The sequence below is a fragment of the Blautia glucerasea genome, assembly GCF_020537505.1.
Classification (GTDB): Bacteria; Bacillota; Clostridia; order Lachnospirales; family Lachnospiraceae; genus Blautia_A.
The window spans coordinates 115,343-204,942 of record NZ_JAJBMO010000007.1 but is presented as its reverse complement, the minus strand read 5'-3'; the positions used below and the strand labels follow the sequence as shown (position 1 = coordinate 204,942).

At 42.1% G+C, this 89,600-nt stretch carries 77 protein-coding genes and 2 pseudogenes (1 of these 79 cut by a window edge); 8 read left to right on the top strand and 71 right to left on the bottom strand.

Going from position 1 to position 89,600, the window contains the following annotated elements; all coding sequences use genetic code 11:
- From LIQ05_RS08580 to LIQ05_RS20290, 7 genes and pseudogenes are all read right to left on the bottom strand, one after another.
- Nucleotides 1-880, bottom strand: an 880-nt coding sequence (locus tag LIQ05_RS08580; protein WP_318289523.1) for a transposase, incomplete at its 3' end; no start/stop codon positions are given.
- Between the two features lie 246 nt (nucleotides 881-1,126).
- Nucleotides 1,127-2,062, bottom strand: a complete 936-nt coding sequence (locus LIQ05_RS08575) for an acyl-CoA thioester hydrolase/BAAT C-terminal domain-containing protein (protein WP_226819908.1) — start codon at nucleotides 2,060-2,062, stop codon at nucleotides 1,127-1,129.
- 13 nt (nucleotides 2,063-2,075) lie between these two features.
- Entirely contained in the window at nucleotides 2,076-2,882 is an 807-nt protein-coding gene (locus tag LIQ05_RS08570; protein ID WP_226819907.1) for a class I SAM-dependent methyltransferase, read from the bottom strand.
- On the bottom strand, nucleotides 2,882-3,661 hold the full coding sequence (locus LIQ05_RS08565) for a hypothetical protein (protein ID WP_226819905.1): 780 nt from the start codon (nucleotides 3,659-3,661) through the stop codon (nucleotides 2,882-2,884). The genes LIQ05_RS08570 and LIQ05_RS08565 overlap by 1 nt, the downstream gene beginning before the upstream one ends.
- Nucleotides 3,648-4,127 carry a hypothetical protein gene (locus tag LIQ05_RS08560; RefSeq protein ID WP_330633970.1) on the bottom strand — a complete coding sequence of 160 codons (480 nt, stop codon included), beginning with the start codon at nucleotides 4,125-4,127 and terminating at the stop codon, nucleotides 3,648-3,650. The genes LIQ05_RS08565 and LIQ05_RS08560 overlap by 14 nt, the downstream gene beginning before the upstream one ends.
- 74 nt (nucleotides 4,128-4,201) lie before the next feature.
- Nucleotides 4,202-4,336 (bottom strand): annotated as a pseudogene (locus LIQ05_RS20605) (ketopantoate reductase family protein); the annotation flags it as partial.
- A 328-nt stretch (nucleotides 4,337-4,664) separates the two neighbouring features.
- Nucleotides 4,665-4,817, bottom strand: a pseudogene (locus LIQ05_RS20290) (TnpV protein); the annotation flags it as partial.
- Nucleotides 4,818-5,080: 263 nt separating this feature from the next.
- Between LIQ05_RS20290 and LIQ05_RS08550 the strand changes: the two are divergent.
- The gene (locus LIQ05_RS08550; protein WP_226819901.1) at nucleotides 5,081-5,530 is read left to right on the top strand and encodes a MarR family winged helix-turn-helix transcriptional regulator; all 450 of its coding nucleotides are present in this window, start codon (nucleotides 5,081-5,083) and stop codon (nucleotides 5,528-5,530) included.
- The gene (locus tag LIQ05_RS08545; protein WP_226819899.1) at nucleotides 5,527-6,297 is read left to right on the top strand and encodes a sulfite exporter TauE/SafE family protein; all 771 of its coding nucleotides are present in this window, start codon (nucleotides 5,527-5,529) and stop codon (nucleotides 6,295-6,297) included. The genes LIQ05_RS08550 and LIQ05_RS08545 overlap by 4 nt, the downstream gene beginning before the upstream one ends.
- Nucleotides 6,298-6,487: 190 nt before the next feature.
- Here LIQ05_RS08545 and LIQ05_RS08540 read toward each other — a convergent pair whose 3' ends face one another.
- The 5 genes from LIQ05_RS08540 to LIQ05_RS08520 all read right to left on the bottom strand — a co-directional run bounded on the left by LIQ05_RS08540 (nucleotide 6,488) and on the right by LIQ05_RS08520 (nucleotide 11,039).
- A complete protein-coding gene (locus LIQ05_RS08540) occupies nucleotides 6,488-7,513 on the bottom strand; it encodes a hypothetical protein (protein WP_226819898.1) in 1,026 nt (341 codons plus the stop codon).
- 341 nt (nucleotides 7,514-7,854) lie between these two features.
- Entirely contained in the window at nucleotides 7,855-8,700 is an 846-nt protein-coding gene (locus tag LIQ05_RS08535; protein ID WP_226819897.1) for a metal ABC transporter permease, read from the bottom strand.
- Nucleotides 8,697-9,410: a metal ABC transporter ATP-binding protein gene (locus LIQ05_RS08530; protein WP_226819896.1), complete on the bottom strand. Its 714-nt coding sequence runs from the start codon at nucleotides 9,408-9,410 to the stop codon at nucleotides 8,697-8,699. The genes LIQ05_RS08535 and LIQ05_RS08530 overlap by 4 nt, the downstream gene beginning before the upstream one ends.
- A complete protein-coding gene (locus LIQ05_RS08525; protein WP_226819895.1) occupies nucleotides 9,407-10,585 on the bottom strand; it encodes a metal ABC transporter substrate-binding protein in 1,179 nt (392 codons plus the stop codon). The genes LIQ05_RS08530 and LIQ05_RS08525 overlap by 4 nt, the downstream gene beginning before the upstream one ends.
- A 28-nt stretch (nucleotides 10,586-10,613) precedes the next feature.
- Complete coding sequence (locus LIQ05_RS08520) at nucleotides 10,614-11,039, bottom strand: Fur family transcriptional regulator (RefSeq protein ID WP_226819894.1); 426 nt, start codon at nucleotides 11,037-11,039, stop codon at nucleotides 10,614-10,616.
- Between the two features lie 228 nt (nucleotides 11,040-11,267).
- Between LIQ05_RS08520 and LIQ05_RS08515 the strand changes: the two genes are divergently transcribed.
- Nucleotides 11,268-12,224, top strand: coding sequence for a lactate/malate family dehydrogenase (locus LIQ05_RS08515; RefSeq protein WP_226819893.1), 957 nt, complete (start codon nucleotides 11,268-11,270; stop codon nucleotides 12,222-12,224).
- Between the two features lie 128 nt (nucleotides 12,225-12,352).
- Here LIQ05_RS08515 and LIQ05_RS08510 read toward each other — a convergent pair whose 3' ends face one another.
- The 3 genes from LIQ05_RS08510 to LIQ05_RS08500 are packed head-to-tail and all read right to left on the bottom strand — an operon-like array spanning nucleotide 12,353 to nucleotide 14,652.
- Nucleotides 12,353-13,195 carry a 4Fe-4S binding protein gene (locus LIQ05_RS08510; RefSeq protein WP_226819918.1) on the bottom strand — a complete coding sequence of 281 codons (843 nt, stop codon included), beginning with the start codon at nucleotides 13,193-13,195 and terminating at the stop codon, nucleotides 12,353-12,355.
- A gap of 7 nt (nucleotides 13,196-13,202) precedes the next feature.
- The gene (locus tag LIQ05_RS08505; protein WP_226819892.1) at nucleotides 13,203-13,352 is read right to left on the bottom strand and encodes a CD1871A family CXXC motif-containing protein; all 150 of its coding nucleotides are present in this window, start codon (nucleotides 13,350-13,352) and stop codon (nucleotides 13,203-13,205) included.
- A gap of 4 nt (nucleotides 13,353-13,356) precedes the next feature.
- Nucleotides 13,357-14,652: a TlpA family protein disulfide reductase gene (locus LIQ05_RS08500; protein ID WP_226819891.1), complete on the bottom strand. Its 1,296-nt coding sequence runs from the start codon at nucleotides 14,650-14,652 to the stop codon at nucleotides 13,357-13,359.
- A gap of 141 nt (nucleotides 14,653-14,793) precedes the next feature.
- Here LIQ05_RS08500 and LIQ05_RS08495 point away from each other — a divergent pair, with 141 nt between their 5' ends.
- Nucleotides 14,794-15,468, top strand: coding sequence for a response regulator transcription factor (locus LIQ05_RS08495; RefSeq protein WP_226819890.1), 675 nt, complete (start codon nucleotides 14,794-14,796; stop codon nucleotides 15,466-15,468).
- Nucleotides 15,465-16,631, top strand: a complete 1,167-nt coding sequence (locus LIQ05_RS08490) for a HAMP domain-containing sensor histidine kinase (protein ID WP_226819889.1) — start codon at nucleotides 15,465-15,467, stop codon at nucleotides 16,629-16,631. The genes LIQ05_RS08495 and LIQ05_RS08490 overlap by 4 nt, the downstream gene beginning before the upstream one ends.
- Nucleotides 16,632-16,700: 69 nt before the next feature.
- Here the strand turns inward: LIQ05_RS08490 and LIQ05_RS08485 are convergent, their stop codons facing one another.
- The 16 genes from LIQ05_RS08485 to LIQ05_RS08410 all read right to left on the bottom strand — a co-directional run bounded on the left by LIQ05_RS08485 (nucleotide 16,701) and on the right by LIQ05_RS08410 (nucleotide 36,262).
- Nucleotides 16,701-17,945, bottom strand: a complete 1,245-nt coding sequence (locus LIQ05_RS08485) for a response regulator transcription factor (RefSeq protein ID WP_226819888.1) — start codon at nucleotides 17,943-17,945, stop codon at nucleotides 16,701-16,703.
- On the bottom strand, nucleotides 17,917-19,719 hold the full coding sequence (locus LIQ05_RS08480; protein ID WP_226819887.1) for a cache domain-containing sensor histidine kinase: 1,803 nt from the start codon (nucleotides 19,717-19,719) through the stop codon (nucleotides 17,917-17,919). Before LIQ05_RS08480 ends, LIQ05_RS08485 begins: the two co-directional genes overlap by 29 nt.
- A 33-nt stretch (nucleotides 19,720-19,752) precedes the next feature.
- A complete protein-coding gene (locus LIQ05_RS08475) occupies nucleotides 19,753-20,376 on the bottom strand; it encodes a hypothetical protein (RefSeq protein WP_226819886.1) in 624 nt (207 codons plus the stop codon).
- Between the two features lies 1 nt (nucleotide 20,377).
- A complete protein-coding gene (locus LIQ05_RS08470) occupies nucleotides 20,378-22,387 on the bottom strand; it encodes a beta-galactosidase (RefSeq protein ID WP_226819885.1) in 2,010 nt (669 codons plus the stop codon).
- Nucleotides 22,388-22,397: 10 nt separating this feature from the next.
- Nucleotides 22,398-23,237 carry a carbohydrate ABC transporter permease gene (locus LIQ05_RS08465; protein ID WP_226819884.1) on the bottom strand — a complete coding sequence of 280 codons (840 nt, stop codon included), beginning with the start codon at nucleotides 23,235-23,237 and terminating at the stop codon, nucleotides 22,398-22,400.
- Nucleotides 23,238-23,245: 8 nt separating this feature from the next.
- The gene (locus LIQ05_RS08460) at nucleotides 23,246-24,121 is read right to left on the bottom strand and encodes a carbohydrate ABC transporter permease (protein ID WP_226819883.1); all 876 of its coding nucleotides are present in this window, start codon (nucleotides 24,119-24,121) and stop codon (nucleotides 23,246-23,248) included.
- A gap of 131 nt (nucleotides 24,122-24,252) precedes the next feature.
- Entirely contained in the window at nucleotides 24,253-25,557 is a 1,305-nt protein-coding gene (locus LIQ05_RS08455) for an ABC transporter substrate-binding protein (RefSeq protein WP_226819882.1), read from the bottom strand.
- A 314-nt stretch (nucleotides 25,558-25,871) separates the two neighbouring features.
- Nucleotides 25,872-26,438 (bottom strand): M15 family metallopeptidase, encoded by a 567-nt coding sequence (locus tag LIQ05_RS08450; protein ID WP_226819881.1) that lies wholly within the window; start codon nucleotides 26,436-26,438, stop codon nucleotides 25,872-25,874.
- Nucleotides 26,439-26,552: 114 nt separating this feature from the next.
- On the bottom strand, nucleotides 26,553-27,959 hold the full coding sequence (locus tag LIQ05_RS08445; protein WP_226819880.1) for a YfcC family protein: 1,407 nt from the start codon (nucleotides 27,957-27,959) through the stop codon (nucleotides 26,553-26,555).
- Nucleotides 27,960-28,409: 450 nt separating this feature from the next.
- The gene (locus LIQ05_RS08440; RefSeq protein WP_226819879.1) at nucleotides 28,410-28,670 is read right to left on the bottom strand and encodes a carcinine hydrolase/isopenicillin-N N-acyltransferase family protein; all 261 of its coding nucleotides are present in this window, start codon (nucleotides 28,668-28,670) and stop codon (nucleotides 28,410-28,412) included.
- Nucleotides 28,612-29,007, bottom strand: coding sequence for a hypothetical protein (locus tag LIQ05_RS08435; RefSeq protein ID WP_226819878.1), 396 nt, complete (start codon nucleotides 29,005-29,007; stop codon nucleotides 28,612-28,614). The genes LIQ05_RS08440 and LIQ05_RS08435 overlap by 59 nt, the downstream gene beginning before the upstream one ends.
- Before the next feature lie 215 nt (nucleotides 29,008-29,222).
- A complete protein-coding gene (locus tag LIQ05_RS08430) occupies nucleotides 29,223-31,280 on the bottom strand; it encodes a beta-galactosidase (protein WP_226819877.1) in 2,058 nt (685 codons plus the stop codon).
- A 77-nt stretch (nucleotides 31,281-31,357) separates the two neighbouring features.
- Complete coding sequence (locus tag LIQ05_RS08425; RefSeq protein ID WP_226819876.1) at nucleotides 31,358-32,194, bottom strand: hypothetical protein; 837 nt, start codon at nucleotides 32,192-32,194, stop codon at nucleotides 31,358-31,360.
- 324 nt (nucleotides 32,195-32,518) lie between these two features.
- Nucleotides 32,519-33,016 carry a GNAT family N-acetyltransferase gene (locus tag LIQ05_RS08420; protein ID WP_226819875.1) on the bottom strand — a complete coding sequence of 166 codons (498 nt, stop codon included), beginning with the start codon at nucleotides 33,014-33,016 and terminating at the stop codon, nucleotides 32,519-32,521.
- Nucleotides 33,017-33,371: 355 nt separating this feature from the next.
- Nucleotides 33,372-35,339, bottom strand: coding sequence for an oleate hydratase (locus LIQ05_RS08415; RefSeq protein WP_226819874.1), 1,968 nt, complete (start codon nucleotides 35,337-35,339; stop codon nucleotides 33,372-33,374).
- A gap of 359 nt (nucleotides 35,340-35,698) precedes the next feature.
- Nucleotides 35,699-36,262 carry a TetR/AcrR family transcriptional regulator gene (locus LIQ05_RS08410; protein WP_173716464.1) on the bottom strand — a complete coding sequence of 188 codons (564 nt, stop codon included), beginning with the start codon at nucleotides 36,260-36,262 and terminating at the stop codon, nucleotides 35,699-35,701.
- 160 nt (nucleotides 36,263-36,422) lie between these two features.
- On the opposite strand from LIQ05_RS08410, the gene LIQ05_RS08405 reads away from it, so the two are divergent.
- Nucleotides 36,423-36,653 (top strand): hypothetical protein, encoded by a 231-nt coding sequence (locus LIQ05_RS08405; protein ID WP_226819873.1) that lies wholly within the window; start codon nucleotides 36,423-36,425, stop codon nucleotides 36,651-36,653.
- Nucleotides 36,644-37,195, top strand: coding sequence for a prolyl-tRNA synthetase associated domain-containing protein (locus LIQ05_RS08400; protein ID WP_226819872.1), 552 nt, complete (start codon nucleotides 36,644-36,646; stop codon nucleotides 37,193-37,195). The genes LIQ05_RS08405 and LIQ05_RS08400 overlap by 10 nt, the downstream gene beginning before the upstream one ends.
- Nucleotides 37,196-37,363: 168 nt before the next feature.
- Here the strand turns inward: LIQ05_RS08400 and LIQ05_RS08395 are convergent, their stop codons facing one another.
- The 4 genes from LIQ05_RS08395 to LIQ05_RS08380 all read right to left on the bottom strand — a co-directional run bounded on the left by LIQ05_RS08395 (nucleotide 37,364) and on the right by LIQ05_RS08380 (nucleotide 42,198).
- A complete protein-coding gene (locus tag LIQ05_RS08395) occupies nucleotides 37,364-38,383 on the bottom strand; it encodes an ABC transporter permease subunit (RefSeq protein ID WP_226819871.1) in 1,020 nt (339 codons plus the stop codon).
- On the bottom strand, nucleotides 38,380-39,441 hold the full coding sequence (locus LIQ05_RS08390; RefSeq protein WP_226819870.1) for an ABC transporter permease: 1,062 nt from the start codon (nucleotides 39,439-39,441) through the stop codon (nucleotides 38,380-38,382). The genes LIQ05_RS08395 and LIQ05_RS08390 overlap by 4 nt, the downstream gene beginning before the upstream one ends.
- Entirely contained in the window at nucleotides 39,441-40,958 is a 1,518-nt protein-coding gene (locus LIQ05_RS08385; RefSeq protein WP_226819916.1) for a sugar ABC transporter ATP-binding protein, read from the bottom strand. Before LIQ05_RS08385 ends, LIQ05_RS08390 begins: the two co-directional genes overlap by 1 nt.
- Before the next feature lie 256 nt (nucleotides 40,959-41,214).
- The gene (locus LIQ05_RS08380) at nucleotides 41,215-42,198 is read right to left on the bottom strand and encodes an ABC transporter substrate-binding protein (protein WP_226819869.1); all 984 of its coding nucleotides are present in this window, start codon (nucleotides 42,196-42,198) and stop codon (nucleotides 41,215-41,217) included.
- A 665-nt stretch (nucleotides 42,199-42,863) separates the two neighbouring features.
- Here LIQ05_RS08380 and LIQ05_RS08375 point away from each other — a divergent pair.
- A complete protein-coding gene (locus tag LIQ05_RS08375; RefSeq protein ID WP_226819868.1) occupies nucleotides 42,864-44,012 on the top strand; it encodes a GntR family transcriptional regulator in 1,149 nt (382 codons plus the stop codon).
- A 9-nt stretch (nucleotides 44,013-44,021) separates the two neighbouring features.
- On the opposite strand, the gene LIQ05_RS08370 is transcribed toward LIQ05_RS08375, so the two are convergent.
- The 36 genes from LIQ05_RS08370 to LIQ05_RS08190 all read right to left on the bottom strand — a co-directional run.
- Nucleotides 44,022-45,626 (bottom strand): response regulator transcription factor, encoded by a 1,605-nt coding sequence (locus tag LIQ05_RS08370; RefSeq protein ID WP_226819867.1) that lies wholly within the window; start codon nucleotides 45,624-45,626, stop codon nucleotides 44,022-44,024.
- Complete coding sequence (locus tag LIQ05_RS08365) at nucleotides 45,601-46,632, bottom strand: ABC transporter substrate-binding protein (RefSeq protein WP_226819866.1); 1,032 nt, start codon at nucleotides 46,630-46,632, stop codon at nucleotides 45,601-45,603. Before LIQ05_RS08365 ends, LIQ05_RS08370 begins: the two co-directional genes overlap by 26 nt.
- Nucleotides 46,629-48,215 carry a sensor histidine kinase gene (locus LIQ05_RS08360; RefSeq protein WP_226819865.1) on the bottom strand — a complete coding sequence of 529 codons (1,587 nt, stop codon included), beginning with the start codon at nucleotides 48,213-48,215 and terminating at the stop codon, nucleotides 46,629-46,631. The genes LIQ05_RS08365 and LIQ05_RS08360 overlap by 4 nt, the downstream gene beginning before the upstream one ends.
- 121 nt (nucleotides 48,216-48,336) lie before the next feature.
- Nucleotides 48,337-50,349: a diguanylate cyclase gene (locus LIQ05_RS08355; RefSeq protein WP_226819864.1), complete on the bottom strand. Its 2,013-nt coding sequence runs from the start codon at nucleotides 50,347-50,349 to the stop codon at nucleotides 48,337-48,339.
- A 3-nt stretch (nucleotides 50,350-50,352) separates the two neighbouring features.
- Nucleotides 50,353-51,081, bottom strand: coding sequence for an HAD family hydrolase (locus tag LIQ05_RS08350; protein ID WP_226819863.1), 729 nt, complete (start codon nucleotides 51,079-51,081; stop codon nucleotides 50,353-50,355).
- Nucleotides 51,082-51,357: 276 nt separating this feature from the next.
- Nucleotides 51,358-52,755 (bottom strand): S1C family serine protease, encoded by a 1,398-nt coding sequence (locus LIQ05_RS08345; RefSeq protein ID WP_226819862.1) that lies wholly within the window; start codon nucleotides 52,753-52,755, stop codon nucleotides 51,358-51,360.
- Nucleotides 52,756-53,003: 248 nt separating this feature from the next.
- Entirely contained in the window at nucleotides 53,004-53,507 is a 504-nt protein-coding gene (locus tag LIQ05_RS08340) for a GtrA family protein (protein ID WP_204454157.1), read from the bottom strand.
- A 13-nt stretch (nucleotides 53,508-53,520) separates the two neighbouring features.
- Nucleotides 53,521-55,956: a glycoside hydrolase family 3 C-terminal domain-containing protein gene (locus tag LIQ05_RS08335; protein ID WP_226819861.1), complete on the bottom strand. Its 2,436-nt coding sequence runs from the start codon at nucleotides 55,954-55,956 to the stop codon at nucleotides 53,521-53,523.
- A gap of 214 nt (nucleotides 55,957-56,170) precedes the next feature.
- On the bottom strand, nucleotides 56,171-56,350 hold the full coding sequence (locus LIQ05_RS08330) for a hypothetical protein (RefSeq protein WP_226819860.1): 180 nt from the start codon (nucleotides 56,348-56,350) through the stop codon (nucleotides 56,171-56,173).
- Between the two features lie 305 nt (nucleotides 56,351-56,655).
- Nucleotides 56,656-59,130, bottom strand: a complete 2,475-nt coding sequence (locus LIQ05_RS08325) for an alpha-L-rhamnosidase C-terminal domain-containing protein (protein ID WP_226819859.1) — start codon at nucleotides 59,128-59,130, stop codon at nucleotides 56,656-56,658.
- A gap of 65 nt (nucleotides 59,131-59,195) precedes the next feature.
- Nucleotides 59,196-60,794, bottom strand: coding sequence for an MFS transporter (locus LIQ05_RS08320; protein WP_226819858.1), 1,599 nt, complete (start codon nucleotides 60,792-60,794; stop codon nucleotides 59,196-59,198).
- The gene (locus tag LIQ05_RS08315; protein WP_226819857.1) at nucleotides 60,724-61,851 is read right to left on the bottom strand and encodes a glycoside hydrolase family 5 protein; all 1,128 of its coding nucleotides are present in this window, start codon (nucleotides 61,849-61,851) and stop codon (nucleotides 60,724-60,726) included. The genes LIQ05_RS08320 and LIQ05_RS08315 overlap by 71 nt, the downstream gene beginning before the upstream one ends.
- A gap of 12 nt (nucleotides 61,852-61,863) precedes the next feature.
- Nucleotides 61,864-63,246: an ATP-binding protein gene (locus LIQ05_RS08310; protein ID WP_226819856.1), complete on the bottom strand. Its 1,383-nt coding sequence runs from the start codon at nucleotides 63,244-63,246 to the stop codon at nucleotides 61,864-61,866.
- A 2-nt stretch (nucleotides 63,247-63,248) separates the two neighbouring features.
- The gene (locus LIQ05_RS08305) at nucleotides 63,249-63,953 is read right to left on the bottom strand and encodes a LytR/AlgR family response regulator transcription factor (RefSeq protein WP_226819855.1); all 705 of its coding nucleotides are present in this window, start codon (nucleotides 63,951-63,953) and stop codon (nucleotides 63,249-63,251) included.
- 223 nt (nucleotides 63,954-64,176) lie between these two features.
- Nucleotides 64,177-65,103 (bottom strand): hypothetical protein, encoded by a 927-nt coding sequence (locus tag LIQ05_RS08300; protein ID WP_226819854.1) that lies wholly within the window; start codon nucleotides 65,101-65,103, stop codon nucleotides 64,177-64,179.
- A gap of 69 nt (nucleotides 65,104-65,172) precedes the next feature.
- Nucleotides 65,173-65,625, bottom strand: coding sequence for a hypothetical protein (locus LIQ05_RS08295; RefSeq protein ID WP_226819853.1), 453 nt, complete (start codon nucleotides 65,623-65,625; stop codon nucleotides 65,173-65,175).
- Nucleotides 65,603-68,659 carry a glycoside hydrolase family 3 N-terminal domain-containing protein gene (locus LIQ05_RS08290; RefSeq protein WP_226819852.1) on the bottom strand — a complete coding sequence of 1,019 codons (3,057 nt, stop codon included), beginning with the start codon at nucleotides 68,657-68,659 and terminating at the stop codon, nucleotides 65,603-65,605. Before LIQ05_RS08290 ends, LIQ05_RS08295 begins: the two co-directional genes overlap by 23 nt.
- A gap of 228 nt (nucleotides 68,660-68,887) precedes the next feature.
- Nucleotides 68,888-69,973 carry a GntR family transcriptional regulator gene (locus LIQ05_RS08285; protein WP_318289526.1) on the bottom strand — a complete coding sequence of 362 codons (1,086 nt, stop codon included), beginning with the start codon at nucleotides 69,971-69,973 and terminating at the stop codon, nucleotides 68,888-68,890.
- A gap of 18 nt (nucleotides 69,974-69,991) precedes the next feature.
- Nucleotides 69,992-72,130, bottom strand: a complete 2,139-nt coding sequence (locus LIQ05_RS08275; RefSeq protein ID WP_226819851.1) for a glycoside hydrolase family 36 protein — start codon at nucleotides 72,128-72,130, stop codon at nucleotides 69,992-69,994.
- Between the two features lie 11 nt (nucleotides 72,131-72,141).
- Nucleotides 72,142-73,095, bottom strand: a complete 954-nt coding sequence (locus LIQ05_RS08270) for an ABC transporter permease (RefSeq protein WP_226819850.1) — start codon at nucleotides 73,093-73,095, stop codon at nucleotides 72,142-72,144.
- A gap of 13 nt (nucleotides 73,096-73,108) precedes the next feature.
- Complete coding sequence (locus tag LIQ05_RS08265; protein WP_226819849.1) at nucleotides 73,109-74,608, bottom strand: sugar ABC transporter ATP-binding protein; 1,500 nt, start codon at nucleotides 74,606-74,608, stop codon at nucleotides 73,109-73,111.
- A gap of 11 nt (nucleotides 74,609-74,619) precedes the next feature.
- Nucleotides 74,620-75,564, bottom strand: coding sequence for an ABC transporter permease (locus tag LIQ05_RS08260; protein ID WP_226819848.1), 945 nt, complete (start codon nucleotides 75,562-75,564; stop codon nucleotides 74,620-74,622).
- 67 nt (nucleotides 75,565-75,631) lie between these two features.
- Nucleotides 75,632-76,762, bottom strand: coding sequence for a sugar ABC transporter substrate-binding protein (locus tag LIQ05_RS08255; protein WP_226819847.1), 1,131 nt, complete (start codon nucleotides 76,760-76,762; stop codon nucleotides 75,632-75,634).
- Between the two features lie 866 nt (nucleotides 76,763-77,628).
- Entirely contained in the window at nucleotides 77,629-78,453 is an 825-nt protein-coding gene (gene larE, locus LIQ05_RS08250) for an ATP-dependent sacrificial sulfur transferase LarE (protein ID WP_226819846.1), read from the bottom strand.
- Nucleotides 78,454-78,734: 281 nt separating this feature from the next.
- Nucleotides 78,735-79,664 carry a cysteine synthase A gene (cysK, locus tag LIQ05_RS08245; RefSeq protein WP_226819845.1) on the bottom strand — a complete coding sequence of 310 codons (930 nt, stop codon included), beginning with the start codon at nucleotides 79,662-79,664 and terminating at the stop codon, nucleotides 78,735-78,737.
- A gap of 204 nt (nucleotides 79,665-79,868) precedes the next feature.
- The gene (locus LIQ05_RS08240) at nucleotides 79,869-80,090 is read right to left on the bottom strand and encodes a hypothetical protein (protein ID WP_226819844.1); all 222 of its coding nucleotides are present in this window, start codon (nucleotides 80,088-80,090) and stop codon (nucleotides 79,869-79,871) included.
- A gap of 63 nt (nucleotides 80,091-80,153) precedes the next feature.
- Nucleotides 80,154-80,699 carry a hypothetical protein gene (locus LIQ05_RS08235; RefSeq protein WP_226819843.1) on the bottom strand — a complete coding sequence of 182 codons (546 nt, stop codon included), beginning with the start codon at nucleotides 80,697-80,699 and terminating at the stop codon, nucleotides 80,154-80,156.
- Nucleotides 80,700-80,743: 44 nt separating this feature from the next.
- Nucleotides 80,744-81,343, bottom strand: a complete 600-nt coding sequence (locus tag LIQ05_RS08230) for a class I SAM-dependent methyltransferase (RefSeq protein ID WP_226819842.1) — start codon at nucleotides 81,341-81,343, stop codon at nucleotides 80,744-80,746.
- Between the two features lies 1 nt (nucleotide 81,344).
- A complete protein-coding gene (locus tag LIQ05_RS08225; RefSeq protein WP_226819841.1) occupies nucleotides 81,345-82,568 on the bottom strand; it encodes a M28 family metallopeptidase in 1,224 nt (407 codons plus the stop codon).
- A 44-nt stretch (nucleotides 82,569-82,612) separates the two neighbouring features.
- Entirely contained in the window at nucleotides 82,613-83,701 is a 1,089-nt protein-coding gene (locus LIQ05_RS08220; RefSeq protein ID WP_226819840.1) for a HigA family addiction module antitoxin, read from the bottom strand.
- Entirely contained in the window at nucleotides 83,670-84,008 is a 339-nt protein-coding gene (locus LIQ05_RS08215) for a type II toxin-antitoxin system RelE/ParE family toxin (protein WP_226819839.1), read from the bottom strand. Before LIQ05_RS08215 ends, LIQ05_RS08220 begins: the two co-directional genes overlap by 32 nt.
- Before the next feature lie 321 nt (nucleotides 84,009-84,329).
- Nucleotides 84,330-85,160 carry an energy-coupling factor transporter transmembrane component T family protein gene (locus tag LIQ05_RS08210; RefSeq protein WP_226819838.1) on the bottom strand — a complete coding sequence of 277 codons (831 nt, stop codon included), beginning with the start codon at nucleotides 85,158-85,160 and terminating at the stop codon, nucleotides 84,330-84,332.
- Complete coding sequence (locus LIQ05_RS08205) at nucleotides 85,150-86,874, bottom strand: ABC transporter ATP-binding protein (protein ID WP_226819837.1); 1,725 nt, start codon at nucleotides 86,872-86,874, stop codon at nucleotides 85,150-85,152. Before LIQ05_RS08205 ends, LIQ05_RS08210 begins: the two co-directional genes overlap by 11 nt.
- Before the next feature lie 190 nt (nucleotides 86,875-87,064).
- The gene (locus LIQ05_RS08200; RefSeq protein WP_226819836.1) at nucleotides 87,065-87,616 is read right to left on the bottom strand and encodes an ECF-type riboflavin transporter substrate-binding protein; all 552 of its coding nucleotides are present in this window, start codon (nucleotides 87,614-87,616) and stop codon (nucleotides 87,065-87,067) included.
- Nucleotides 87,617-87,676: 60 nt separating this feature from the next.
- Nucleotides 87,677-88,399, bottom strand: a complete 723-nt coding sequence (locus tag LIQ05_RS08195; RefSeq protein ID WP_226819835.1) for a hypothetical protein — start codon at nucleotides 88,397-88,399, stop codon at nucleotides 87,677-87,679.
- Nucleotides 88,389-89,600, bottom strand: the 3' portion of a protein-coding gene (locus LIQ05_RS08190) for an AAA family ATPase (protein ID WP_226819834.1). The gene runs 237 nt beyond the window's last position; 1,212 of the gene's 1,449 nt are visible here — the last part of the coding sequence; its start codon lies off the right edge, out of view — the gene reads right to left on this strand; its stop codon occupies nucleotides 88,389-88,391. Before LIQ05_RS08190 ends, LIQ05_RS08195 begins: the two co-directional genes overlap by 11 nt.

Genomic DNA, 89,600 nt, shown 5'->3' with positions numbered 1-89,600 from the left:
GATAGAATCCATAAGTTTGTTTGAAGTGCTCCATCAAAGGAACGAAACAATCCATATCCGAACGATAATGGTTCACGTCAACAACTGCAATATATTCATCTGCTACACCAATCTGTACATTATATGCTGGCAGAAGCTGATCATTGCCCATGTAATCCGTTTTGATACGCATAAAGGTAGCTGAGTTATCTGTTTTAGAGTAACTATTTCGATTAGGACCACAGATTTCAATTTTTTGTATGTATTCTTGAAGTTTCTGACAGAAAGTAGTCAAGTGTTCATAATGACGCTGTTCTTTGGATTTTCGCTTTCCACTTCCGTAAACAAATGTACTTGTATCCAGTTCCCATAAAAGTACTAGCTGCTCAACGATTTCATTCAGATAATCCGGTACATACTCCGGATTTGTTGTGATCTGCACCCCGCTCCATGCGATTTCTGCATTAATCTCCTCAATCTCCGCTGTGATTTTTTCGTAAAGCTTGTAACGGAACTTTTCGGTAGCCTTCTTCCATACCCAGGTATACTTGTTTGCGTTTGCTTCAAACTTGGAGCCGTCGATGTAGAGATGTTGCAGATCTACATGCTCATCGTTAAAGATAGCATGATTGATGTCGTTAAAAATGTTTTCAATCTTATCTTGAAGTATTTCATTGATGAAATATCCAAAGGTTCTGTATGACGGAGTCTGGTGATCCATGAGATACATGAACCTGATATTAACTTTGCAGTTGTCTTCCAGTTCTCTCAGAGAGCAGTAGCCGCTAGTCATAAATCCGAAAAGTACTGTTTTTAACATGTTGACTGGATTATATCTGAGTCGTCCGGTTGTGTACTCCGGAATATCCGTCAGATACTTGTTTAAATCGATTCCTCCCATCAATCTGTCAAATGTTAAAACAGGATCCAGCAGATCCAAACAATCTGAAAGAAACAGTGGTAAATATCCTTGTTTTGAATTACAATAATTATTGTGTAAAGTTTTCATCGCAAGTTAATTTTACCACAAAAATAGGACCTTTCGCATGAACGAATGGTCCTATTTCTTTTAGGGACTTATTTCACATCCCCATTTTAACTCATTACAGGAATTTGTCAAGTCTACTGTTTAGATTTTCTTTATCTTTTATCTATCTACTCTTTTCCATTTTGCAACAGCATTTCTTACCCGCTGGTCAATATCCAGTCGTGCTCTGCGACATTCTTCCGGATATTTTCTTGCTGCCTGAAATGCCAGTTTCACAAAGAGTCCGGAGCCAACCGGGAGCATTGTCTTTAGCATGCTATCTGGAAAAACGAAATGGGTTCCATGCTCATAAATTACAAACTCTAATCTGCATGTATGAGGGTGTTCTTTCATTCGCTGTTTCATTCGGCGGATATATTTTGCAGTATCCCACAACACATCATCTTCCGCACCAATCAGCAATAACGTTCCATGGATTTTTTCAATCTTGATCATCTCGTCTTCTGTGATTGGGTGAGCCTTTTCAGAATCATCAAATAGTTTTCTTGAATTGATCATATCACCGGTCCGTTTTGTTTCTTTCTCAATCACATGCCAGTAATCCGGATGTTTGTAACAAAACGGCATGTATGGAAGTGGTTCTCCTTTATACGAAAAAAGAGATTCTCCTTCAATCGGCCATTCCTTACAGCCATCTTTTTTGCCCTGCATAAACCCCTGCCAGATAAAATCACTCGGTGTCAGACCTATCGTTAATGTAATATCCTCAAAATAAGAAGCGGCAGTCAATGCAAGTGTTCCTGTAGTAGATGCCCCGACAATTCCTATCTTCTGATTACTATTCATTTTTAACCAATTGATTGCTTTCCCTATACGTTCCAATGGATAATTATGATGTCCATAATCCTTTTTTCCAGGTGACATCGTCATCACATTTACGCCGAGTTTATGTAGCCATTTCACGGATGTACGCGCCAGATAATCCTCTGGATCATCTCCGATCATTGCTATCATTGCACAGTCTGAGCCTGTTTTACATTTCCAATATGCTCCATAAAATCCATCTGTTTCCACATCAAAATGTCTTTTCTTCATTTGTATCATCTCCTTAATATCGGCCACGTTTCTCCAAAACTATTATTTTGTTTGAGATATTCCGAACGATTTGAATCTTTCCTATCACACGATAAATCGGCATAAGCTTTTTCATTCCTTCAACCAGACTGACTTCCTGTTGAACAGAAAATCTCGGCACAATTCTTTGCAGTTCTGTTCCGTTCTTAACTCCCCATGTGAATTTTGCATTGCTTCCCTCTATGGATTTTTCTTTCACATGGTTTACAACAAAAGGTGACATGGTTTCGACCATTACGGTTACTTCCTGAAATGATTTTTCAATAATAAAAAACATCTTTCTGATATCTTTTTCACACAAATACATTGTAAGCCCTTCGATTATTACCAGAACATTCTCACAGTGATAATCTATATCATCTACATAGGAATCATCCATTGCAGACTTTGCAATCTGATATATCGGACCTGTTTCTGGAAGAAATTGCCGCCTTATCTTCATAGTCTCCGGCAAATCTATATTGTACCAATGCAGATATTTCCCTTTCATTCGATAACATCTGGTATCCAGTCCACATGCAATATTTATAACAATTGTATTTGCATTTTTCTCCAAATATTGCTCAACCATCCGGTCTAATACAATTGTTCTTGCAATCACGCCATAGTTCATGGCTTTATCTTTATCCGCTTTAGAAAAGTCATAATCAAGATTTTTCACAAGTTCTTCTGCAATTTCGTCGTTTATTTTAGCATTTTTCTTTCTTGTTTCTTTTGCTCTTGCATACAGGGTCTGTACCATCGTTTCCGGCACACCTGTCACATTCACTTTTTCTTTCATTATCTGTCGCCTTCCACTGCCTTTCTTACTTCTTCCACCCACTCTGTACTATGACAGCAAAACAGTTCTTCATGCTGCATGTTATGTCTCCGAATATCCGGATTTTTAAAATAAGTACAATATCTCTTTTCATATTTTCTGCCCATCTTTGTTGCGTAAAACACGTGTATCGTAGTTCCCGGCACATCAATTCCATGCTGGACTTTCGTAACCAGATCAGAATAAAACTGATTATAAACACTCTGTTTCGTAATCCATGGATTTCCTCCCTGCTCAATGCCGAACATATTTAAAAATCCATCAATCATTTCTTTCTTTGATTTATCTGCTTCATTTATTTTCTTTTGCATAAATTTAGGCAATTTACCAGTATGTACCATTTTATACATAATCGGCACAACTACAGATGACTGAATTTTCGCCATAAACTGACCAGCTTCATCCATATCACTGCTCCCAATGATGCCATGATCTATATGAATTCTTTTTCGCTGAATCAAAAGGGATACAAAACTTCCTCCAAGGGAACACCCATACGCTGCTTTAATTCTTCCATCATACTTTTTCTTGATTTCCTGCTCAATCTTTTCGCATTCATCTTCCATTGAATAAAATTCTGTTTTCTCATTTGGATCAAATCCATCATAAGAAACTGTTACCGTGTAAAAATAAGAATGTAATCTATCCAGTATATGATCAAAGCTACTATACAGGCAACAGGTACCAGGAAATAAAAATATCACTGGTTTACTACTGTCTCCACTTTCATAAAATTTCATATCTGGCCTCCTTTAGTTTTTTCATATAAGCATAAAATTGCTTATGCAGTTCCCTCATTTCATCTGGTGCCTTCCTGGCATGTTGATACATAAATTTATCTCCAAAGCTACTTTCGAATGTAACAGCAAGCATAATCGTCATAATTGGCAGTGGTAAAAAACGAAAAATATTCATTTTACAAGGTGACAGCCTACCTGCCTGTTTTCGCAAAAAGCTAAAATTTCTTTTCAATTTTTTTGCTGTTTTCTTCATAAGCTTCCAGTCTTTTCCCGCTCTTTCCGGGCAATCTGCTTCGTAATATGCATCTGCAATCGGCACCACCATGGCAAGATGACATAATTGCCACATATGCATATCCACTACTTTCTGATATGGTATATGAGCATGCCTTAATATCTTTGAAAACTGCTTTGTCTTTTCGGATTTATTTCCTGATATTTCTGCAAATGTTGTCGGCTGAATCATTCTTGGAGTGAGTGCTGCATCAAGGATACCATCATTATTTATACTTCTGCCCGCCTTATGTTCTGGTTTTTCTTATAAAGCAGTCCATTTTTCTTTAAAAACTCAAGTCTTTTACCTCTGGCATAAATACTCGTATCATAACCAGTTTCTGCAAATAAGACCGCATACAAGGATCCAATCACACCTGCACCATAAATCAATATTCTCATAGAAATCCGTCCTCTTTTTCATTTTCAAAAAAACTGCCAGCGCTCATGTTAGTAATATCTAACTTTCATTTTCTAAAAAACCGTGTGAAAACAAAACTGTAATTCCACACGGTTTCTTTTCTTATGCATTCAGTATATCACTTTTACCTGGTTAATCAACCAAATTTTGTCTTCATAATATTTAAAATTTCATGTTCATGCGCATTATATTCACTGCACTTGGAATGCAATTTATACCCTCATCTGGTCATTAAAATAATAATTTACATACAATCAAACTTCTTCCGAAGATATATTCTAATCAGTATGATTTCCATATTGACAAACCCAAAAGCATCACCTGATAGATTGAATTTCGATGATTCTTCAGATAATCTCTGCGAAGAAAACCATACTTTCCAAGTTACTCCATCTGCTCACCGGATTTATAGGTGAGATTCGGAATCAAATATCCATTTACATTCGTATACGTTATATAAATAGGACATTCGCAATCCGCTTTCGCTACTTGCTCATGAACGCAGTTGCTTTCGCTGCCTGCGTTCATTTTATTAGCACTCTCCATTTCTCATCATTTTTTGACCACAAATTTACGACAAATCTGACACAGCTTTACAATACCAGACAAAATGACTAATGCCCCGGAAAGCCTGTAAAACAGGCACTTGACATCTCTTGTTATTTATTCTAATATTAGAATATTCAATTTTAAACCATTTAAAAAAGAAGGTGAACCAAAACATCATGAACCCAATCGACTTCATTTCCATCAGCACAAAAGCCATGAAAGCCTACGAGACCTTTTGCCAGCCTGTTTGTAAAAAGTATCAGCTCAGTCAGACAAGCTTTGATGTACTTATGTTTCTGGCCAATAATCCAGAGTATAACACTGCAAGAGATATTTGTGAAATCCGTGGAATCCGGACGGGAATTGCTTCGGTGGCGGTTGATCTGCTAGTAAAAAGCGGGTACATTCAGCGCCAGCCAGATGCCAGTGACCGCCGGATCACACGGCTGATTCTTACAGAAAAAAGCGAAGAAATCGTACAAAGCGGACGGCTAAGCCAGCGGGAATTCGGTATGCAGATGACCGCCGGGATTTCTGAAGAAGAAATGGATGCCTACATGAAAACGGCTCAGAAATTCAGAGCAAATATCTTAAATATGAAACAAACGAGAGGAGATTTCTTATGATCACAACAGTTATCGTCTGTATCCTGGCAGGACTGGGTGCCGGACTTGGCACAGGCTTTGCAGGAATGAGCGCAGCGGCGGTTATCAGCCCTATGCTTATTACATTTCTTGGGATGGATCCCTACCAGGCTATCGGAATTGCCCTCGCCAGCGATGTTCTGGCCAGCGCAGTTTCTTCCTATGAGTATGGAAAAAACAAAAACCTGGATATCAAAAACGGACTGGTGATGATGTTCACCGTTATGCTTTTTACATTTATTGCCAGCTTTCTGTCCAGGTTCGTTTCTGGAAATGCAATGGGAAGCTTTTCCACCTTTATGACCATGCTTCTTGGTATTAAATTTATTGTAAAACCAGTCATGACCACTAAGGAAAAAATGATGGCAGTAGATAAGAAAACCAGGATCATCCAGTCCATCCTCTGTGGGATTGTGATCGGTCTGATCTGCGGTTTCGTAGGGGCAGGCGGCGGTATGATGATGCTTCTCATTCTTACCTCTGTGCTTGGATATGAGCTGAAAACAGCGGTTGGAACCAGCGTATTTATCATGACTTTCACCGCATTTACAGGCGCTGCCAGCCACTTCTATCTTGGCGGCATGCCAGATCTTACCGTTTTGATTCTGTGCGTACTCAGCACCCTGTTCTTCGCCCGGGTAGCTGCAGTTTTCGCAAACAAGGCTTCTGCAAAGACACTGAACAGGGCACTGGGTATTGTGCTGACAGTGTTAGGAGCTGTGATACTGATTGTAAAATTTTTCCAATAATCCGTTATGAAACGAAACCTTAAATAACCTTCATCCCAATCCCTTTACTACAAAAGCAGCTGCATCAGGTTGTAATCTCAACCGATGCAGCTGCTTTATCCTTGCCCTGCCAGACGATATCATCATATCCGAAAATCAGTTTCGCCGCTGCTGCCACCCAGAGCTTTCAAAGTAAGCTGCCAAAAATCCCCTACAGCATCTCCCTCAACTGATAATTCGTACACACCTGCTCATAATCATATTCCTCATCATACCGTGTCAGTGTCACCATAGGATCTGCTCCTGGAAGTACCTGATAGCTATAGGAAATTTCATAATCCCCGTCTATAAATTTCACAGCACCCTGGTTTTCAGAACCTTCTGTGATTTCCGTCATATGGGCAGTAAAAACACGGCCGCTGTTTACATCATTTGCCATAGCGGACATTACTTCCGCCAGATTTCCAAGATCCTCCTTCACCGTAAGCTGGTTCCAGCGGTCTATCAGAACTGCGCCATAACAGTTGTCGCCGTACTCATTTGCAGCCTCTCTCCAGCGAATGTTAATATAGTTATCATCCGTTATTCTGTAGCTTCCAATATAGTCCTTGGGATCATAATATTCATCTCCCGCCCAATGAGCCGTGAAAGTTCCCGTTTCTTCATCCAGGGAAACCTCATAGCCTTTTTCCAGATTTACTGCGCCAAGATAGCAGGCAATAATATCCTCGGGATCATCTGTTTCCGGATGATAAATATAAGGATTCTCCTTTTGGATCTTCACCTTTTCGCTATCCGTCAGATCATCCAGGTTCTGGCTATTTCCCGTCTGCACCAGCTCCCGCTCAAAAATCACATGGGTGTCCTGATCGATACCTCCCACAAACTCGCCATCCACCGTATCAAAATAAATATCTCCTTCTTCCATGGAAACAAGGATCTGCCCATCTGCCAGCTCCCAGGACGCCTTCAATACTTCCGCTGCACCAGGATCCTGGCTATTATAGGACATTTCAACATAAGCCCTTCCGTCCTCCATCAGTCTCAATTCCATGTACTGATTCAGATATTCCGCTACGTTGTGGCGTTCGCTGCTCTCGTCAGAGTATATTACATAGTTAGCATACCACACGCCCATGTAGTCTTCCGGGTTTTCAATTTCTGCGCCGGCAATGGATGGACACAATGCGGTGGTTAGCATCCCGGTAAATATTGCAGCAATTATTTTTCTTTTCATAAGCGCCTCCCTGAAAAATATAATTTCTAATTCGTAGTCTGATGCCAAAAACATACCGTAACTGCACCAGTTTAACTGCTGTAACTATATTATAAGAAATCCTCCCCCAAAAAGGCACTATACTCTGGTTAGTATTTTCGTCAAGCACCCCTTTTCAAAGTCAAAACCAAGCATCTTCTGCAGGTTTTGCTCGTTATCGTAGCAGCTGCTAATGTCTCGTGCAAGCCCCACCCTTGGCTCGTTGTACGTAAAAAAACGAGGCGCCCTTGGCAAGTTGAACTACTCGCAGGAACGCCTCACTAAACGGGCATGCCGCCTTCCGGCGACATCATCCTTATATTCTATCTTTCCAAAACCTTCCCAACCAGACTTGTCACCAAAAACACCACAATATCTACTGCCACAATAGTGGAACCAACCGGAGTCCCGCCCAGGATGGAAACGATAATTCCCAAAAAAGCACAGACGACTGATAAAACCGCGGAGCACACAATTACTGCGCTGAACCGCCTATAAATCCGCATTGCCGACAATGCCGGGAAAATGATCAACGCCGAAATTAACAGGGATCCTACCAGGTTCATAGCCAGCACAATGATCACCGCTGTGATCACCGCGATCAGCAGATTGTACACATCTGTTTTAGTTCCAGTAGCTTTGGCAAAATTTTCATCAAAGGTAACGGCAAAAATCTTATGATAAAATACCACAAACAATGCCACCACGATTACAGACACAATCACGCACAGCCACACCTCCGCTGCGGTCAGTGTCAGAATGGAAGTGGAACCAAACAGGCTGCTGCACACATCTCCAGAAATATTGGAGCCTGTGGAAAATACATTCATCAGCAGATAACCAACAGCCAGAGCACCCACAGAAATCATGGCGATTGCCGCGTCCCCTTTAATCTTAGTGCTCTGTCCGGTGCGAAGAAGAAGCACCGCGCAGATCACCGTTACCGGCATGACAAACAGCATATTGTTGCTGAAATTCAGCACCGACGCAATGGCCATTGCCCCAAATGCCACATGGGAAAGCCCGTCCCCAATAAAAGAAAACCGCTTCAGCACCAGCGTCACGCCCAGAAGTGAGGAACAAAGGGCAATAAGCACACCTACGATCAGCGCATACCACACAAATGGATACTGGAAATAAAATGCCAGCTTTTCGAATATTCCGCTCATGCTTTTCCCTCCTCTCCAGCGTCCACAAGCCGCTTTCCAATCTTGCTTTTCAGATATTCCCCTTTTGTTCCGAAGAAAACCTTCTGTCCGATATGCAGCACATGGCTTGCATAGGTTGCCACCTCGCTGATATCGTGGGAGATCATGATGATGGTTACTTTGTCTTCTTTATTTAATTCATTGATGATCTGGTACATATCCGCAGTAGCCACCGGATCCAGGCCGGAAACAGGCTCATCCAGAAGGAGGATTTTCCTTGTGGCGCAAAGGGCCCTGGTCAAAAGCACTCTCTGCTGCTGCCCCCCGGAAAGTTCACGGTAACAGCGGTTCTCCAGGTCTGTGATCCTGGTTTTTTCCATCAGTTCGTGGGCTTCTTTTTTCTCCGCCTTATTGTAAAAAGGACGAAGTCCCATTCTTCCCAGGAAGCCGGACATCACAATCTCTTCTACCGAAGCAGGGAAGTCTCTCTGAAGAGCGGTCTGCTGCGGCAGGTAGCCGATCTCGTTGATTTTTAAATTTTCTCCAAGAGTGATGCTGCCGCTCATAGGGCTCTGGAGATGAAGAAGTGTCTTCATCAGTGTGGATTTGCCGGAGCCGTTTTCCCCTACAATGCAAAGGTAATTGCCAGAATTTACGGTGAAATTCAGCCCGGACAAAATCGCTTTTCCTTCATATCCTAATGTAAGGTTCTCACAGGTAATCAGACTCATAATGCCTCCTTCAGGATCTGCAGATTATTTTCCATAATGGAAAGATAGGTTGTGCCTTCTTCCATGTCCTGGGCTGTCACGGACTGCATAGAATTTAATGTCAAAATCTTCTGATCCCTGGTGTTTGTATTTTCAATCACTGCTTTCGCTACTTTCTGGTCAGAATTCTCGATGGTGAGAACCACCGGAAGCTTCAGCTCATCCAGCTTGCCAGCCAGGAACGTAATGGTCTCGAAGCTGGCGTCTGTTTCTGCAGAACAGCCGGTGAAGGCAGCGTAGTAAGTAAGGTTGTAATCGTCCGTTAAATAACGGAATGGGAAACGGTCTGCAAAAAGCAGGGTCTTAGACTGGGATCCGTCCACTGTGGTCTGATAATCCTGATCCAGGGCTGCCAGCTTTTCTTCGTAGACCGCAGCGTTCTGCTGGTAAAGCTGGGCATGTTCCGGGTCTGCGTCGGCCAGGGTGCTGGCGATGGTGTCGCAGAATAAGGAAGCATTTTTCAGGGACAGCCAGACGTGCTCGTCGTATTCTAAGTCATCATCCGTCCCCTCATCGTGGGAATGCCCCTCAGAATCATGTGAAGAATCTTCCCTTACTTCACTTTCTGTTCTCTCCTTATCTGAATCTGCATCGCTATCATGGGCATCGGCAGAATCAGCTTCTACATGGGTATGCCCATCTTCATCCTGCATTCCCTCTACAACTTCTTCCTCTTTCGCCTGGTCTCCCAGCACGTCCATCAGATTGATGGCTTTTCGTTCCGGGTTTCCGGCGCCTTTCAGTACATCGGCTACCCAGGAATCGGACTCTCCGCCTACATAAATAAATACGTCACAGGTGGATACCTTCAGGATATCCGCCATGGTGGGCTGGAAACTGTGCATGTCTGTTCCATTGCCAAGAAGCAGGGTAAGATCCACGTTATCCGCCTGGTCACCCAGAATTTCTTTTACCCAGTCGTATTCTGGGAAAATTGTAGCTACTACCTGAAGCCTCTGGCTGTCTGAACTGCCAGAATTCTGACTGCTGCCAGCATCACTCTGGCCTTCCGCCGCTCCCGAATCACCAGCTTCCGCCGCGGACGCGCCCACACCGCATCCAGCAAGAAGACAGGCTGCGCCGACTGTGGCAGCCGTCAGAAAAAGCTGCCTAAATTTATTTTTTAATTTATACATAATGAACCTCTTCACTTCAAAATACAAATCACTCCACATATCCCCTGCACTCCTCACAGATTCCATAAAACACAGTCCGGGTAAAATCCCACTGAAATCCGTGGTCAGCCAGCATATGCTCACCCAGATGTGTCATCTCCTGGCATTCCAGATGGATCACTTTCCCGCATTTCTCGCATTTACAATGAAAGCATACATGCTTGTGGCAATGTTCCTCATGTCCCAGATATTCGAAACATGCGCTGCTTGTACCATCTACCACATATTTTGCAACCAGCCCCTGCTCTACCATCCGGTCAAGCTGGCGGTACACCGTGGTGGTTCCAATGGAAATGCCCTGACTTTTAAAGTATTTACATATATCGCTGACCGTAACATGCTTTCCTTCCATAGAGCACAGATAATTCTCCAGCTCTGTGATCTGCCTGGTACGGTATTGTACTTTTTCACTCATCGCTTACGCCTCCAATTTGAAAATCATTTTCATATTATAGCAGATTCTTTTTTTAAGTCAATATGAAAATCGTTTTCATTTTTATCATTCCGTATTTTTTACAGTGCAATCCAAAATTCTCTTGTTTCTGCATCACACAAGTGCTATTCTTATTCTCAAAACGGACATGTCGCCTGTCGGTGACATCACCATATATGAAAGTTTACGTTTCTAAAGGAGCCTGACATCATGGAAAATATAAGTTATGGAAAAATTGTTCTGATTGGCGCAGGTCATGTGGGATCTGCCATTCTGGATTCTCTTCTTCGAATGAATCTTGCAGATGAGATTGTTGTCATAAACAGAAATGAGAAAAAAGCATTGGGGGTTGTGTTAGATGCCAGCCACACCACAGCCTTCGCATATAGTGCCAACGCCAACATCCGCGTAGGAACCTACGAAGACTGTAAGGACGCCCAGATCATCATCAACACTGCCGGTCCCAGCATTCAGCCTGGCAACTCCCGTGACCGCATGGTGCTGCTGCAGACCAATGTACAGGTGATGAAGGAGATCATGACACAGATCACCACTTACACCCGTTCTGCCATTATTATCAATGTTTCAAATCCTATGGATATTCTTACCTTTATCGCACAGAAGGAATTCAACTATCCCCGAAACCTTCTGATCGGTACCGGTACGCTCCTGGACACCGCCCGCTTCAATAAAATGCTAGCCGACCTTTGCGGCGTAGATGCAAAAAATGTCACCGGCTTCGTTCTGGGCGAACACGGCGGCACTAGCTTTATCCCATGGAATGCAGTTAATATAGTAGGAATTCCTTTTCATGATTTTCAGAAACAGTTTGGCCTGAAGGAGCCAATTGACTGTGAAAAGCTGCTTCACGAGGTGAAGGTCAGCGGTCTGGATATTGTAGAACTGAAGGGCTACACGAGCTCCGGTATCGCCCTTAGCGTATGTCGTCTTGTGGGTGCTATCATGCGAAATGAGCGCGCTATAGTACCAGCCTCCGTTGTCCTGGAAGGGGAATATGGATTGGAGGGAATCGCAATGAGTCTTCCATGCGTCATTTCCCGAAACGGCGTGGAGCGCACTCTGCAGATTCCGCTGGACAAAGAGGGGGAGAAAAATCTTAAGATCTGCTACGATTATCTCCGCGGAGTGATTGAGAGTATTTTCTGATATGCCCCCAGCAGACAGGCTCTAGAGCTCCATAAATACCAAAAGCTTACTACAACTTAAACATACATTTTTCCATGTCTAAATTGCAGTAAGCTTTTTTTATAAAACATACATAAAGTGAATCCCTATTATCTCTTGCACCCACTCGCAATGGCGTGTACCGGACATGCCTGCTTACAACGTCCGCAACGGATACATTCCGGACTGTTGGGGTTTTCCACAGGATTGACCTCCATCTGGCAAGCCTTTGCACATTTTCCACAGCCAACGCATTTCTCCATATCTACCCGGTAACGGTAAATGGAAACCTTATTGAATACGGAATAAAACGCGCCAAGCGGACAAATATAACGGCAAAATGGTCTGTAAATGATAATGGAAAGAACAATTGTCACGATTAGAATTGTGTTTTTCCATATATACAGCCAGCCAATGGCACCGCGCATCGCCTTGTTCAAAAGTACCAGCGGCAGTCCGCCCTCCAACGTTCCGGCCGGACAGATCAGCTTACAGAAATAGGGCGCTCCCTGCCCCATTATGTCTGTGAGAAACAGGGGAAGCAGAATTACAAACACTAGAAAAATCACGTATTTCAGCTTTCGAAGAAGTTTGTCTCCTTTGAAGGTACGAATTTTCTTTGGAAAAGGAATCTTATTCAGCAGATCCTGGATCAGTCCAAACGGACAGAGAAATCCGCACACCAGTCTTCCCAGGATCGCTCCTACAAAAATCAGAAATCCGATTACGTAGTAGGCAAATTTAAAGTTCCAGCTTCCAACCACGGCCTGTAAGGATCCAATTGGACAGGCTCCTGCTGCCCCGGGACATGAATAGCAGTTCAGTCCCGGAACACAGGCATTTTTCAGCTTTCCTGTATATATTTTTCCAGTTACAAATCCGGATATATGGGAATTTGTAAGTGCTGCCCAGAGTGCCTGTATGGTATGTCTGGGCCAGTTTTTTATGTTCATTTTCTTATCATCCAATTCCAATACACTCCATACAGATATTTACAGCTTTTGTAAAAACAACTTCCATTTCACCCCGGTAAATACCAAAGGCCATCATCAGAATCCCCACCGCTGCAAGGGCGATTCCTGTCCATTTGGACTCGGCGATTTTTTTCATATGCTTATTCTCCTGCTTTGATATTTTCCAGGGCATCCTCTACAGCTGCTTTCCAGTCTTCCAGACTTCTGCTGCCCATAATCGGATCACCTACAATGTTTCCATCTTTATCTACAAAGAAGGATTCCGGGAAACTGCTGAGACCGCTGATACGTCCATTCATGTTTCCTGCATCTGGAATCAGAAGAGGATAGGTAACTCCTGTTTTTTCCTTGAGAATCTGAGCCTTTTTCACAATATCTTCATCTGTTGTTCCGTCCTCGCCTACAGAATCGATAACCATTCCTACTACGCCCACTCCCTTTTCCTTCATTTCCTGATAAAGCTTGTCAAGGTCTGGCATTTCATTTACACATGGAGAGCACCAGGTTGTAAAGCAGTTTACAAGAGTCAGGTCATAGTCGCTGAATACTTTTTCTGTATAAGCATTTCCATCAATATCCGTTGTCTCAAATGCACCTACATTTTCTGCATCCGGGTTGGCATTTTCTGCTGGCATATCAAATACGGATTTATTTGGATCAAATGCTGTCATTTCTGTAATTGTAGTCTCGATTTTTTCAATCTCATCTGTTAAATCAGATTCAGCATCTTTATTAATGCTGAGATAGTACTTATAATTTCCATCCTCGCTGGTTCCCAGCTCTTTGTGCTCGTTACAGCCTGTGATGGAATCCAGATCATCGATCACATCCTTGCTGTAAACACCAAGTGTACCAACTCTTTCGATGCTCTTAAGCCAGTCCTCATAGCCGGTTCCAAGAAGGTTTACATCTTCGTTTTTCTGCTCCTCAGTAAGCTTATTCCAGTGGAAAAAGGCATACTTGAAGCCGGTCATGTCATCATTCCATTCTTCCTCTGTGATCATAAGCATATCGGAGTTTTCTATCTGTTTCTTCAGTTCTTCCGGAAGGACTGCCTTTAAGCCAAGGAATGGGAAATCGTAGGAATCCTGCACCTTCATATTGATATCTGCTGCTTTTACTGTTTTTTTCACAGGCGTGCCATCTTCAGAGAAAACAGCTGTCTCAGAATCGTCACCTGATACCACTACGCCTGCTTCGTCTGCAGAAACTGCTACACCGGCCTCGTCTGCTGATACTGCTGCGCCGGCCTCATCTGCTGATACTGCTGCGCCAGTTGCATCCGCAGGTACGCTCATGCCTGCTGCATCTGCCGGAACTGCCATGCCAGCTTCTTCTGCTGATACGCTTTCAGCCTTGATCATAGCCGGATTGAAAGATGTTGCGGTCAGAACTCCTGCTGCCAGAATTGCCATAAATCTTTTTTTATTCATCATTTTTATTTTTCCTTTCAACGTTTTTTATTTGTCTGAACGTATTTTAACATCTTTCCTATAAAATCTGTGTTAAGATTTTTATTTTTTTTAAAATATGATAAAATATTAGGAGACAAAGACATCATTATAAAAGGAGACAATATGCACATTTTAATTATAGAAGACGAAGAACAGCTCTGCCGCTCTGTTGCGGAGGGACTTCGCATAGATGGTTATGAAACAGATATCTGTTTCGATGGAGACGAAGGGCTTTGCCTGTGTATGACAGAAAATTATGACCTGATCCTGCTGGATCTAAATCTTCCCGGAACGGACGGTCTGGAAATCCTCCGCCAGTTCCGGGAGCACAATACCAATACCCCGGTTCTGATCCTGTCCGCCCGTGATCAGATTGAAGATAAAGTAAACGGTCTGGATCTGGGAGCCAATGATTATCTTACCAAACCCTTTCACTTTCAGGAGCTGGAAGCCAGAATCCGAAGCCTTACCCGGCGGAAATTTGTTCAGGAGGATGTATGCCTGAAATGGAATCAGCTTACCTTTGATACCAGAACAAGAGAAACCTCTGTAAATGGAGTGCCGATTTCCCTTACCAGAAAAGAAAGCAGCCTTCTGGAATATTTCCTGCTCCATCAGAACCGTGTAATTTCACCGGAAGAAATGATTGAACATATTTGGGACGGAAGCGTAAATACCTTCAGCAATTCCATCCGTGTGCACATTTCATCTCTTAGAAAAAAACTAAAGACTGCAATTGGATTTGACCCTATTCAGAATAAAATTGGCCAGGGCTATATATTGGAGGAATACAGATGATAAAAAAACGTTTCCACACCTCACTTCAGCTGAAACTCACTTTATTGCTGTCCTTACTGATGATCATCTCCTGCGTTCTTATGTATTTTTTCATCAGTCATTCCGCCGTATCGGGAATGGACGGATTGCAGAATTACATGATCAAGGTGGATCCCCAGGATGGAGATTCCCCCATTACCTTTAATGTAGATCCCAAAGCCCTTTTTCCTCAGTTTGAGCAGGAAATCCAGGAAACCAAAGAGGCTTTTCTTCTCCGAAGTGTTATTGCAACCACGATCATTATTCTTCTTTCCAGTGTGTGTACTTATTTTCTTACGAAAAAGACCCTCACACCACTGCAGAAGCTAACCAACGAAGTCAGTCAGATTCAGGCTCAGAACCTTTCCACTCAGCTGGCAGTTCCCAATTCAAAGGATGAAATTGCACAGCTGACCAGCTCTTTCAATGAAATGCTGGCCAGGCTGGACAATGCCTTCAGTACACAGAAACAGTTTTCTGCAAATGCCGCTCATGAGCTGCGGACACCACTAGCAGTATTGCAGACCAACCTGGAAGTTTTCGAGAAAAAGCAGGAACCGGAAATGATTGAATACAGACGGCTTTTCACCATGATTAAAGAACAGACAGCAAGGCTTTCCCAGCTGGTGGGAACTCTTCTTGACATGACAAATCTGAAATCTGTTCCACGTACAGATCAGGTTACACTGGAAGAGCTTGTAGATGAGGTTTTCTGCGACCTGGACCCAGTTGCAGAAAAAGCAGGAATTTCCATTCATTTTAATGACAGCGCCAGTCAGGATTCGCATACCGATGTCACCGGCAGCTATGTACTTCTTTATCGTGCAGTCTACAATCTGGTGGAAAATGCCATTAAATATAATCGCCCCCATGGTTCAGTTTCCGTTTCTGTGAAACAGGAAAAAGGGCAGGCTATGGTCCTGGTAACAGACACCGGCATCGGTATTTCACCTGAAAATCAAAAAAAAATCTTTGATCCTTTTTTCCGTGTAGACAAGTCCCGCAGCCGGGCCATGGGAGGTGCCGGACTGGGGCTGGCGCTGGTTGACTCCATTGCCAAAGAGCACGGGGGAACCGTAAATGTGCTGGAAAGCAGCGAAACAGGCAGCACGATAGCGCTTATGCTGCCTGTGGAGAATTCCTGAATATGTCTTTACACGCATATGTCTTGCCGCATAATTAAATTCTTGTGGCAAGACATATGTTTTTCCCCTCTATTTCTTCCCTTCTTTTTCCTTTGACAGCGAATGTCCGTAAATCTTCTTATAAAGATTATAAAGATAATGCCAGTCCGAATATCCAACCAGTTCTGCAATTTCGTATATTTTCAAATCACTGTTCAGATAAAGATTTCTGGCCTGTTCCATTCTCTGTTTGGTAATATAATCTACAAATTTAACTCCTGTACTTTCCTTAAAAATTTTACTGAAATAGTTTTTACTCACACCAATTTTTTCAGCTACCATCTGCAGGGAAAGCTCTTTATTCCCAAGATTTTCACCAATATAATTCAGTGCCTGCACCATCTCTCTTTTCATTGAACCGGAAATATCCAGTGCGCCGGAAAAACGAATCTTGTTTACTTCAGAATCTGCTGTTGCACATAGCTCCACTGCCAAAGCATAGCTTCGATTCAAAGCTTCTGCTCCCTGCACCAGATTACTGATACCTGCTACAACTTCAATCTGATAATACAGCTTCAGGAACGTAAATCCTGAATTCAGCTTGTTATAAATCCCATCAATAAAACAGCTGTTTTGCTCAAGAATTTCTGTTTTGCAGCAGATAATTGCATATTCCTTGTAATTAATCCGATAGAGAAAACATTCATACTCCGTTCCCATAACCTCTTCCAGCACGTTTCCAATGGAAAACTGCATAAGACTCAGGTCGTCCCCAAACACTCTCACCAGACAATCCTGATATTTCGTCAATCGGACACTGGCAATTGCATACTCCGTTGTCTCCAGTTCCTGCCATTGCTCCTCTGAAATTCCGTATTTCTCCCTGGAAACCTTTTCTCCCTGAAGAAACCTTTCCAATATTTCTTTTTTAGAAATAGCCTGAACTGCCTTTTTCTTTGTTTCTTTTTTCTTTTCCAGAACTCTTTGTACTGACTCCAAAATGTCTGTTGGCATCATAGTTGGTTTAAACAGGTAATCCTCTGCACCAAGCTGCATGGCACTGCGCACAAGCTCAAACTCATTAAAGCTGCTAAGAACAATTGCTGCTGGAGACCAGCCATTCTGATAAACCTTTTCCAACAACTCCAGACCTGTCATTGACGGCATACGTATGTCTGTCATCAACACATCTACTGTACGTTTTTCCATAAATTCCAGTGCTTCTTTTCCGCTGGATACCTGATGAACTTCCACTCCATGCTCGGCCCACGGAATCGTATTTGCCACGGCCTGCCTTGCATAGGCTTCATCGTCTACGATCAGTAAGACTTTCATCTGCTGCTTTTCCTCCCTCAACAATCGGAAATACTATTGTCACACGGGTCCCTTCTCCTATTACACTATAAATCTGCATTTCTGATTCTGTTCCAAAATTAAGCTCCAGTCTGTCTTTTATATTATTCAGGCCTATTCCCGTAAGCTTGTCAAAGCCTTCATACTGAAAGCCACGGCCATTGTCATACACGGAAATCTTCATATGTCCCTTATTTTTCTTACATGTAACTGTAATTACATTTCCCTCTCCGCTATTGTCGAAAGCATGAATCAATGCATTTTCCACAATTGGCTGCAATAACATTTTCAGCACCAGACACTCTCTGCAGTCATCTTCAATCTGATATTTGACAACAACACTGCTGCCATACCGCATGTTCTGAATATAAATATAGTCCTCAATAAACTGGATCTCTTCTCTAAGTGCGACCATATCCAGGGTGTTTTTACAGCTATATTCCAGAATTTTTGTCAGCGCCACAATACTGTTGGCAATATCCATCTGACTCTGGGAAATGGCCTGCCACTTAATGGTATTTAAAGTGTTATAAAGAAAATGGGAATTGATCTTTGCATTTAACGCCATCATTTCCATTCTGGTTTTTTCATGCTCTTTCTGAATATTTTCTTTCATCAGAACATCCACTTCCAGAATCATGGTGTTAAAACTTTCCACTAATTCTGCCAGATCTTTGTTATCTGGCTTTTCTACCTGAATATTAAAATTTCCCTGACTGACTTTTCCCATACTTTTGATCAGGCCTGCAATGGGCTTTGTTATGCTGTGGGATAAGCTGAGAGACAATCCGAGAGCACATAACAGACAGATTACAAATACCAGAAGCCAGGTATTCTGAATCTTTCCCAGCTCCTCCCGAAACATGACATCACTGTTCACCTGAATCAGATACCACTTTTTATTAAACAGGGCAACCTTTTTAATCAGACTTTGTTCTCCATTATTTTCTTTTTTATAATCTGCGTTGACTTTCTCCCAAAGACCACCCAGATTATAACTTCCGTAAACAACATTACTGGCCTTTTTCCCTATATCTGCGGAATCAGGAGCATAAATCAGATAATCGTTTTCATCTACAATAAAAGAAAAATCACTCTGGGTCATTTCCAGCAATTCCACTGACTTTCTGATCTTTTCATAGGGAATATCCATCTGGATCAGTCCGATTGCACCACTTTGTGTATATCTGTTCAAATAAATCAGCAGACTGACCATATAGGGAGCTTTATCTCCATTTCCGCGGTATCTGTAAGCTGCCCTGTGAGGTGGGAGAATCACTGTTTTCCCTTGCTGGTCCCTGGACAAAGGCTCTGCCAGCTCCTCTTTATAAACCTCTTCATTCCACTCGCTGTTGGAACTGAAACCATTTCCATCAAAATCCAATATATAAATATTGTCTATAGTATCATTTGAGATGCAGATATTTGTAAGCTGAGATGTTATTTTCCGATACAAAAGCAAACGGTCATATGTACTTTTTTCCGAATAATTTTCAAATTCAGAAGACAAAACTGCAAGCCCCAATACCTGATCCGATACCGTATCAATCTGACGCAGAATATTATTCACATTGGCAGTCATATTTTTACGGTTGTTTTCCTGAAATATGGCCACCTTTTCACGATAAAACTCTCTTGTATAGTTATAATAAAAACCCAGAATGATCAAACTGGACAAAACAGGCGTAACTAACATCGCAATTGCCATTTTCTTTTGTATGGAAATTGTTTTAAATTTACCAATCCATTTTCTCATTCCGGGTCACCTTCCCTTTTTATGTTATTATTGTCAGAAATTCCCATCTTTTATTATAACATGACAGGACAAATCATAAAATTCTTTTTCCAGATTCTTTTTTACCTTTTCTAAATCCTCCCAGTCATCACCATACCGGCCAGATGTGGTCAGTATCTTTATTTTATTCTCTCTTACCACCAGAATACAATTGAAGTACAGCTTTCCCTGATTTGTTACCCACAAAAGGTAGGTACCATCTTCCTGAATCCATTTTTTCAATGGCTGGAAAATATGCCTAGGAAAATCACTTCTCCGGATCACCTGTATTCCATCTGTTTCTTCCAGTGCCCGATATTGATATTCCAGATAATCATCAATATCCCAGTCATAAACCTCTTCTGCCTGCAGCTTTTTATCGTAACAATCCATTGCAGCTTCTGTATAAATCCGTACTTCATCTATCGCTGGAAAAGCCTCTAATAATCCTTTCGGCTGCTCCAGGGACTTTGAATCCAGCATAACCTTTTCACCATTCTGGGTAACTGCCCGAAGTCCCTCTGCCTTTTGCAAAATATGAAGAATCTTTACAGGAGGACAATACAGATCCAGAATCTCCTGAAGATGAGTCCAAAGCTCTGGTTTCAGGCATTCTGCAGATATATTTTTATCAACCATTTCAGTGCTCCTCCTTTTTTACTTTCCAGATTTGAATTTCAAATGGACGAAGTGTCACATTCAAACAATCAGTTACTGTTTTATTAGCATGGCTTTGCATATCTGTAAATTTTCGTCTTCCTCGGAAATCTATCGACGCTTCTTTGGACTTTTCTGAAGTATTTGCCACAAAAATTAGGATGGCATTATCACATTCTCTTCTGTAAACAGCCAATTCACAATTTGTACTGCTGTACTCTGATCTTGGAAGATTTTCCAATAATAGTTCTTTCGGATTTACCACCGTTTTTACTGTGCTTTCCTCTTTTAATAAGGTACACCCGTTCCCCCGCCTGTCAATTTCCGGTACAGTTGGTCCCAGATATAGCTGTTTTCCTGAAAGTCTGGAAAAATCCAGCAATTTTTTCTGAATCCATGGCTCCATAAAATTATAGGAAGCTGCAAAAACAACATCATACTGAGCCAGCTTTTCCTGTGTAACATAGCAATCAGACATATCATATTCAAACCCATTCTGATCAAGAGTTTCCATAATTTCCTGTACCCACATTTCCCTGTCATATCCGCCAGTACAGCTGTCTATATTCAGTTTTCCGGCATAAGCTTCAGCTTTCCACAGGCTTCCTGGTATGTCTGTTCCTTTTATGAAACAGTTGGAGGAAAACATATTTCGGTTTCTCGTGGACACAAGAGCCCGCAAACGACCCATATCATAATTTTTCAATACAAGAATTCTGGCATTTCTGCTATATGTATTTAACTCTGAATCCTTCAACAGACTTAGCAAATCCAGAAACATTTTGTACCATTTCTCCCGGATAGTGCCATCATTTCGAAGCGGGCAGCCAGTCCAACGGTCACGGTCAGCAAGCATATAAAAGTTTACTGCCTTCATTCCATTCATGAACGCATACAAATAGCCAAACCTTTCCTCTTCCGGACTAAGCAGCTGTTCCCTGTCGAACCAGGAACCGGAACCAAATTCGGGTACAAATGGAAGTTTACTGCTTCCTGCAAGATAGCGGATTCTTTCCTTCAGCATCGAAGTATCACCTGGATCCGGATATGCGTCAATTCCGGCCACTGAGAGACCTGGAATCTCCTCATCACGCTGCACGGAAATTGGTGTGTAATTCTGGTAAGCACAGTTATGAAAAATTGGAATCGGAAGTTCAAGCTCTTCCAGAATCTCAACCATTTTTCGCAAAGCTTCCAGGATCTGATATTCTTTGTATTCCAGCCAGTCAAAATAATACTCCAGATTTTCATCTTTCTCCTGGTAGCCTGCAGGAGGACATATTTCTTCAAATTTCTTATACTTGGAATGATAAGTTTTATTCAGCTTCTCAATTTCCTTATATTTTTCTTCCAGAAATCTGTAATATTGCTGAACCGATTCCTCAGAATAGTCCATAATATATGGCTGATCTCTGAAAAAATTGCAGGTCTCATTATCTGCCTGAATTGCAATGATTCCACCTTTCGGATAGCAATGTTTTTTCAGAATTTCTGCAAAACTTTTGAAATAGTGTCTTGTCTCCTCATACAGTTTTGAGCTTGCATAGGATGGAATGGGAAATGCACCTGTTACATAAGGATATACTACAGAAGTACCCAGCGGTGTCTTTGCCTGTATTTCCGGCATTCTGAGAAGCCACTGTGGATAACCAAACCAGGTCATCTCCGCATTGATGTGGGGTCCCGGTCTTACGATTACATACAGTCCAACTTTTTCGCAAATATCCAAAAATTTATTCAAATCTTTTCTCGGGTCTTTTTTCCCATAATCAAACTCATTTCTCTCCGGCTCATGTACCCCCCATGGAATATATGTTTCTACGATAGAAAATCCCATATTCTTTGCATTGATCAGCGCTGTTTCCCATGTTTCAGGAGCCATTCTCCAATAATGGATGGAGCCGCTATACAACGGAATTTCTTTTCCTTCTTTCTCTGACTGAGAACCTTCCAGATAAATTCCATTTTGTGTAAATCTTACATTTTTCTTCATATTAGTACCATTATCCTTTCACTGCACCTGCTGTCATTCCGGCAATAACCTGTTTCTGGAAAAACAGATACATAATAACAACCGGAACTATGGAAATTACAAATCCGGCACACAGGAGACCATATCGTGTAGCATAGGAACCCTTTAATGCAGAAATCGCAAGAGATAAAGTTTTCTTTTGCGGAGATGAAATCAGAACAAGTCCCATAAGCAAATCGTTCCAACAGTTCAAAAACGCCAGAGTGGCAACCGTAGCAATTCCAGGCTTTGCAATTGGGAAAATAATGCGTAGGAAAATCTGACTTCTGGAACATCCGTCAATCGTAGCAGCCTCATCCATTTCTCTTGGAATGCTGTCAAAAAATCCATTCATGATATACATGCTAAGAGATATATTAATTGCCGTGTACATCAGAACTAGTGAAAATAAATTATCTGTTAATCCGATTTTTTTGAAAATCAACACAGACGGAATCAAAAGTGCATGGATTGGAATCATAATTCCCAGTGAAAAATATGTGGAAAGAAATGTATTTTTCCATACCCTGGTAAGAATATAACAACCCATAGATGTAATAATGATCAAAATTACCAGTGTAGTAAGGCAAACGATCATACTATTTAAAAAATTTCGGCCTACATCCGCACCAGCCCACACTTCTTTATAATTTTCAAAAGCAATTTTTACTGGCAATCCAAACGGATCTCCAAAAATAGAATTATTATCTTTAAAAGAAGAAATCAGCACCCATATAAACGGATATAACGATACAATCGCTACCAGTATCAGAAACAAATATTTAATCACAGTCGTTACCTGATATTTCCAGGATTTACGAAAAAATCTCATGGCTCCTCCTATCTTTTCTCCCGCCAGGCAGAAATTGTATTAAATAATACGGTAATTACAAGAGACAGCAATACAATTGTCACTGTAATCGCACTTCCAGTTCCAAAATCTGAGTTTACAAATGCTGTTTTATACATGTAAACCCCAAGATATGCTGACCTCACACCAGGTCCGCCTCCTGTCATGATCCAGGAATGTTCAAAGGCTTTCAGAGAGCCTGTCACACACAGAATTACACATATATTTGTAAAATTCGCGATTTCAGGCAAAACAACATGGAAAAATGTCTGAGTTCTGTTTGCCCCATCAATCTGTGCACTCTCAGAAAGCTCTTCCGGCATGGACTGCAGCGCTCCTAAAAATATGGTTACGTAAAGTCCAATGTACTGCCAGACCTGAGGTACCATTACTGCATATAAAAGTGTATGAATATTGGAAAGCCAGTTTGTTGCAAATCTTCCCAGACCAATTGCCTCCAGAACCTTGTTGAATATGCCAATCTCACTGTTGTAAAAAAGAGAAAACATCAGGGAAATAGCCACTGGAGCGATAACAACCGGAAGGAAAAAAATCGTGCGGAATATTTTCATACCTTTTACTTTTGAATATAAAAGGTATGCAAGAAGAAGTCCTACCGGAATCTGTATACATAAACTGATCACAACCAATTTGATGGTATTCCAGAAAGTGATCCAGTAATCGCTGTTTGAAAATAGTGCTTTGAAATTATCTAAACCCACAAAAACCTTTTCCGTTACTCCGTTCCAGCTTGTCAGACTGTAATACGCAGACTGAACCAGCGGAACAAACAGAAATATGGTATAAATCAAAAATACCGGAAGTAAAAATCCTATACATACAGGAACTTTTTTGTATTTATTCATAATGCCTCCTCATCTATACCGCAACGCCTGAAGATATCATGTGCTTTTGGGCGTAAAAAGGCTGCCGCTTTTAATCATTCCTTCGCGGCAGCCTTTTATCAACATTACTTATCCTTTAAAGCAGCTACCGTTTATTTCTCTTTATCCAGTACTGCCTGTACCTTATCAACGAATTCCTGTCCGGTCAGTGCATTGATAAACAACTCATCAAGACTGGAATCCATCATGGTAATTGCTTCTGCGCTTGGCATTGTAGTATAGTGAACCTGAACAAGAGTTTTATCAGCCGCATAATCAAGTGTTTTCTGCATGATCAGTTTCTGGGAGTCTTTGTTAACTTCTACTTTTTTGCATGGGATCATTCCGCTCTCTGTAAGAGATTCTGTTAACTCATCAGAAGCAAGCATATCGCATACTTTCAGGATAGCATCATGTTTTTCCGGATCCTCATAGGAAGCTTTGTTGATCATAAATCCATATACAGTAAATCCTGTCTCAATTGTTGCAGGATCAATTGTTGCACCTGGCATCTGCGGGATTGGAATAATGTCACTGCATTCCTGAATATCATCCGGGATTGACTCATACATCCATGGATAGGTATAAGTCATAGCTGCTTTTCCATCTGTATAAAGCTGAAGGCTTGCAGACCAGCCACCGTTTGCCATTGTATCTTCCGGAAACAGCTTGTTGTCAATCATATCAAGAAGAGTATCTGCGACCTTTACTGCATTGTCAGTGTTAAAGTTTCCACCAGAAGCAAGTGCTGCAATCTCATCTGCGCCGCCTTCATACTGATTGTAAAGTTCACTATAGAAGAACTCTGAAGGTGTTCCGCCGTTGCTTCCGATCGCCATTGGAATAATTCCATTTTCATTAAATACTTTTCCAACTTCTAACAGCTCATCGTAAGTTGTTGGGTATTCCAGATTATACTGCTCAAAAAGAGTTTTGTTTGCCAGGAGAACACCTCTTGTGGACTCAATCGGAATACCGTATGCATTTCCATCTCCTGCAATATAGTAATCAAATGCTCCATCATCGAAATCTTCTTTTGCTACGCTTTCACTATCTGCAAAGTAATCATCTACATTAAGAAGCAATCCAGCGTCAACCATATCTTTCATTATGCCGCCGCCCCAGTATGTAAATACATCGGGAAGATCTCCGGATGCTGTCTGGGTTTTGATCTTCGTCTTGTAATCCTCAGTGCTGTATGTCTGAAGGGTAATGTCCATTGTATCAGCATTTTCTTCCTGGAATTTCTGGAAAACAGGATAGAAATAATCGTATTTAGAATCGCCTTCGCCCCAGTTTGTAGCCACAACAACGGAAACCTTATCATCAGCCTTAACTTCCTGTCCGCCATAAACAGCCAGACCGCCAGCACACATAACAGCTGCCATACTTAAAGAAACAAGTTTTTTTCCTTTCATTCTGCTATAACCTCCCTGAAATTTTCGTTCTTTTTTTCGCGTTTTCTATTTAAGATTTACCGGTATCTCTCTTTGATGTACCTATTATTACAGAAAATTGAGTTTTTTAAAATACGAATATTTTCCTTGAAATGTTATAGATTCTTACACTTTGTATGATTTTTCTACAAAAATAGCCAGGGGATGAGGCTTTTTGTAGTGACTATCCCTGGCTTTTTTGACATCTTATTAATATTTACAATAGGTCTATAGACCAGCTTACTTTCTGGCAACTGCTTTGTTTTACCCTTTTAATGGAATCTCATATTCCAAAACTATATTTCATAATCCGAAAACGGCGCTGGTTCCGCAGACACGTCATAGAAATGCCACCATTCGCATTCGTACGCCAAAAATCCAACAGATTCCATTACTTTTTTCAGATATTCACCATTTCTTCTTCCGATTTTTGAATGACCGGAAAAGTTCAGGGCTGCGCGTTCGTCCATAGTGTCAAATGGAGATGGCATTTCGATTTCGTTGCCTTCTTTATCAGTTAGTGTGACGTCAACACACATTCCGTTCATATGAGTAGGACGGAATTTCTTAATTTTCGTCATATCCGGCGGACGGGCAATGAAATCATCATTTGGCATGATCTCCCAGAATCGCTTCTGCGCACGAATTGGACGATAAGCGTCCCAGATTTTCACCCGATAGCCATCTTTTTCGAAAATTTCCTTCGCTTTTATCAGAATCTGCGCTGTGTGTTCATCCAGCCAGCAATCCGCAGACTGGTATACCTGCACGCCGGTGAAATTGTGTGGCGTGGCATATTTCAGGTCGATGATGAAATCGGAAGACAGGTCCGTAAGTTTAATTAAGTTTCCTTTTCTTTCCATTAGACTTACCTTTTCAGAACAGTTACCTTTATGTTTTTAAAGTTCACTGGTTATCAAACAATTAATGTTCTTGAAGCTTTTCCTTGAAGTTCCAGAGCGTGTTTGAAAAAGGCTCTAGAACCCAATTCCAGTTGCAATCCCCAACAAAATCGCCTGTGTCACAAACAAGATCAGAAACAGCGGCGTAAACCACTTATACCATTTCTGCAGGGAAATTCCACCCAGGCCACAGATGATAACGATATCTGCCGTCGGCCAGAAAATATTGGAAAGTCCGTCGCCAAACTGGAATGCAAGAACTGCTGTCTGTCTGCTCACACCAATAATATCTGCCAGCTGTGCCATGATCGGCATGGTTGCAGAAGCCTGACCTGTTGCAGATGGTATGAAGAAGTTGATCAGAGTCTGTACTACAAGCATTACCTGTGCAGAAACTGCATGAGGCGCATTTTTCAGCACATTTGACAAGCCGTAGATAACAGTATCCATAATTTGCGCATCCTGCATAACAACTGTGATAGCTTTCGCAATACCAGTCAGGATACATCCCCACATTGCAGTCTTTGCGCTGTCAATAAACTCACTGCACCATTTATTCGGAGACCACTTACAGATTGCTGCAGCAATCATGGACATAAGAAGGAACAAGCCACAAAGCTGCGGGAAATCCCATCCCCATTTGATCAGACCCAGCATAAGAACAAACAGCACTACAAGGACATCCAGAAGAACCAGACCATCTTTTAAGGTAAAGCTATATTCATTTAACTCATCTCTGTCAAAGGCATGAATGTTTTTTTCACCAAATACAACGGATGCACCTGGATTTTTCTTAATTTTCCGCCCGTAAACCATTACATAGATAATGGAAATTGCCATGAAGATCACGAAGCAGATTGCACGGTATCCGGTTCCGGAATAAAGCTCTACACCTGAAATTGTCTGGGCAATTCCTACAGAATATGGATTCAGTGTCGCGCCCATAAATCCAACAAACTCTCCAACTGCAATAATGGCAAATCCGAACATTGCATCATATCCAAGTGCAACTCCCAGACCTACGATCAATGGATAAAATCCATAGAATTCACTTGCCATACCAAACACGGAACCGCCCAGTCCGAAGATCATCATAATGATTGGAACAAGCAGAATTTCTTTTCCCTTCAGTTTCTTTAAAATGGTTCCGATTCCTGCATGAAAAGCACCTGTTTTCACCACAACACCGAAGGTTCCGCAGCAGCAGAGGATCATGAAAATTACATCAGCAGCCTCCACGCAGCCTCGATACAGTACACTGAAAAATCCAAGGAATCCGGTTGTGGTAACTTCGGATTTATCAATTGTGTGATAAGTTCCATCAATGGCTACATTTCGAATTCTTCCATTGATGTTCATTTCCTGATAATCGTAGGTTCCGGATGGAATGATCCATGAAAGAATCGCCACCAGAAGTACAACGGATGCTACGATGATCAGGGTGTCTGGCATTGCCAGTTTTCTTTTTCTCTTTCCCGTCATAAATGACTCCCCCTTTAGATAGATGGATTATAAAAACTATTCGCTTTGCCTGAAGAGTTTTACACTTTTTTCTTATGTATACCTCATACATTTATCCACTCCGCAAACAGCAATTATAAATTCATAATACACTTCGTATACTGTGGAGTCAATTAAAATTAACGTGTTAAAGCGTTATTTTTCAGACTAAGTTGATATATTGCTTTGAATTTATAGACAAATTTAACTAACATTCCAGTCAACGCCGTAACGAGATTAATATTTCAAATAATCAAAATGCCCCGCCAGGGGAAATGATGAATTTTCCTTTGGCGAGGCATTAAAAACCTTATATTGAACTGCTAGAGCATGTCTTTCTCTTACTTTAAGACTACCGGATCATGTTTGAAAACGGCTCTATGTTATTATTTTAATGTAATCGTGTTATCCTTCAGATTATATCCGATCACATCATCCCAGTTTCTCCGAAGGGCGATCTCTGCCGCTTGTAGCAAACATGTCATACTGGTTCAGAAGCTCTACGGCTTCTTCTGTAGTTGCCGCGCGGTCCAGAATCAAACGGATCACAAGCGTAGTTCCGATCACCGGCTTGCCTGTATTCTGGTGAAGCGGTTCGCTGTCCAAAGTAAGGACTGCAATTGATACCCCTTTTTCATTCATACCATCCAGGCAGATAAATGGTGCTGTTAATGTGGCAAGCTTTTTCTTCATACTCGCATCCGGAATATTTGCTGAGATATTGTCCAATGCTGCAAAAGCCACGGATTTGTATCCCCTTCGGTTCACAGTAAACCAGCATTGCGGAAGTATCCCGTTTGAAATCATAGTTTCTTCCCATCAGCACATTTCCGTCTGCTTCCTGCAGGGTAAAAGCACTGCAGCCAAAGTCCGGTGCTTTAATATGTACTGGCAAGATAGGAAGTGCCTCTTTCACAATGGCATCAACAAAGCTCTGGTTATCTGTTATGCCGTATTCGATCAGCTGATCCAGATCATAATCATATTCCACATCCATGCGATACAGATTGTACTCATCGTAATCTGTCACTTTCTGAATACTACTTATGGTTTACTTGTTTTTCTGTTGAATTAACCTATTTTATCCATAACCTAGCCATGGCGCGTTTAAAGAAACTGAAATCAAACGCGTTCTATGAATTTGGCTCACTACCTTATAAACAACAAAGAGCCGGATTTCTCCGACTCTTCGTTTAACTATTTCTGATTTATTTAATTTCAAATTTTCAAAAACATTTTCCTGTTTCATTCCAAAACTTCATAAACTATTGTCTCATACGGTTTCATGCAAATTTCACCATTTGCAATTACATTATCATATAAGGACCGCATCTGCTTTTTCAGCACAATTTTTTGTTCTGAACCCATATAGTTCAGGACAAAGAAGTATTTCTTATTTCCTTTCACACGCTGAATGACTTCCACCTCCTGTGGAGCTTCAAGCATAGCCTGGAATGGTTCCAGAATTCCTGTGTATTCTAACAGCACCTTCATGTTTTCTCTGGAAAAAGTACTGCCAAAATGAATTGCATATCCCTTTCCTGTATTCTTTCTGATTACGGCTGGTTTTCCTGCGTAATAGCTATTGTCGTAGAAAGCCAGAGTTTCTCCCTCCTCTGCAGGCTCCATAATGTCGTTAAATATTGGCATGTCAATCGTCTGACCGTCCCAGTTGGCGATGACAGACGGCTCTGCTGGACTTGTGAATGTAAAATCTCTAACATCTGAACCAGTAATTTTCTGCAAAAGTCCGGGCTGCGGAAGCATAACACATTTGCCATTTTCCTGCTTATATCCGGAACGGCAGCCTATGATCAGGATTCCGCCATTTGCTACATATTCTTTAAGTAAAGCAGCTCTTTTTCCCGTCATGATAACAGGATGTGCATAGATGAGCATCGGATATTTCTGCAATTCCTTTATATCTGTCTCCTCGTTCAGATATAATGTATTATATGGGGTGTGATAAATTTCAGAAGCAATGAAGATTTCTTCTGAGCTCTGCGCTTCCACCCTTTTATGCCATACATCTACATTAGTATCCCACATATTGTCGTAGTCTTTTAATACTCCAAACGCAGCTGTATAACCCGCTCCGCAAACTTCATCCAGACACTTTAATTTATTATAAAAGTCTTTTACCTCTGCCAGCTTACGGTTATCCCGATTGTCATAATCCAAAATTCCATGCCAGTACATTTCTGTACTAAAAGTACAGGTTCTCCACCTGAAAAAAGAAATATAATCTGCGCCATGGGCTACACTCTGCATTGCCCAAAGTGTAAGCTGACCAGGTCTTGGTGCCGGACCTTCCATTCTTGTAGTCCATCCACCTGCCCCGGACTGCTGCTCCATAATACCAAAATGAGGACATATGGAACGTACTTCCGTTAGATTTTTACTCCAATGACGGTCATTCAGGTCTTTCGCGGTCTTCGGATCTCTGTTCAACCCAAATGCAAAGCTTGGATAGGAATCATATGTATAAACATCTAGGCATTCCTCTGCCATCTTGTGATTATCCAGATTCCAGAACATACCATTTGTGGTGATATAGTCTCCGGCTTTCTTATACTTCGAGATTATTTCTGCCTGCATTTTACAGAAAGAAATTGTACTTTCTGAAATGAAGCGATAATAATCCAGCCTGAGATGTGGATTGTAACCATTATTTAACACCGGTCGCGGAACATAAATCTGCTCCCAGTCCGTATAGGTCTGATTCCAGAAAACAGTTCCCCATGCCTCATTGAGATTATCCAAAGTTTTATATTTCGCTTTAAGAAAAGTTCGAAAAGCAACTGAATCTGCCTCTGAATAAAATTCATCCACCTCACAATTCAGCTCATTGTCAATCTGCCACCCCACAATCGCCGGATGTTTGCCGTAATGCTGCGCCAGCTTTTCTACGATCCTTGCAGATAATTCTCTATATTTTGGTGAATTGTAATTATAATGTCTTCTGGCTCCATGACGATAGGGAACTCCATCCTGACGGCAATTTAAAACTTCCGGGTATTTTTCCGTAAGCCATGCTGGCGGTGTAGCTGTAGGTGTTCCAAAAATCACCTGCATTTCTTCCTGTTTACATAACTCCAGAAATTCATCCCAGAAATCAAAGGTAAAAACGCCCTCTTCCGGCTCCACTTTGTTCCAGCCAAACTCTGCCACACGGATCACGGTAATCCCTGCCGCCTTCATTCTCTGTAAATCATCCTGCCACAGTTCTCTACTCCAATGCTCCGGATAATAACAGGTTCCCATGGTCATTTCTTTCCATTGAAAATTTTGTGGTTTTCTCATATTCTGCTCCTTTTTAATTCATTTCTTTTGAAACAAAGAGCCAGAATTCTCCGACTTTTCGCTTACTTTAATTCACTTTATTTTATTCCGTATTCTTCCATCAACTTTTCACAATATCCTGGATCATCCAACGCAAGTTGTAAGTCAGCCATTCGACCAGAAGCCAACAATGTTTTCGTTAAAGCAGTCATTCTGGCTCTACCTTCTTCTCTACCTTTCTCTTCACCAACCTTCAATCCATCATCATAAATCATCTGACCTAATCTTGTCATCGCCACAACCTCCTTTATCTCTTCCAAATCACTTCCCTGCAAAAACTTATCCGCCATTGTATATAATATTGCTACGGTCTTTTCTGCGGTTACTCTGGTATCCTGTTTTGCAAGCAATATCGCTGTTTTTATTGTATCTTTCCTGCCTTGTCCGCTGCTCATCAATGGTGTTAAGGACAGCTTCGCATAGTCCTCATCTGTAAAGCCTTCTCCCTTTCTGCTCTTTTCCTGCAAATAGTGAAAAACTTCATCCGCGCTCTTCTGTGTCAAAAATATAGGAGATATTTTGTATGAGTAAGTTCCACAATCCAATGTATCTCTGGCATTTTTAATGCCGCCAGAATAAATCACATATGTAAGCACCTTTTTCCCTGTTTCATGAGAAAAAACAGCTTCATATGCATGGAATCTTCTCAGATCATCTTCCCCGGAATCCGTGGTCTGAAACTCCACATGGATATAAAAATCTTCTATCGTCAGAAACGTAAAATCCATAAACATGGAATGAATGGTTAATTCCACAAGCTCTGTAGGTCCGATATCCACATAGTCGTAATCAATTCCCAGCATCTTCAGTATCTGATCACGAAAATACCGAAAACCCATTTTCATGATCGCGTCTTCATGTTTTATGTTTGACATGAGCATTTCCCTTCTTTAGATTCAGTATAGTCATCTCATGTACTTTGGTATTTCTTCTGACTGTATTTTTATTTTTGAAAAAAATCTTTTCATTTTATCTTATGTGGGAAATAAACTTCAGTCCACGCCACCTTCTCTCTGCCTTTATTTCTTATAGTTTATCAAATCACTCTCGAAATTACTATACTAATTTCCATTTTTATAAACTTTTCATAATTTTATATTTTTTTAGCAGCAACACTAATTCTATAACAAAATAACACAAAATTATATATTACATACGATTATACGCACTATCTAATAACAATATAGACTTATATTTTATCATAGTTCAATATAATACGGACAGATATCCTCATACTCCCCATTTTTCAGCCTGAACCCTCCCGGAATCACACCCAGCTGGCGAAATCCAACTCTCTCATAAAGATGTCTTGCATGAACATTGCTCGCCACAACTGCGTTAAACTGCAGTACACGGAAACCATGCACTTTTCCCTGGGCTACGCAATCTTTTACCAGCTTTTCTCCAATATGAAGTCCGCGGCTACCGCGAGATACGGCGTAGCTGGCGTTGCAGATGTGTCCGCAGCGGCCTACATTGTTCGGATGAAGAATATATAATCCCAAGACCTGTCCGTTCTCCCTGTTCTCGGCTACCGCCGTATAAGTCTGCGCTGCGAAAAACTCCGCGCCGGTTTTCTCATCCAGACATTCTTCCTGTGGAAATGCCACGCCATCTTCCACAACCTCATTCCAGATGCGGATCATAGCTGGAAGATCTTTTTCCTCGTATTTTCTTACGATAATTTTGTTTTCCATAATAGTTCTCCTCAATTTCACTTTATCGTTTCATTTGTTGTTACTGAGGGTGCTTTAATTAAAAAGGCACTATCATTTTGCAAAAATTATATGCAAAAATGTGCAAGAAAACAATCGTATTTTTTTATGATTGTTTTACACATATTTTTTCAATTTTCAATTGTTTTTATGATTATTTTCATTTGTTATATCAATTAAAAAGATGTCGGTGTCAAAAGCCCCCGACTATGATACCTACGGATTGTTTCGTGCGTTGCACTCCCACAATCCTGGTATCTTAAAAACTGAGCAAAACAAAGAGCCGGATCACTCCGACTCTTCGCATGTTTCAACATATATAAATTTTTACTACCGCTTATTTCTCAACCATATAATCCTTAATCACATCATGGTCTCTCAGTACCTTCTCCACTAATGTTCCCTTAATTGCTTTCAGCAGAGGTTTTTTCACCAGATTCAGCGGTCCAGGAAGCTCGATTTCAAGTGGTGAACGGCCATCCATAAGTTTTACGCTGGCATCGAGGAGTTCTCGTACGTCATAAACGCTGCCCCATACTTCCGGAACGCCACGGTCTACGCCCATAAGTCCGTATACTGCTTCCATTGCGGTACGAACAGAATATTCTGTGGTGAATATAGTGTCTCTTGGAGTCTCAGCGAACTGGCCAAGGAATGCGAAGTTCACGCAGCCATCCGGGATAACGTCCGGTCTGTCGCCTTTGGCTCTTGGCATGAAGAATGCAGTGATGTATGGCATCATGGTCGGTACGCAGACTGCGCTGTTTTCAGCCAGATCCTCGATCTGATCAGCCGGTACACCCATGTGGTACAGCCACTCTTCGGTAATTTCCTTACCGGTACACTCTTTCATCGGTTTCTTTACATAATCGCCAGGTACATCTGTGAAAAGACCATATACCCAGACGCAAACCTTATCTTTGTCCTGATCCTTGAACTGACCCTGACGGTTGATGGTCCAGCTTAACAGCCAGCTGGAATCCTGGCAGCTTACAATACCGCCGGTAACAACCTTTCCGCTCTTCGGATCTCGCTTGCAGATGTCGGTAATATAAGGAATGATCTTGTCATCCAGTGTGGTAACAGTTGCAGATTCCCAGTTAGTCTTCGCGATATCAGAACAGAATTTCTCCGGATGTCCGAAGGACGGATCCTGTTTTGCAATATTTTTCCAAAGGCTCCAGCAGCCGCTTGTACGAACCTCAGCATCTCCATTTGGAGCATGGTTCTGGTCACCGTAGATGGTTCCCTCTGTACAGCTTCCGTTGGTAACAAATACATAGTCATTCTCAGTAAGAAGGATTCCCTTCTCAACACCCTTTACCTTGCACTCAATAGCAGTTGCCACTTTTTTACCATCGTGAATATCGAAGATTACATTGGTAACCTCTGTGTTGAACTGGAAGTCAACACCTGCATCCTCCAGATATTTCTTCATTGGAAGGATCAGGGACTCATACTGATTGTATTTGGTGAATTTCAGAGCACTGAAATCCGGAAGTCCGCCGATATGATGGATAAAACGCTGGATATAAAGCTTCATCTCCAGTGCGCTGTGCCAGTTTTCGAATGCAAACATGGTTCTCCAGTATAACCAGAATGTGGAATTCAGAACCTCGTCATCGAATACATCCTCGATGGTCTTGTCATAAAGATCCTCATCCTTTGTAAAGAACAGCTTCATGATCTCCATGCAGCCCTTCTGGCTCAGGTTGAATTTGCCATCTGTGTGGGCATCCTTGCCCTGATTTACAGTGGCGCGGCAAAGGGAGTAGTTCGGGTCGTGCTTGTTCAGCCAGTAGTACTCATCCAGTACAGATGCACCTGGTTTCTCCAGAGATGGAATGCTGTGGAAAAGATCCCAGAGACATTCGAAGTGGTTCTCCATCTCACGGCCGCCTCGCATTACGTATCCTCTCATCGGATCAAAAATACCGTCGCATGCGCCGCCTGCAATGTCCATTGCTTCCAGAATATGGATGTGGTCACCAGGCATCTGTGCGTCTCTTACCAGGAAGCAGGCTGCTGCCAGGGAAGCAAGTCCGCTTCCTACCAGATATGCGTGCTTGTCATCTACGCCTTCCGGTTTCTCCGGGCGGGCGAATGCTTCGTAGTTACCGTTTGTATAATAAATGCCCTTGCTGTTTTTCTCGTTTTTGCCACGCTCTGTATTGCGGTAATTCGGGTCTACGTGTGCTTCTGTGATCCGTTTCTCCTCACGGCTTTTATTTGCCAGAACTGCTGCTCCTGCACCTGCTGCGGCAAGTGCTGCCATACCTAATACGGAATGTTTCTTCTTTGACATAAAAATTACCACCTTTCTGAAATTTGCCGTTGCATTATTTCCGGCTGTCTGTGTTTATTCTTGTTTTAACTTTTCGAATCAGCTTCTAAGCTCTCTCAGGTTTGTTTCCTGACCTTCAGATAAAAAGCTTTTATTTAGCTGATTCGAAATTCTGCTGCCTTTTATTTAGTATTTCCTGTTTCTGAGTGTATTCTACGTCAAAAAATAATTTTCCTCAATTTACAAAACAAGACGGATGACAAAAAACTTATCATCCGCCTTACTTTGTAAAGTTGATTTCGAAAACTTTATGTCCCGCACTTTCAGTATTTAAGCTGCTATGCCATAGTTATCCCTTATTTTCCGGATAAACTTAATCTTTATTGCCCTTCCTTCTCCATATTCCGCAGGGAATTCCCAACATTTCCATGCATGGTCACGCAGACCATATTCGCGATTTCTTCTGGGGCTTCCTTCATTCCTCTCTTGATCCAGTCAAGCATGACACCTACGAAACTGTATTTGTAAAAATCCGCAATAAATTTCTTCTGTTCCTCTGTAACCATCAGATTCTCGCTCTGCTCTTCTACCACTCCTTCGATCAGCTGATAGGTCAGGCTGTACAGATAATTTTCCACCTGCTCTCGTTTCACAGAGCGATACACGTTCAAGATAAATGGTTTATTTTCCAAAACAGCCTCAAAAATCTGCTGAAGCCCTTCCTGCCAGGTGTCGTAAGTCTTTTTTCCCTGCAAAGCCCGGGAAGCGTCCTCAATACAGGACCATTCTACCAGGTCATAAATATCTTTAAAATGATAGTAAAAAGCCATTCGGCTGATTCCGCAGTCTGTAGTCAGATCGCTGATTGTGATCTTGTCCAGAGGCTTCTGAAGGAGAAATTTCTTCAGAGACTCTTCCAGTGCATTTTTTGTGATATTGTTCATTCAGATGTGCTCCTCCTGATAATATTTATTTTGCAGTATGGCATCATGCAATACATAAGGTCTGTACAATTTTTAGAGCGTGTTTGAAAAATCATTCCCATAATCTGCAGGCTCTAAGGATTTTATAAAGCCTTTTTGAATTTTTGTCAACAGGAGCACTATGGAAAAAAGCAAATATCCGCCTCCGAACTTATATATGCATATATTTTCTGAAATATTCATCGCCATCCTGAAATATATTTGGAAAAGGCTTTCTGCAAGATGTGCGTCACAATTTGTGGGAGAACATCCTCCACTTTACAAGAAAAACTCTCAATGCTACAATATTCTCCAGATATTTGATAAAAAAGCCCCTGTGAGGGAATATATAAGGAGAACACCATGGAATTAAAGCTTGAAAACGGACGTCCCGCAGATACCACGGGCAGACTTGAAAAAGAGATACGTACTTATGATTTTCTTGATGCACTTCAGGTGCCTTATCAGAGAATTGACCATGAAACTCTGATGACCATTGAAGCTTGTAAAGATGTGGATAAAGTGCTTGATGCAGTAATCTGCAAAAACCTGTTTCTCTGCAACCGCCAGGAAACGAACTTCTATCTGCTGCTTCTGCCAGGCGACAAGAAGTTTAAGACAAAAGAAGTATCCTCCCAGCTTGGCGTTGCCAGACTTTCTTTCGGAAATGAAACTTATATGGAAAAATTCCTTGATATCACACCAGGTTCTGTGAGCGTGCTGGGACTTATGAATGACAAGGAAAATCATGTGCAGCTGCTCATTGATGAAGACCTTCTGAAAGAGCCTTACATCGGCTGCCACCCCTGCATTAACACTTCCAGTCTGAAAATTGACATGAAAGACATGATGGAAAAAATTATCCCAGCTATGAAACATGAGCCGATTTTTGTGAAGTTGGGGCAGGAGGGATAAAACGTCCTTTCGCACTTTACCACAATTTAGTCAATTACGATTGATTAAATCATGATTGACTAAATCGTAATTAACTAAATCACAATTAACTGAATATCCCTATACCGCATCAGGCGGGTACACATTAATCATGTACCCGCCTGTCTCATTTCATTCTTTATTCAATTCTTATTTACTTTTCCGCTCCTTCACCAGTGCAAATACACTCTGAAGTACAATGAAGAAGCACAGCAGGATTGCTGTTACAATGTTGGACCAGGAGCTGATCAGTTTTCCATTGGTTTTAACCAATGTAGAAATCGTACCATTGATCAATACACCAAACAAAGAACCAAGTACGTTTCCTACACCACCGGTAAGAAGTGTACCGCCAATGACTGCGGAGGAAATAGCATCCATTTCAAGACCGGTTGCCTGCGTGGTGGTACCTGCCATAGTGTTCAGGCAATAGCAGATTCCGCCGATGGAGGTAAGAAAACTGGAAAGGATATATGCTTTCATCTGTGTTTTCTTAACATCAAGTCCCATCAGGGTTGCAGACTGCTGATTGCCGCCCACTGCGTAGATACTGCGTCCGAAACGGGTATATTTCAGCATCAGGTAAATAACAAGAACTACGATCAATGCAACTACAACGGTTACACGAAGGTATGGATACTGCATAATTCCTTTTTTGTTCAGATAACCTCCAAATGGAAGGGAAATCTTGAAGCTGGAAAGAGTGGTGAAGATCTTGTCAGAAACAATACTTACCTGCTCTTTACAGATCACAGCTGTCATACCTCTGGCAAAGAACATGCCCGCCATGGTTACAATGAAGGGCTGAATCTCCAAATAGGAAATGCAGAAGCCCTGGACAATACCAAATACAATACCGATTGCAAGGATCAGAAGCATAAGTACCGGGCTGGACCATCCCCACTGCTCAATTCCAACTGCCAGGATCATACAGTCCATAGCAACCAGAGAACCTACGGAAATATCAATACCGCCAGTGAGCATGACGCAAGTCATACCAGCTGTGATGCAGATCAGACCTGCATTGTTGATCAGGATGTTCAGGAATGTCTGGAAACGGGTAAAGCCTTTGTCCGCATATACGATACATCCTGCAGCATACATTACAAAGAATAATACAATGGTGATCAGCAGCAACAGGTTATTGCTGTTTATTTTTTTCTTTTTCATGCCCGAGCTGCCTCCTTTCCGGATTTCTTTGTCAGCTTCTTAAAGAATGCTTTGGCTGGCTCAGCCTGAATAACTACGATGATGATAACTACGATTGCCTTAAATACCGGCGCCTGTGCAGAGGAAACACCAAGTGCATACAGGGTTGTGGTGATCGCCTGGATGGTGTAGGCTCCGATGATGGAACCTGCCAGAGAGAATTTACCACCGCCAAGACTGTTTCCGCCAAGTGCTACGGAAAGGATGGCATCCAGCTCCATATTCAGACCAATGTTATTGGTATCGGCTGAGTAAATTCTGGAGGTTGCCACCATACCTGCAAGTCCGGCGCAAAGACCGCAAAGTGCATAGCACATAAGGATGATCTTTGCGGAATTAAAGCCTGCGATACGGGAAGCTTTTTTGTTAATACCAACACTCTGAATGTAAGTTCCAAGTGCTGTGTAGCGAAGTACGATAGAAGCAATTGCCACACACACAGCAGCCACAATGATCGGTGTAGGAATGATTCCGCAGTAAGCGCCAAGCTTCTGGAAGGAAGGAACACGCACATAAACGATCTGGCTGTTACAAAGAAGAAGTCCTACTGCACGGCCTGCCGACCATAGGATCAGGGTGGCCACCATAGGCTGAATATTCATATAGGCAACCAGAAATCCGTTAAAAACACCACAGATCAAAGTGACAAGAAGTCCGGCTCCAATACCTACAAGCAGCGGATGTGCATACTCCTGCACATTTACATTTCCGTATCCTGCAAGGATCATACAGCAGACACCTGCGTAAAGACTCATGACAGAACCAACGGAAATATCCGTACCGCCGGAAGCAGATACAACAAGTGTCATACCGATTGCCAGGATGGCGATCTCACTTCCACGGTTCAGGATGTCAATGAGACGTCCGTAAAGCACACCATTCTTAATGGAAATCATAAAGAAGGAAAGTGGTGCACTTCCTGTTGCAATATCATATACTACGTTGATCAGCATGACCAGGATCATACTGAAAACCGGAAGGAACAGACGTTTCTGCGCCAGTTTTTTGAAATTACCCATTACTGCTCACCTCCTGCAATTGCTTTCATTACGTTCATCTGGTTCATATCTGCCTCATCAATCTCTCCAACCTTCTGGCCGTCACGAAGAACTGCCATACGATTGCAGGTACGAAGCATTTCCTCGATTTCAGAGGAAATGAAGATCAGGCTCTTGCCTTCATCTGCAAGCTTCAGAACCAGCTTCTGGATCTCGGTCTTGGTACCGATATCGATTCCTCGGGTAGGCTCGTCCAGAATCAGGAAATCCGGGTTAGTTGCAAGCCATCTTGCAAGGATAACCTTCTGCTGGTTTCCACCAGAGAGCTGTTTGATCAGGGTCTCGCGGCTTGCACATTTAATCTGGAGAAGATCAATGTATTTGTCTGCGATCTCACACTGCTTTGCCATAGGGATCTTTTTCAGGATACCCTGCTTTGCCTGAACAGCAAGGATGATATTTTCTCTTACAGACAGATCTGCGATAATGCCTTCCGCTTTACGGTCATCTGGGAGAAGTCCCATGCCAAGATGCATGGCGTCGATTGGGTTTTTCACCTTAACTTCCTGGCCTTTTACCTTCAAAGTTCCGGTCTGGGCGCGGTCAGCACCGTAAATGGCACGCGCCAGCTCGCTTCGTCCGCTTCCAAGAAGTCCGGTAAGACCGATAACCTCTCCTTTGTGGATATCAAGGTCAAACGGTTTAATGGTTCCTGCATGGCTTAAGCCACGGGCTTCAATAACCATGGGCTCTTTTCTCTTATCTCCTGTGGTCTCTGGTTTAATAGAAGCAAGATCGTCGAAATCTTTTCCCATCATAGCTGCTACCAGCTTCACTCTCGGAAGATCTGCAATCTCATACTCGCCAACCAGCTGGCCATTTCGAAGAACGGTGATTCCGTCACATACTGCATAAACCTGTTCCAGGAAATGGGTAACGAAAATGATTCCTACACCTTTCTCCTTCAGTCTGCGCATCATGGTAAAAAGCTTTTCTACTTCACGGTCATCCAGTGAAGAGGTTGGCTCATCCAGAATGAGCACCTTACAATCCATATCTACAGCACGGGCAATTGCGATCATCTGCTGCAATGCCAGTGAATATTCTTCAAGATTACGTGTTACATCAACGTCAAGCTCCAGCTGTTTCATAAGGGCAGCTGCCTGACGGTTCATGGCCTTTCGGTTGACCGTTCCAAGCTTTGTCAGTGGCTCACGGCCTATGTACAAATTCTCTGCCACCGAAAGGTTGGGACAGAGGTTTACTTCCTGATATACAGTAGAAATGCCCTTTTTCTGGGCGTCCATGGTATCTTTATTTACGATGGGATGATCAAATCCTTCCAGATAAATCTCTCCAGCCTCAAATTTATTTACGCCGGTCAGGCACTTGATCAGTGTGGATTTACCCGCGCCATTCTCTCCCATCAGCGCGCGGATTTCACCCCTTTTCAATGTCAGATCCACGCCTTCCAGTGCTTTTACACCTGGGAATGTCATGCAGATTCCCTGCATTTTCAATACTACTCCTGCCTCCAACGCGATTCCTCCCTTCCCGTTATCAACTTCATTTTTCATTCTCCTCGTTATCGCGTTATTTGCCATAGCCTCATATATTCTGAGCCCTGGCTCATAGCCTCGTATAAACAGTTAAGGGGAAGAAAATCCGCCTTGGGACTTTCCTCCCCTATTCATTCATCTTTATCGGTTTTCAGCTGCCTGCTGATAACCAATTTCGATGTTTACGGATTGTTTCACAGCTCTGCTGTTTTCACACTCTCCGATTTTTTTCTAATTAGTAAGCACGTCCAGCCAGAACCTCATCTGTCATAGTTGTTGCATACTCGCTCTCGATTCCAGGTGCTACGAATGCCTGATCCTCAACAAGAGTTGTCTTCTCAAATTCTTCGCCTGCCTGCATTTTCTCGATTACGCCCTTAACAACCTCAGCCTGGATCGGGTTACACTCAACATCACAGTTGATCTTTCCATCTAATGTATACTGAAGTCCATCATGTGTTGCATCGAAGGAAATAAGAGTTACATCGCCATCAACACCGTAGGTGATACCTGCTGCATCCATTGCATCCATTGCGCCATATGCTTCGTTATCGTTCTGGCATACAACTACATTGAACTGTCCCTCGTAGGATTTGATGAAGGACTCCATAACTTCCTGTCCACCAGCCTGTGTGAAGTCACCGGACTGAGAATCAAGGATCTTCCAGTTGTCATGCTCTTCTGCTACCTGATTGAAACCATTTGTACGTCCAAGTGCTGCGGAAGCTCCTACAGAACCTTCGATTACAAGGATGTTAGCATCTTTATCGCCAAGGTACTCAGCTAACCAGTTACCAGCTGTGATACCTTCGTTTGTTGTGTTTGTTCCAACCCATGCATCGTATAAGTCGTCGCTTGCCTCGATTTCACGGTCTGCGATAATTACCGGGATTCCAGCGTCCTGCGCTTCCTGAAGAACGGTGTCCCAGCCAGCGGACTGGATCGGAGCGATTACGATGTAATCCATATCTTTACTAATGAATGTACGAACAGCCTCCAGCTGTGCAGCATTGTCATTATCGCAGTCTACAAGGTCAAGGCTGTATCCAGCGTCCTCTGAGAAAACGTCCTGATAGTTCTGGGTGTTTGCTGTACGCCAGTCTGACTCATGTCCAACCTGTGCGTATCCAACTGTTACCAGATCGTCAGCGTAAACCGGCATAGCCATCATGCTGAGTGTTGCTGCTGCGAGTGCCATAACTGCTAATTTCTTTTTCATAGTGATTGTTCCTCTCTTTCTTTTAGAAAAATACTTTTGCAGGTCGCGCCTGCCATTGGTTTCTCGTTCAACACTGATCCGTTTGCTGTCGTAGCTTTCCGTCCGTTCTTGAATCCGTGTTCTTCTTGATGTCTATAATTTAGCGAAAATCAACATAAATTTCAATATTGTTTTCCCGTCTTTTGGTTGTTTCGTCAGTTCAAACAATACAAATTTGTTGGTTTTCATAGTGAAATACAGACAAATTTATATTACAATGGACTTCAGGCAGGAAAAAGGTTGATATTTTATGATTTCTCATTTAGAAAGTTTGTTTTCTTATGATTTTGTGAAAAATATTACACCTTTTTCTATGTTTTTCGATTTGGCAAACTGTCTAAGCTTGGAAAAAAAGTTTGATCATTTGGAAAAAGGTATAATATTTTTGGTTTTAGAAGTGAAAAAGCAGATGATTTATTGGGAAATCATAAATAATTCATGTGAAAATTTTATGAACTAACTATCTCAGCAAAATAAAAAAAACATTATGCCGCTAATTAATGAAAATCCCCCCTAAGTGATAAGATCCACTACAGCAACCCGAAGCTTGGTAAATAATGGCGCTGACAGATTGCGGGAAGAATTTTTCAAACACACTCTAACCTAAGAAAGAGGAACTAAAATATATGGCGATCAAATATAAATGGCTGGTTGAACAGCTAAGAGAAATCATTTCAGATTCTATTCAAAAGGGAAGCAACAAGCTTCCCACAGAACAGGAGCTGGCTGCCAGATACCGTGTCAGCCGGCAGACGGTCCGCGCGGCACTGGCGGTTCTTGAAGATGAGCGGGAAATCCGCCGCATTAAAGGGAGCGGAGCTTACATTACCGGACTTTCCAGCCTGGAAAACCGGAATATAGTAGGAATTCTGATTCCCGATGAACAGCAATATGAATATCCTGCACTGATAAATGATATTCGTGTGGCGCTGGCTGCGGAGGGATTTTCCTGCAAGGTTTACCCCACTCACAGTCATGTGGACCAGGAACGGCAAATCCTTCAGTTTCTTTTGAAAAGTCCGCTGCGGGCGCTTATTGTGGAGCCTGTAAAAAGCGCCTTACCATCACCTAATACAGAGCTTTATCAAAAGCTGATACAAAGGGGAACTTCCATTTTGTTCCTGGGATGTGCTTATCCCCAGTTGTCTCAGATTCCAGTAATCTATGAAGATAATCTATATGGGGCTGGTCTTCTGGTGCAAAGTCTTGTGGAAAAAGGCCATTCTTCTATCGCCGGTATTTTCCAGATGGACGATCAGCGGGGACATGAACGATACCAGGGCTTTCTGGATGCCATGCAAAACCAGGGGCTGACTGTACCAGACCGCAACATCTGCTGGTATACCATACAGGAGCTGGATGATTTCCGTCAGAGCCGGGATATCAGCTTCCTGAAAAAATTTCTGGAACGAATCACCCCCGACTGCACTGCTTTTATTTGTGAGGATGACTTTATTGCATGGCTGTTATGGGAAGAGCTGGCGCTTGGACAGGAGAAAAGGATAGCAACTCATGCTCCCCTTTCATCCTCTCTTCAAAACACTGGATTCAAAGCTACCTCCACCGGTCATAGTTTCGAAACCACAATAGCACTAGCCGCCTTCAATACCAGTTATCTTACCACATCTGGTCTGCTCCGCGCCACAACACTGACCCATTCCGCACACCAGCCTGGTACTCTGGCCGCCCATATGAGCATAAACAAATTAAAAGGACTCCCTGTCTCTTCACAGGAAGTCCCATGGCAGTTGTCACTGCCGAAATCACATAATTAATTTTGAATATCATGCAGTCCCCTTACTCCGATATTCCCTTGGGCTGCACCCGGATTTTTTCTTAAACACATAACTAAAATAATGGGGATCCTTATATCCCACCTCCTGTGCGATCTCTCCGGACGACTTGTCCGTCTCGCGCAGGAGTTTTTTCGCTCTGTCAACACGTTTGCAGGTAATATACTCTACAAAAGTCTTCTGCATATTCTGGCTGAAAATTGCGCTTAAATAGTTGGCACTCATATTTACCGCATCCGCTACTTCATTCAGGGAAATGGTCTCTTTATAGTAATTCTCATCAATATAATCCAGCACCTTCCTCATGGCACTGTTGCCCTGAGACTCATTCTTCTCATCCCTGATATCAATGGCACTCTGAAGAATGTCCACACAATACCCTGCCACCTGTGATGCCTTGATACTGGTATCCTGATATTTTCCCTCGATCCGTTCTATATAACATTCTTTTTCCACACCAATGGATTCCAGATACATAATAGTTGTAAACCGAATATGAAGCACCACATAATCCCGGAACATTCTGGACTCCAGCGCCTTACTCATACCGCCAAGATATCCCTGGACAAACTCCTGTATCTCACTGCTGCTTCCTTTTGTGAGAAAATCCTTGATGATCTCCGGATTCAACTGAGAATAATCCACTGCTGCCAGCCGGTTCTCTCCCTGCGAGTTTACATAACTCTCCAAGGTATCTTCTGTAAGCACATGCAGTCCCGGCACCATAAAACGATATGCAAAATAATGATTCACACTCTGATAACACTGGGAAAGCAGGCTCAATCTCTCCACCGGTTTTCCTACAGCCACATACCAGTCCATCTGCTCTTCCCCTTCGCAGGTCCGTTTCACATACTCCACGCAATTATCTGTCAGCTCCGGAAGCTGGGACAATTCCCCCTTTACCAGAACTCCGTAGCTGTTTACATTCCAGCGAAAAAGCAGATACTGGGGATAGCGGAGAAAATAGTGAAGCACTTCATCCTGTTTCCGAAGAAATCCAGCCATCTTGTCCTTATTTTTCTCCTGTAAATACAGGAAAAGCAGATTATATCCTGCTGCCGTAATTTCTATAGACTGACGCTCTGCCTCATCATAAATCTCCTTAACCGACAGCTCGCCCTCCAGTATTTTTTCCATAAAACGCCGTCTGGAAAACTGCTCATACTCCTGAAGCTCATTCTGAAACTGGGTGCGGTAGTCCTCCTGCTCCTGATCCTGCTCGATCTTATCTTTCAGTTCAAGAAGTACATTTTTCAGCTTCATTCTGGTAACCGGCTTCAGCAGATACTGGTCAACACCAACTTCAATTGCCTGTCTTGCATATTCAAAATCATCATAACCACTGATAATAATAATCTTCATCCGCGGAAATTCTTTGCTCACAATTTTACTTAAGGAAAGCCCATCCATAAAAGGCATTTTAATATCCGTGATCAATACATCCGGCTTTGTCTTACGGATCAGAGGCAAGGCCATTTCCCCATCTGCTGCTTCCCCTACAAAACGGTATCCGAACTGATCCCAGGGAATCCTGTCCCTGAGCCCTTCGCGGATCACCGTCTCATCTTCAACCAGAAATACCTTCCGTAACATTTTCTTCCTCCCCAACGTTCTCCTGGGTATACACCCGCTCCGGAACATAATATGCTTTCTCTATTTCTTTGCCAGCCTCCATATCCTGAATGATCTGCTCCACGTATTTTCCCTGGTCAGGATTACACTGGACATCAATGTTGATTTCCCCGTTTCGCACCAGCTCTACGCCGGCATCCACTGCGTCAAAGGAAATTACCGTAATATCGCCGTTCACTCCGGCTGTTTTTCCTGCTTCTCTGATGGCTTCAAGTGCTCCAAAAGTCATGTCATCGTTCTGTGAAACCACCACATCTATGTCATCATACTGATCCAAAAGCCTTGCCATCTCTTCTTTTCCTTTTGCTGTGGTAAATTCTCCGTCTACCTGCTGCAAAATGTTCCAATTATGCTGCACCTTTGCCACTTCATTGAACCCACGGGTTCTGCCGATGGTAGCGGAGGCGCCTTTGGTTCCTTTCAGCACTACAATGTTAATTTCGTCATCTTCCCTGCCCTGCTTTTTCATGTAATCCTCAAGCCAGTAACCGGCATCCTGTCCTTCGCGGACAAAATCGGAACCAACCCAGGAAGCATAGAGGGAGTCATCATCCACAGAAACCTTACGGTCTATGAGGATTACCGGAATCCTGGCATCCTTCGCCTCCTGAAGCACAGTGTCCCAGCCAGATTCCTCAATAGGAGAAACTACAATATAATCCACCTGCTGGGAAATAAAGCTCCGAATAGCCTTGATCTGATTGGCCTGCTTCTGCCTGGCATTGTCAAAAATCAGCATGTAGCCGTTTGCCCTGGTGAACGCGTCCTGAATGGACTGCGTGTGGGCACTTCGCCATACAGATTCGCTTCCCACCTGGGAAACACCTACTACGATCAGATTGTCGTCCTCCGCAGGAGTTTCCTGCACTTTACTGCTGCTCAAAGGACTTCCCAGAAGAACCAGTGCCACAAGCACAAACACAACCGGTGCCACAGCCCAGATGTTTTTTCTTATAAACTGTCTCATACGCCTGTCTCCTCCTGCTGTGGCCATCCACCCTCAATTATCTTATTGGCATTCTGCTGTTTCGGATTACTTTCTATTTTTTTATTTGTGTCAGGATTCACGCTGTTGCCGCCTTCAGCCACTTTTGCTATATCATTCCCTTTTTTCTCAACCGGAGCTTCCAGAATAGCCGGAATTACAATCTCCACTGTAGTTCCCTTACCCTTCTGTGACTGAATCTTCATTCCATACTCCGGTCCGAAATACATGTGGATACGCTCATTTACATTTGCCAGACCAAAGCCCCTCTCCGTCTCCTGGCAAGGCTTCTCGATCTGCTGACGAAGCTGTTCAAGCTCTTCCTCATCCATGCCCACACCATCATCCCGGACAGTCAGGCGGATAATATCCCCCTCCTTCTCCCCGTGAATGTGAATACAGCCTTTGGCACGTTTATACTTGATTCCATGATAAAGCGCATTCTCCACCACTGGTTGAAGAGTCAGCTTCAGAATCTGATATTTATAAATTACCTGATCCAGCTGAATGTCATATTCCAGAATATCCCGGTAACGCATTTCCTGGATCTGGAGATAACTGCTGATATGCTTCTCTTCTTCCTTAATGGAGATAAATTCCTTCCCTTTGCTTAGGATCTCACGGAAAAAGTCCGACAGTGTAACAACCATGGTCACCGCTTCGTCCGGCTCATTGGACTCGATCAGCCACACAATGGTGTCCAGCGTATTATAAAGAAAATGAGGCTGAATCTGCTCCTGAAGAAGACGCAGATCTGCTTTTCGCATTTTCCGCTCGTCTTCCTTCACCTTATCGATCAGGGACTGCATGCTTCCTGCCATTTTGTTAAAGCTCACTGCAAGCTCAGCCACTTCATCATCGGAATCCACCTGGGCTCTGGCATTGAAATCACCCTGGGCAATCTTCTCCGTAGCCTGGTTCAACTGACTGATGGGCTGTATAATACCGGAAACGATCATCACCGCGCTGACTGCAACCACAATGATCAGCACGCCGATCAGCACACTGCACACCACCATAAACCGCCCGATCTGATTCTGCAGGGTATCCGTGACCTTGTCCATATAACGTGTCTGATAATAAATATAATACTGGATATCGTCCTGGATCAGTTCCGTCAGAATGTAAATATTGTTGTCCAGCTTCTCAATATTTTCATTATATCTGCCACCGGCAGAAATGCTGTCCACAATATCGTCCACTCTTTTTTCCAGGGTATCGATATTGCGAAGAAGGCTCTCCAGCCACAGCTTGCTCTCAGATTCTGTGGTAATGGCTGTCAGTCTGGTAAACTCGCTGCGTAATTCATCTATTAAAGTATATGGATTCTTAAGACTTTTGTCTGTTTCGATGGTATCCAGAGTGACGTAGCTAACAACCAGCTTATACAGGCTCTCATCCATCTCTTCTTTGAAATTCAGATTGTAATTGTTCGCCACAGTCATGTTGCTTACGATCTCATCATAGGTATTGCTATAGCTTGCCATCGAGGCAAGAAGATACATCACAAGAAGAATAAACGGCAGTGTTACCACTGCCGCCAGTGTAAGAATTTTCTTTTTCATAAAGTAAAACTTACCCCCACTCCCGCAGGTCCCCCGACCTGCAAATGCTGTTGTTCACAATTTTTACCCAAAACAATTCGCCGAACAATACCGCAATATATTACATTATAATAATCCCTGCCTACTGCACCGTCTCGATCATCTTCCCCACATAAGAATTCTGCACAAGCATAGGCTGCTCTGCTGCTCTCTTCATTTCCTCCTGGATATTGCCCTGAATATCCTGCAAACACTCCAGAAGCAGCGGATTGAAGGTTCCACACTCACCAGCCAGGATCATCTCCATAGCCTTCTCATGGGAAAATGCTTTCTTGTAAACACGCTCGCTTGTCAGGGCATCATATACATCCGCAACTGAAACCACCTGGGCTGCAATCGGAATTTCTTCCCCCTTCAGACCATCCGGATAGCCCTTGCCGTCATAGCGCTCGTGGTGCCATCTGCAGATCTGGTAAGCCACCTTCACAAGCTCCTCATCCTGATATACCCCAAGACTCTTCAGCATGGAAGCACCGATCAGGGTATGCTTCTTCATTTCCTCAAACTCTTCATTTGTCAGTCTGCCTGGTTTGTTCAAAATCTTCTCGTCGATACCCACTTTACCAATATCGTGAAGGGCAGATGCAATTGTGATCATGTACTGGTCAGACCATTTCAGATCATATTTATCTGTTTTCTGCATCAGTCTGTCCAACAGAAATCCGGTCAACATCTTTATGTGCTGAACGTGCTGACCGCTCTCTCCATTACGAAATTCTACGATATGGCTGAGAATATCTATCAAAATTTGACTATTTTTTTCTTTTTCTCGAATTTGATCCGTTACAAGTGTGATTAGGCGCCTCTGTTTTGCGTATAATTTAATAGTATTATATACACGCCGGTAAACAACTCTGGCATCAAACGGACGGCTGATATAGTCTGAAACTCCCATTTCATACGCCCGGCGTATATATGATTCTGTCTCCTCACTGGAGATCATGATGACTGGAATGTCCTCGATCCAATGGTTCCGGTTCATCTCCTCAAGAACTGCAAAGCCGTCCATGTCAGGCATTACAATATCAAGCAACACCAGTGAGATTCCTGCACCATACTCCCGAAGCACGGAGAGACATTCCTCTCCACAGCTTACTTCCATAGTCTTAAAATCATGGTGCAGGATCTCCGCAAGAATATCACGGTTCAGCTCAGCATCATCCACGATCAGAATCTGCTGTTTCAGCTCATCACGATTAACCTCTGCGCCATCTGCATTTCCATCTTTTATCTCATTAGACTCGGTTACCACCAGATTCTTACGGGTTTTCGCCTGGTACATAAAGCGGTCAGCTCTTCCTACTACACTTCCGATGGTTTCATCTGCCCCGGCAATTGTTCCTCCAATACTCACAGAAAGCTGAATCCCTGCATATCCCGGCACAGTAGCCAGATGGATCTTATCATGGATTTCCTGCAGTCTTCCGGCAAATTTCACTTCTGTTACTCCGGGAAGCACCAGAAGAAACTCATCCCCTCCATAGCGGATCAGAATATCATCCTTACGGATATGCTTGCATATGGTTTCTGCAACAACAGTCAGTGCCATATCCCCGGCATTATGTCCATATGTGTCGTTATAAAGCTTAAAATCGTCCAGATCGATCATGGCAATTCCAGCCGGTCCCATCTGGGACTTCAATTCTTCTTCATAATAACGTCTGTTGTATGCCTTCGTAAGAACATCCTGATACAGTCTCTCGTTATATCCGGTAAGGCTGCTGATCAGGCGCTCATGATCTTTCCAGTCGATCAGGCTGCTTTTGTCCATTTTCTTCAAAAGCTCCATTACATAAGGCTTACCGTCAATTTCCAGATATTTAGCCATGATCTGATAAATGTCATCTCCAATAAATTCCAGCTTGCACAGCTCTGCCTTCCGTAAAAAGGCTTCCATTGCCACACAGCCCTGGCAAAAATGTCCTATGCACAAATCTGCTTTTTTTGTCTGTCCGCCCTCTGCTGCCAACAGACCTTCTGCATTCAATTTCTCCAGTTTTTCCTGGTCAAGAAGCCTTACAAAGTTAAAAACCTTACGGTAACAGACCATCTCGTATTCTGCCTGCTCCATGGTGATTTTGTAATCTGATACCATACTTTATCCATCCTTCTTCGTTGTAAAGCATATTTGGACAATAAGCTTTCTCAACTCTTCCTCTGTATATGCAATATAATCTGGTTTTTCCATACCTTCCGGAACCGTATAACGGTGATGGTTCATCCAGATGGTCTTCCATCCGGCATTTTTTGCACCTGCAATATCATTCTCCAGAGAATCCCCGATCATAAAAGTATTCTCCGGCTTCATTCCCCATTTTTCTTCTGCCATGCGGAAAATCTGCACATCCGGCTTGGCCACGCCCACGCCTGCAGACACGATCAGCTGATCCTCTGTAAACCATTTATCAAGTCCCAATGTGTGAAACTTCTGAACCTGATGGGAAAAAGGTCCGTTAGTGATCACGCCCATTTTTACTCCGGCAGCTTCGCATTCGTCCAGCAGTTGTGTCATTACCCCTGAAACATGAAGATGGGACTGATTCTCTTTATATCTCTTCTGGAAGAGCTCTGCCTGCTCTCTGGTAAAGGGAATTCCAAGGTCTTTCATAGTATTTTCAATTCTGTAAATCCGGGATTCATGAATGGAAATCTGTCCACTCTCGCTGAACAAAAACATTTCAGCGCTTCTTTTCCCGAAGATCCGGTAAAACAGCTCCGGATCCGGTAGCTTCCTGCCCAGACTGAACTCACAGGCTGTAAGCAACGGCTCCATCTGACTATATAAGGTATCATCTATATCGAAAACCAGAAATCTTGCGTTGTTCATTTTACTGACTCTTTCCCTTTTTCGTATAATTCTTAAAAATATTATGCCGCAGTCTGACGACAATAAAATAATTATACCTTTTTAATGTAGGTTACGCAATCTATTATTCAATTTTCTATGTGTTTTCTAACTATTTCAAAGCATAGTATGTTTGAAAAATCAGTTTCTCAATCGGCACACCCCGCTTTGTGGGAGAGTTTGACCGAAAAAAGAGGTCCACCTTTTTTACAGATGAACCTCTCTCATTCTATTATTTATTCACATTTCCGAGGCTGTTTAATTCCAGCCTTCGCCGTACTGGAGACCTGCGCCGCCTTCGTTATTCTCCCAGTCTTCCAGAAGATTATCATCCTGGCTGCTTCCCTGACCGTCACCGTTGTCCTTGGAATCCGCACTCTGTGTATTTGTATTCTCGCCAAGAGTTACAGTTACCGTCTCTTCTTTGTAACCTTTTCCATCCGGAACCTCAATGGTAAGCTCTACATCCTCACCAGGCTCGTAGTAGGAAAGGAAATCAACCAGCTGTTCCTTGGTTGTAACAACCTTGCCTGCAAATTTTGTAATGATGGATTTTGCTTCAATACCAGCCTCATCAGCTGCACCGCCTTCTGTTACGTCTCTTACAAGAACGCCTTCCGGAACACCATATGCCTCACTTACTTCACTGTCAACACTATGAACTGTGATTCCCAGAACACCGTGGTTATCAACTTTATCTCTGGTCTCCTCATTCATCAGGCTCTCCAGCGTATCTGTTACATCAGAAATTGCGATTGCATAACCGATACCCTCAACCTCTGTGGAAGCAAGCTTTGCAGAGTTGATACCAACAACCTCACCATTCATATTCAGAAGAGCACCACCGCTGTTGCCTGGGTTGATTGCTGCATCTGTCTGGATCAGGTTTGTAGCGGAATTGCTGTCGCTGTCATAATCGCCAACTGTATCATCAGAATTCAGCTGACGGTTCTTGGCACTTACAATACCGGTTGTTACGGACTGACCATAACCAAGTGCGTTACCAATTGCAACAACCTGTGCACCAACCTTCAGGTCATCGGAATTACCGATGGTTGCGATCGTAATGGCATCCATTGTATCGCTGTCAATATCATCCAGAGAAACTGCTACAACTGCAAGATCCTTCTCGCTGTCATAGCCTTTTACCTTAGCCTCACATGCTGTGCTGTCACAGAAGCCAACAGATAAGGTCTCCGCACCTTCTACTACGTGATAGTTGGTTGCAATCAGAAGCTCGGAATCGTTCTTACCAATGATAATACCGGAACCGCTTCCCTGAACCTCCTGTTCCTGGGATGGTGAATAAGCACCGTACTGACCAAACATTCCGTAGTAGTTCTGAACCTCTTCTACAGATTTGGTTGTAATGGAAACGATACTTGGCATTGCCGCTTCTACAATACCAGATACATCAAGGCTGCCCTTTGCTGTACTCTCATCTTTGCTGTCATCCTTGGAATCATCCGATTTCTTCTCGGATTTCAGCAGCTCAACCTTATCTTCGCTTGCTGCCTGTACGCTCTGCTCGTAGCCTGTCAGATAGTTAACTCCTGTATATGTTCCTGCTGCAAGGCCGCCTGCCAGTACTGCACAAAGACTAATGCTTGCTGCCTTTTTAAGTTTTCTCTTTAATTCTTCATTTCTATTCTTCATGATAAAAGCCTCCTTTAGAAACTCTTTTATATTCTTTTCATTTGATAGTTCACAGTATAGGGATAATTTGTGTTCTCTTTGTGGGAAAAATGTGTTTAAATTGTTAAATTCCGTCTTTTATCTTAGCACGTATAAAGATTCTTTACAATGCTTACTTCCTGACAAAATCCCCCGGTTAGGAGCGCAAAGCCACCAGACCGGGGGATTTCTTTATCTGTCACTATATCAGGCAAAAATAACCGCCATTTTTATTTGTTCGGCATGATCCAGAATTTCATGGTCGGATAGCTGAGTACTACCTGAACCAGAATGTTCACCACATTTGCAAGTGTAGGTGCAAGCGCTTCGGAAATGCCGATATTTACGAAAAAGCTCTGGCTGTAAGCCGGAAGTGCTGCGGATACAAGAACCAGCACAACTGCAAGTACAATATATTTCGGCACAGCCTTTTCAAATGCAGCATTGGATTTAAAAACCAGATTCTTCTGTACAAAAAAGTTTACAGTCTGGGCAGCTGCAGTTGCAACCAGGAAGCTTAAGAAGCCACACAAGCCCAGATTGGACTCAATGTTATCTGCGTAATTGAACACCAGAAACTTAAATGGTGTATTTGCAAAGCTTTTGAAAATAAAACCGGTGCACAGCCACATGATAATGAAGTTTGTGATAGTTGCGCAGTTGGATAATACGTTAAATTTAATAAATTCCCAGATGTTTGGGTGATCTTCGATTAACTGTTTGATTTTTCCCATAATGATACTTCTCCTATTTCTGCTCTTCCAGATTTTTCTCGTACTGCTTGTTCAGCTTCTGATTTCTGAAAAATCCGCTGATCACTTTTCCAAGGCCGCTGAAATGTCCATTCACAACCTTCACAAGTCCTTCTACCATTTCCATGGAAACCATGCCGCCGGTCATCTTGGCAATGGCACGGAATGGCATATTGTACTGGAACAAAGTGTTCAGATCCGGAATTCCTGCTGCCTCGCTCTTTTTCAGCTTTTCACCCAGCTTCTTACAGATGAAACGGGCAATTCCGCTTTTCGCGTAATACATCTGGCAAAGGGCATCGTTCATGCCAAGCTCGCCGCTCCAGCTTCCGTCCGGAATGGAATGTCCAAGGATGATCTCATACTCCTCATTTCCAACCTTCTGGATCTTTCCATCCACATAAGAAGAAACGCGGTTGGTGTAATACGGCATCACCTCAGTGGTTCCGATAATGGCAAGAGTATCCTGAAGACGGATATCTGCACAGTTTGCACCGATCATAATGCTGTAAACGCCGCCTTCTACTTCCCATTTATTTGTCTTCATATTCCAGTAACGGAATGTCTTGTCATCGAACTTAATGGTAACTGTTTTCTCCTCGCCCGCCTTTAAGAACACCTTGGAAAAGCCTTTCAGCTCTTTAATCGGACGGAAAACTTTTGCTCCCGGAAGTCCTACATAAAGCTGGGCGATCTCTGCACCGTCGTATTTTCCAGTGTTACGGATGGTAAGGGTTACGCCGTCTGGCTTCACCTGGAGATTACTGTATTCAAATGTAGTGTAGGAAAGACCGTATCCAAATGGATAGTTTACCGGCACACCAGCTGTGTCAAAATAGCGGTATCCTACGTAAATTCCCTCTCTGTACTCAGAGTTCCGCTCCTGTGACGGATAGTAATTATAAGAAGGAGTATCCTCATATTTCTTAATATAAGTTTCTGCAAGCTTTCCAGATGGATTAACCTTTCCGGAAAGGATGTCAAGAACTGCGCCTGCACCAGCCTGTCCCATGAGGGCGGTATGAAGCAGAGCTTTGAAGTGATGGTGCCACGGCATTTCGATAACAGAACCTGCGCTGATGATACCAACCATGTTTGCATTTGCTTTTGCCAGCTCCTGGATCAGATTGATCTGGTTCTGGGGAATGCGGAGATGCTTACGGTCAAGACCCTCTGTCTCGCTTTTCTCATTCAGTCCGAAGAAAAACAGAACTACATCAGAACGGCGTGCAAGATCCACAGCCTCTTTTTTCATGGCTTCGTCTTCTTTGCCGTCACGCTGATAGCCGCGGACGATTCCTGTTACAGAGATTCCGCTGGTCTCCAGCATGTCCTTGATGGAATCTACTTTTGTGGAGTTTACCATGGAAGAACCTGCGCCCTGGTATCTTGGGTCAAAAGCAAAGTCACCGATTACGGCTGCCTGAACCTTCGCTCCAACCGGAAGGATTCCGTCCTCGTTTTTCAGAAGTACTGCACTGTTCTCGCAGGCAAGACGTGCCAGCTTGTGGTGCTCCTCATGAAGGGCTTTCTTGTCCGCCACTTTTTTATAATGCTTTGCATTCTCGGTGGTAGTAAGTACCAGATCGAGAAGCTCGTCCACGCGCTCGTCGATGTCCTTCTCACTGATCTTGCCGCTTTCTACGCTGGCAAGAAGCTCTCTTGCTGCATCAAGTCCCGGAGTCGGCATTTCCAGGGTGGAACCGTTCTTTACACCGAGAGAATGGTCGTTAGAAGCGCCCCAGTCAGTGATAACAGAGCCTTCGAAGCCCCACTCGTCGCGAAGAATGTCTTTGAGCAGATGCTCGTTTTCGTTGGCGTAAACACCGTTTACCTCGTTGTAGCTGCTCATAACAGTTTTCGCACCGCCCTCTTTGATGGCGATTTCGAAGCCAGTAAGATAGATTTCGCGGAGAGTTCTTTCATCTACCACGGCATTCATTGCCATACGGCGAAGCTCCTGGCTGTTTACTGCGAAATGCTTTGCACAGGCTGCTGCACCAGTGCTCTGTACACCGCGGATGAAGGCTGCTGCCATTTTTCCGGAAAGGTACGGATCCTCAGAAAAATACTCGAAATTACGTCCGCAGAGAGGATTTCTCTTAATGTTCAGTCCAGGTCCAAGAAGAACGTTTACGTCTTCTTCCATGGATTCTTCACCAAGGGCTACGCCTACCCTCTGCTCCAGCTCTTCATCCCAGCTGTTTGCCATTGCTGCCGCTGTAGGAAAACAGGTTGCCGGTACTGCTGGATTGATTCCCAGATGATCTCCTGCTCCAGCCTGTTTACGCACACCATTCGGTCCGTCTGAACAGAAAATCGCCGGAATGTCCAGACGTGGGAAATCTCTTGTCTGCCACTCGCTTTTTCCGCTGAGGAATGCGGCTTTTTCCTTCAGGGTCATGTTATCTATGATATTCTGATATTTCATGCTTGTGATTGCTCCCTTCTATATTGCTATAAATATAACACAACCCCGTCTGTAAAAGACGGGGTTGGCATAAACTGTCAATATATTGCACAAGATGCATATGAGATCCTATCTGGCATCCAGGATGGAAAGCACAACGCTTCTTTCCACTGCGAAAGCTCCTATTTCTAAGAATATTTTATAACCGTTCAGTACTTTCACAGTCACAATATTTTTATTTATTCTTTTTTCTATAGGAACGGATTGTCAATACTTCCCATAAACCTAACAATAAAACAATTATAACATCTGCTGCAATCACGCCTTTTACCCAGCCTGGCATCTTGAAGTTACGCTCATCCATTGCATTGGAGTTTGCAAGACTGTAAAGGATATTGTGCGCGGCATCTCTCATTGCCTGTTCATTTGTCCATGTACAAAGGGCATTCTTACGGTATCCTTCTGAATCGTTCAGTGCAAAATGCTTGATGTAACACTGGATTCCATATGCCTTGGCACCTGCAACCTCTGCTGCTCCGATATAGCCGGAAAGTACCCCATCTTCTGAATAATACTCAAAGTTACGTCCTGAAAAATGTTTACGCGCAATTTTTAACGAAAATAAGAACTGTTTTAATATCTGTCTTTATTCTGACGCAAATACGGGCAGAGAATATTTCATCTCTGCCCTTTTATTCCCCAAATTGCAGCAATTTTCAACTAATCGGCTGCATGATTTACCAAGATATTTTCCCCTTCTCTATGCCATTGTACATGAACCACCCCTTTCGGTGTGATCACAGATCCGCTGGCAGATGTTAAATAGCCGGGAACAGGATTTATCTTCATATCCTGGTATCCTGGTTTAGCTGGTCTCACTCCCAGAATTACGGACGGGAGTTCATACAGGATCAGTGACCCCCACGCATGACAGTCACTTCTTTCCTGTACCTCATCTTCCACACAGGTTGTGGCATGTTTCTCCACCATGCGCTGCCAGATATCCCAGTATCCTTCTGTCAGCTCATACATTCCTGTTTTTTCCAACGCCCGGAAAAGGTAATAAGCCATAGCAACGGAGCACTGAGGATACCTGTCTTTATGCAGGATCGTCTCCTTCAGATTCTGTTTCGCCTGATCCCCTTCTACTGTGTCTGTTAAAATAGCAAATACCTGCGTATGCTGACTGTATTCCTCAATTCCAGGACCATCCTGCAGCATACCGTTATTTCCAATACAATACGTTCTCACTGCATTCTGTACATCTACTGCTCTTTTTTCAAACTGCTGTTTCAATTCATTTCTTTCCAGATATCCTGCAATTTTCGCAGCACTTTGAAGGCCCAGTATATATAAGAGACTTTCCATTGTTACAGGACCTTTTAATGTTGCCGGAGGAATTCCGGTTGTATCCGACCATTCCACAGCCCAGTCAATAAATGACCAGAAACGTGCCTTCCCATTTAAACCGCCAATCTTTTTCACATAACCCTCTGGGCTCCGGTTATAATGGAAAAAGCTTAAAATTCCCTTTACTGTTGGCATATGCCGCTCCAACAATTCTTTATCTCCAAAATACATCATATGATCGTACAGCATAAGAATGTAATAAATGGAAAATCCCGGAATTACATTCGGTGCGGTGCTGGGCGCCGCGCAGTTCAAAAGTCCATCATACCTCTGTGCTCTCCTAAAATCTTCCATACATCGTCTTGCCAGACGGTCATCCGCAGCCACCGCATATGTATATAGTATCTGTGTCCGTGCGTCCATAGCATACTGCAGCTGTTCATAAAACGGACAGTCCTCATAAGTTTCATGCATACACCGGCGCAGCGTCCGCTCACTGATCTCCCATATTTTTTCAAAACGGTTGTCAGAAGCCTCTGCACTGGTCTTTACCTCCAGAGGATATCCGGTTTCGGTATAATAAAATTTCTTCAATGTCAAAGGCTCAGATTTGGTATGGATTTCCAGCCTGATAAAACGAAATGTCCGGAACCAGAATGGTTCATAAATTTCCGGTTCGTCCTCAGTGCCATACCCTGCACACTTGTAACAATCTGTAAATCCATTTAAATATCCATGTTGGAAATCTTCCCGGTCACCTTTTAACGGAACTTTTAAATCCCCTATCTCGCCGCCTAAAACATAGGACTCGGATTCCAGTATTTTTACTTCTGCCCCAGTGCCTTGTTCCACAAACAAGTTCAGATACCCTGTCATTTCTTCACCTGCACTGATCTCTACAGACACCATTGTTTGCGCAGGAATACAAAGCTCCTGATTTCCTTGCAAAAATTTTTCCCACTGATCTTTCTGAAAAAATGAATCCTTGCACAGCCTCATGACCTTATCAAAGTTTCGCTCTTTCCGATAAAGAAACGGAATAGTTCTTTTCTGTAAATTTCCTGGGCTGACAGCCTGGTTCATGTCCGGATATATATACGGACTTTCCCAGCCTTTCATATCATACCCCGGCTTCATCCAACCTTTCTGCCAGAGCGCTCCACTTGTATTTTCCAGAATCTGTAATGGGGCAAAAAGATCAGATTCCGATACAATATGGAATCCATCTGCCTTTCTTCCAAACCACCCCTCACATGTATCCAGACTATAACGTTTTCCGGATTCATCCTGTACAGAACCTTCTACATAAAGGAACGGGTACTCTGTTCTGCAAATCCCAAAGCAGCCTTTGCTTCGCTCTGTTGGATACCTCAATACACAGACACTGAGCACATTCCTGCCTTTTTTCAGAAACGGCAGTAAATCAACCTCATCAACATACCATACCTGGCTGTCCCCTTTACTTGGTCCAACCTCCACCAGCTTTCCATTTACATATAATTTGTATCTGGAATCTGCTGAAATCTTTATTTTCCCCTCCTGTGGAACCTCTGTAAGCTCAAATTCCTTCCGAAACAAAGCCAGTGTCGGTTCCTCTTTATCCTGGGCTGTCCATGAGGATAACCAAATCCAGTTTGAATTTTTTTCGCTCATTTTGTATAACCTCACTTTCTCTGCCTTAATCTGGTTCCCAATAACATTCATCGCATCCTCTGCTGCACTTCCCAGATTGGAAGCTGTATAATTCATAAATACAACCGCAATAATAACTGCCAAAATAAGATAAGGTATAATTACCAGAACTGTAAATCCACACACAATTCTGGCAGTTATACCTGATTCCATAATCCTGCTTTTTAACTTAGAATAAATATTTTTTATATAAGGACACCTGTTGCTTTTTCTTTATTTTACAGTTGTCCTTTTTTTCTTTTTGCAATCAGTTCCTGTTCTGCCTTTATTTTTTTCTCAACATTCAGGAACGATACCACAATGATGAGAATTCCATGTGCTATGATCTCGAAGCCCAGGAAGAAAAAAGCGGTGACGGCTTTTCCCGCAAGGGCAGGGTTATCGTAGAAAAAGTTGAAGACGGCTACGGCAAGACCATTCACTACGGTGAGTACGGTGTTGTATACAGACATAGAAATACCGTCTACACGGTAGCCTAGTTTTGCTTCCAGATGATCCAGGACATCGGCGAAAAGAGCCATCATGATATAAGCACCCGGGACGCTGGATAAGCCTTTCAGCGTCTGTCCGACTAACATAACTGCGAAATTATCAGGTGCAAGAAGACACACAATACTTCCAACAATAGAAATTACACAGCCCACAAGGATCATGTTCTTCTTGCCGAAGCGGTTTGTCAATGGCCAGATGAACAGCATGCCGGCTGCCAGTGGGATTCCGCTGATCAGCGCCAGAACAGACTGCGCCATGTCAGCGGTTAATGTCATTCCGAAGATGTGCACTTCCTGGAAAAATTCATGGCAGAAAATGTTGAAGACGTAGCCGCCTTTGAACATGACACCAGCCTGGTAGAGCAGGTAGAAAATAATAATAATCCACCAGTAGGAATCGGAGGCGGCAGCTTTTAACTGTTCAAGGGTGGAGGGGACTGCAGGCGCGGATTTCGCACCAGTCCTTTGGGCGGCAACACTGTCAGAGTTCTTTCTTCTACTGCCGCCCTGACTTTCCTGAATATTGCTTCTAGTCTTGTCAGTTTGAAGTTCTTTTGTGGAAGAACTGTATGTTGTCTCTCCCTCCGGTTCCACCATATCCTCTTCTGTAATTCTCTCCCTGGTAAAGAAATACTCCAACACACATCCCACAAACGCCAGCACCGCAAACACGGTCATTACCATCTGCCAGCGGTTCTGTGTCACATCGTTGCCAGATGCAGAATTAATCCAGCCAAGTATCAACGGCATTACAATACTGCTGATCAGTCCATTTCCTGCAACTGCCGGAATGTTGGAAATTACGGAAAGCCTTCCCCTCTGATCCAGGTCACGGGTAGACAATGAAACCATCAGATAATGTGACGTTCCATAAATCGGATTAGCGATGGCTGCAAACAGATTATAAGTTACTGCCATCCACACCATCCGCACACCCAGGCTTAAATAAGGAATACAGAATACCAGAATTCCGGACACCAGCAAAAGCGGAGCCGCCATCAGGATATATGGTCTTGCTTTCCCCTGCTTTGTTCTGGTCTTTCCAACCAGAATTCCAATTATAATATTGGACAGTGCCATAGGAATAACTGAAAGCAGTGGCAGCATTGTAAGAAAAACTCTCTGGTTTACAATATCATCATAAGTACGGTAAAAAGTAAGGTAATAAGACGCTGCCACACTGGTCATTGCCAGCACCAGCAGCGGTCCCAGGAAATAACCAAAGATCATTTCCCGCAAGGTAACTTTCTGCTTGTCAGTTCTTGAATTCAATCCAGCCGTTTTCCACACATCGTGAAAAATCCCAGCTTTCTTTCCATCTTTCATCAAGAGGCTCCTTTCGATTTGGTTTAAACTGATAACTCCAGTAGATCCAGCCTTTCGCCTCAGACCATGCCTGAAGCTGCAAAGCTGCAATTTCCAGATAGCGCTCCCTGCGTCTCTTCGCAGCAGCCTCTGCACTCATGCCAGAATCTGTTTTCTCCGCATATTTATTGCAGATACACCATTCACCAACCACTACAGGCACATCCTTCTGAATCCGCTGGATCAGGCGCTGCTGGCTTTTAATATAAATCTGGTAAACCCAGGGCTTGTGGATCGGCACGAAGCTCTCCATTGCCAAAATATAAATATGCGTGTCCAGCACCACATTTTTCATATTCTCTTTTCGGAAAAATCTGCCCCAGTGTCTCAGGCGAAAGCCATCGTGGAACACAATGGTCTTATTCTCTGGAAGGATTTTGCGCAAGCGTTTATATGCATCCCGATAAAAATTTTCCAGAAACGGCATGGGTACATAGCCGGAACCTTTCGCCTCTTCTTTATCCACCGCCTTTCCAGTAGACGGCGCAGTAGCATAAACCAGGAAACTGATGGGCTCATTAAGTACCTCGATTCCGTACAGCCCATTACGATCTTTATAGCGCTCTGCCAGACGTTCCAACACGGTAAGGGCAAATTCCACTTCCTGGGGATTTTTGCACCACTTGCACACACCAGTAATGCCACCGTTGTCATATCCGTTCTGACTTCCCGGAACGGTATGAAGATCAATAAGAATCTGCAAACCATACTTCTCTGCCCAACCAAAGGCATTGTCCAGATACTCAATACATCCATGAAAAGGTTCTCTGTCTCCAAATATAAAATAAGGAACCGGAATGCGAACCAGCCCGATTCCCTGTTCTTTAATAAAAGCGAAATCTTTTTCCGTGATAAAAGTATCTCTATGCTTTTTCATTCTTTCTTTTAATTCATCTGAACTTACCTTCCGATTGAGCCATACCTCGTCCTCTGCCCCGGTTCCTGCGAACATCTCCGGCAGCATCCATTTCTCCAGCACAAGCCAGTTACCTAAATTTACACCTTTTATTTTTTCCAAATAAACTTCCTCCTAACACTCTACTGGCAGCATGATCTGCAGGGAAAACGTGTGGTTCTGCACACTAATCCGAATATCCCCGCTGTATTTCTTCGCAATCATCTGCATACTCTTTACGCCATATCCATGGTAGCCTTTGTCTTCCTTGCTGGTTACCGGAAAACCATTTCGGAATTCCAGCTCACCATCGAAATAGTTGTCTATAAAAATGTGAAGCATGCTGCCTCGTTCAAGAACTGCTACATTGATAACCTTTTTTTCGTTATTTTCGTATTTTGACACGCACTCAATGGCGTTATCCAATCCGTTGCTGATCAGGGTGTAGAAATCGATCACATCGATCATGTCCATTTTTTCTGCATGAATATTACAGGAAAAACGAATGCCCTGTCTGGCGCAGACAAAGCTTTTTTCCGTGAGAATAGTATCCAGCACATCATTGCCGGTTTTGATATGGGCATCATAAAACTGGACTGCTTCCTCTGTTTCCTTAAAAAGCCGCTCCCGTTCTTCTCCATGCACCATCTGCAGTGCCCGGATCTGCCGTTTCAGATCGTGGCATTTCTGGTTGATCAGGTCTACATTTTCTTTGCTGAAAAGATACTGCTGCTCTTTTTCTTTTTGGAGAACCTGAATCATCTCTTTTTCTTTCTGCAAGGACAAAATGCGGTAAGTCATATTTTGAAGCAGAACAATGACCAGATTAACAATCACATTCACCACAATACAGAAATAAGGTACCGCCAATTGGGTAAACATTTCTATCCCACCGAACATATCTCCATCCTTTTTGCTCCAGTGAAAAATCAGATTGGTCACATCTCCCATTCCCGTAATAATAATATACACAGTCAGATAAACAAGAAACGTTCTCCAGTCTTCCTTCACAACCACCTGTCCACGCACACTTTTACGAACAAGAAGAAAATAGGCCATTGTGTCGAAGGCTGCATAGAACAGAACCGTTATGAAAACATACAATGCGGTATGCTCTGTTTGTAAAGAAGGAAAACAGATTTTGCAGACCAGATATTGCAGAACCAGAGTTACCAGATTTTCCAGTGCAATTCCCAGAATGCATTGAAATATAAGATTACATACTGTCACCTGATAACAATAATAGATACAGCACATAGAGACAATGCCAGTGGTCATCCACCATACAGCTGTAATAAGAGCTGCAATCCCCGAACCGCCATAAGTGTTGCGAAACCAGTACATGGGAATGCAAAGGAGAATAAATCCCAGAACACCTAAACTGCTAACCATGACACGCTGCGGAAAATGCTCCCGATGTTCCGCAGCACGTTCCATAAAAACGATTTCTGCGCTGATTGCCCCAAGCAGCACACGGCATACATCAAAGATATCCATAAAGGATATGTTTTTCAGCATTTTTAATCCTCTCCCCTTATATATTTCAGATATTCCTCTTTTAATTTTTCCTTATAATTTCTGCTGACAGGAAGAATTGCACTGCCTACAGTAACCTCTGTACTGAGCACTTTATTCACATACTTTAAATTCACAATGTAAGAGCGATGGATCCGCACAAAATTGTATTTTTCAAGCTCTTTTTCCACGTCACCAATATTTCCCCTGACTTTGTAATCTCTTTTCGTGGTGTGAAAATAAAGATAATGAGAAAGAATCTCCACATAGATAAGCGCCGGAAGCCTTAACTTGCGAGTTCCCTCGGCTGTCTCTACTTTTATGATATGTTCTTTCCTCTGGGCAGCCTTCGCCACAGTTCTGTGAAACTTCATGGAAAAATCGTAGTAGCTTACCGGCTTCAGAATATAGTCAACCGCATCCACCTCATAACCATTGATGGCATACTGGGCAATATTAGTCACAAAAATAATAGTAACATTGGTATCTGTTTCTCTTAATTTTCTTGCCGTGTCAATTCCATTGATTCCAGGCATATCAATATCAAAGATGATGATGTCATAAATCATCTTATAGTCTTTCAAAAACTGTTCGCCGGATTCGAAGGTTACCGTCTCCAGGTCAATCCCGGCTTCTTCCCCGAATCTTTTCACATAGTCTGTCATGATCTGACGCATTTCCAGCTCGTCATCAACAATCGCTACTTTCATTTCCCCACACCTTTTCTCAAGTACAGTCTGATCTGGACGCTATTCATAAATTCAACTTATACAGGCTCGATTTATTATTACTGTTGCCCAGAACTTTTACAGTAAATATATCATACTTGATTTGTGTGGTCAAACAGGCTTCCAGATAACCGGAAGCCTGTTTGGAACTTGTTTGGAAATAGCGTTTACCGTTCACTTTACGCCCGGTCAACAACTCTGGAACTTATTTTACTGCGTCTGCAAGTGCAGCTGCCTCTACTGTGAAATCACCTGTAAGCTGATTACTCTCGCTGTATTCATAGTGGAATTTTACATTGTCACCATCAACTGTGGAAGTAGTTTCTTTTCCATTTGCATCTGTAATGGTAAGAGTCTGGGAATCTGCATCGTATGCGTATGTTCCATTATCTTTTACATCGTAGCTTGCGAAGTAGAATTCATAGGTTCCATTGTCAAACAGTGTAAAGGTTGTGGCTTCGTCATCACTTGGAATTGCGATCAGCTCATTACCAGCTTCTGCTGTGTCAGCTTTTTCGGCATCGTCTTTTGTCTCATAGTCTTCCGGATGAAGGTAATTATAAGTTACAATTTCACCTTTATCGTTTAAAGTAAAGATTGTCTCTGGAACCATAGAAGTCAGCTCTGGAAGATCATCACTATCATAAGAACCGTCCTCTTCATTTCCAAGAACATTCATTCCCACAGATTGTTTCATCTGTACAGAATAAGTATCTGTGAGCATATCATGATGTACATGTTCCGGAGTACTGATAGTTACAGTATCATCACCATTATCTGTATAAGTTCCTTCGGCAGTTGTAGTCAATGTCAGTCCAATTCCTGTATCATCACCAATTTCAGCCTTTTTACCATTCTCCAATACATAACAGTCAGAAGTAAGTTTATATGCATCTTTTCCGTCAAGTGTAAGATCAATTTCAACATATAAACGGCTTTCATTGGAAACCATTCCCTTCATATTTCCGCTCAGAAACTGAAATTCCGGCATATCTTCTGCATTTCCGTTATTCATGTTATAAGTTACGCTGTAGGTTTTCTCCTCTGTTTCCTCTGCAAAAACGGTAACCCCACTGGTGATAACTCCCATTGCCATAATTCCTGCTGTTAAAATCGCTGTTGCTTTTTTCATTTGAAAATCCTCCATTTTCTCTTTATTTTTCAGGCTTTCACCTGTGCTTAACATATTTATCCCTTTGTTTTACTTCTCATTTTTGATCTCAGGCAATTTTGAAAAGCTCCCCACAATATTAAGGATCATTCCCAGAAGCATTGTTCCTGAAGCCGCCAGCGAATAATAGATGGCTTCCTCACCGCCGTGACCAGAGTCATAATCTGTGATCACACAGTTTCCAATTCCTTCTACTCTGTCTCCGATCAACAAAATTGCACCTGCTGCCAGTAATGCAGTTACTGCGAAAGTAAGAAAACGTGTCCACATTTTGTCTCCCCATTTTGCCATGGCAACCAGAGAGAACAGCTCCATTCCCATTCCAACCAGGAAAAAGGAAAGAATCATCAATGAATTCATTTCACCAAAGGTATAATATCCAGTGGTATAGCCGACGCCAAAAAGCACCAGCCCAGCCACATTCAGGAGCAATGCCAGAACTTCCATTGCAAATTCCAGCTTACTGAATTTTTTCTGATTCATTGTTTTTACGCTCCTTTCTGTATTTCAAAATAAACAGCACCAGGAATACCATAAATAGTACAAAGCAGATTCCCATTGCCAGCTGCAGTGCCATAATCCACCATGCAATCACTCCGGTCGCATCTGTTTTCTCTGAAATTCCATTCATGACACTGCTGTTTACATAAGTGTACAGGTATCTGTGATAAGATTCTCTTACTCCCGCCTGGATCACCATATCATCAGCCACTTCATCCTCTGTGTACCCCCATACGGAAACATTGTTGGAGCCACCAAGCATCCTGTCATTTCCTGCAACAAGACACTCAGATGGAAGGAAATACTGGGAAGATTTTACAGAGTCTGTAATTACATATCCTTTAAATCCCCACTCGCCACGGAGAATGCCATTCATCAAACCTTTGCTTGCCCCCACATGTGTACAGCCAAGACGGTTAAAAGCTGTCATTAAGCTATTGGCATTTCCATCGCGAAATGCAATCTGGAAACCACGAAGTTCATTTTCTCTTGCAGCCTGTTCACTGAGGAATACTGCAAGACCATCTCTATTTGTTTCCTGATCATTAAATGCAAAGTGTTTTCCTGCAACTACCATTCCGTATGCTACTGCCTGCCTGTAAACATTGGATCCCATTGTTCCTGTCAGAATCGGGTCTTCAGAATAATATTCCAGATTACGGGCATTGTACTGGTTTCTGTGAATGTTCAGTCCTGGTGCATTCCATCCCGTATAGCCATCCCACAAACCTGCATTTCCAATCAGACGTCCCTGCTCACTGGAAAGCTCCGGGCTGAAGGTTGCTGCCACTACATTTTCACTTACATATACTGCAGTGGAATGTCCATAGGAAGGATCGTCTTCTGCTACCTCATAAAGAGTTCCCGCAGTATATTTGCCAATAGTTCCAAGTAACCCCACCGGGCTGTCTGCTCCATTTTCCTTTGGCATGACAATATCTTCATTTGAATTCATAAGCGAACAATATGTGTTTAACATATCCTGAAGACTTACTTCATCAAGAACTTTGTCATACAGTGGATCGTCATAGTCCAGCCCTCTAAGTGCAATTGCCTGCACGCCGTTGTCCGCACCGTATGTAAATTCAGTCTCGCCTTCATATGCGACATTTTCTGCTTCTTTGTCATAGATTTCATTGCGAAGAAGAGCAATCATCTCTTCTGTTGCTGTGATTTCTCCGATTCCAACCGGGAAAGTATGTGCCCAGTCATTACGGCTCAAATAAGTGATCTCTGTACCGCAATTATAGGAGTTCAGGTCACCGTCTGTAAGCTGGTTCTGAACAGTAGTTTCGTTTGATTCTGTTAAAGTCATCTCAGAATCAACAGTCTCTTTATAAACATCACCTGTCGGCTCTGTATCTTTCATTTTGTCCGGATACTGTTCCTTCAGAACTCCCTGGACTGCATCATGGGCGCCATTTCCAGTTGCAAAATAATAATCTCCAGCTTCCAGAATGTATGCACCAGTTACATCATCATGTTCATAAGTCATATCATAGGAATACAAGTCGGTTGCGGTAAATGTGACAGTCACATCTTCGCTTTCTCCTGGCTCAAGAAGAACTACATCCTCGAAGGAATTTTCCTGTGCCTCTCCTGTTTTTCCATATCCAACCAGCTGAATTGCAGATTTTTCCACACCATTTTCTTTATCATAATCAGTGTATGGAAGGGAAACATAAAGCTGAACTGCATGTTTCGCTGCATTGTCGCCGGTGTTTGTTACTTTTACCGTAACTTCGGACTGAGTTTCCCCACTCCAGTCGATTTTCGCATCGGTAATCTCCTCGGAGAAAGAGGAACCTTCTACGCCATATCCAAAGCTGTAGGATACTTCATTGTCATAATCCCATACTTTTCCGCCATCTGCAGTCTCGCCGGTCAAAGCCTGAGATGCATTTCCCTGTTCAAGAACAGAATCGAAGTAACGGGTTTCATAATATTTGTAGCCAATGTAAATGCTCTCTTCTTCTGCCAGATACCATCTGCTTCGCAGGGCGTTGTTGGAAGATGTGTCAATATCGTCTGCATTTGTAAATACGTATGCACCGTAATCTCTCATTGCAGGTGCAAGTGCAGAGTTCACTGCATAGGTATCGGTGAGATGTCCGGATGGAAGCACGTCTCCTTTCAGAAGCTGTGCGATTCCGTATGTTCCATAGCAGCCTGGATTTCCGATCCAGAGGATACTGTCTACTGCGTCATCCTGTTTCAGTTCTTCAATCTCCATTGCACATGCAGAGTTCAGAAGAACGATCACTTTTTTAAAGCCCTGATTTTCAACATAATTAATCAATGCACGCTCTGCATTTGACAGGCTCAGGATATTTCCTGTAGGACTATTGGAAAACTCGTCCGGATCTGCGATTCCATCTTCACCCGGGTAGAAACATGCGCCCTCTCCGGCATCTCTTCCCAGGACAACTACCGCGGCATCTTTATAGCCTTCCATAGAGTCTGGGGAAACTGCGAAGTATTCTTTTACGGGAACTTCATTTACTGTGGAACCCTTATTGATATCCACACAGTTACCACCGGCAGCCTTTGTTGGCGCATAGTTTTCTTCCATGCTTTCGTAGAAAGAAACCATATCCGGGTTCACGGAAAATCCGTATTCCTCCAATGCGTCAGCCAGACGCACTGCCTGTTTGCTTTCTACAAGAGAACCCATGGAGCCGCCATACTGCATGGCCTGGCTTCTCATTCCGAATAAGGTCACTCCGGTTCCGTCTACAGCAGGTGTGCCTTTTAATGCCACCGCACCTTCTGCTTCCATTCTCGTGTTCAAAGCAATCTCCGCTTTGATCAGATCTGCCGGATCTTCATAGTCGGATTTGTAATAATAGTCATCCGGGTCCTGGCTTCTTGCGAAAGTATCATCTGAAACTCCCAGAAGCTCGTTTACCCTGCCTTCCCAGCTCAGTGCCACTGACATCACTGTTCCAAACAGCACTGTAAACGCGAGGAAAATGCTGGCAAGTCCACGAAAAATGTGACTTCTTTTTTTGTTCATTCCTTTTCTTTTGCCTCCCTTTTTTATTCTGGACTTATCTTAACGGAGTTAAATTAGGAATAAAAGAAAATGGCATGGATGACAGGATTTGTGGCGCGAATGGACTACTACAACACACCGCAGATTCATATACAGAAACGACCCACTTGAAATCAGATAATTTCTGAGTTCAAGTGGGTCAAAATTAAGCACAATCGTGAGACAAATTTACTTACAAATCAACATATATTATTTTATAGGAATAATAGAATCCCTTATAGATATTTTCGAGGGAACAATCACACGCTCACAATTATCTATGTGACCATTACCTTCTATAATGTCTAACAATGTTTCTGCAGCTTTAATTCCCAGTTTTTTTCTTGGGTGACGCACAGAAGTAAGATAATGCCCGTCATCCAGCTGCACATTTTGATCATCGAAACCTACTATAGACAATTGTTGTGGAATACTGATAGACGCTTTTTTCGCTTCCATCAAAAATTCTTCTGCCAGAATATCGTTGTAACACACATAACCAGTTACTGCTTTTACACTGTCAACATCCATACTAATTCCATAACGATTCTGTGTCCATAATTCCTTCTTTGATGCAAACCATTTTACATGATCATCCACAAGCGGAATTCCCGCCGTATTCAATGCCTCTGAAAACCCCTGGAATCTGCGGTGTCCCTGCAAATCATCATATTTAAACGCACAACCAATATCCACATGTCCAGCCTTGATCAAAAGCATTGTTATCTCTTTTGTCATTCTGATATCATCCATTAAAACAGAAGGTACCTTTAACTCCATGTAATAATTATGGATAAATACAATTGGAATTCCGCTTTCAATAAAACGCTGATAAAAATCTAAATTAGGATTAGGAAGAGCACTTTTAGTTCCTTCCACAATAATACCTGCAACTCTGTCTCTCTCTAAAAGCTCTAGGCATTTTCGCTCCCGGTCAAAACAATTTTCTGTGATTCCCAGATGCATGCCATAACCATTTTCCAAAAGTACCTCTTCTATTCCATACAAAATACTTGGAAACATATGATTGGCTACATATGACATTATAATTCCAATGGTTTTCTTACTTTGTCCAGAATTGCTTTCTTTTTTTACATAATATCCACTTCCGTGAATACTATAAACGTATCCTTCCATAGTAAGTGCAACATATGCCTTCCGTACACTCTGACGGCTAATGTTGAACTTCGTACACAAAAAATTTTCACTAGGAAGTTTTTGACCGAATTTATATACTCTATTATCAATTTTTTCTTTTATCCAGTCATATACGACTTTATATTTATACTCTGCCATTTTCACCTATTCTGCTAATTAATAAATTTTAAATACTCGAGCGGTTTTTGCATTTTTCAATTTTACTGTTATTGTTTTATTAAAGTAAATAACTGCCTTATCATCTGAAAAATCCGGATAAATTAGTTCTGCTGAGGTGAATTTTTCTAATTCCTTTGTCAGCTGCATATGTAGTGTTTCTGCCCCACCAATTCGCCACACGGCAAGGTATGCATGGGTGTCACAGTTCAAGCCAAAAGTAAACCAATCATCCTCAAACTTAGGTAAACCAGTTAACCAAAATGGCGTGGCAGACTTAATATCGTTCCTAATTGACTTATATACTTTAATCCCCTGTCTCACAATTTCAAACTGTTCCTTTGGAAGATTTCCCAAATGACCACTTTGATGAATTCTAAGAAGCATTGCATTTACCATATTTGTAACAGTTATTTCTTTGTCCTGACCACTCATAGGATATGACCAGATTGCACACTGTTCCGGGTTCACTGCCGTTACACTTGAAGCCGCAATACATGCATTCTTAATATAATCGGTCTGATCACTGGAGGACTGAATACTATGTCTGCTAAGCATCGCATAATCCATTCTTAATCCACCAGAACCACAATTCTCAATTACTAAATCAGGATATCTCTCGAAAATACTGTCAATCCAGGATAAATATGCTCTATTATGTTCAAGAAGTCCATCTCCCAAACTGTCAGAATCCACTTCTGTTCCAATTCCACTGTTAATGTTGTAGTCCATTTTAATATAGCCTACTCCAAACTCGTTTACCATTCTATCAATTACTTTTGTTGCATAAGCCTGCACCTCAGGATTTCTGAAATCCAATTGGTATCTGCACTGATCGCTGACAGTACGTCCATGTCTCCTAAAGAACCAGGTATCCGGAATATTTTCAAAATGAGGACAATCAAATCCAACCACTTCTATTTCCAGCCATAAACCAGGAATCATTCCTTTGTCACGTATATACTGGATTGGCTTGTCAATTCCACCTGGATATCTTCCCTTCGATGGCTGCCATTCTCCAACACCAGCCCACCAGTTTTTATCTGTATACCATCCGCAATCAATAACAAAATACTCGCATCCAGCTTCTGCTGCTGCGTCAATCAAAGGAAGAAGCTTTTCTGTAGTAGAATCTCCAAATAAGCAGTTCATATAATCATTAAAAATTACTGGTAGTGTTTCATTGTCCTGATTTTTTCTGCGAATTATTCTTCTGTATTTCACAATTTGTGCAAAAGAGTCCTCAAACTTACCATTTAAGGCAACAACTGCAACTGGAACACTGACAAAGGTCTCTCCTGGTTTTAGGGATTTATGCCACTGACTCTCCCATTCGGTTGGACCAGACAGCTGGAAGTATATTTCCCCAATCTGATCACCAGTGCTTGTAATCATTAAATTATGATTATCTTTGGAAAACATTGTTTCAAGACTCTCTGCAACCTCCCAATACCAGGAACCATTGTGCTCAATTTCCCACAAATATTCTGTTCCTGTTTCCTCATTTCTGAGACATCCCATAGGAAGGTATTCTTCAGTTGACCATGATCCCTCATTTTGTAAATAAATCCGTTTTGTAGATTGTGCCAAATTAATAGGATTTAATCCCAGCTCCGGTAAAGTATTAGAAGTCCATCTGCATTCATCATACCATGAATTGCTAGCCTGATAAAGTCTCATCTTCTTCTCCCATCCTGTCATTCCACCATAAGATGCGAAGAAGTACATAAAAGATGATACATATTCAATTTCCCGTGTTTGAGCACTGTTATTAATCACCTCAGTCCAGCTTCTGATTACTTTTACACCATCAAAAAACTGATAATGACTTACCAATTCAACACCTTCATATTCCTGTGTTACTTCTATCTTTCTTCCAAATACATTTCTTGTATCTTTAAAATCTTTATACTTCATCCAACATCCAGGATTGCAGCCAATATGTTTTCTGCCACGGTGATCACTGCTGCCCATTCCAGTTTCCTGATACTCAACCAGATATCCATTTTTTTGCAATGTCTCATTCATATCATCTTCGAATGCATCCGTATCAGAAAAATTAACTAATCTAATTTCCTCGCCTTCAATTACAAACGTCATATAAATTCCATTTTCTACAACTGAAATTTTTCTACTCATTTCTTTTCCTCCTATTTGATAACCGCCAGTGATTTTCTATCTGTAGTAATCGCAACAATCACCAGGAAAATCAGCCCTCGTATCAACTGCTGTAGATTAGGTTCAATCTGAAGTAATACTAATCCATTATTTAAAATACTAAGCATAAATACACCTAATATCACACTGCTAAATTTTGTCTTTGCTCCTCCGCTCACAGGAAGTCCTCCCAGAACCAAAGCGATCATCACATTTGTCTCCGCAAGATTTCCTGCCGAAGCAGTAATTGATCCTACACGTATTACGTTTATCGTTGCTGCCAATCCAGCAAGTACCCCCGCTGCTACAAATGAAATTATTTTTATTTTCTCAATCTTTATTCCAGAAAATCTTGCTGCAGTTTCTCCGGCACCAATCATTCGAACATATTGTCCCAATTTTGTATATCTTGATACAACAAATCCACCTAATAAAACAATTACTACAATAGGAATTGCAAATTTGTCTGCATCCATCATATACATATAAATTGGCGCAGAATACGGTGAATCGGTCGTAAGAAAAGCACACAGACCTCTAAATGCCAACATCGTACAAATCGTTACAATAAAGGAGCCAATTTTAAATCTTGCATGAAGTATACCGTTTATCAAACCAATTGCTGCTCCTACAGCAACTCCGGCAATCATTCCCAACGCAATATGCTCTTGTCCTGCAAGAATAACTGCAATTGATGCCACACCAATAATTGCTCCCTGAGAAAAGTCAAGACTTCCCATACTCATAACAAAAAAGACACCTGTCGCACATATTAGCAACACATAAGATTGCTGTAAGATCAAAAGCAAATTTCCCGCAGTTAGGGATTTAAAGTTTGTAACTACCCCAAAGAAAGCCAGGAGAATGACGATACCAATATAAGAGAAACGTCCATTTACAGATTTTTTTAACTTTTTTTCTTCTTTCATATTTGTTTTTTCACTCATTACATGTCTCCTGTTAAATCATCTTCTTAATCAGATCCTGTTCCTGAAGAGACTCATTTCGTACAAATTCCCCATTAACAGCCCCATTCTTAAGTATCAATATCCGATCACACATACCAATTAATTCCATAATTTCCTCTGAAATCATGATAATGGATTTTCCTTCTTTTCTCAGTTCATCCATAACATTATAGATATCTGCTTTTACTTTAATATCAATACCTCTTGTCGGACTATCGAAAATAAGTATTTCAGGGTTAATAGCCAGCCACCTTGCCAATACTACTTTTTGCTTATTTCCTCCAGACAACCCTGCAACATCCTGTTCTATGCCTTGCATTTTTACACTAAGCTTCTTTGCAAATTTATTTGCAAAACTATTACACTTAGAAGGTGAAATAAAAATTCCTTTTTTTAGTGAATCATAGGCCATCATACAAATATTATTTTTTATACTTGCATTTAAAACTACAGATTCATTGTCTCTATCCTTAGACGTATAAGCAATTCCTTCAGCAATAGCCTCCGTAATAGAGTTAATCCTCTTTCCATCGGAAAATTTTACTGCTCCTTCATAGTTCCTCTCTGCACCAAACAGTACTCTTCCAATTTCATGAATACCACAGTCGCTCAACCCACCAATTCCAAGTATTTCTCCTTTGTGAAGTTCTAATGAAACATCCTTAAGCAAACCTTTTGTCGTAACATGGTTCATAGAATATACTACCTGTTCAGAAACTGGGGTTCCGTAATCCGTACGATAATACCGATTGTCGACTTTACGCCCTACCATTAATTCTTTTAAATTGTCCGCTGTTATTTCTTTGGTATTAACAGTAGTAATATATTCTCCGTCTCTGAGCACGGAAACTCTGTCCGTTTTACTCATCACTTCATCTAAATCATGAGAAATAAAAATTACAGTTCTGCCAGAATTTCTAATCTTATCCATCTGTTCGTAAAGAATTTCACGACCATCCTGTGATAATGCGGTTGTAGTTTCATCCACAATTACTAATTCTGGTTTAAAATAAGTTGCCTTCACAATTTCCATAAATTTTCTAGTTTCAAAATTATACTTATCAACTATATCGGCTCCTTTTATGGTCTCAAATCCATACTCTTTCAAAAGTGAATCTGCTGCAACATTCATTTTTTTGTTATTTAAAAAGCCGTTTGAAATAAACTCTTTTTCTTTTCCAAGAAACATATTCTGGGCAACTGTTAAGCCACTCAAAGTTCCTGCTTCTTGAACAATAGCTGAAATTCCTGCTACATTCGCTTCCAATTGGTTATGGGCTTTGTATTCTTTTCCAAGAAAAACGAACCTTCCCTCATCAGGAGACTGTAAACCATAAATCATTGATGTTAAGGTCGATTTTCCAGAACCATTTTCACCTATAAGCCCATGTATTTCTCCTTTATTAATTGTGAACGTAATATTTTTGCATGCTTTCGTAATACCAAAAGCCTTCGAAATATTATCAATCTCTAATAAGACCTGATTTCCCATAATTCCTCCTATTATTTCACTACTGCATCACGTTCAACCCTACATGTCAGCAAAATAATTATTATCAACGTAACTCCAATCACTAAATTTTGAAGCGTAGACGGGACTCCAACCACAATCAATCCTGACATGATCATTGTGATTATAAATTCTCCTGCTATAATAGAAATAATAGGATTAATAGAGTTCTTAAAAGCTAATGCAAAAAAGCAGCCCATAAGCGGGGTAAAACTTCTTGACATACTTGCCATATTTGTACTTGGCGACATTGCATTTCCATAACTAACAGTTAGAATACTCATCAATCCAGCAAAAAAACCTGCAAGCACAAATGCTATAACTTTATACTTTTTTACATTAATCCCCATATTTTCTGCTGATTTTTCATTACTTCCAATAGCGTACGTATAAATGCCAATTTTTGTACATTTCAAGAAATAATATGCAATCGCAAATGCTATAAGTGAAAAAATTATATTCATGGGTGCATGACCAAAAGCTCCAAGATCCTTTGACAATGTAAATACACTGCCTGATGCGAGTAAAGCTCCCAAACACTCATAAATAATCATTAATCCAATCGTTACAATGATGGAAGGGATCCGACACTTAACATACACAATTCCATTTATTAAACCTAATAGACTTGCTACTGCTACAATAGAAATTACAAAACCAACATATCCTATTTTATTTCCAACTATAACTCCTATCAAAGCAGACAAAACAATATTTGCACCAATAGAAAAATCAAACAACCCCATTATTACAATAAAATAAAGTCCACATCCTGCCACTGCTGGCATTAATGCCTGTTGTAGATAGGAAAATAAATTTGAAAGACTTCCAAAATTATTGGGACGAATAATTTTGAAAATCAGGTAGACTGCCAGGCAGCTACCTAATAAAGTCACTGCGCCTCTTGCTCTTCTGTCCATCCTCATTTTTTTCTCCATATACTTGCTTCCTCTTAAACAGAGGAGATAAACTCCATCTCCTCCGTTTTACAATTGTACTTAATTATCACTGTTCTCCATGTCTCTGTGCTACTTCTTCAATACTAAGAGCCGCTGCTGTTGCCTGCAAATCTTCAAAAGACTCTTCAGCAATTTCTTTCGTTTCTTCTGCTGTATAAGGGAGTGTTTCTACAAAGTATTTATTATAATTATTATAGTCTTCCTCAGAAGCTACATACATCATTGGAAATTTTATTTCAAATAGCTTACCTTCCTCTTTCACATAATTTCCGCGAATTGCATTATAAACCATCATTAAAGAAAAATATGGATCTGCGTAATGACCACCAGACATCGCTGCAATTTCACCATTCTGTAACTGAGTTCCTAATGTTTCAGTAAAATCAGTAGAAACCACATTGATTTTGCCTACCAGATTTTTAGCCTTTACTGCATTTAATGCGCCTTCCAGTGATGTAGCGTTTCCGACTACTACCAGTCCATCCATATTACTGTCTGCATCAATCATGTTTTCAACTGCCTGTCTGGCTTCTTCTGCAGTCCATTTATCATCTACAACATCGCCCAATTTAACCTGATCATCTGGGTTATTTTCATTCCACTCTTCAACGTATTTCTGATAACCAGCAATTCTTGCTCCAGCGGTAGCATCACCAACACGGTAACTTAACATTCCAATGTTCCTACTGCCTTTATCCTCAACCAAGATCTTACAAAGATCATATCCATTCTGTTCCTCATCTTCATGAGTCTCTCCCAGGAAATACTTGGCTTCCTCTGCCATACCTAGTACTTGCTCATCTGTTATCTGTCTAAAATACTGTGCCAAATACACTTCATTTTTTTCACAAATAGGAATCGCTTTTGCCATTTCAGCATCTGCAGAATTACAAATAATAATTCCTTGTGCCCCGGAAGCACAAAGATTCTCAACTGATGAAACAACTTCTTCAGATTTCAGAGAATGCTCTACGTATACTAATTTCACACCAAGGGCCTCTGCTTCTGCATCAAGAATTTTTTTACAGGATGCACCTAATGGATCTGATGTTCCCCAAATAGATACGCCAATTGTAATATCATCCTGATTATCTCCAGCACGTGTTACTGCTGCATTTCCCACTAGCATCGACACTGACATGATTCCTGCTAATAATGTACAAATTGTTCTTTTCATTTTAACCCTCCATTTTTTATAAATTTGTTTTTACTTGTTATATTTTTATGCTTATACATGGCCAAATACGTGCATATCAATCTTATTATTGGTAATTTTCACATATTATATATGTGATTTCCTGGTTTTATTGTAACTTTATAATAAACCATATATTCATTAACATCAATAGCATTTGTACTGTACTTGTACTTACATTTCTATTTTTTTACAAACAACTTGTATCGTAATTGTTTATATTCTGTACTGTTCTCTTTCCAAAAAAATCCTGCCAGATTACATCATTCTGACATAACCTGTGCAGGATTTTTTCTCACACCCTAACCATCTTCTGTATAAACACAATTCTCTACTTACTAATCCCTTGTTTAAAATAATCTCACGGCTAGTGTAAATACAAATGCATAACTTTCTTCTGATTTTGTTGCCAAATAGTTCTGAACCTCTTTGTATTTATGGGGCAAATAATTATCACAAATTATCCTAATGACATCTCCAATCGAATACATGACGTCATTTTTTTGAGCAATTCAATAAAATCAAAATTCTTATGCATTTCACTTACTATGATACCAGTGTCCAAAGGTCAAAAAGCCGTTCGTGCTTGCACGATAAGGCTTTTGAACTTGGGACACGCCAAATATGAGAAAGTAGCGATTTACGCAGTAAATCAGCGTATTTCGAATATTTGGAGGATTGCGGGAGCAGCGCAGCTGCGTAGCAATCCGGGTATCAAATGAGTGTCAAAAGACCTTTTGACACTCATATCATACTATAGGTACCACAATGTACAAACACCTATTTATATATAATCAGCACATCATGTATCTTTAATTCGATCAATCTACTAGGATATCTGATACTTTTTACTTCTTCAATGTCTCGTTCATACTTCCCATGCGATATCCCTGGATATCCATAGTCACGTATGTGAAGCCGTATTCTTTGAATGCCTTTACAATCTGCTCCCGGTTCTCCAGAACTTTCTGGAATTCATCTGGCAGTACTTCAATTCGCGCCAGTGTACCATGAATACGCACACGCAGCTGATGAAATCCCAGATCCAGAAGCAACTGCTCTGCTTTGTCTACCATGCCAAGTTTCTCCTTAGTGATGGTCTCGCCGTACACAAAACGGGAAGAAAGACAGGCGAAGGACTGTTTCTCCCAGGTGGGAAGGCCAAGGTCTTTGGACAAGGCGCGGATGTCTTCTTTATATAATTCGCTGTGGCGCAGCGGGCTCTTAACTCCAAGCTCTGCAACTGCCTGTAAACCAGGTCTGTAATCGCCGTTGTCATCCATATTGGAGCCTTCTGCCACTGCATTCAGCCCTTCTTTTCTGGCAATGTCCCAAATTTTCTCAAATAACTCTTTCTTACAGATATAGCAACGATTGGCTGGATTCTGACAGAAGCCCTCAATTTCCAGTTCCTCGGACTCTACTGTAATATGGCGGATTCCCTCTTTTTCACAGAAGGCTTTCGCCTCTTCCAGTTCTCTTTTTGGAAAAGAACAGGACATAGCTGTAATCGCGATACATTTATCGCCCAGTACGTCATGGGCAGTTTTCAACAGGAATGTGGAGTCCACACCGCTTGAAAAAGCAACGGCCGCGCTGCCAAGGCTGCGTAAGTATTCTTTCAGGGTTTCATATTTATTCTGCTGTTCTTTGGTTGCAGTGATTTCACTCATATTGTTATTCTCCTATGACAGGTTGGTGCTAGTTAGTTGGTTAAAAGTTGTTCAAATGATGTGTACTGGCTGGAACTGATTGACTTCCAATTTCCAGTACTCAACACACTAAATTAGCATTTGGTTCATGTTACTATAGAATCCCCCAGTATGTCAATCGGATTAGTTGAACTGGGGTTTAAGTATAAGATGGCATTTCTCAGAAAAAGGACTGTCGGAGTGAAATTGCTTGAAGCAGTCACTTACGGCAGTCCTTTTATTTTCTTTATAATATATAGAAATCACTCAGTAAACAGTGGTGTAGAGTAATATCTGTCACCTGTATCTGGAAGAAGGGCTACGATCACTTTACCCTTGTTCTCAGGTTTCTTCGCATACTCGATTGCAGCGCTTAATGCAGCACCGGAAGAGATTCCAACCAGGATTCCTTCTTTGTGTGCTAGAAGCTTCGCTGTGGCAAATGCCTCATCAGCCTCTGCTTTATAAATCTCATCATAAACTTTTGTATTCAGAACATCCGGAACAAAACCGGCGCCGATTCCCTGAATCTTATGCGGGCCTGCTTTTCCCTCAGATAATACCGGAGAGGTAGCTGGCTCAAGTGCTACAATCTTCACATCCGGGTTCTGCTCTTTCAGATACTCACCTGTTCCTGTAAGAGTTCCGCCTGTACCAACACCTGCGATGAAGATATCAACCTTGCCTTCGGTGTCCTTCCAGATCTCCGGACCTGTAGTAGCCTTGTGTACTGCAGGGTTCGCCGGGTTCACAAACTGTCCCGGGATAAAGCTGTTCGGAATCTCTGCTGCAAGCTCACTTGCCTTGGCAATAGCTCCCTTCATTCCCTTGGTTCCATCGGTAAGAACCAGTTCTGCGCCGTATGCTTTCAAAATGTTTCTGCGCTCAACACTCATGGTCTCTGGCATGGTGAGGATGATTCTATAACCCTTGGCAGCTGCGATAGATGCAAGACCGATTCCGGTATTTCCAGAAGTTGGCTCGATGATTACGGAACCTTCCTTCAGGATTCCTTTCTGCTCTGCATCCTCAATCATGGCTTTGGCGATTCTGTCCTTAACACTTCCTGCCGGGTTAAAGTATTCCAGCTTCACAAGAACAGTAGCTTCCAGTCCAAGCTCCTTCTCAATATTTGTAACCTCTACAAGTGGGGTGTTTCCAATTAATCCAAGTGTTCCCTTATAGTATGCCATATCCATTCCTTTCCCGGCGCTTCTGGCCGCTTCAAATTTATTGACGATGATGTCGCTATATTACTGGGTTTAACCAGAACTGTGACACCGCCTGTTTACTTCTGCAAAATCGATTGTCCTTATTTCTTATTGATTTACTTGGTTATTTATTTGTTAAATGGATAATACCATCATTAACCCACTATGTCAATAGGTTTTTAGGATTTATTTTCCATCTTCCACGACTTCGCATACCATATCATACGCATCTTCCAATGCGTCCAAGGCCTCCGTCAACGTATCAACCTTTCTTGCATCCACTCCATCATCCTCATACTCCTGGATCAGCTCGGAGAACTGGTTCTTCAGCTCTTCCATGTAATCTGCCACCTGCTGTAATTTTTCCTCTTTCTCAAGCACTGCTGATAAATCAATGATTTTTCCCATAATATAGTTTTCTCCTTTTTCTGTATTCTGCCATGTCACTATATTTTCTTTGAGCGCGTTTAATCAACTTGTCTGCTCATTATATAATTCTTTAAATAGTTCCAGATATTCCTGTTCCACCTCTGCAAACGGCCGCACTGTATAATCCAGTTCAATATGCAGTTTCGGAGCCTCCCCCGACTGTTTGTCTTCCAGAAGAACCTCTAAATCATACCAAAGAAGGTCATCATCAATTTCTTTCAATCGCCGTCCTTCTTCGTCTGTCAGACCGCTTCCCAAAAATTTCTCATAAATCACCTGCAAAAGCTGGTCTTCCACTTCCCTGTACCGTGGCATCTCCTGCTTCAGCGGACGTGGCACATCTGACATATAGCATTCACTTGCATCGTGCAAAAGGCAAGCCAATGCCTGACGCTTGGAATAGCCTCGCCCCAGCGCCTCCTTCGCGCAGCAAATACAATGCTCCCCGACAGACCAGAAAGAACTCACATGCCCATTTCCCCGACAGATCAGGGGCAACGCATGCGCAATGTCCAGAATATCAATTTTCTCTGCTTCCGGATGCACCGGATCAAAATGTTTTCTCGTGTATGTGGTTATGTAACTCATAGGATGCCTCCTTTGTTGCTTTGGGGAACCCTGCTGTTCCCTTCCTAAATACTGACCTCAAAAATCACAATCCTCTCCCGTGAATTTTCCCCATCGAACAGGTCGCGGCAGTCGATTTCATCTACGAACATTAATTCATCCACTGTCATCAGATAGGAAATATATTCGTTCTGGGGATAATAGAAAAACAGCAGCAGTTCCCGAGGGTTCTCATAGCAAGAAGCAGTTACTGCGGCGATCACTTTCCTGAGGATCTCAATGGAAAACGGGTTGAAGAAAAAGACGCGGTCCACTTCAATGGGAACCTGGTAATTCTCCGCATTTTCCAGTAAAAATGTAGTGCGCTCACCGGAAATCCCACTCTTTTTATTTTCGCAGGCAGTTGCAAAAATCCTGTCATCATATTCAATTCCAATGGCATGGCAGCGCGTCTGATACGTCATAAAAAGCTCCACTCTGCCTTTGCCGCAGCCGTAATCCAGAAGTACATTCTTCTTGCGGATATATCCGCTGTTTGCCAGGCGCTCCAACACGGAATAGGGCGTCGGCTCGTAAGGATAACGGTACTGGTCCGACCGGGAATCATCCCGGCCAGAGGTTTTGATCTTCAGGAGTTTGTCCCATCTGGTTTCACTTGTATTCATCCTACTGCTCTTTTCTTTTTCTTGCAAGATACTCATCCAGTTCTTTCTTGATTTTCTCCGGAATCTCCCTTGCAACCGGACACACTGCTGCATTTGCAAAACGTTCTGTAAACTTCACCAGAAAATCAATATCCCACTGAAGCTGCTCCATGGACATAACATCCTTCACATCATAGCGGCAATGGATTGGTGCCACATTGGAGCTGGCAATCCTGGCAAAGGAGATAGCCGGAACCCCACTGTCTGCAAAAGGTGTAGAATCACTGGAATATACTCCGGTCTTTGCCTCAATTGGAAAACCGATTTCTGCTGCCATGTAAGAAATATAATGTGCCAGCTTATCCTCTGCGGAAACACAGGAGATAAATTTACCCATGTAGGTTCCAATCATATCCAGATTAATATTCAGCACTATTTTGTCCAGTTCCTCTTTATGCTCATTCACATAGGCCTTTGAGCCCAAAAGCCCTCTCTCTTCACTTCCGCAGAATACGAAACGAAGACCATAGTTCAGTTCTTTTCCCTTCAGCTGTTCCATAATTCCAAGCAAGCCTGCGCAGCCACTCATATTGTCATAAGCGCCGTGAGATAAAGAAGTGGAATCGTAATGGGCACTAAGCACAATAAACTCGTCCCGTTTGCCCGGAAGCTCTGCAATTACATTGTGGGACTCCCCGTCGTACTCTTTCTGGGAAATCTCCAGACGAATGTTCTTCACCTTATTTTTCACCAGCTCCACAGCCTGGCTGGAATGGATCATGGCGCAAAGAACTTTCCGTTCTTTACCTACAACGGCCTCGCGCAGATCGCGCTGGTCAATATCTGTATTTGGATAATACATATTTCCGTACTGGAAAATAATTCCCTTTGCTCCTGCTTTCATCAGGTCCTGATAAACAAAAAATCCAACTCCCTGAGTGTCCATCAGTACAATCTTATCTTTTGCACCTGCTATGGAAACAGGATCAGTTCCCGGCATATAGTAAAGCTCTCCTTCTACGCTGCCACTGCCACAGCAGTTAAATGCCTTACAGGTGATTTCCTTCCCATTTGCAAACAAATGCGCAGATTCAATCTCTCCCATAGCAACCCGAAAAGCCTCCAGATGAGCAGGTACTCCCAGTTCCTCACACTGCGCTTTCAGAAACTCTGCAACCTGCAGTTCCTCCTTCGTGCCACTTGCGTGGACAAAATCGGTGGATTCGAAAATATTGGTTAAATTCATGATGGTTTTCTCCTTTGTGAATGTGTTATATACGTTTATACTTCTTACTCCGCCCACTTATACCTCAATTTATATCTGCTGAAGCATTTATAATCCAAATACTTTTCTTTCTGCAAACGTCCAATCACCATATAGGGCATTACTTTTTGTGATTCAGCAAATTTCTTAATCGCTTCAATACTATAGTCATGCCCATTAACAAATTCTGTGTATTTATCTTTATCTATAATTTTATCTCTCGCAAATAAATCAGCAGCAGCTTCCTTCTCTTCATCAGACCCATCATCCACAAATTTATTCGTCTTTCCGATATCTCCATTCACAATATGACCTAATTCATGGAATAAGGAAAACCAGAATATATCTGCATATGCACCTCTTATCGTAAGCACCATCTGATATGTTTTATCTTTCTTTTGCTTTATATAGCCCTGAACCGGAGCTCCCCGAAAATTTTTTACAACCGAAAAGTCAATGCCATAACAAGCCATTGTTTCCTTTAATTCTTTTTGGATATTTGCGTTTGGATTTCGCATGATGCTTTTAATCTCATTTATCAGCTGATTGATTTGTAAAACATCGAATTGAGGATAAATTCTCTGGCTGTCTGCTGTATTTTGACACATTATGATCCAAGCACCTAACACATATGGATCAACTGCATTATTTGCCATTCTAAATGCCCCGTTTGGCACAATATCTTTTAAACATGCAAGATTACTAATCTGTAATTCTTTTCGCAAAGATAATATTGATTCATCCTTTTTTTCACCTATGGGAAGTCTTCCTTTTTGGCGAAGATATTTCACAATATCTTTTAAAGATTCTCTCGCACTCCGTTCTTCTTCTGTAATGCTTTGTTCTTTATTAAACTCCAACAATTCGGCATCGTAATTAGCCTGCAAATTAAGCCAAAAGGATTTTGGAACTCCCAACGCATATTCTAAACTAAAAGCAAAATTTGCAGAAATATCTTTTTTTCCTGCGATAACATTGCTCACATATGCAGTTGAAACCCCAGTTCTGGCTGCTAATTCGGCCTGTGTAATTCCACGATCTTCTAAAACATCTGCAATTGTTTCCCCGGGATGTATTATCAATTCACGGGATATACCAATTTTCTTTACTGCCATGGTAATCACTCACTCCCTCCACTTCTATTTCTGTACAGATCATAACTGTATCCTGTGTAGCGTTTGGCTCCAAAATAAGCCGGACATTTGCTGCCACATGTAGCGAATACCTTATGTTGGGATAACCAGTTAAAGGTTCCGGTTTCCCCAGCCCTAACGCTAAAAAATCTCCAAAATGTTCTGCAGCTTCAAGTCTGTCCATATGTTTCTTTATGGTTCTAACCCACTCAGTAGGCAGCTTCTTTTGCAATTTTCTATAATCGGTAAAATATTTCTCTACTTTACTATTAGCATATGTTATTTTCAATAATATAGCACTTCTTCAAGTTAACCATTTGGTTAATATAACTGTATCATTATATTCCAGAGCTGTCAATTCATTTCCTGTATGAATTTTTTACAGGTTCAGTCCATTCTCTAAAATATAATTTGTAAACAGTAACAAGCCGATACACCATAATGTTCCTTCTACGGTGATAAGTTTCTATATTATTATTAGATAAAATATTCACCTTTTCAACAAAAATCGTTCGACATTTTACGACACACAAGCCCCATATTTTGCCATAAAAAATGGCCATGCGAACTCTCGCACAGCCATCTATTTCTCTTATCATATTCCCTTTTCTCACACAAACGGATTATAAAATCTTCCCCATCGTATAGTCACCGTCAGGCTGACTGCCAGCAGCAGTACCCCAACTCCAATTGCCACGAAATCCCTTTTCTCAAAAGGTCTCTTCATGTACCAGGTTCTCTTTTTATCTTTTCCGAACCCACGCAGCTCCATTGCATTGGAAATGGTATCGATCCGGTTCAGGCTAGTGAGGATCAGCGGCAAAAGAATATTCACTGAATTCTTCAGCCGGGCAAAAAAGTGCTCGTTTTTTCCAAGCTCTACGCCCCTTGCCTGCTGAGCCTGGCTGATGCTGTGGTAGTCACGCTGAATATCAGGAATATAACGAAGCGCAATCGCCACAGAATAACCCACTTTGTAGGAAATTCCAATACTGTTCAGGCTGGCGGCAAACTCACTTGGGTTCGTTGCAGAAATAAACAAGATTGCAACCGGCAGCGCAACAAAATATTTCAGAGAAATATTCACCATATAAAACAGCTGCTCTGCAGTCAGATCATACCGCCAGAACAGGTGGAAAAGCACATGTCTGGTGCCATACAGCGTCGTTCCCTGGTTAGGGTCAAACAGAAAAATAAACAAATTATTCAACACCAGAAATACCAGCATGAAAATCATCATAAACCGAACTTCACGAAACTTGATCTTACTCAGCTTAAATGCTGCCAGACTCACTGCAAACAGCCCTAACAACACCCAGGTATTATAAGTGAGCATACTTGCAAAGGTAAAAAGCAGGAAAAAGGCCAGCTTGGTAGTTCCGGTCAGTTTGTGAATCACACTTTCCCTTGGCAGATAATTCAATACCGTCTTAGCGGCCATGACTTCTCACCTCCCTGTCCTCCTCAATGAAACGCTGTACAAACTCTTCAGCAGGACTGATTCCCAGCTGGTTTGCCAGGGTAAAAAGGCTGGTCTCCTTCAACGCAGCCTGGTGTATCAGCTCCGGATCACAAAGCACTGCTGCCGCACTTCTGTCCGCGATCAGTCTGCCATCAGCAAAGACCAGTGCCCGCGGTGTATACTCCAGCATCAGGTGCATGTCATGGGTGATCATCACAACCGTTACCCCTTTTTCATTCAGCCCCCGAAGAAATTCCATGATCTCTGTATAATGACGAAAATCCTGTCCGGCAGTCGGCTCGTCCAGAATAATCAGCTCCGGATCCTGCACCAGCACACTGGCAATGGTCACACGCTTCTTCTGCCCGAAGCTAAGCGCAGAAACCGGCCAGTTACGAAATGGGAAAAGTCCGCAAACCTTCAAGGTTTCCTCCACTTTTTCCCGGATCTCTTCCTCGCTTTTTCCCATATTGCGAAGGCCAAGTGCCACCTCATCGAAAATCATAGTTTTGGAAATCATCTGGTTGGGATTCTGCATAACATATCCTATATGCATTGCTCTGTGGCGAATATTCTCCTGCAGGAGATCCTTCCCCTGGAAAAGAATTTCACCCTGATCCGGTGTTTCAAAGCCGCAGACCAGTTTGGAAAAAGTAGATTTTCCGGCACCGTTTTTCCCCACAATGCTGACCATTTCACCCTTGTGAATTGTAAGAGAAACATCCCGTAAGGTCTGCTTGCCTCTCTCATAACCAAAGGTAAGATTTCTAACTTCAAGCAGCGGCTCATGTTCTTTCTCAGCCTCTGCTGCGGGGCGGGACCAGAACCAGTCTGTCATTTTCTTCCGGTCCGCCTCATCTATCACAATAGAACCAACATGTGCCGGTTTCTTCGCCGAAACCAGCTCCACGCCTGCATAACGCAGCGCAGTAAGATAAAGTGGCTCCCGGATTCCGTTTTCTTCCAGAAGTCTGGTGGACAAAAGCTCGTCCGGGTGAAGATCTGCCAGAATTTTTCCATCGCTCATAAGAACAATACGGTCCACATCGCGCCACAAAACATCCTCCAAACGATGCTCGATGATCACCACCGTAGTATCTGTTTTTTCCTGAATCTCGTCGATCAGCTCAATAGTCTGCTTACCTGTAGCCGGATCCAGATTGGCCAATGGCTCATCAAACAACAGGATTTTCACCTGATCTACCATTACACCAGCCAGGCTGACACGCTGCTTCTGTCCTCCCGAAAGTTCGTGGGGTGCAAAATCCAGATGATCCTGAATTCCGACCAGTTCTGCTGCATGACGGGTGATCTCATGCATTTCATCCTGCGGCATGCAGCTGTTCTCCAATGCAAAGGCAATATCCTCGCCAACTGTCAGCCCGATAAACTGACCATCCGGGTCCTGAAGCACAGTTCCCACATGTGCAGAAAGCTGAAAAATACTGCTCCTTTGCGCATCAACACCATCCACGATCAGTTCTCCGGTAAATTCTCCCGGATTGGAAAAAGGATTCAGACCATTGATGCAGCCGGCCAGAGTGCTTTTTCCACAGCCTGAGGGTCCTGCGATCAAAACCCGTTCGCCTGGGTAAATATCCAGATTAATTTCTTTCAGCGTAGGCTTTTTCTGTGCCCGGTACTGAAAAGAAAAATTCTTAAAAGAAATTATAGGAGATTTTTTCTCAGTCATATAATACCTCTAAAATCAGATTTGTAACTTTGTCTCTCATACCATTTCAACAGGATAACACGAATTCCCTGAATCTACAATAAGATTTCACCGGAAACAGGAAAAAGCCCCGCTGCAGGCTCATATTCATAATTCAGACTGATTATAAATATAAACCTCAACAAGGCTTTTTTCCTATTTCTTTTCGGAATTATTCCTGATCAAGAGAACCTTTCTTGGCAATTGTCTTGGTATATGCCAGAATCAGAAGTCCACCAACTACAATACCTGTAATTGCATTGGATATTGCTGCGAATGCGCCCTGGGCAAATACCTTATTCACAGGCTCAGCATAGATCAGAATATCAAGTGCAGGAGCAACCAGGATCCAGCTAAGTGCATGCGCGATCACATTGGCGATTGTGAAGATAACAACCTTTCCTTTGCCGAAATCACCTTCCTGAACCTGAAGCTTCTTCGCAAACAGACCTACTACAATACCTACAACTGCAGATGCAATAACCCAGCTCCACCATGGGCTTCCACCCCAGGACAGGTCAATCAGGGTATGTCCGATAAAACCGATCAGACAGCCTGCAACCGGACCATACATTGCTGCAAGAAGTCCAAGCACTGCATACTGAAGACTGATGTTTGTGTTCGGAACCGGGCTTGGGATTGCCACAAAACGTCCCAGCACAAAGAACAATGCGGCACCGATACCAATGGCAACTACGGTTTTGATACTATTGTTGTTTTTCATAGCTCTTTCCTCCTACTATGTGTCTTAACACGCTATAGTATACGCTTTATTAAGAGCTTGTCAATCTGTATCACAAGAATTGGCCATTCTCTCATCTCTTATTTCTTTAAAACAAATCCCCAGATTCGTATACCGCTCCAAAGAATGCTTTCCCTCTTTTATAAACTCCCAGGATTCCTTGAAATCCCCAACTACAGAAAATTCCGAATCTGCTATAAACTGAAGAAATTCATCCAAACGGTCTTTATATCTTTTTGCAAATAAAAATGCATCATTTTCCTTATCTTTATCCGTACTGTTTAATTTAGCATACAGTACATGATCCAGATTTGCAGACATATAATAAGCTCGATAAGGAACCGATCCCCATACTTTTCCCATCAGGCAAATGCGATTTATATTTTCACTTTTTCTTGCATTTCGCAAAAGGATCTGGTCTGGCTGTACTGATTTAATTTCATTTTCTGTATAAAAAGGTTTCACCGCGTTTTCATCCTGTACTACCAATGAATTCGGAATAAATGCTCCATCCATGTCAATAAGATGTACCACTTCTTGAAAATCACCAGCTTTATAATGGTTTGCATTTGCATACCCACGTATCATATCTCCAATTTTGGATGCAATATTTCCCGCGGTAACGCCATTTCTTGAAGTAATATCACCATGAGTAATTTCCACATATACAGCATTCTTATCATACAATCGGTTTAAAATAACGCCCAGAGCCTCATCATCAGACGGACCTTCTACGATTACATATATGATTTTTTTACGTGCCACTTACTTCACCAGCCTCTCTGAATGCAAATGCAATTTCTGCATTGTTAGTAGGCTCATAAAGTTCCTCGTTCTGTTCTCCCAGAACAATATCCCTGAAGTAAAAATCTCGAAGATTATTGTTATCCTTCACTTTTGACATTCTAATATAGCGCTTCTCCGGATTCGTTGTCGTAAATGCAATAAATCCTCTGTCAATAGTCTCCAGTGGGCGCAGATTATGGGATGTGAAAATCAACTGCCCTTTTCCTTTTTCAGAAATTATTCTTAGAATCTCTCCGAGAAGGTACTCGAAAATGCCAGAATCTAATTCATCAATTGCTACTGTGATTGAGAGATTATTATACACAACGATCAGCAATTGAAGGATGGAAATAATTTTCTTAATGCCATCGGATTCGTTTTTCAACGGTATTTCTTTGCTGTTTTTATGGGACATCAGCTGAACCCGGTTTCCTATCTTTCCGTCATCCATGACCTGAGTCCCCAGATCTTTTAAGCTGATAGTAAGGCCTGGAACAATCTGCTGCAGGACAATGTTCATGTTGTTAATTATTTTATAAACCACTTCCATTTCTTCACTGGAAATAACCGTCGGCTTATCTAATCGAAGTTCTAAATGTCCGATAACTACATTATCATCTTCATCATATGCAAATTCTAAAGGAAGCGAATTCAAACTAATCAACCCTGAACTTGAAGTATTGATCACAAACAGTTCAGATGTTCCATATATTGCCAATCGCATCAATACCATTCCATGCCGTGCAAACTCAAGGTCTATTTCACCCTTTTCCTTTTCCAACGCAACTTTTCGATTTCTATTGGCCTTCAGTAATTCTATTGAAAAAATAAAAGATCTGGATGTTTTATATGCCATTCTTTTTGCAACAAGCAAATCCATCATTACATCTTTGTTTTTCCCAATAAGACACTCATATTTGGAAACAGGCACAAAAACAGACTCTGTGCAAGTATCTATCAACGGCGCTTTTCTTATCTTTTTTATTTTATCCTCGTAAGAATAGCTTAGAATTTCATCATATATAATTAAGCTGCTTTTCTGCTCATTACTCTTTTTATCGCCCCAGTTATATACATCCTCAATTTTCTCTTTTTTCATCTTAAATTCATAATAAACCTGATACTTTCCTTTAACAGAAGGAACAAACACATCAAACGTAAACTGTAATTCCGCATGTTC

Coding starts and splice junctions, on each gene's coding strand:
- LIQ05_RS08375 (WP_226819868.1), top strand. CDS start 42,864: ATGGCGATCAAATATAAATGGCTGGTTGAACAGCTAAGAGAAATCATT.
- LIQ05_RS08345 (WP_226819862.1), bottom strand. CDS start 52,755: ATGAAGAATAGAAATGAAGAATTAAAGAGAAAACTTAAAAAGGCAGCA.
- LIQ05_RS08285 (WP_318289526.1), bottom strand. CDS start 69,973: ATGGCAGAGTATAAATATAAAGTCGTATATGACTGGATAAAAGAAAAA.
- LIQ05_RS08305 (WP_226819855.1), bottom strand. CDS start 63,953: ATGAAAGTAGCGATTGTTGATGACGAGCTGGAAATGCGTCAGATCATG.
- LIQ05_RS08495 (WP_226819890.1), top strand. CDS start 14,794: ATGCACATTTTAATTATAGAAGACGAAGAACAGCTCTGCCGCTCTGTT.
- LIQ05_RS08545 (WP_226819899.1), top strand. CDS start 5,527: ATGATCACAACAGTTATCGTCTGTATCCTGGCAGGACTGGGTGCCGGA.
- LIQ05_RS08405 (WP_226819873.1), top strand. CDS start 36,423: ATGGAAAAAAGCAAATATCCGCCTCCGAACTTATATATGCATATATTT.
- LIQ05_RS08390 (WP_226819870.1), bottom strand. CDS start 39,441: ATGGGTAATTTCAAAAAACTGGCGCAGAAACGTCTGTTCCTTCCGGTT.
- LIQ05_RS08365 (WP_226819866.1), bottom strand. CDS start 46,632: ATGAGACAGTTTATAAGAAAAAACATCTGGGCTGTGGCACCGGTTGTG.
- LIQ05_RS08300 (WP_226819854.1), bottom strand. CDS start 65,103: ATGAAAAAAGCAACAGCGATTTTAACAGCAGGAATTATGGCAATGGGA.
- LIQ05_RS08450 (WP_226819881.1), bottom strand. CDS start 26,438: ATGGAAAGAAAAGGAAACTTAATTAAACTTACGGACCTGTCTTCCGAT.
- LIQ05_RS08330 (WP_226819860.1), bottom strand. CDS start 56,350: ATGAGAGATGCCGCGCACAATATCCTTTACAGTCTTGCAAACTCCAAT.
- LIQ05_RS08420 (WP_226819875.1), bottom strand. CDS start 33,016: ATGGAAAACAAAATTATCGTAAGAAAATACGAGGAAAAAGATCTTCCA.
- cysK (WP_226819845.1), bottom strand. CDS start 79,664: ATGGCATACTATAAGGGAACACTTGGATTAATTGGAAACACCCCACTT.
- LIQ05_RS08400 (WP_226819872.1), top strand. CDS start 36,644: ATGGAATTAAAGCTTGAAAACGGACGTCCCGCAGATACCACGGGCAGA.
- LIQ05_RS08445 (WP_226819880.1), bottom strand. CDS start 27,959: ATGACGGGAAAGAGAAAAAGAAAACTGGCAATGCCAGACACCCTGATC.
- LIQ05_RS08425 (WP_226819876.1), bottom strand. CDS start 32,194: ATGTCAAACATAAAACATGAAGACGCGATCATGAAAATGGGTTTTCGG.
- LIQ05_RS08560 (WP_330633970.1), bottom strand. CDS start 4,127: ATGATTCAGCCGACAACATTTGCAGAAATATCAGGAAATAAATCCGAA.
- LIQ05_RS08205 (WP_226819837.1), bottom strand. CDS start 86,874: ATGACTGAGAAAAAATCTCCTATAATTTCTTTTAAGAATTTTTCTTTT.
- LIQ05_RS08325 (WP_226819859.1), bottom strand. CDS start 59,130: ATGGAATCAGGTATAACTGCCAGAATTGTGTGTGGATTTACAGTTCTG.
- LIQ05_RS08255 (WP_226819847.1), bottom strand. CDS start 76,762: ATGAAAAGAACAATTTGTACATTATTAGCAGGAATCATGTCAGTGTCG.
- LIQ05_RS08340 (WP_204454157.1), bottom strand. CDS start 53,507: ATGGGAAAAATCAAACAGTTAATCGAAGATCACCCAAACATCTGGGAA.
- LIQ05_RS08200 (WP_226819836.1), bottom strand. CDS start 87,616: ATGAAAAACAACAATAGTATCAAAACCGTAGTTGCCATTGGTATCGGT.
- LIQ05_RS08465 (WP_226819884.1), bottom strand. CDS start 23,237: ATGAGATTTTTTCGTAAATCCTGGAAATATCAGGTAACGACTGTGATT.
- LIQ05_RS08265 (WP_226819849.1), bottom strand. CDS start 74,608: ATGGGAAATCAGGTCTTATTAGAGATTGATAATATTTCGAAGGCTTTT.
- LIQ05_RS08525 (WP_226819895.1), bottom strand. CDS start 10,585: ATGTATAAATTAAAAAATAAATTTAGGCAGCTTTTTCTGACGGCTGCC.
- LIQ05_RS08225 (WP_226819841.1), bottom strand. CDS start 82,568: ATGAATTTAACCAATATTTTCGAATCCACCGATTTTGTCCACGCAAGT.
- LIQ05_RS08380 (WP_226819869.1), bottom strand. CDS start 42,198: ATGAAAAAGAAATTAGCAGTTATGGCACTCGCAGCAGCAACACTCAGC.
- LIQ05_RS08410 (WP_173716464.1), bottom strand. CDS start 36,262: ATGAACAATATCACAAAAAATGCACTGGAAGAGTCTCTGAAGAAATTT.
- LIQ05_RS08335 (WP_226819861.1), bottom strand. CDS start 55,956: ATGAAATATCAGAATATCATAGATAACATGACCCTGAAGGAAAAAGCC.
- LIQ05_RS08550 (WP_226819901.1), top strand. CDS start 5,081: ATGAACCCAATCGACTTCATTTCCATCAGCACAAAAGCCATGAAAGCC.
- LIQ05_RS08290 (WP_226819852.1), bottom strand. CDS start 68,659: ATGAACAAAAAAAGAAGTCACATTTTTCGTGGACTTGCCAGCATTTTC.
- LIQ05_RS08440 (WP_226819879.1), bottom strand. CDS start 28,670: ATGAAGAAAAAGCTTGCCACATTAACAGCACCATTTATCTGCCTGGAT.
- LIQ05_RS08360 (WP_226819865.1), bottom strand. CDS start 48,215: ATGAAAAAGAAAATTCTTACACTGGCGGCAGTGGTAACACTGCCGTTT.
- LIQ05_RS08210 (WP_226819838.1), bottom strand. CDS start 85,160: ATGGCCGCTAAGACGGTATTGAATTATCTGCCAAGGGAAAGTGTGATT.
- LIQ05_RS08270 (WP_226819850.1), bottom strand. CDS start 73,095: ATGAGTGAAAAAACAAATATGAAAGAAGAAAAAAAGTTAAAAAAATCT.
- LIQ05_RS08470 (WP_226819885.1), bottom strand. CDS start 22,387: ATGAAGAAAAATGTAAGATTTACACAAAATGGAATTTATCTGGAAGGT.
- LIQ05_RS08455 (WP_226819882.1), bottom strand. CDS start 25,557: ATGAAAGGAAAAAAACTTGTTTCTTTAAGTATGGCAGCTGTTATGTGT.
- LIQ05_RS08540 (WP_226819898.1), bottom strand. CDS start 7,513: ATGAAAAGAAAAATAATTGCTGCAATATTTACCGGGATGCTAACCACC.
- LIQ05_RS08570 (WP_226819907.1), bottom strand. CDS start 2,882: ATGAAAGAAAAAGTGAATGTGACAGGTGTGCCGGAAACGATGGTACAG.
- LIQ05_RS08310 (WP_226819856.1), bottom strand. CDS start 63,246: ATGCTGAAAAACATATCCTTTATGGATATCTTTGATGTATGCCGTGTG.
- LIQ05_RS08320 (WP_226819858.1), bottom strand. CDS start 60,794: ATGAAAGATGGAAAGAAAGCTGGGATTTTTCACGATGTGTGGAAAACG.
- LIQ05_RS08490 (WP_226819889.1), top strand. CDS start 15,465: ATGATAAAAAAACGTTTCCACACCTCACTTCAGCTGAAACTCACTTTA.
- LIQ05_RS08295 (WP_226819853.1), bottom strand. CDS start 65,625: ATGAATCAGAAAAAATTCAGTAAGCTGGAATTTGCAATGGAAGTTCTG.
- LIQ05_RS08515 (WP_226819893.1), top strand. CDS start 11,268: ATGGAAAATATAAGTTATGGAAAAATTGTTCTGATTGGCGCAGGTCAT.
- LIQ05_RS08370 (WP_226819867.1), bottom strand. CDS start 45,626: ATGTTACGGAAGGTATTTCTGGTTGAAGATGAGACGGTGATCCGCGAA.
- LIQ05_RS08460 (WP_226819883.1), bottom strand. CDS start 24,121: ATGAATAAATACAAAAAAGTTCCTGTATGTATAGGATTTTTACTTCCG.
- LIQ05_RS08565 (WP_226819905.1), bottom strand. CDS start 3,661: ATGAAATTTTATGAAAGTGGAGACAGTAGTAAACCAGTGATATTTTTA.
- LIQ05_RS08480 (WP_226819887.1), bottom strand. CDS start 19,719: ATGAGAAAATGGATTGGTAAATTTAAAACAATTTCCATACAAAAGAAA.
- LIQ05_RS08505 (WP_226819892.1), bottom strand. CDS start 13,352: ATGAAAAAAATCGCCGAGTCCAAATGGACAGGAATCGCCCTTGCAGCG.
- LIQ05_RS08485 (WP_226819888.1), bottom strand. CDS start 17,945: ATGAAAGTCTTACTGATCGTAGACGATGAAGCCTATGCAAGGCAGGCC.
- LIQ05_RS08415 (WP_226819874.1), bottom strand. CDS start 35,339: ATGTCAAAGAAGAAACATTCCGTATTAGGTATGGCAGCACTTGCCGCA.
- LIQ05_RS08535 (WP_226819897.1), bottom strand. CDS start 8,700: ATGAGCGGAATATTCGAAAAGCTGGCATTTTATTTCCAGTATCCATTT.
- LIQ05_RS08230 (WP_226819842.1), bottom strand. CDS start 81,343: ATGAATACAAGTGAAACCAGATGGGACAAACTCCTGAAGATCAAAACC.
- LIQ05_RS08510 (WP_226819918.1), bottom strand. CDS start 13,195: ATGAACATAAAAAACTGGCCCAGACATACCATACAGGCACTCTGGGCA.
- LIQ05_RS08260 (WP_226819848.1), bottom strand. CDS start 75,564: ATGGAGAAAAAAATGAGGATGGACAGAAGAGCAAGAGGCGCAGTGACT.
- LIQ05_RS08430 (WP_226819877.1), bottom strand. CDS start 31,280: ATGAGAAAACCACAAAATTTTCAATGGAAAGAAATGACCATGGGAACC.
- LIQ05_RS08275 (WP_226819851.1), bottom strand. CDS start 72,130: ATGAGTAGAAAAATTTCAGTTGTAGAAAATGGAATTTATATGACGTTT.
- LIQ05_RS08500 (WP_226819891.1), bottom strand. CDS start 14,652: ATGATGAATAAAAAAAGATTTATGGCAATTCTGGCAGCAGGAGTTCTG.
- LIQ05_RS08240 (WP_226819844.1), bottom strand. CDS start 80,090: ATGGGAAAAATCATTGATTTATCAGCAGTGCTTGAGAAAGAGGAAAAA.
- LIQ05_RS08395 (WP_226819871.1), bottom strand. CDS start 38,383: ATGAAAAAGAAAAAAATAAACAGCAATAACCTGTTGCTGCTGATCACC.
- LIQ05_RS08475 (WP_226819886.1), bottom strand. CDS start 20,376: ATGGTTGATAAAAATATATCTGCAGAATGCCTGAAACCAGAGCTTTGG.
- LIQ05_RS08575 (WP_226819908.1), bottom strand. CDS start 2,062: ATGAAGAAAAGACATTTTGATGTGGAAACAGATGGATTTTATGGAGCA.
- LIQ05_RS08530 (WP_226819896.1), bottom strand. CDS start 9,410: ATGAGTCTGATTACCTGTGAGAACCTTACATTAGGATATGAAGGAAAA.
- LIQ05_RS08235 (WP_226819843.1), bottom strand. CDS start 80,699: ATGAGTTACATAACCACATACACGAGAAAACATTTTGATCCGGTGCAT.
- LIQ05_RS08520 (WP_226819894.1), bottom strand. CDS start 11,039: ATGAGTGAAAAAGTACAATACCGTACCAGGCAGATCACAGAGCTGGAG.
- LIQ05_RS08350 (WP_226819863.1), bottom strand. CDS start 51,081: ATGAACAACGCAAGATTTCTGGTTTTCGATATAGATGATACCTTATAT.
- larE (WP_226819846.1), bottom strand. CDS start 78,453: ATGAGTGAAATCACTGCAACCAAAGAACAGCAGAATAAATATGAAACC.
- LIQ05_RS08355 (WP_226819864.1), bottom strand. CDS start 50,349: ATGGTATCAGATTACAAAATCACCATGGAGCAGGCAGAATACGAGATG.
- LIQ05_RS08220 (WP_226819840.1), bottom strand. CDS start 83,701: ATGGCAGTAAAGAAAATTGGTATATCCCGTGAATTGATAATACATCCC.